This window comes from Klebsiella sp. X1-16S-Nf21, assembly GCF_002837615.1.
In the GTDB taxonomy this organism is placed as follows: Bacteria; Pseudomonadota; Gammaproteobacteria; order Enterobacterales; family Enterobacteriaceae; genus Klebsiella; species Klebsiella variicola.
Map to the genome: position 1 here is coordinate 1 of NZ_PJDK01000021.1, position 81,486 is coordinate 81,486.

At 49.0% G+C, this 81,486-nt stretch carries 79 protein-coding genes, 18 pseudogenes and 1 riboswitch; of the genes and pseudogenes, 50 read left to right on the forward strand and 47 right to left on the reverse strand.

Features of this window, described 5'->3' with window-relative positions; genetic code table 11:
• Positions 1-8 precede the first annotated feature (8 nt).
• A riboswitch (ZMP/ZTP riboswitch) is annotated at positions 9-91 on the reverse strand.
• Between the two features lie 325 nt (positions 92-416).
• Positions 417-566 (forward strand): annotated as a pseudogene (locus CW267_RS11765) (IS110 family transposase); the annotation flags it as partial.
• 6 nt (positions 567-572) lie between these two features.
• Here CW267_RS11765 and CW267_RS11770 read toward each other — a convergent pair.
• A pseudogene (locus CW267_RS11770) lies at positions 573-1,268 on the reverse strand (helix-turn-helix domain-containing protein); the annotation flags it as partial.
• A gap of 647 nt (positions 1,269-1,915) precedes the next feature.
• On the opposite strand from CW267_RS11770, the gene CW267_RS11775 reads away from it, so the two are divergent.
• The 5 genes from CW267_RS11775 to CW267_RS11795 all read left to right on the forward strand — a co-directional run bounded on the left by CW267_RS11775 (position 1,916) and on the right by CW267_RS11795 (position 6,935).
• Positions 1,916-2,752 (forward strand): ABC transporter ATP-binding protein, encoded by an 837-nt coding sequence (locus tag CW267_RS11775; protein ID WP_100781526.1) that lies wholly within the window; start codon positions 1,916-1,918, stop codon positions 2,750-2,752.
• On the forward strand, positions 2,749-3,594 hold the full coding sequence (locus CW267_RS11780; RefSeq protein WP_100781527.1) for an ABC transporter permease: 846 nt from the start codon (positions 2,749-2,751) through the stop codon (positions 3,592-3,594). The genes CW267_RS11775 and CW267_RS11780 overlap by 4 nt, the downstream gene beginning before the upstream one ends.
• A gap of 45 nt (positions 3,595-3,639) precedes the next feature.
• Positions 3,640-4,611: an ABC transporter substrate-binding protein gene (locus tag CW267_RS11785; RefSeq protein WP_100781528.1), complete on the forward strand. Its 972-nt coding sequence runs from the start codon at positions 3,640-3,642 to the stop codon at positions 4,609-4,611.
• 15 nt (positions 4,612-4,626) lie between these two features.
• A complete protein-coding gene (locus tag CW267_RS11790) occupies positions 4,627-5,997 on the forward strand; it encodes an amidase (RefSeq protein ID WP_100781529.1) in 1,371 nt (456 codons plus the stop codon).
• Positions 5,998-6,107: 110 nt separating this feature from the next.
• The gene (locus CW267_RS11795; protein WP_100781530.1) at positions 6,108-6,935 is read left to right on the forward strand and encodes an isochorismatase family protein; all 828 of its coding nucleotides are present in this window, start codon (positions 6,108-6,110) and stop codon (positions 6,933-6,935) included.
• Between the two features lie 392 nt (positions 6,936-7,327).
• On the opposite strand, the gene CW267_RS11800 is transcribed toward CW267_RS11795, so the two are convergent.
• Positions 7,328-7,657 (reverse strand): hypothetical protein, encoded by a 330-nt coding sequence (locus CW267_RS11800; RefSeq protein ID WP_100781531.1) that lies wholly within the window; start codon positions 7,655-7,657, stop codon positions 7,328-7,330.
• A gap of 196 nt (positions 7,658-7,853) precedes the next feature.
• Positions 7,854-8,841: pseudogene (locus CW267_RS31240) on the reverse strand (IS3 family transposase); the annotation flags it as partial.
• A gap of 69 nt (positions 8,842-8,910) precedes the next feature.
• On the opposite strand from CW267_RS31240, the pseudogene CW267_RS11810 reads away from it, so the two are divergent.
• Positions 8,911-9,929 (forward strand): annotated as a pseudogene (locus CW267_RS11810) (IS110 family transposase).
• A gap of 219 nt (positions 9,930-10,148) precedes the next feature.
• Here CW267_RS11810 and CW267_RS11815 read toward each other — a convergent pair.
• The 4 genes and pseudogenes from CW267_RS11815 to CW267_RS11835 form a co-directional block, all read right to left on the reverse strand.
• Positions 10,149-10,268, reverse strand: a pseudogene (locus CW267_RS11815) (transposase); the annotation flags it as partial.
• A 768-nt stretch (positions 10,269-11,036) separates the two neighbouring features.
• Entirely contained in the window at positions 11,037-11,237 is a 201-nt protein-coding gene (locus tag CW267_RS11820; protein ID WP_206053239.1) for a hypothetical protein, read from the reverse strand.
• Between the two features lie 545 nt (positions 11,238-11,782).
• Positions 11,783-12,475, reverse strand: coding sequence for an EAL domain-containing protein (locus CW267_RS11830; protein ID WP_100781534.1), 693 nt, complete (start codon positions 12,473-12,475; stop codon positions 11,783-11,785).
• A 344-nt stretch (positions 12,476-12,819) separates the two neighbouring features.
• Positions 12,820-13,884 (reverse strand): sensor domain-containing diguanylate cyclase, encoded by a 1,065-nt coding sequence (locus tag CW267_RS11835; RefSeq protein ID WP_100781535.1) that lies wholly within the window; start codon positions 13,882-13,884, stop codon positions 12,820-12,822.
• Positions 13,885-14,436: 552 nt separating this feature from the next.
• Between CW267_RS11835 and CW267_RS11840 the strand changes: the two are divergent.
• From CW267_RS11840 to tnpC, 4 genes and pseudogenes are all read left to right on the forward strand, one after another.
• Positions 14,437-14,547, forward strand: a pseudogene (locus CW267_RS11840) (transposase); the annotation flags it as partial.
• A gap of 436 nt (positions 14,548-14,983) precedes the next feature.
• Entirely contained in the window at positions 14,984-15,208 is a 225-nt protein-coding gene (locus tag CW267_RS11845; RefSeq protein WP_100781536.1) for a transposase, read from the forward strand.
• A gap of 156 nt (positions 15,209-15,364) precedes the next feature.
• Positions 15,365-15,712, forward strand: coding sequence for an IS66 family insertion sequence element accessory protein TnpB (gene tnpB, locus CW267_RS11850; RefSeq protein WP_100781575.1), 348 nt, complete (start codon positions 15,365-15,367; stop codon positions 15,710-15,712).
• Between the two features lie 49 nt (positions 15,713-15,761).
• Positions 15,762-17,284: pseudogene (gene tnpC / locus CW267_RS11855) on the forward strand (IS66 family transposase).
• Positions 17,285-17,372: 88 nt separating this feature from the next.
• Here the strand turns inward: tnpC and CW267_RS11860 are convergent.
• From CW267_RS11860 to CW267_RS11880, 5 genes and pseudogenes are all read right to left on the reverse strand, one after another.
• Positions 17,373-17,602 (reverse strand): annotated as a pseudogene (locus CW267_RS11860) (transposase); the annotation flags it as partial.
• Positions 17,603-17,899: 297 nt separating this feature from the next.
• Positions 17,900-18,262 (reverse strand): protease inhibitor I42 family protein, encoded by a 363-nt coding sequence (locus CW267_RS11870; RefSeq protein WP_100781538.1) that lies wholly within the window; start codon positions 18,260-18,262, stop codon positions 17,900-17,902.
• 340 nt (positions 18,263-18,602) lie between these two features.
• Positions 18,603-18,698, reverse strand: a pseudogene (locus CW267_RS31245) (resolvase); the annotation flags it as partial.
• Between the two features lie 106 nt (positions 18,699-18,804).
• A complete protein-coding gene (locus CW267_RS31250) occupies positions 18,805-18,960 on the reverse strand; it encodes an HNH endonuclease (protein ID WP_227521848.1) in 156 nt (51 codons plus the stop codon).
• A gap of 21 nt (positions 18,961-18,981) precedes the next feature.
• On the reverse strand, positions 18,982-19,518 hold the full coding sequence (locus CW267_RS11880) for an HNH endonuclease (protein ID WP_227521839.1): 537 nt from the start codon (positions 19,516-19,518) through the stop codon (positions 18,982-18,984).
• 367 nt (positions 19,519-19,885) lie between these two features.
• On the opposite strand from CW267_RS11880, the gene CW267_RS11885 reads away from it, so the two are divergent.
• Positions 19,886-20,323, forward strand: coding sequence for a VOC family protein (locus CW267_RS11885; RefSeq protein ID WP_100781539.1), 438 nt, complete (start codon positions 19,886-19,888; stop codon positions 20,321-20,323).
• A gap of 134 nt (positions 20,324-20,457) precedes the next feature.
• On the opposite strand, the pseudogene CW267_RS31255 reads toward CW267_RS11885, so the two are convergent.
• The 4 genes and pseudogenes from CW267_RS31255 to ccdA all read right to left on the reverse strand — a co-directional run.
• Positions 20,458-20,647 (reverse strand): annotated as a pseudogene (locus CW267_RS31255) (chromosome partitioning protein ParB); the annotation flags it as partial.
• A gap of 217 nt (positions 20,648-20,864) precedes the next feature.
• Entirely contained in the window at positions 20,865-21,008 is a 144-nt protein-coding gene (locus CW267_RS31260) for a hypothetical protein (protein ID WP_227521840.1), read from the reverse strand.
• 199 nt (positions 21,009-21,207) lie between these two features.
• On the reverse strand, positions 21,208-21,513 hold the full coding sequence (gene ccdB, locus CW267_RS11900) for a type II toxin-antitoxin system toxin CcdB (RefSeq protein WP_100781540.1): 306 nt from the start codon (positions 21,511-21,513) through the stop codon (positions 21,208-21,210).
• A gap of 1 nt (position 21,514) precedes the next feature.
• Entirely contained in the window at positions 21,515-21,733 is a 219-nt protein-coding gene (gene ccdA, locus CW267_RS11905; protein ID WP_009653145.1) for a type II toxin-antitoxin system antitoxin CcdA, read from the reverse strand.
• 431 nt (positions 21,734-22,164) lie between these two features.
• Here ccdA and CW267_RS11915 point away from each other — a divergent pair, with 431 nt between their 5' ends.
• On the forward strand, positions 22,165-22,302 hold the full coding sequence (locus CW267_RS11915) for a hypothetical protein (RefSeq protein WP_227521841.1): 138 nt from the start codon (positions 22,165-22,167) through the stop codon (positions 22,300-22,302).
• An 85-nt stretch (positions 22,303-22,387) separates the two neighbouring features.
• Here the strand turns inward: CW267_RS11915 and CW267_RS11920 are convergent, their stop codons facing one another.
• Together CW267_RS11920 and CW267_RS11925 are read right to left on the reverse strand one after the other, a co-directional pair.
• Positions 22,388-23,623 (reverse strand): MFS transporter, encoded by a 1,236-nt coding sequence (locus tag CW267_RS11920; protein WP_100781542.1) that lies wholly within the window; start codon positions 23,621-23,623, stop codon positions 22,388-22,390.
• Positions 23,624-23,632: 9 nt separating this feature from the next.
• Positions 23,633-25,342, reverse strand: a complete 1,710-nt coding sequence (locus tag CW267_RS11925; RefSeq protein WP_100781543.1) for an L-tyrosine/L-tryptophan isonitrile synthase family protein — start codon at positions 25,340-25,342, stop codon at positions 23,633-23,635.
• An 891-nt stretch (positions 25,343-26,233) separates the two neighbouring features.
• On the opposite strand from CW267_RS11925, the gene CW267_RS11935 reads away from it, so the two are divergent.
• Positions 26,234-26,662 carry a TOBE domain-containing protein gene (locus tag CW267_RS11935; RefSeq protein ID WP_047718108.1) on the forward strand — a complete coding sequence of 143 codons (429 nt, stop codon included), beginning with the start codon at positions 26,234-26,236 and terminating at the stop codon, positions 26,660-26,662.
• Positions 26,663-26,869: 207 nt separating this feature from the next.
• On the opposite strand, the gene CW267_RS11940 is transcribed toward CW267_RS11935, so the two are convergent.
• From CW267_RS11940 to CW267_RS11955, 4 genes are read right to left on the reverse strand one after another with little or no spacing between them, the layout of a single operon-like run.
• Complete coding sequence (locus CW267_RS11940; RefSeq protein ID WP_100781544.1) at positions 26,870-27,640, reverse strand: DeoR/GlpR family DNA-binding transcription regulator; 771 nt, start codon at positions 27,638-27,640, stop codon at positions 26,870-26,872.
• A 13-nt stretch (positions 27,641-27,653) separates the two neighbouring features.
• Complete coding sequence (locus CW267_RS11945) at positions 27,654-29,300, reverse strand: ABC transporter permease subunit (protein WP_100781576.1); 1,647 nt, start codon at positions 29,298-29,300, stop codon at positions 27,654-27,656.
• On the reverse strand, positions 29,297-30,295 hold the full coding sequence (locus CW267_RS11950; RefSeq protein ID WP_040225637.1) for an ABC transporter ATP-binding protein: 999 nt from the start codon (positions 30,293-30,295) through the stop codon (positions 29,297-29,299). Before CW267_RS11950 ends, CW267_RS11945 begins: the two co-directional genes overlap by 4 nt.
• A gap of 16 nt (positions 30,296-30,311) precedes the next feature.
• Complete coding sequence (locus CW267_RS11955) at positions 30,312-31,328, reverse strand: ABC transporter substrate-binding protein (protein WP_100781545.1); 1,017 nt, start codon at positions 31,326-31,328, stop codon at positions 30,312-30,314.
• 369 nt (positions 31,329-31,697) lie between these two features.
• Here CW267_RS11955 and CW267_RS11960 point away from each other — a divergent pair, with 369 nt between their 5' ends.
• Positions 31,698-33,053 (forward strand): aspartate aminotransferase family protein, encoded by a 1,356-nt coding sequence (locus CW267_RS11960; RefSeq protein WP_047718090.1) that lies wholly within the window; start codon positions 31,698-31,700, stop codon positions 33,051-33,053.
• A 229-nt stretch (positions 33,054-33,282) separates the two neighbouring features.
• Here CW267_RS11960 and CW267_RS11970 read toward each other — a convergent pair whose 3' ends face one another.
• From CW267_RS11970 to CW267_RS11980, 3 genes are all read right to left on the reverse strand, one after another.
• Positions 33,283-34,458 (reverse strand): MFS transporter, encoded by a 1,176-nt coding sequence (locus tag CW267_RS11970; protein WP_100781547.1) that lies wholly within the window; start codon positions 34,456-34,458, stop codon positions 33,283-33,285.
• Positions 34,459-34,462: 4 nt separating this feature from the next.
• Complete coding sequence (locus CW267_RS11975; protein WP_100781548.1) at positions 34,463-34,873, reverse strand: GlcG/HbpS family heme-binding protein; 411 nt, start codon at positions 34,871-34,873, stop codon at positions 34,463-34,465.
• An 82-nt stretch (positions 34,874-34,955) separates the two neighbouring features.
• Positions 34,956-35,672, reverse strand: a complete 717-nt coding sequence (locus CW267_RS11980) for an IclR family transcriptional regulator (RefSeq protein WP_263009823.1) — start codon at positions 35,670-35,672, stop codon at positions 34,956-34,958.
• 698 nt (positions 35,673-36,370) lie between these two features.
• Here CW267_RS11980 and CW267_RS30025 point away from each other — a divergent pair.
• From CW267_RS30025 to CW267_RS12000, 4 genes are all read left to right on the forward strand, one after another.
• Positions 36,371-36,907, forward strand: a complete 537-nt coding sequence (locus tag CW267_RS30025) for a hypothetical protein (protein ID WP_133124645.1) — start codon at positions 36,371-36,373, stop codon at positions 36,905-36,907.
• 212 nt (positions 36,908-37,119) lie between these two features.
• Positions 37,120-37,326 carry a hypothetical protein gene (locus CW267_RS11990; RefSeq protein WP_100781550.1) on the forward strand — a complete coding sequence of 69 codons (207 nt, stop codon included), beginning with the start codon at positions 37,120-37,122 and terminating at the stop codon, positions 37,324-37,326.
• Positions 37,327-37,448: 122 nt separating this feature from the next.
• A complete protein-coding gene (locus CW267_RS11995) occupies positions 37,449-37,835 on the forward strand; it encodes a hypothetical protein (protein ID WP_100781551.1) in 387 nt (128 codons plus the stop codon).
• A 56-nt stretch (positions 37,836-37,891) separates the two neighbouring features.
• Positions 37,892-38,563 carry a hypothetical protein gene (locus CW267_RS12000; RefSeq protein WP_100781552.1) on the forward strand — a complete coding sequence of 224 codons (672 nt, stop codon included), beginning with the start codon at positions 37,892-37,894 and terminating at the stop codon, positions 38,561-38,563.
• A 211-nt stretch (positions 38,564-38,774) separates the two neighbouring features.
• Here CW267_RS12000 and CW267_RS12005 read toward each other — a convergent pair whose 3' ends face one another.
• The 5 genes and pseudogenes from CW267_RS12005 to CW267_RS12025 all read right to left on the reverse strand — a co-directional run.
• On the reverse strand, positions 38,775-40,067 hold the full coding sequence (locus CW267_RS12005) for a tyrosine-type recombinase/integrase (RefSeq protein WP_100781553.1): 1,293 nt from the start codon (positions 40,065-40,067) through the stop codon (positions 38,775-38,777).
• Between the two features lie 55 nt (positions 40,068-40,122).
• Complete coding sequence (locus CW267_RS12010; protein WP_032451986.1) at positions 40,123-40,356, reverse strand: excisionase family protein; 234 nt, start codon at positions 40,354-40,356, stop codon at positions 40,123-40,125.
• A gap of 133 nt (positions 40,357-40,489) precedes the next feature.
• Complete coding sequence (locus CW267_RS31265; protein WP_227521842.1) at positions 40,490-40,792, reverse strand: hypothetical protein; 303 nt, start codon at positions 40,790-40,792, stop codon at positions 40,490-40,492.
• Entirely contained in the window at positions 40,789-41,013 is a 225-nt protein-coding gene (locus CW267_RS12020) for a hypothetical protein (protein ID WP_100781554.1), read from the reverse strand. The genes CW267_RS31265 and CW267_RS12020 overlap by 4 nt, the downstream gene beginning before the upstream one ends.
• Positions 41,003-41,206, reverse strand: a pseudogene (locus CW267_RS12025) (hypothetical protein); the annotation flags it as partial. The gene CW267_RS12020 and the pseudogene CW267_RS12025, both read right to left, overlap by 11 nt.
• Here CW267_RS12025 and CW267_RS12030 point away from each other — a divergent pair.
• From CW267_RS12030 to CW267_RS31270, 4 genes and pseudogenes are all read left to right on the forward strand, one after another.
• A pseudogene (locus CW267_RS12030) lies at positions 41,192-41,885 on the forward strand (DnaB-like helicase C-terminal domain-containing protein); the annotation flags it as partial. The pseudogenes CW267_RS12025 and CW267_RS12030 overlap by 15 nt on opposite strands.
• Positions 41,872-42,252, forward strand: a complete 381-nt coding sequence (locus CW267_RS12035; RefSeq protein ID WP_100781555.1) for a RusA family crossover junction endodeoxyribonuclease — start codon at positions 41,872-41,874, stop codon at positions 42,250-42,252. The pseudogene CW267_RS12030 and the gene CW267_RS12035, both read left to right, overlap by 14 nt.
• Positions 42,245-42,661, forward strand: coding sequence for an antiterminator Q family protein (locus CW267_RS12040; RefSeq protein ID WP_100781556.1), 417 nt, complete (start codon positions 42,245-42,247; stop codon positions 42,659-42,661). Before CW267_RS12035 ends, CW267_RS12040 begins: the two co-directional genes overlap by 8 nt.
• 87 nt (positions 42,662-42,748) lie before the next feature.
• Positions 42,749-42,995 (forward strand): annotated as a pseudogene (locus CW267_RS31270) (hypothetical protein).
• Here CW267_RS31270 and CW267_RS12050 read toward each other — a convergent pair.
• Both CW267_RS12050 and CW267_RS30505 read right to left on the reverse strand, forming a co-directional pair.
• Complete coding sequence (locus CW267_RS12050; protein ID WP_100781557.1) at positions 42,901-43,347, reverse strand: hypothetical protein; 447 nt, start codon at positions 43,345-43,347, stop codon at positions 42,901-42,903. The pseudogene CW267_RS31270 and the gene CW267_RS12050 overlap by 95 nt on opposite strands.
• 753 nt (positions 43,348-44,100) lie before the next feature.
• Entirely contained in the window at positions 44,101-44,220 is a 120-nt protein-coding gene (locus CW267_RS30505; protein ID WP_165787436.1) for a small membrane protein, read from the reverse strand.
• A gap of 491 nt (positions 44,221-44,711) precedes the next feature.
• On the opposite strand from CW267_RS30505, the gene CW267_RS12055 reads away from it, so the two are divergent.
• A complete protein-coding gene (locus CW267_RS12055) occupies positions 44,712-45,011 on the forward strand; it encodes a phage holin family protein (RefSeq protein WP_133124649.1) in 300 nt (99 codons plus the stop codon).
• On the opposite strand, the gene CW267_RS31275 is transcribed toward CW267_RS12055, so the two are convergent.
• Positions 44,972-46,525 (reverse strand): hypothetical protein, encoded by a 1,554-nt coding sequence (locus CW267_RS31275; RefSeq protein WP_227521843.1) that lies wholly within the window; start codon positions 46,523-46,525, stop codon positions 44,972-44,974. The two genes, CW267_RS12055 and CW267_RS31275, sit on opposite strands and share 40 nt — an antisense overlap.
• 91 nt (positions 46,526-46,616) lie before the next feature.
• Here CW267_RS31275 and CW267_RS12065 point away from each other — a divergent pair, with 91 nt between their 5' ends.
• Together CW267_RS12065 and CW267_RS31585 are read left to right on the forward strand one after the other, a co-directional pair.
• Positions 46,617-47,168 carry a recombinase family protein gene (locus CW267_RS12065; RefSeq protein ID WP_100781559.1) on the forward strand — a complete coding sequence of 184 codons (552 nt, stop codon included), beginning with the start codon at positions 46,617-46,619 and terminating at the stop codon, positions 47,166-47,168.
• A gap of 804 nt (positions 47,169-47,972) precedes the next feature.
• Positions 47,973-48,389 carry a hypothetical protein gene (locus CW267_RS31585; RefSeq protein WP_319826670.1) on the forward strand — a complete coding sequence of 139 codons (417 nt, stop codon included), beginning with the start codon at positions 47,973-47,975 and terminating at the stop codon, positions 48,387-48,389.
• An 11-nt stretch (positions 48,390-48,400) separates the two neighbouring features.
• Here CW267_RS31585 and CW267_RS31590 read toward each other — a convergent pair whose 3' ends face one another.
• Entirely contained in the window at positions 48,401-48,760 is a 360-nt protein-coding gene (locus tag CW267_RS31590) for a hypothetical protein (RefSeq protein WP_319826671.1), read from the reverse strand.
• 18 nt (positions 48,761-48,778) lie between these two features.
• Between CW267_RS31590 and CW267_RS31280 the strand changes: the two genes are divergently transcribed.
• Entirely contained in the window at positions 48,779-49,090 is a 312-nt protein-coding gene (locus CW267_RS31280) for a hypothetical protein (RefSeq protein ID WP_227521850.1), read from the forward strand.
• 118 nt (positions 49,091-49,208) lie between these two features.
• The gene (locus CW267_RS31285) at positions 49,209-49,673 is read left to right on the forward strand and encodes a hypothetical protein (RefSeq protein WP_227521844.1); all 465 of its coding nucleotides are present in this window, start codon (positions 49,209-49,211) and stop codon (positions 49,671-49,673) included.
• Between the two features lie 139 nt (positions 49,674-49,812).
• Here the strand turns inward: CW267_RS31285 and CW267_RS12085 are convergent, their stop codons facing one another.
• From CW267_RS12085 to CW267_RS12100, 4 genes are read right to left on the reverse strand one after another with little or no spacing between them, the layout of a single operon-like run.
• Positions 49,813-50,379: a DJ-1/PfpI family protein gene (locus CW267_RS12085; RefSeq protein WP_165787437.1), complete on the reverse strand. Its 567-nt coding sequence runs from the start codon at positions 50,377-50,379 to the stop codon at positions 49,813-49,815.
• A 60-nt stretch (positions 50,380-50,439) separates the two neighbouring features.
• On the reverse strand, positions 50,440-51,762 hold the full coding sequence (locus CW267_RS12090; protein WP_100781560.1) for an aspartate aminotransferase family protein: 1,323 nt from the start codon (positions 51,760-51,762) through the stop codon (positions 50,440-50,442).
• On the reverse strand, positions 51,759-53,306 hold the full coding sequence (locus CW267_RS12095; protein ID WP_227521845.1) for an APC family permease: 1,548 nt from the start codon (positions 53,304-53,306) through the stop codon (positions 51,759-51,761). Before CW267_RS12095 ends, CW267_RS12090 begins: the two co-directional genes overlap by 4 nt.
• On the reverse strand, positions 53,294-54,664 hold the full coding sequence (locus CW267_RS12100; protein WP_077273263.1) for a glutamine synthetase family protein: 1,371 nt from the start codon (positions 54,662-54,664) through the stop codon (positions 53,294-53,296). The genes CW267_RS12095 and CW267_RS12100 overlap by 13 nt, the downstream gene beginning before the upstream one ends.
• Before the next feature lie 172 nt (positions 54,665-54,836).
• Between CW267_RS12100 and CW267_RS12105 the strand changes: the two genes are divergently transcribed.
• Genes CW267_RS12105 through CW267_RS12115 form a run of 3 tightly spaced genes read left to right on the forward strand, consistent with a single transcriptional unit; the run spans position 54,837 to position 57,143 of the window.
• Positions 54,837-55,688 carry a MurR/RpiR family transcriptional regulator gene (locus tag CW267_RS12105; protein WP_040217077.1) on the forward strand — a complete coding sequence of 284 codons (852 nt, stop codon included), beginning with the start codon at positions 54,837-54,839 and terminating at the stop codon, positions 55,686-55,688.
• A 12-nt stretch (positions 55,689-55,700) separates the two neighbouring features.
• The gene (locus CW267_RS12110; RefSeq protein ID WP_224232596.1) at positions 55,701-56,492 is read left to right on the forward strand and encodes an N-formylglutamate amidohydrolase; all 792 of its coding nucleotides are present in this window, start codon (positions 55,701-55,703) and stop codon (positions 56,490-56,492) included.
• Between the two features lie 3 nt (positions 56,493-56,495).
• Positions 56,496-57,143, forward strand: a complete 648-nt coding sequence (locus tag CW267_RS12115; protein WP_075912792.1) for an isochorismatase family cysteine hydrolase — start codon at positions 56,496-56,498, stop codon at positions 57,141-57,143.
• Between the two features lie 275 nt (positions 57,144-57,418).
• On the opposite strand, the pseudogene CW267_RS12120 reads toward CW267_RS12115, so the two are convergent.
• Positions 57,419-57,691, reverse strand: a pseudogene (locus CW267_RS12120) (Tn3 family transposase); the annotation flags it as partial.
• A 447-nt stretch (positions 57,692-58,138) separates the two neighbouring features.
• Between CW267_RS12120 and CW267_RS12125 the strand changes: the two are divergent.
• Positions 58,139-58,900: a glycoside hydrolase family protein gene (locus CW267_RS12125; protein ID WP_100781562.1), complete on the forward strand. Its 762-nt coding sequence runs from the start codon at positions 58,139-58,141 to the stop codon at positions 58,898-58,900.
• Positions 58,901-58,935: 35 nt separating this feature from the next.
• Here the strand turns inward: CW267_RS12125 and CW267_RS12130 are convergent, their stop codons facing one another.
• Entirely contained in the window at positions 58,936-59,574 is a 639-nt protein-coding gene (locus tag CW267_RS12130) for a hypothetical protein (RefSeq protein WP_100781563.1), read from the reverse strand.
• Between the two features lie 251 nt (positions 59,575-59,825).
• On the opposite strand from CW267_RS12130, the gene vapB reads away from it, so the two are divergent.
• Positions 59,826-60,056: a type II toxin-antitoxin system VapB family antitoxin gene (vapB, locus tag CW267_RS12135; protein ID WP_001261276.1), complete on the forward strand. Its 231-nt coding sequence runs from the start codon at positions 59,826-59,828 to the stop codon at positions 60,054-60,056.
• Positions 60,053-60,469: a type II toxin-antitoxin system VapC family toxin gene (locus CW267_RS12140; protein ID WP_100781564.1), complete on the forward strand. Its 417-nt coding sequence runs from the start codon at positions 60,053-60,055 to the stop codon at positions 60,467-60,469. The genes vapB and CW267_RS12140 overlap by 4 nt, the downstream gene beginning before the upstream one ends.
• A 40-nt stretch (positions 60,470-60,509) precedes the next feature.
• Here CW267_RS12140 and CW267_RS12145 read toward each other — a convergent pair whose 3' ends face one another.
• A complete protein-coding gene (locus CW267_RS12145; RefSeq protein ID WP_100781565.1) occupies positions 60,510-61,388 on the reverse strand; it encodes a restriction endonuclease in 879 nt (292 codons plus the stop codon).
• Positions 61,389-62,046: 658 nt separating this feature from the next.
• On the opposite strand from CW267_RS12145, the gene CW267_RS12150 reads away from it, so the two are divergent.
• From CW267_RS12150 to CW267_RS12160, 3 genes are read left to right on the forward strand one after another with little or no spacing between them, the layout of a single operon-like run.
• On the forward strand, positions 62,047-63,324 hold the full coding sequence (locus CW267_RS12150; RefSeq protein WP_100781566.1) for an HlyD family secretion protein: 1,278 nt from the start codon (positions 62,047-62,049) through the stop codon (positions 63,322-63,324).
• On the forward strand, positions 63,314-65,422 hold the full coding sequence (locus CW267_RS12155) for a peptidase domain-containing ABC transporter (RefSeq protein WP_100781567.1): 2,109 nt from the start codon (positions 63,314-63,316) through the stop codon (positions 65,420-65,422). The genes CW267_RS12150 and CW267_RS12155 overlap by 11 nt, the downstream gene beginning before the upstream one ends.
• Entirely contained in the window at positions 65,422-66,057 is a 636-nt protein-coding gene (locus CW267_RS12160) for a CPBP family intramembrane glutamic endopeptidase (RefSeq protein ID WP_100781568.1), read from the forward strand. Before CW267_RS12155 ends, CW267_RS12160 begins: the two co-directional genes overlap by 1 nt.
• Positions 66,058-66,164: 107 nt before the next feature.
• Here CW267_RS12160 and CW267_RS12165 read toward each other — a convergent pair whose 3' ends face one another.
• Positions 66,165-66,509 carry a hypothetical protein gene (locus tag CW267_RS12165; RefSeq protein ID WP_012540121.1) on the reverse strand — a complete coding sequence of 115 codons (345 nt, stop codon included), beginning with the start codon at positions 66,507-66,509 and terminating at the stop codon, positions 66,165-66,167.
• Positions 66,510-66,832: 323 nt separating this feature from the next.
• On the opposite strand from CW267_RS12165, the gene CW267_RS31290 reads away from it, so the two are divergent.
• From CW267_RS31290 to CW267_RS12175, 3 genes are all read left to right on the forward strand, one after another.
• The gene (locus CW267_RS31290; RefSeq protein WP_227521846.1) at positions 66,833-67,033 is read left to right on the forward strand and encodes a hypothetical protein; all 201 of its coding nucleotides are present in this window, start codon (positions 66,833-66,835) and stop codon (positions 67,031-67,033) included.
• Between the two features lie 324 nt (positions 67,034-67,357).
• Positions 67,358-67,795 carry a hypothetical protein gene (locus tag CW267_RS31295; protein ID WP_227521847.1) on the forward strand — a complete coding sequence of 146 codons (438 nt, stop codon included), beginning with the start codon at positions 67,358-67,360 and terminating at the stop codon, positions 67,793-67,795.
• A gap of 262 nt (positions 67,796-68,057) precedes the next feature.
• Entirely contained in the window at positions 68,058-68,594 is a 537-nt protein-coding gene (locus tag CW267_RS12175) for a plasmid transfer protein (protein ID WP_100781569.1), read from the forward strand.
• A 137-nt stretch (positions 68,595-68,731) separates the two neighbouring features.
• Here CW267_RS12175 and CW267_RS12180 read toward each other — a convergent pair.
• The 3 pseudogenes from CW267_RS12180 to CW267_RS12195 form a co-directional block, all read right to left on the reverse strand.
• A pseudogene (locus CW267_RS12180) lies at positions 68,732-69,190 on the reverse strand (IS3 family transposase); the annotation flags it as partial.
• An 80-nt stretch (positions 69,191-69,270) separates the two neighbouring features.
• Positions 69,271-70,778, reverse strand: a pseudogene (gene ltrA, locus CW267_RS12185) (group II intron reverse transcriptase/maturase).
• Between the two features lie 672 nt (positions 70,779-71,450).
• Positions 71,451-72,136 (reverse strand): annotated as a pseudogene (locus CW267_RS12195) (IS3 family transposase); the annotation flags it as partial.
• 74 nt (positions 72,137-72,210) lie between these two features.
• Between CW267_RS12195 and CW267_RS12200 the strand changes: the two are divergent.
• The 7 genes from CW267_RS12200 to CW267_RS12235 all read left to right on the forward strand — a co-directional run bounded on the left by CW267_RS12200 (position 72,211) and on the right by CW267_RS12235 (position 76,541).
• Positions 72,211-72,774 carry a hypothetical protein gene (locus CW267_RS12200; protein WP_206053237.1) on the forward strand — a complete coding sequence of 188 codons (564 nt, stop codon included), beginning with the start codon at positions 72,211-72,213 and terminating at the stop codon, positions 72,772-72,774.
• On the forward strand, positions 72,761-73,003 hold the full coding sequence (locus CW267_RS12205; RefSeq protein ID WP_100781570.1) for a hypothetical protein: 243 nt from the start codon (positions 72,761-72,763) through the stop codon (positions 73,001-73,003). Before CW267_RS12200 ends, CW267_RS12205 begins: the two co-directional genes overlap by 14 nt.
• 47 nt (positions 73,004-73,050) lie before the next feature.
• Complete coding sequence (locus CW267_RS12210; RefSeq protein WP_032720854.1) at positions 73,051-73,515, forward strand: hypothetical protein; 465 nt, start codon at positions 73,051-73,053, stop codon at positions 73,513-73,515.
• A gap of 9 nt (positions 73,516-73,524) precedes the next feature.
• The gene (locus tag CW267_RS12215) at positions 73,525-73,932 is read left to right on the forward strand and encodes a hypothetical protein (protein ID WP_032720853.1); all 408 of its coding nucleotides are present in this window, start codon (positions 73,525-73,527) and stop codon (positions 73,930-73,932) included.
• A 42-nt stretch (positions 73,933-73,974) separates the two neighbouring features.
• A complete protein-coding gene (locus CW267_RS12220; protein ID WP_100781571.1) occupies positions 73,975-74,934 on the forward strand; it encodes a DNA replication terminus site-binding protein in 960 nt (319 codons plus the stop codon).
• Positions 74,931-75,689: a hypothetical protein gene (locus CW267_RS12225; protein WP_100781572.1), complete on the forward strand. Its 759-nt coding sequence runs from the start codon at positions 74,931-74,933 to the stop codon at positions 75,687-75,689. The genes CW267_RS12220 and CW267_RS12225 overlap by 4 nt, the downstream gene beginning before the upstream one ends.
• Positions 75,690-76,223: 534 nt before the next feature.
• Positions 76,224-76,541, forward strand: a complete 318-nt coding sequence (locus CW267_RS12235) for a hypothetical protein (RefSeq protein WP_100781573.1) — start codon at positions 76,224-76,226, stop codon at positions 76,539-76,541.
• A 65-nt stretch (positions 76,542-76,606) separates the two neighbouring features.
• On the opposite strand, the gene CW267_RS12240 is transcribed toward CW267_RS12235, so the two are convergent.
• Positions 76,607-77,743 (reverse strand): tyrosine-type recombinase/integrase, encoded by a 1,137-nt coding sequence (locus tag CW267_RS12240; RefSeq protein WP_012540205.1) that lies wholly within the window; start codon positions 77,741-77,743, stop codon positions 76,607-76,609.
• A 177-nt stretch (positions 77,744-77,920) separates the two neighbouring features.
• Here CW267_RS12240 and CW267_RS12245 point away from each other — a divergent pair, with 177 nt between their 5' ends.
• The 3 genes from CW267_RS12245 (at position 77,921) to CW267_RS12255 (ending at position 80,543) form a co-directional block, all read left to right on the forward strand.
• Entirely contained in the window at positions 77,921-78,175 is a 255-nt protein-coding gene (locus CW267_RS12245; RefSeq protein WP_004117854.1) for an Hha/YmoA family nucleoid-associated regulatory protein, read from the forward strand.
• Positions 78,176-78,261: 86 nt separating this feature from the next.
• On the forward strand, positions 78,262-79,323 hold the full coding sequence (locus CW267_RS12250) for a hypothetical protein (RefSeq protein ID WP_100781574.1): 1,062 nt from the start codon (positions 78,262-78,264) through the stop codon (positions 79,321-79,323).
• Positions 79,324-79,643: 320 nt separating this feature from the next.
• Positions 79,644-80,543: a RepB family plasmid replication initiator protein gene (locus CW267_RS12255; protein WP_004026560.1), complete on the forward strand. Its 900-nt coding sequence runs from the start codon at positions 79,644-79,646 to the stop codon at positions 80,541-80,543.
• Positions 80,544-80,945: 402 nt separating this feature from the next.
• Here the strand turns inward: CW267_RS12255 and CW267_RS12260 are convergent.
• Positions 80,946-81,440: pseudogene (locus CW267_RS12260) on the reverse strand (transposase); the annotation flags it as partial.
• Positions 81,441-81,486 lie beyond the last annotated feature (46 nt).

Here is an 81,486-nt window from a genome sequence, read left to right on the forward strand (position 1 = left end):
TCCAGGGAAGGTTATGCCCAGACGCGCGGCTAGCAATGACCCATGCTCCCCGATAGTGATCTATCTTTAAGCGTCAGTAACATGAGCGCATTTATTATTACACAATTTCAACAACACAGGGCTTCGCAAATCATAAAAATTAATTGCTGCGGCAGTGAGCATTTTACTCTATTCTCAGTGCCTTATGTTTATGGCCGCCGAAATGGGCCTAAATGCCTGTATATGTTGAATTAACCGCTTACTTAAGTCCCAGATCCTCAGTACACTTCAAGGTGAGTATGGATTCCAAACTTCCACTGCGCGCTTGCAGCTGACGTCCGGCTCGGTTAACTGACCGCACCGTGCCAAAAGCAGACTTTAAGTTGTCCAAGAACAGCTCTCATATCTTGGCCTATTTATGTCGACCACCACTTATAAACTTTAGCGAAGCTGCTCATGCGATCACAGACTATATCGTCGGGTATTACAGCTCGCTAAGGCCGCATGACTATAACGGTGGGTTACCCCCAAACGAATCGGAAAACCGATACTGGAAAAACTCTAAAGCGGTGGCCAGTTTTAGTTGACCACTACAATATTCTCAGCACAGGCAGACCCTGAGACGCGTAGAACGACAGCACACGTTCATTCAGCAGATCTGCTGCTGTAATCGGCGTTTTGGTGACATACAGCCTGCAGTGAGCAACCTTCGGGTAGGTATCCACGAACGTCTGCTGATAAATACGTCCAACACCTTTCAGGCTCCCCACGTAGAACGTGTCCTGAGACCCCAGATAACCCGGATGAGCGGTTTCAATTTCGCCACAGGCCTCGTCATCACTGGCTTTACGTTCCAGTGCGGCGATCTGGCTGTCAGTCAGTTCGATACCCTCACGAGCCATTTTTTCTTCCAGTGCTTTAAGGCGCTTTTTGAAATTCTCAAGATTGTAGCGCAGCCAGACAGAACGGACGGCACTTCCTGAGATAAAAACGCCCTGTCTACGCAGCTCATTGCTGGTTCGGTGTTGGCCATGAGCAGGGAATGCAACAGCATAATCAGCAACGGCCTGCTCAGTTGCATCGTCAGTACGATTTTTGAGATTGGGAGCGCGTAGGCTGCGATTAATCAGCGCGTCCACGCCGCCTTCATCAGCCAGTTCACGATAACGGTAAAATGTATCACGGGAGACGCCCATGATTTTACAGGCTTTAGATACGTTGCTGAGTTCTTCAACCAGATTAAGCAAACCAGTTTTGTGTTTGATGACGGGATTGGTAGTATGAAGTATGAGAGTCACCTCGTGTTTTGTATAAAGATTCGACACCCATATCAAAACCGGTAACTCTCAACCTTTCAAGGCCATATGTCAGATCAAGTCGCGACTAATACATATTACTGGCAAAGTTTCTCCATCACCTGCAAGTGCTTCAAGTAAAGAGTCAATGGTGATCGACCTTTCTCGTTCCATAAATTGATCTTCTCTAATTCGAAAGCCTGGCGCGGAAGCTTCTTTAACAAGCAACAGGGACAAACCACATCAATCTTTGCCATCAATCATCCAAAAGGCAGAGAGTACAACAACACTAAGTTTGCGTCACGACCAGGATTTTTGAAATTTAAGCTACCGAGCGGGATATCTTCAGATGTCCCCTTTCTCAAAGATGTCCTCGCGCAACGCATCGCTTTGTGTCCTCCCGAGCCATCTGGCATGAAAGTGAAGAAAAGTACATTCAGTGCCCCAGGCTGACCGGGTTGCGTTCCGTATGTCAGTACTAACAGATGGCATAAATATGGTAAGAATGATAATTGTGATAAGTTTGTCGTATTAGACAAGTTTGATAAGTTTTTTGCACGATGAAGTGCGCGCAATCGACATCACTGCTATCCGGCTTCGCGTTTTTGAGGGTCGGAAATACTTTTAGTCCGGAGTGTAAGATGAACCTTTCACCAGCAAGAGAAAAAATGCCTTCTGGCGATCCTGCCGCCCCCGCAGTAGCGATAGCCATGAAAGGCGTAAAAAAACAGTTTTTAGATCATGATGATAACGCAGTAGACGTCATCAAAGATATTTCCCTCAATATTTATCACCAGGAATTTATCAGCATTGTCGGGCCCAGTGGCTGCGGAAAAACCACGATGTTTAACATTATTGCGGGGCTGCTTTCCCCGACGGCGGGCGACATCCAGGTGTTCGATCCGTACTATGCCATGCCGGGTAAAGGGCGTGTGGGCTACATGCTGCAAAAGGATCTGTTGTTTCCGTGGCGTACTATTCTAGATAACGTTTGTCTCGGTCTGGAAATCAACGAGATGCCGAAGAAGGATCGGCACGAACGGGCAATGATGTATCTGGATAAATACGGACTGGGTGATTTTGCCCACGCTTATCCGGCCACGCTTTCGGGGGGGATGCGGCAACGCGCAGCATTGATCCGTACTCTGGTCATCGATCCTGACATCATTCTGCTCGACGAGCCGTTCTCTGCTCTGGACTACCAAACCCGACTGGTACTGGAAGAGGAAATCCTGACGATCCTCAACGAATACAGAAAAACAGTGGTGTTGATCACCCATGATATTGGCGAAGCGATTGCCATGTCCGATCGTATTGTGGTGATGTCTCAGCGGCCAACCTGGAACAAGAAAACCTACGATATTGGTCTTGCTAGGCGGCACGGTTCTGCCATGGGCGCCCGTAAAGATCCTCAATTCCAGGCCTTCTTCGATGCCATCTGGGCTGATATGGATATCCAACTGGGGGAACATGCATGAGTAAATCCGCTGTTGTTGTTGGTAAAACTGTCCCGGATCGCGCCCGCCAGGGACGTCAGCGCATAAAGCGCTGGCTGTCACTATTGCGGGATAATGGTTGCCGGGTATTACTCCTCGTCGTCATTGTCGCCCTCTGGCAACTAGGGGTGAACGCCGGTGTGGTAAACGCTTTTCTGATGGGATCGCCAGCGGGTATTTGGCAGGAATTTTTACGTCTGGTGGCGAATGGTGAGCTGTTAAAAAATACCTGTGTCACGGTATATGCCACTGTAACTGGATTTGTGCTGGGCAGTTTGCTCGGCTCATTTTCCGGGCTTTTATTGTGGCATACGCCAATGCTGGCTCGCATTCTCGATCCTTTTTTCATTGCACTCAACAGCCTGCCGAAGATCGCTTTGGCACCGATCATCATCATTTGGTTTGGTTCCGGGCTGTTTTCCAAAATTGCGCTGGCCTTTATCGCTACCTACGTCGTGGCGTTACTTTCCGCATGGCAAGGCACACACCAAATTGATGACAATCAGGTAAACCTGATGCGTTCCCTGGGGGCTAACCGTAACCAGATTTTTCGTAAGGTGGTGGTGCCTTCGACCCTGCCGTGGATTATTGCGGCTTTTCGACTGAATATCGGTTTTGCCCTGATTGCTGATATCGGCGGTGAGTTCATCTCCTCCGATTACGGTCTGGGGAAAATGATTTTCGTCGCCGGCAACCTTTTCAATCTCAATGTTGTGTGGGTTGGCGTCTTTGCGTTGCTGATTGTTGCCATTGTGCTCTACCTGGTCGTGGTTCAACTACAACGCTGGTTACTGCCCTGGGAACGTCAGCAAACACATCGCTAGTGGTACCGTTTCGTAGTTCCTTAACGCCTTAAGAAGGAAAGTAAAATGAATAAAATCGTTGCATGGGTGTGCGCGGCGCTGTTTACCGTTTTTTCCGTTAATGCATCAGCGGCTGACGCGAAGCCCGATCGCGTATTGGTGACCGAAGCATTCCACTCTTTATTGTATCTGCCGGTTTATGTTGCCAGACAACAGGATTTTTTCGAAAAAAACCAGATAGACGTAACGTCGATTCGCTCGGCGGGTTCAGGACCAACTGCGCTGGCGGCGGTGCTGTCTGGTGAAGCACAATTTTCCGTACATGGCCCGGAGCATGTCGGATTCGCTCAACAAAAAGGGGGAATGGCCAAAGCAGTCAGCGCGGTGGCTAACAGTGCGCCAGTATGGATTGTGGCTAAACCAGATTTTAAATTCTCTTCATCGATGGATTTAAAAGGCAAACGGGTGGTCGTTGGTCTGGCGCCAGGGACGTCGAATACGCTGCTGTTACGTTTGTTAGCTCAGAACGGATTGAATCCGAAGACGGATGTGGAAATTAACGAAGTGCAAAATGGTTCGGAACTGGGTCCGTTGTTAGCGGGCCGCGCGGATGCTGCTGTAGTGTATGAACCTCAGGCAGATCAGGGGATAGGGCAAGGGCTGAAAGTGATTTACGATTTTACGCGTGACTACCCGGAGTATGCATTCTCCACCATTAATACCTCGGAGAAAATGATTACCGATAATCCACAGCTGGTTGCGCGCTTTGTTAAAGCTATCAATGAATCGCTGGCGTTTATCCATCAACATCCCGATGTTGCCAAACAGGTTGCTCGCCAGGAATTTGCCGGATTGAACGGCAGCGTGGTAAATGCGGCGGTACAGCGGATGATTGACAGCAACGTCTATCCCGCCAGCGCGGTTATTTCTCCAGAAGCGTTTACAACCGCGATTAGTATTCAGAAGTTTGTCGGTAATATCACGCAGGATATGCCTTATACGCAAATCGTTGACGGCCAGTTTGCTGCCAGACCATAACAAGGATATGAGTGCATGAAGAAAATGTTGGATACCTCGCCCTTTGCCACGATTGCCGCTACCCGGCGGCAACTGGCGGCTCGCAAGATTTCTCCGAGCGAGTTGTTGAGCCATTTTCTGGCGCGTATCGAGCAGCTTGACGGCGAGGTCAACGCATGGCGTTATCTTGATAAAGAAGGGGCGCGTCAACGCGCCCTTGACCTCGACCAGCAGATGGACGCCATTGCTTGCAAGCCTGCGCTGTTTGGCATTCCTTATGGCGCCAAGGATATTTTTCATACCCGCGGTTTGCCGACAGAAGGGGGGTCAAAAGTACTAAAAGGCCATATCTCCAGAGAAAACGCGAGCGTGATCGACAAGCTTGAGAGTCAGGGAGCATTGTTGCTGGGGAAACTGACTACCACTGAGTTTGCTAATCTGGGCACACCGCCTAAGACGGGAAACGCCTGGAACCCGGCGCATACGCCCGGTGGTTCAAGTAGCGGATCTGCTGCCGCCGTCGGCGCGCGTATGGCGCTGATGGCATTGGGCACACAAACCGCCGGATCGCTGTCTCGTCCGGCAGCATTCAATGGTGTGACGGTACTGAAAGCGACCTATGGGCGTATCAGCAAAGCGGGGGTAATCCCCGCCAGTTGGTCTCTGGATCATGTTGGCGCTTTTACTCATACTGTGGAAGATGCGGTGCTGGTGTTTAATGCGCTTTCCGGCCCGGATCGTCGTGATGACACCACGTATTTCTTGCCCTATACGCCACTACAGCTGCGTGAAGATCACAATTACACCGTGGGGATCGTAGAGCATCCCTATTACGCTGATGTGGATGACGAAATTGGCGCAGCTTGTTTGCAGGCAATGGATGACCTGGTCGGGCAAGGTGTTAAGCTCAAACGTATCGCGCTCCCGGAAAGTTTCGACGCAGCTTGCCGTGCCCACCATGTTGTTATGCAAGCAGAGTGCGCGGCGTATCATCAGGAAATCTTCTTGCAGAAGCCGACGCTGTTCGGCGCGTATTTGCAGGAATTTCTGCAACAGGGTCTCGCGATCTCTGCGCAGAAATACTTGCAGGCGCAGCAGGTGAGAATGCGTTATCGCCGTGAGCTGACGGCCTTGTTCGATGAAGTGGATATCTTGATGACGCCAGCAACGCCGACATTAGCTCCGTATGGTCTCGCGACAACCGGGTCTCCTGCTTACAATATGCCGTTTACCAACGCGGGCGTACCGACGTTGACGCTGCCGGTGGGGATTTCAACAACGGGTATGCCGATGGGCATACAGTGGGTTTCCCGTCACGGTAACGAGCAGGCGCTGGTGGATTTAGGCATGCTTTATCAACAGATCACAGACTGGCATGCCTGTCTGCCGCCACTCTGTCAGGTATAATGGTTGATAACTGCGTGACGCCTCCATAAGGCAGGCGTCACGCGATGAGACCACAGGATGTACCGGTCTGGTATACTGCATGCTTTTCCGGTCAATGGGATACATATGTAATGTACGATAAATTATTGACGGTTTCTGATGCGGCTAAAATGCTGGGGATCTCCGCCAGCACGTTACGTCGACTGGAAGAGAACGGCGAGGTCAAAACCTATGGGCTGAAGGTGGTTTATACCCCTGGTGGTCAGCGTCGTTACCTTGCTGACGAGATTCAACGGGTTTTCACGCAGACGGGTTTTGCTCACAAGATCGGCTTTGGTAACAAAGCGGCGATTTTGGTGCGGGATGTTACCTACGCCTTCATGGATTCCGGTTCGACGCTGGCGATTGATACCCCGTTTGATAAACAAGGCTTGCATCAGTTGTTGACGCTCGCGGCACAGCGTGGACTACCAACGATATTTACCCGCACAGTTTATCGTCCTGAACATGCATTCTCCTGGCTGTGGGGGAAAAAATACCCGTTTATTACCAGGTTGACAGAAGATGCCTACCTTAACCAGATCGATGAGGCATTGGCGAATGCGCCTTTTTCGCGTAACCATGAAACGTACTATATTTCTGATTTTTTTGGTAATACTTTAGATGTATGGTTAAAGCAGCAAGGCATCGACACTATTATTCTGGGCGGCGTTACTGCCAGCGGCAGTATTCGTGCTACCGCCATTGAGGCGTTTCAGATGGGGTTTCATGTTATGGTGCCGCGCGAAGTGATTGGCGATCGCAGCCAGTCATTGCTTGATTTCACCTTGCTGGATCTTAATGCCCGCTATGCTGATGTATTAAGTCTTGAAGAGGTGTCCGGGTGGCTGACGACTTTACCATTCGTGCCGGGTGATTCAACGATGCATCATTGCCAGTCCGATGAGTTGAGTGAATGATGCATGTCCTTGGGCGTTTGATTATGTTGTAATTTACCCATCGTCATCCGGTATCAGACGCGATATTTATTCGAACTGCCATCTATGATGACTCATCAGACCGGTCATGTCGCGTAATTGCGAGTCATCTCGTCTTTCCTCATCGACGTACCGGTTGCGGTGACGGTTACCTTAATGAAGGCAGGCGCTGTGGCTGATACTGATCAGTTAATGGGCGGCAGGACATGCTTCATCTGTCGGGACCCGAGATGACTCGTCCCATCCATGGGGCTTTTCCTTCCAGGGGCGGCGCAAGTACTGTTCAAAATAAACGCCCTCGCTTTCACTTTTCATGTCGGCATAAGCATTGAACGGTTACCAGGCACGTGGAACAGGCACACAAAGGACAAATATCAAGCATCATTATTCAGGCGCTGCATCGATAACTCTCGCCAGGGGATGGCAAGAAACGGCATTGCCAACAACACCAGTAGTTCTTCATCGCTGCCCAGGTTATTAAAAACTATACGTTGTACCCCGCTGAGCGGCCAACCATCTGCGAGGCGGTCGATAAGAATAAACCTATCATCGCTGCAGGTTTCCCCTGGCGTCACGACCCGATAGAACCAGCCGTTGCGCGATTGTTGATGCATGATCTCCGGCGCATTCGGATCCTGTAGTCTTTCGGCCATGGTCTGGCAGGCGACTCTGCCCCAGGAGACCAGGCTGTGTCCCTTAATCACCTGCTCTATAGTAACTTCCTGTTTCCACAACACATTGAACTATGGCTCGGTTAGTCAGCTTGGAAGCATTGCTGTGCTGGCTAGCGTTGTCAATGATTGACCTGCCCCCAGGATTAGATACAACCTTCAGTTAGTAATGTCGGTTGGTTGACCCTGACCCCGAATATGATCCAGTCGTAATCAGGAATAACCGGCTTCATGTTGGCTGCATATTCTGGCAACCGGCAGACTTCTCAGCGAATTCGAATGGCGTCATCCAGCCCAGTGCAGAATGGGGACGCCTCTGATTATAGTGTATGCGCCAGGCTTCGATTTTGCACTGTGCATCCTCCAGAGACATGAACCAGTTCTCGTTCAGACATTCCTGTCGCAGCCTGCCATTGAACGACTCCACTGTGGCATTGTCCGTCGATGTTCCCGGCCGGGAAAAGTCTATACGGATCCCCCGTTCATACACCCACTTGTCCAGCTTTTTCCCTGCAAATTCAGAGCCGTTATCGGTTTTCAGCAACTGGGGTAAGAGACGTCTGAGCGCAATGGTGTTCAGCATCTCAGCGACCTCCGTTGAGCGCAGATTCTGGCCCACGCAGATCCCCTGACATTCGTGTGTGTAGAGATCAATGACTGTCAGCAGACGTAACCGACGCCCGTCAAATAAGGCATCAGAGACAAAGTCCATGCCCCAGACATGATTCGGATACAGCCCCTCAGGCTGGGGCTGTCGGCGCTGTGCCGATTTATTCCGGCGTGGGCGTTCGAGAAGCAGGGACAGCTCCTGCTCGCTGTAGAGTCGGTAAATGCGTTTATGATTATCCCGCCAGCCCCCCACCTGAGCATGACGTGAACCCTGCGGTAGCTATAGTAAACCCGGGTTTCGGTGATCTCCCTGATACGGAGGCGCAACGCACTGTCGTCTGCTGCTACAGAACGGTAGCGGAAAGAGCTGCGCCTGACCCGTAGCGCAAAACATACCTACCTCTCACTGGCTCCGTAGCGTGCCTGCAGGTCCCGGCCCCATTCGCGCAGACATTCCAGCGTCAGTTCTTTTTTGCCGTCACATCCTGCAGCATGGCCTTGTCGAGGCTCAGATCGGCAACCAGCTTCTTCAACCTGAGATTTTCTTCCTCAGGCTGCCGCATGTGTTTCAGCTCCGAAGGAGAAATCCCGCCGTGTTTCTTGCGCCATGTAATGGGATGGACTACCTCCTCCCGCTGCGGTTAACTATACGAAATGTGCCCATCAGGAGAATCACCATGAATATCGTATTTCTGGGTATTGATCTGGCTAAAAATGTTTTTCAGCTCTGCGGGTTAAACCAGGCCGGCAAACCGGTTTATACGAAACGAACTGGCCGAAAAGAATTGCTCCAGACGCTGGCAAATATTCCTGCATGTCTGATTGGGATCGAAGCGTCCACCGGGGCATTTTACTGGCAGCGTGAGTTTGAGAAACTGGGGCACAAAGTAAAGGTCATCAGTCCTCAGTATGTAAAACCCTTTGTCCGCGGGCAAAAAAATGACGGTAATGATGCACAGGCCATCGCAGTGGCTCTGATGCAACCGACAATGCAGTTCGCGTGCCACTAAAAAGCCCGGAACAACAGGATATCCAGGCTTTACACCGGGCAAGGCAGCGTATTGTCAATCACCGCACTGCTACAGTCTGTCAAATAAGAGGACTGTTACTTGACCGGGGGATCCCCATTGGTAGCGCAGTCTCCAGAGCCCACTGGGCTATTCCCCTGATCCTTGAAGATGCAGAAAACGGTCTGAGCTCCCGTATGCGCAGAACAATTGCCGAGCTCTATGATTTCTTTAACGATCTCGGGCGTCGGATCCATTTTTTTGATATTGAAATTGAAACAGTATTCAGGCAGTCAGAAGCCTGTCAGCGTATAGCCAGAGTTAAAGGCATTGGCCCTGAAACGGCCACGGCAGTTGTTGCCGCTATCGGCAAAGGAACTGAATTTAAGAACGGCCGCCACTTTGCTGCATGGCTGGGACTGGTTCCACGCCAGCACTCAAGCGGCGACAGGCTGGTACTGATGAATATGACAAAAAAGGGCGACAAGCATCTGCGGACACTTTTTATTCATGGTGCCCGCGCTGTCGTCAGGGTTGCCACGAATAACAATGATGGTCATATGAATCAGTGGGTTAACCAGTTAAAGGCGCGGCGTGGTTTTAATAAAACGACCGTGGCGGTCGCTAATAAAAACGCGAGAATAATCTGGTCGATGCTGAGAAATGAGACCGAGTATCAGGTAGTGTGAAATTAATCCCCTGCCAGAAAAAGTTGCAGCGTACTGAGAAATGGTGACAGGTTGCACCTGCACAATCGGAACCTGATTTTTATACTGGCCTAAGAGGCCGTCCAGTTGTTGAGGCGATTGTGTGCGGATTACCCATTTGGGCACAGATTTTCCTGATGCCGGATAGATGTAAGCAACAACCCAAAACCAGATTCAGTACTTGCAAAACGGAGGTAGTCCATAGATATAGAACGTGGCATCGGAAATGGCGTGCTTACGGCAGAGCTCACGGGCAGAAACTCCGGCTTCCGCTTCGCGAAGAATACTGATGATCTGTTCGTCGGAAAAACGCTTCTTCATGGGGATGTCCTCATGTGGCTTATGAAGACATTACTAACATCGCGGTGTATTAATCAACGGGCAGCAGGTCAGTACTGCGTGGCCCCAATTCATTAATGAACTTAGCAGAAAGAGTCGAGCCGATTATAGAGGCCACGACGAACCCAGGCTAGTACTCCAGTCCACCATTTTCTTGAATGATAGTTGGTGGATGTCATTGGTGGCGGCTTCTATGTCGTCATTCATACCGGTGCGCTGGTCAACTCCAGCCTTAAGCGCTGCTATCTGGGAACGTTTCGGCGGATACTGGTTGGCCTCCGAAATATTTCGAGGCCCTCAGTTATCCGCAACAACCGGCCGATCTGCAAACCAATACCTTCCAGCACTACCGTTTTCCTAACACTGGCGAGCTGGAGCAATGGCCGCTGCCGACCAAATTGGGAAAGGATATGCCCGATCTACCGCACGCGCTAATCTGCAATAGCGTAGAAATGCGAATTTATCCGGCATTGCAAGGTCAGGGGTGGCAGACTTCATCGTTGCGGAGAACTTGCGCGCGGGACGGCTACAAATCATTCTCGATGACTCATTGATAATAGTATAATAGTGGCCAACTATGGGTTCTCTGGCCCGCCAGCCGAGACTTGTCGCCAAAGATTCGGACTTTCCTTGACTGCATGATTGATCGATTGTATTTGATGGGCAGCCCTCCGAGTAGGTGATTCGCACGCTCTAGTAGACCAGTGGATAACAAGGCAATCCTCAACTATTCGCAACAATAAGGTGATACTACATTCCACTGGATCCACCACGCAGCAGGTATCCACTGAGGGCGTGATAGTGCAAATACTGCATACTCACAATCATCGGCATCGTTCCTATGGCCAGACGTGATTTGATGATTTTGTTAAAGCGGTTGTTCACACCATCGCGTAAAATCAGCGAAGCTATTAACACAAGGTTTCTCATCACTTCAGAACGTTTAGCCATGCGGTCGAGCATTTGCGATCGATAAGTCATCTTGGCTATCGGGATTCTTCTATCATGCCAACAATCCACCAGACAGGTGGCCACCGGAAAGCGGCACCGGGTAGCGAAAGAGAGGAGATATCGAGAGGACTGGTAGCAAAGCGCAGTATATAAGAAAGCCTCGATAACCCGAGGCTTTCTTATATGTTGTGTATGGTATTATATTATTTAATTAACTATTACCATGTAATCATAGGCCTTTTCCATACCACTTTCCCTTTTTTTACTTCTTTTATAAAAAGGATTTTTTTGATGAGAATAAAAAAACAAATGAAAGCAAAAAACATAGGAATACATGCGCCAATACTATGAGATGACAGAAATGTTATAAGTGTTCCAAAAAATGCGGCTAGCAAAGACGTACATGCAGATATCAAATTTATCTTTACACGCGCCTCTCTTGATACATAGCCTTTAATTTGAAATGCGTGACACCTGTTACAGCGATTCACATTAATTAATACTGAACCACAAAATGGACATCTGCCATCTTTTTCAATCATTTTTTAACACTCAATATAGTAGTAATTATTCATCCACAACCGTCCCTGACAAGCGCTATCAACAACAGAAAATACTTTATTCTTTTGCTCTATTGTCTCAACGCCTTCAACTATAATGAAATTACAGTGTGATTTAATCTCTTCTAATATCTGTACGACATTATTTTCATGCTGAATATCCCAAAAGTAATCTTTATCTATTTTTATACATTCAAATTTAAACATTTCAATAACAGAGAAACTTGTTAAACCTCTCCCAAAATCATCCAACCATACTGGGCACAATTTGGAAAGAAATTTCAAGTCAGCCATGCAACATGAATTTTTGAACTCATGAAATTCTTCGTTCATCTCAAAAGCAATATTTTTTTGGTTTTTTAGGTATTCGCAAATGTAATTATCATTTAAAATATAATCGCTGATGATGCTATCAATGTTCATTGAGACGGTTTTAAAGTCCAATAGCTGAGAATCAAGTCCTCCAATTATCAATAACTGTTTGTTAAATACATCAACTATTTCCTTTTCGTTTAATGAATTGAAACAAAATGCATTTTCATTAGCATCATAATCATTAGCATCGTTTTTTTTTACGTTTTTAGTAAGAATTTCCCAAGAATGAATAGATCCATCTTTTTTGTAAGATGGTTCTAAAACAAATTTATAGGATTCTATTTCCACACTGTTCTTTATCATAAAAAAACACCGGAACTAAGAATAATCCTAATCGTGTCATAAGTGAGAATGAAAGAGAAATAGTTTAAAATGATCGATAATCACAAAATGATAGGAAAAAACTATCAAAAGGTGATGATTGATCGATTAATAAAATCAATGAGAACTCAGCGTAAAAAAAAAGAAACGACATTTCAAAATTAAAAATAACAAAATCAATGAGTTAATTTTGTTGTGAAACTTCTTGTCTGGAATTCAACGCTGGATGAGAGCACTATTGCGACTCATTTGGGAGTCATCCTAATTGCCTAATGTAGCAATATACTATATTTAACTTATATATAGTTTTGAATAATAAAGAAAATTCATCTTTCATTACTCTCAATACAATATCTATTTTTACCGTTACGTTTAGCTTTATAAAGCATTTCATCTGTTGCTTTAATCCACTCGATGATCGATTTTTTATTTTCAGCACAGGAAATACCGATACTCACAGTACAGCAAATACCTTTGTGAGAAGACATTGAAATTTTTTCAATTCTTTGCCGAATTATGTTAGCCATGTTTAAAACAAGCTGATTATTACTATTGTTAACAATGATAGCCAACTCATCACCACCAAATCTTGCAGGAATATCCTTCTCACCAGTGCACTCTCGCAATATTTTCGATATACGATATAAAACTGCATCACCAACCTCATGACCATAGCTATCGTTGATGTTTTTAAAATTATCCACATCAATGAGAACAAGATATGAATGGATCCGTTTTTTTCGCGTAGCCTGGAAAGCGCTCTCCATTTTCTGCTCAAAAAAACGACGGTTTGGGAGTTCTAAACCCGGATCCATGAGAGCCTGTTTTTCTAGTAACTCTCTTCTTTTCCTCAGCTTTATAGATAAATGTCTCGAAACAACACTCAAAACGATGGGGTAGCAGGTAGCTAAGGGTAAAGAAAACAAAACCGTTCGGGTACTGAACTCCGTCGTATATTTGAAATCATTTATAAACCAAACTGTCAAAAAACTACTCATCATCCATAACAATGCTGGTTTTAAAATTTTCATCCCTCCAGCTGCATAGCGATCTGCTATTTGAGCGGAGATGATGAATAACGATGGAACCGGACTAACTTGCATTATTCCAATCCAAATCCCAGCCCAGAATGAATCGAGTATCAAATTCTTTTTTTCTGTATTCAGCATGTCCTTCGATATCACACTTGCAAAGTAAGCAACTGATGGCCATATAAGCGCATTCAAAATCAACAACGCAAGCGTAATTTTATTATGTAATTGTTCTAGAAGAACAGAATAAATAGGAATAAAGCAAAGAAGTGAGCCGACCTGACGTAGAAAGTATACCCGTTTAATAAACGATAGATTTCTATCTGATATGTATTTTTCATCTGGAAAATTTTTTAACATAACAAACCCATTATGAATTACCAGTAGTCAGTCATCTAGTTAATCTAAAGATTACTAAATAAATATCGCTCTCTATTACAAAAATATAACACCGATGTGTAAATTACAAGATGGCACACTAAAATAATTATAATCACATTTAATACGCATTGTTTTTTTTCACTAATCTAATTGATAATAGCCTATAAAACCACTAATTTAGTAGTATCCGCTCATAGAGCGGTGTTTTAACAGCATTTAACTCTAAATATTAATTAATCTTGGTATGCAGCTAAAAAAACAACATCTGACCAGTACAATGATTATCGTTTTTTGCAAAATATTTTGTGATATACATAGCAATTAATGTCGTTTCAGTACCACGGCTACTGCCCCCATGTAACTTTTATGCCCCTTAAGTTCGCAGAAAGTCAACTGCTTTGTTCAAATCATGTACCACGGCTATCAGGTCAGCGACGATTACCGTATAGCATACATTCATTGACCAGCTCCCCGTTAATTAATACACCCCGATGTTAGTAATGCCTTCATAAGCCATTTGAGGACATCCCCATGAAGAAGCGTTTTTCCGACGAACAGATCATCAGTATCCTCCGCGAAGCTGAAGTCGGGGTTTCTGTCCGTGAGCTCTGTCGTAAGCACGCCATGTCCACTACACATTTCATAGATAACTAATCAACAAAGTTAAGCAATAATCTACAACCAAGACGAAAATAATGAGGGTTCTCGCGATTTGATACCTGGGGGAGGGGAGGCATGCGATATGCTCTGCTGCGTAAGGGATGTTATGGCACTGGCTAAATTTTTTTCCGACATTTGCTCTCTGCATTGTCAGTACGCCGCACAGCTTCAGGAGTGAGTACACATATCCTCCATAAAACATCCATTCGCGATTTACATCATGACGCTAGACTTAGCGCATGTCTTTTATGGCATGCTCAATTATGCCGTCTCATTTCACTTAACTGAAATAATAATCCAATGGAAGAATATTTTTATACTCCGATGCTTAATACGTAAGCGTCGTCTGAGTACCGTCTGGTCCCGAATCCAGGATCCTTTAACTTAAGCGCCCACTTATTTTGCAGGTGGACACCTCATGCGCACCAAAGAACGACTTCCCCGGAAACGCTATTCTCCAGAATTTAAGGTGGAACTGGTCAGGCTGGCTCTTGAACAAGAAGGCAGTATCGCCGCTCTGGCCCTTCAACATGACGTCAACGATAATCTGCTCTTTAAATTGATAAGGCTTTGGCAGCGTGAAGGGCGGGTCTGTCGACCCCGAAAGAATGCAACGTCGCTTCCTGCCTTGATACCCGTGTAGCTTCAGGCGGAGCCTTCTCTCCCAACATTCGAACCACCATCCTGTTCATCTTCCACTGCCTGCCACATAAAATGTCGGGGCGGAGAAATAACACTGACTCATCCATCTGCTGAGCTCATGAGCACAGCTCTGCGCGAGCTGATGCGGGGGGTCTGTATGATAAATCTTCCCTCAGGCACAATAATCTGGCTGGTTGCCAGTATCACCGATATGCGCAACGGCTTCAATGGCCTGGCCGCAAAGGTGCAGACAACGCTGAAAGATGACCCGATGTCCGGTCATGTCTTCATCTTTCGGGGCCGCAGTGGCAGTCAGGTCAAACTGCTATGGTCTACCGGCGACGGGCAGTGCCTGCTGACCAAACGGCTGGAGCGCGGCCGCTTCGCCTGGCCGCCGGCCCGCGATGGTAAAGTGTTCCTGACGCCAGCTCAACTGGCGATGCTGATGGAAGGTATCGACTGGCGGCAGCCAAAGCGGTTACTGACATCCCTGAACATGTTGTAGCTCTCTTTATCCTGGTTGTTGCAGAATAAGCCTAGTAAAATACGGGCTTATGAACGACACCTTTCCTGACGACATCCTTCTGCTGAAACAGTGCCTGGCCGAACAGGCAGCGCTGATCCACGCCCTGCAGAAGAAGCTGAACAGCCGGGAACGCGAAATAGACCATCTGCAGGCGCAGTTGGATAAACTGCGCCGGATGAACTTCGGCAGCCGTTTCGAAAAGGTATCCTGCCGTATCGCACAGATGGAAGCTGGCCTGAACCAGCTTCAGAAAGAAAGCGATACGCTGACTGGTCGGGCGGATGCCCCGGCAGTGCAGCGCCCGCTGCGTCAGATCCACGCCCGCAACCGTTCCCCGAATCACTCCCCCGCGATGAAAAACGGTTTTACCTGCAGAGCCCTGTTGCCAGGACTGAGGTGGTTCGCTGAGTTACCTGGGTGAGGATGCAGCCGACCAGCTGGAACTGATGCGCAGCGCCTTCCGGGTTATCCGGACTGTACGTGAAAAGCATGCCTGTATTCAGTGCGATGCCATCGTGCAGGCCCCCGCGCCTTCGAGGCCCATCGAGCGAGGCATCGCCGGACCGGGGCTGATGGCACGCGTACTGACCTCAAAATATGCAGAGCACACACCGCTGTATCGCCAGTCGGAAATATAAGGCCGCCAGGGTGTGGAGTTGAGTCGCTCACTGCTGTCGGGCTGGGTGGATGCATGTTGCCGGTTGCTGTCACCGCTGGAAGAAGCGCTTCGGAACTATGTGCTGACTGACGGCAAGCTCCACGCCGATGACACGCCCGTACCGATGCTGTTTCCAGGTAATAAGAAGACGAAGACCGGGCGGTTGTGGACGTATGTTCGTGATGATCGCAACGCCGGGTCAGCGCTGGCCCCGGCGGTGCGGTTCGCGTACAGCCCGGCCAGAAAAGGCATACACCCGCAGACCCATCCTGCAGGCTTCAGTGGAGTACTGCACCGGGTTCAATGAGCTCTACCGCGACGGCCATATAAAGGAAGCCGCGTGCTGGGCCCATGCCCGGCGTAAAATTCATGATGTTCACGTTCGCACTCCCTTAGCACTCACGGATGAAGCACTAAAACGGATAGGCGAGTTGTATGCCATAGAAGCGGATATCAGCGGAATGCCAGCAGAACAGCGGCTTGCCGCCCGCAAGTTGAAAACGAAAGCACTTCTTAACTCACTAGAAAGCTGGCTGCGTGAAAAGGTGAAAACCCTGTCCCGCCACTCTGAGCTGGCAAAGGCGTTCATCTATGCGCTGAATCAGTGGGCGGCGTTGAAGTACTATACAGACGATGGCTGGGCTGAAGCAGATAACAACATCGCTGAAAATACCCTGCGGATGGTCAGCCAGGGTCGTAAAAACTTCCTGTTCTTCGGCTCTGACCATGGAGGTGAGCGCGGAGCGTTGCTGTACAGTCTGATCGGGACATGCAAACTGAACGTAGTGGATCCAGAACGTTACCTTCACCATGTCCTTGATGTCATTGCTGACTGGCCGATAAACCGGGTCGGTAAACAGCTGCCGTGGCGGATCACACTGCCTGCCGAATAACCCATCACCGTCACGTCAATACGGTTCGCGCTGTACGCTTACTCAGAGCCCAGCACTGGCTGGTTTGCGGTATCTGCTCACACAGTCATGCCAGCTTCTCCTGTCGTGATTCTGTAATCCATTTTTTGCCATACTGCCATAGGAAGCGGGTGTCTTTGGCCTGGCGACGACTGTCAGCTGGAAGCCGTGGTGACGGGTTTTATCCACCACTTCAGCTAGCTGTTTCGCCACATGGAAGCGGTCAAAGGCGATTTTACTCACCGCATCGGGCAGATGGATGCGGGCCGCTCTTATATAACCCGCGTTCATGTCCATTGACTGGTACAGAAGACTTCACCAGCCGGAAAACTACTGCGGCAAAAATTGCCAGAGCACGCGGTCAGCGTTTCTTTGTTCACATCTGCAATAGACATGATGCCAGTGAACATTACTCAAGCTACATGGCTTGTGTTGAATGCCAGAAACAATGGTACAGGGATAACGGTAAGCGTAAGCCGGATCCAGAAATCAAACCTTTTAGCTCTCCCTATACAATTGCAGCGGTATTTTTCAAAGGTATTAGGCTGTGAGTGGATGATACATCCCTCCCTGCGAAAACAAAGAGGGAGGGCAAGATTACTTAATCACAACTTTAACTTCTTTTTCCTGCCAGCCTGATTTGTTAAATGACTGACCGTAAATGAGTTTTAGTGTGCTTTCCCCTTTATTTTCACCAATGAAGTGAAGCACTTCTTCACCACCGCACCCTACAGCATCTTTCGGACAGTCTTTTGACTGCTCATATCCTCCGGAAACGAAAATCAATCCATCAGGAAGGTCTTTGATCATCCAGCCATAACCCGTGGTCGGATTGGACTCAAGGGATAGTTTGACATCTTTACCGACTTCACCTGTTACAGTGGTAGTTTCGTTTGCAGCACTGGCAGTTATAGCAGCGGACATCATAGCGCCGAAAACGATAGCTTTAACTTTGTTCATGTTTATTATTCTTCCTTTCACATAACAATCGACCGAAAATCCAGTGGTGCAACAATACATGGTTTTCCACCTACATGAATTAATCTTGACATACTAACAATCTATCTCGAATGGCATTAATCTTTTTTTTCCAGATTGGGTAAGGTCGTTTGATAGCTCAATATTCATACATGATGGAACATATCTGTGAAGGTCTGGGAAGAGGTAACGAGCAGAAGAATACCTGCTTAGAAGGCGAACCTGAGAAAGTAGCGTTTAACAAGCACTTTTTTGACATATCTGCAATGAAATCAATCAGAAAGCCCCGCGCAAAGCAGGGCGTGACTCTTAACCAGTTAAATTAAGCTAATTCTTTCAGGTTGTTACCGACCTTTGCTACCGTTATCCTTGAGCAATTAACTGTTTCCATTACGTCACTGTAGGACATACCAACCTGTTACAGCTTGGCTATCGAGGATGATATGTTCAGCAACGCGCATGCAGAGCCCCGGTTAACAGTAATTCGTGTCCATAATAATGCGGCATTCAGCGGGCGGGTCTCATCATGGCGCGAAGTTCTTCACGGCCAACGGCTTTGCCTCATTGCCCCGATGAGTCATAGTGTGGCAGTTCTGGCACAACGAGGCTAGCTCGTTGACGGGGTCAATCTGATAGTCTGCCCCGAGCGTTCTCAGCGGCCGGATATGATGAACGTGGATAAATCCTTTCCCGTGTTCACCTCAGGTTTTCTCAAAATCGAATCCGCAGCACTGACAGACGGCACCATGATGTGCAATACAGGCCCGCCTGGCGGCCGGGTCAAGTTCGTATGCATTAACGGTGATGGTTTTCGTCGTACCCTCACTGTAGCTGCCGGCAACAGCCAGTTCCTCAGGGTACGGACTGGCCGTGAAGTCGGCGTACCAGACGGCGCCCTCTTTTCTCAGAAAGCGTTTTTCCAGTCGGAGCTCAAAATCCTGAATGACCGCCACGTCCGGCGCATCCGGACTGGTGTCCTGCACCATATTGAAGGTGAAGAGGTCGTATCCCCCGAGGATATAACCGATATGCTCAACCGCCTGGGTGTAACCGGGATTCTTCCTGAGTCTGGCGTTGTACTCCCACGCTTCCCGCAGGATGACTGCGTGCTCCTGGTCACGTTCAACGTCCCAGGCACCGAAGATGACCAGCTGGTCGTCATGATTAATAAAAGACCAGCTCCAGGTCCAGTTACGACAGGTGGTGCCCCGGCTCTGAATAAATTGTGTGCGGTTCATTCTCTGCTCTGTTTCCGTTCAGCTCCGGACGTATTTTACATGCATAAGCCCGACATCCGGACTCTGGCGTCAAATAATTCATGGTTCTGAACAGACAAGGCGAATGAGATAAAAAATGTCATGGATATTTTAACAAAAATCTAACTCATTCCGGCGTGATGCAGAAACGTCAGGGAAAAGCCGGACTGAACGACAGTAGTCAGCTTGACTCAGGTCGGCGGTGTTGACTGACAGCGAAAAGCGGACATTCACAACTTATCGATAAAAGATGCAGGCTTGTAAAGCGGTCGCACATTTATCTTGTAGAAATAAATCAGGCTTTCTATATAGTTGGATGATGAACTTTCAAATCTCAGCAGGTAATTGTATGACCTTAAGTGTTAATCACGTTGGTTTTTCAGTTAAAAACATTGAAGACTCATTATTTTTTTGGACTCAGATTCTTGGAGGTATATTATTACGGGAAGGAAAAATGTCCGGACCTATAATCGATGAGGTAACAGGTGCAAGGGGAGCTGATGTACGAATGGCTTTGCTTGAACTGGCGGATATTCGAATTGAATTACTACAATACAATAACATTGAGCAGCCAGAAGAACCTTCAGCGCCCTATATCCCAGGCTACGCTCACCTTGCTTTTAATGTAGAGGATCTTGATACGCTCTTGGGCAAAGTATCGGACTACGGCTGGAAGACGCCGGGTAAACCTCAGACAGTATTGTCAGGCCCCATGCAGGGAACCAGAGTAATATATTTACAAAGCCCTGATGGTCAGGCGCTTGAATTGATGGAACGCAGTCAATGAGGCCCACATATAATGACCTGTTATCTTCTAATTAAAACAGAGATGTCTGCAAAGTCCGCTTTTGGCTGTGAGTTGAACTGATGGATGGTATCAACCAGCTCATGAAAACACTGGCTGAAGAGGGCTATGCACCACTGTAAGGGGGGCAGGTCAATGAGTTCTTGTGGGTACTGTCGCCGCCTGTATAGCGCCGGTGACCTTCGCCTGAGAAAGACCTTCCTGTTCTGCTATTTCTTTCTGGTTGAGACCTGACTCCTTAAGAGAGAGCAAACGTAGGCCAATCTAACGGATGTTATGCTCCTTCGCTGTCTTTATATCTTTAGTTTCTCGCGAAAGGCCTCTGGCCAAGAGCACAAACTGCTGCGTGATCCAGCTACCCAGACCGTGTCCCTGCTGGCGGCCTTCCAGTCTGAACTCATCTGTAAACAGATGTAGGGCCCCCTCTTGAGGCCAGTAGATTGCAGTGAAAGTCTGAGTCTCTGCATCGGCCAGGTACAGTGTCATTATGCAGGATGCCCGATGTAATCCATTGGGATAATGTTCAGAAGGTGGCCCCCTCGACTCCTCCCTGCTCATAATGACGACCAGATTTTCCTCCTGGGGTACTGTCATTTGTAATGATCTCCGGCAATGTCACGAGCCACATTGTTTTGTCGTCAACAGTCCGGGTCACGTAGTAGGTCATGTTTTTTCCCTGGAGGGTTAAACCCTGCAGCTGTCAGCAGTTATCGGAAAGGCGAGTGTCCCCTAACGCCACGACAGCCTGCAGGGCATCCGCTCTGGAGGGCAGTTCAATACAGTCACCGTGCTGAGGGTTAATATCTGCATCAATGGCTTCATTGTAAGGTGACGAGTGAAAGGGGATTAATAACGGAGCCTGACATTTATATTCCCCAGAACATCAGGTTTATCGCATTTTTGATGTCATTTTCCCGATGGCTGAGATCGGCCACTTCCTCCCCGGTGACCAAGGCCGTGACGCTGGCCATATCCGTGGTCATCAGGCGATAGCTGTCGTCCCCGATGTGCACCACCGGATAGAGCGCGCGGGAGACCTTATCCGACAGCAGCCGGGCGCTGGCCAGCGGGATCACCATTCTCCGCCCGGGAGTATCAATGATGTCGCTCTGCACATCCACGAACAGACGATAGCGGCTCTCTCTTTTATAGGTGTAAACCTTAAACTGCATCTCACCAGTCCCTGTTTTCGTCGGCAAATGAACCGTTCATATCAATAAACCGAGCGACTTCGGCCATCCCTTCCTGATTTTCCGCCTGCCAGCGTTCAGCACGCAGTCGCCGGGCTTCGTTTTGCATGGCCGTATTGACCAGACCTGATATATTGATGTCAGCCGCTTTAAGCAACTGATAGTTGTCGCTGTCAATGGTGACAGTAATACGCTGTTTCATAATGAGCTCCAAATGCGTACTTTAGGTATGCATATAAGTATACACCCTGAATGCAGGTTAGGAAGCATCAATGAACGTCTATTGTTATCAGCACATAAGTTTACTTCTGGTATTTTCACTAAAGAAAAAATGATCACTCTGATAATAAGCAGCCATATAACCATGCCATTAAATTACCGAATGGCTATTCCGGCCTGATCCGATTTATTGCAATTTAACGACTTTCCGGAAATTTACCACGGTCAGGAAGTCAGCGAAGCACGGTTTTGGCTGCTGCGCACCGGGTCACGGGACAGGGGTGTGACACAGCATATAGAAGTAACGCAGCTAATGGAGTGGCACATCTTGTATCACGGGGCCACTGCACGCGAGGGCGATTCCGGCAGATCCGGAATCGGGAGTTACTGAGTTTCACCGGACGGGCACAGTTGATGCACGACCTGAACGTGCGGCGCAGTAAAGAGATCAGAATATTATTGCAGGGGCTCGGCCAGCAAAAGATCATTCGCCTGACCAGCCGTACCCGTATCATCGCCATCATCGGCCCCGATTTTATCCGGACCTTCTGATCCTCCCCCTTCCTTGCGGAAGGGGTTTCTTCATCACACTGAGACCAGGCGGCATTCTTTTGCCTCCCGTGACGGCAGTGCTGTATTACCGAGTTGAAGAACCGTCCGCAGCAGGGCGTGACGTGCCAGTCCTCTCTTTCCGTACAGCCCGACTGTACTGCCAGGTGGAAGCCAGGCATACCAGTAAAACCGGTATCATCATCAGACCCAGCAGCTTCCATCCCAGCTGGGTCAGCATCACGCCCGCTCCGGATGTGGCTATCGCGGAGAAAACAAAACGGCTGGTTTCTGCCAGACCCTGCGCTTTTTTTCGCTCATTATCACGGTAGGACAGACTGAGCAGCGTCGAACCGCCAATAAACATAAAATTCCATCCTACCCCGACCAGAAGCAGACTTAAGCTGTATGCCAGCATCGTTTCCCCGGTCAGGTTTATCATGACAGCGGACATATTGAGCGCAATCCCCGCGTACAACAAAACGGTGAGCCCCACTTTTCGTATCAGGAAACCGGTAAACAGTGAAGGGACATACATCCCCAGCAGATGCAACTGAATGACCATTGCACCATCATTCATCGAGTGACGGTGCGTAACGGAGAGCGGGGCCGCCGTCATAAGAAAAAGCATGATGAAGGAGCCAATAACCAGATGAAACCAGGCCGTACGATAATCCGGACGTTTCATTAACTCCCGGCTGGTTGGCGATACTCCCTGGATCGCCCGGGTATCCGGGGAAGGGGAGTAACTTTTTGAACGCTCAAGGAACAGAGCCAGGTTAAACGCAGACAGAATACCCAGCCCTGCCACAACGAGATAAACACCGGCAAAGCGCGGGAGTCCGGGGATATCCCGCGCAATAATCGTCAGCAATGGCCCGAGGATTGCTGCCACAACACCGCCAATCATAACCAGAGAGATTGACTGCCCTTTCACTTCAGGTGGGGAGTGATCGGCAGCAACCAGACGATAGTACTGGCTGAAAGCCTGATAGACCCCCACCAGAAAGCAGCCGGTGCAAAAGAGTATAAAACTGCCCTTCAGCACAGCGAGGAAAGACAGTAATCCGCCTGCGCTACCGCATAAAGAGCCCAGAATAAACGCGAGTTTTTCGTTTCCCCGACCAATCATGCCGGCCGCAAACAGACTCGAGAACGCACCGGCGACCGTGATAAGTGCAAACGGAACCGTGGCCAGTTCATCAGTCGGTGCCAGCTGATAGCCCACCAGGGTGGCAATGGTCAGGTCAACAGACACGGCACAGGTAAAAAACAAATTACTGACAGCAAGTATCACAGGGATCCTGCCAAGAATATATCGCATGGTGCCCTCCTACAGGGATGAACTCAACGACAGTAAAGCGAAAGAATCATCGGTTAAACGCTGCGTTAACTGTTCCAGACTGATGCCGGGAGGGACAAAAAAAAGGGGACACTGCTCACGTCCGGTCGGACTGACTCCGGTATATCCGGCTGCGCGAACCTCTCTTTCCAGACGGACATCCAGCAGAAACCCGTTTTGTGTGGGTTCCAGAACAGCCACACCATGCCAGGGTACCCGGGAGGAGGAAGGCGATATCTGCACAGAGTAATGCCCGTGTTTCTCATCCTTACGGTGTATCGACATGCGCAGGGTTTCCGGGAACAGGGAACGTACATCATCGAAACCGGTCGTATTTTTACCTGCAGTATTGCTTTCATAGGCTGCAACGTATCTGGCAACCGCATGCAGCACCTGATTCAGGATCACTCGTCTTAATAACTCGACATCTTCTTTCTGAGGGGTATAGATCTTATTGATGAAATGACAGTAAAACTCGTCGTACTCAAGCGACTGCTCCCGGGCATACGTTTCAAGGAGAGGGTAGGGTAGTGCAAAGAGAAGCGGTTCAAACAACTGCTGAAGGCGGGGATCCTGCTCACGCAAAATCGTAAGAAATGCCCCCCTTCCTTCTGCCTGGTACAACCCTTCAGAATCACTGACACACGCCATCAAAGCATTAAGTTTGTTGGTGTATTCAAGATCATTAAAATACCGGGTTTTCCATGATAAATTATTCTGGATATCTTCGTAACGGATAAGTGACAGTAACTGATTGTCCATATTGACGGTATCCATAAAAGCCAGGAGATCGTAGCGATAGTCCCGTATCATCTTTCTGTCAAGCATATCGAAGCACGGGTAGCGATATTCATCCTGAATAGCATAAATATGTACCGGACTAATATCCGCCTGTATCCAGTGCCTGAACTGTAGAGGGGACATTTCAGCATCAGAAAGCAGAAGTAAAAATGAAGATAGATGTTCCGGGTGTTCATAATTCAGACATGTGTCATTCTGCAGTATTGAGCGGATGAATTTTCGCCGACGAATGTATTCTTTCCCGAAAAATTTAAGTCTCAAATCCTCTTCAATAAGAGTCATAGCTTCTCCGCGTTTACCGGATGTACGTTCTCCGGCTTGCCGTAACAATGTCCAGGGATCAGTTCCCTGTGCTTTAAGTGTTTCGGAGACGGAATGAGCCATATTAAACAGACTGCGCTGGACCTGCCGGCAGCTGGCAGCAATGGCATAGAGTACACTCAGGGTGTAGTACTCCCCCAGGTCCGGTAATAAAGAGTCATGTTTGAGTGGCGACGGTGTCCGGAAAGGTAACAACAATATGGAGAACGTCACCCGACCGGCTGGGTCAGTCTGAATATCTGCCACTCGTTGCGCTCGAGCCTCTGCGCTGAGGGTCCCTCTTCTGATTAGCCGGGATGTCATGACTTCTGTAATAATCTCGCGAAAATCACAGGGATTGTCCTGACCTGCCCGCGAAAGATTCCGGAGTGCATTATTTGAGATCCTGTCTGTCAGTTGTTTAATCAGAGCACCATATTTATTACTTATCCACTCTTCAATTATTTCACCAGGGACAATATGGTTTTCTTTTGACAGGATGTGTTCAGGGAGTGTCTGCAGTATGCCAAATGTTGAAGCAGTTTCATCAGTATGGTATTCGTCATGACTGGTCGTAAAAAGATTTAATACAGGTTCCATATTTATTACCTCTCCATTTCGTGAAAATGAATTAAAGCAAAAATGGTGCCATTAAAAAAAAGGATTTGGCCAGCTTTCTCCGTTTTTTTTGCACCGACCGGGAGCAAATGCATCATGCCTGGTGCAATAAATGTGATTTCACACGGTTATTATTAGATCTAAAATAGACAAATTATTTTGTGCTGTGTTTTTGAAATTAAAAAAATAAAGCTTGTCAGATTAATGCGGGGTCAGCTATCGAAAACAACGTGTTTCGTATAGCCGTTGTTATCCCCGGCTCTTAACCGGGAGAAATCCCCTCTGCCTTTTATCTCAGCGCTGCAGCAACCGGGCCATCTGATAGTGGCAAAAAAATAATTGGGCACGGTTAGGCGATTTACGCTTCGGTTAATTTTTTAGAACCTGGAATTTATGCCCCAGCCTTAACAGGAATGATCCTTTCTGCCAGGGATGAATGCTTGCCCAGCTCTGCGATAGGCACACCTGTCAATCCGGCGGCGGCATAATGATAGCGCAGGCGGACAGAGAAGGGCGGGAAAACCCGTGATATTTATGAAGTTTTGCGCGGTATACTCCAGAGCATTATCAGCAACGGGAAGGGCGGAAATGACAGCGACAATACCGGACGAATTTATCGCGGCATTTAACCGCGTTTGGCGACTGCCAGCGGGCATGGACAACGTCACCATACTTAAATCACCCGAATTTCTGCATCTTCGGAACACGGCAGATAAGCTTTGCTATGCCAAAATCAAAGAAAACCTCCTCGATCCATTTCTGCTTCGTGGACTCCAAAACTGCACAACTAAAAACCATGATAAGAAAACGGGTATGGATAAGAAGGGAAGGACTTGCTATAACAAATCCCTGATCAATTCCCATGGAGATAACATGGCTATTTCAGCTCGTAATCAGCTCGTCGGAATAGTGAGTTCAACAGAACACGGTGCAGTTAACGATGAAGTCGAATTAACACTGGCAGGTGGAGCAAAGCTGATTGCTATTGTCACATCTGGCAGCAAAGATGTGCTCGGGCTATTGCCGGGTAAAGAAGCTATCGCGCTGATAAAGGCTCCTTGGGTTACGCTGGCGACCGAAAGCTGTGGACTTAAATTCTCTGCCCGCAATCAGTTTGCAGGTGAGGTGAGCAAGGTAACGGAAGGTGCGGTAAATGCGACCGTTCATGTAAATGCCGATGCCGGATTTGAAATCGTGGCAGTCATCACCAATGAAAGCTGCGAAGTGTTACAGCTGGCAGTGGGCGTACGTGTGATAGCACTGATCAAAGCCTCTTCTGTTCTTATTGCCACACGAATGTAATGTGATTCTCTGAAATGACGAGCCTCGCATAAACGGGGCTTTTTAATACCTTAAGTGCATCACGTTACACCTCATACAGGGGTAATCACTGCAAGCGCTCATGGTGTTTTATCTACGTGCTTTCCAATATACTGCTAGTCTGACCTACTACAACCCTCCCAAAAAGTGGCTGTTTGGTGGCGATACTGGCCGCGTACAACTTTAAAATCAGGCAATGAGCGTCTGCGGGCCGCTTTTCTGCAGATACTGCCACTCCGCAAGTTCGGCAGCTCCAGCGTCGGTAATAATAAGATCTATCTCCGGTATCTGAGCGTAAATAACCCGACTGGTGACGCCGATTTTACTGTGATCCGCAAGAATAATACGTGTTTTAGCGCACCTCACCATCGCACTGGCGATGGCCGCCTCATGATGGGCAAAACTGCTGGCGCCGTCGCGGGCGGTTACCCCGACCGGCGACAACAGGGCTACGTCGGCGCGGTAATGGTGGATTTCGCTGATGGTCCGATCGCCACTGGTGGCCTGTAGCGACGGGCCCATATGGCCCCCGAGCAGGATAACCTCATGCTTAAGGGACATCTCTCCGCCACTGAGTTTGAGAGCCACGTTGAGGCTATTGGTGATAATGATCATGCCAGGCATCGACAGCAGTTCGTCCGCCAGCAGAGTGGTGGTGCTGCCGGCGTCGATAAACAACGTCTGCCCCGGTATCAGCTGCTGCACTGCTGCCCTTGCGATATCGTGCTTCTCTTTCGCGCGTACAGTATTGCGCACTGATAGCGGTGGCTCGGCTTCCTGAGCGATGGAGGCGATCCCGCCATGCACCCGCCGCAGCGCGCCCATCGCTTCGAGCTTCAGCACATCCCGGCGCACCGTCTCGCGGGAGACACCGAGATGCTGGACAACTTGCTCGGTGCTGACCCGGTTGAGGGTGGAGAGCAGCGCACAGATACGGTGAAGGCGGGTCTCTTCTAACATGAATAAAGGTTCTCTATCGGCGCTTGCCGGTTAACAGGTTTAGGAGCAGCGCCATTATAGCGACAATCCCCATGATGCACGTAGAAAAAGCCGCCGCCTGGGAGGTGAAGCCCGCTTCGTCGAGGCGCATCACCGTTACCGCGCCGAGCGGCAGCGAGGGCGTGACGAGGAAAATCACCGCCGAGAGCGTCACCATTGAGCGCATAAACAGGAACATCGCCACCGAGATAATCGTCACCCGCATCGCCGGCAGGTAGACGTCGCGCATTATATGTACCACCCCGCCGCCGAGTACGTTGGTGGCATCCTCCATCGAACCGGGCACGTGGCGCATGCCCATCATCATGGTAGTGAAGCCCTGGGTGTGGTAGTGGTAGTAGTTACACAGCGCCACCAGTAACGCGGTGCCATAGAGCATACCCCAGGGCAGATCGGCACTGTTAAAGGTAAAGGCGTAGGCCAGCCCCAGTACCAGCCCGGGTACGCCCACCGGCAGCGCGCTGAGCAGTGTGGCGAAGTCTGCGGTTCGCCCTGGCTGGCGGCGAATGCCGAAGGTAAGCAGGAACAACAGCAACGTGCCGACAATGGCCGCCAGTGCCGAGATCCCAACAGAGGTCCACAGCGGCGTGTAGCCCCCCGCCAGGTCAATATTGTAGTGTTTGAGGGTCAGGTCCAGCCGGTAGGGCCAAAGCCGGATCAGACTGGCCATCACCACCGTGGCAATGGTGGCGACGATTGCCAGAGAAATCAGCATGTTCAGCAGCCAGAACAGAATATCGCGCCCGCGCTGCGGCGTCGGAACGTAGGGCTGAGCCGAAGCAGTGCCGATCATTTTCTGCCGCCTGGCCGCCGCCCGCTCAATCCAGATTGCCGCCGCCGCCGGCAGCAGCAGCAGAATGCCGACTACCGCTCCCATACCAAATTTCATCTGCCCACTGACCTGGCTGTAAATCTCAGTCGCCAGCACCGGGAAGTCGCCACCGATCACCACAGCGTTGCCGAAATCGGTAATGGTAATCGTGAACACCACGAACCCGGCACTGAGCAAACCAAAGCGCACGCCCGGTAGGGTGATATCGAGAAACTGTCGCCAGCCGCTGGCCCCCAGCACACCGGCCGCCTCATACTGACGAGCGTCGCTGTGGCGCAGAGCAGCCTGAATTATCAGCACAGCCTGCGGCAGGGCATATAACACGTCGGCAATCAGCAGGCCGTGAAAGCCGTAAATATCCAGCCTCACTCCCATAATATTACCGACGATACCGTTGCGTCCGAGCAGAAAAATAAGCCCCAGCCCCAGTACCAGAGAAGGCGCCAGCACTGGCAGCGTGGTAGCGAACGTGATAAAGCGCTTCGCAGGCATCACGGTAAACTGCAGGCCGTAAGCGACGATAAAACCCAGTAGCAGGGTAATAATCGTGGTTGCGATGCCCAGCAGCAGGCTGTTGCCGAGCGCCCGCCAGACGCCGGGAGCGTCAAACAGCGTCACGTAGTTATTAAGGCCGACGGCGCCGCTGCGGTCGTCCACCAGGCTGTGCCAGAGGATGCTGAGCATTGGTCCGCCGAAAAAGGCCAGCAGCGCCAGCAGCGGTAGGCAAAGGCAGAGGCGGGAGAGCCAGCGGTCAGCCGCTGATTGCGGAGGAAGAAGTGATCTGCTCATGCCTGCACCCATGCGCAGTCCTGCGCGTCAAAAGAGAGAGTAACCCGGTCGCCAGCCGCCAGCCCCACGGCGCTGCTGGTTTCGACCAGCAGCGGCTGAGATCGCCACAGCACCTGCACTCGCTGAATGCTACCGAGGAAGCTGGTGCTCACCACCATCCCTTCCGCATCCGGAGCCTGGCGAATGCCAATGCGCTCCGGGCGGATAAATAGCTCGGCATCCTCCGGCTGGCCGCCTGCGAGCAAGTCCGGCATCCAGTGTTGCACCACCGCCTGCGGCAGCAGGTTGCTGTGACCCATAAATTCGGCCACAAATCGTGTGTGCGGCGTGGTGTATAGCTCGCGCGGGCTTCCTTCCTGCATAATGCGACCTCCCTGCATGCAGACGATTTTATCCGCCATGCTCATCGCCTCCTCCTGATCGTGAGTTACCATCAAGGTCGGTATGCCGAGGTGCTGCTGTACCTCGCGCAGCTCCTGCCGGAGTCCAGCCCGCACCCGTGCGTCCAGCGCAGAGAGCGGTTCGTCGAGCAACAGCAGGGAGGGGCTGACCGCCAGCGCACGGGCGATCGCCACCCGCTGCTGCTGTCCCCCCGAAAGTTGGGCCGGGTAGCGATGACCGAAGCCAGCAAGCTTTACCGTTTCCAGCAGATCGCTGACCCGAGCCTCGATTTCAGCAGTCGGTGTGTTGCGTATTTTCAGGCCATAACCGATGTTTTGGGCAATGGTCATATGCGGAAACAGCGAATAGGATTGAAAGACTATGCCAAACCCGCGATCACGGGCCGGAACGTTGACCAGATCCCTGCCGTCGAGGCTGATTTTACCGCCGTCAGCTCCCAGCAGACCGGCGATAATGCGTAGCAGTGTTGTCTTGCCGCAGCCGCTGGGACCGAGCAGACAGACAAACTCCGCTTTATCGACTGACAGGTTGATGCGATCCAGGGCAACGTAGCCGTCAAAAGTTTTGTAGAGATTTTCGATTACCAAAGCCATAGCGTCCTCCTCCAGCTTAACGACCGATTGTCTTCTGCCAGGTGGCGAGAATGGTGTCGCGCTCTTTGGCGCTTTTGGCGAAGTCCACCGGATAGAGCACCTTAGAGAGGTCCGCCGGCAGGCCCGCAGCCTTTGCAGCCTGCGACTGCGGTACACCCGGAATGGTGACAATCTCCTTGTATTTGGTGTACCGGGTGGCAGCGTTAGCGGAGAGCGTCCAGTCGAGGAAGCGTTTAGCATCGGCCTTATTTTTCGATGCCTTCATCAGGCCGGAGGCTTCCAGCTCGTAGCCTGCACCGTCTTTCGGGATGACCATATCAACGGGATAGCCTTCTTCAATGGACTGCATCGCGGCAAAGGCCAACGAGACACCAATTGCGTACTCACCGGTGCGCGCGGCTTTGCAGGGACGGGAGCCAGACTTGGTGTACTGGGCGATATTGCCGTCCAGCGATTTCAGGAACGCCCAGCCCTTCTCATCGCCCTTCGACTGAAGCAAGGCCGCAATCTGCAGATAGCCAGTGCCGGAGGACACCGGGTTCGGCATCACCACCTCGCCTTTATAAACCGGATTAGTCAAATCCTGCCAGGTCTCCGGTACCGGTAAGTTCTTTGCCTTCAGGGCTTCGGTGTTAACGCAGAACGCCGCCATATAGCCAGTGGTGGCAAACCACTTATGGTCCGGTGCGCGGGAGGCGGCACCAAGCTTTTCGCTACCTTTTGCGGTGTAGGGTTCCAGTAAGCCCTCAATACGGGGGTCCATCACGTTGGTCAGCGCCCATCCCCAGATAACGTCATTCTGCGGATTTTTAGCCTCCGCGAGAATGCGCGGGCCCAGATCGCCCGTAGAGAAGCGTAGTACGTTGATGGTCAGATCCGGCATATCCTTTTTTGCACTCTCGACGTAGTCCTTAATCTCATCCTCTTCCAGCGAGGTATACACGGTAATGGTTCCCGCATGCGCCGCTCCGGAGAGCGTTGCGAGAGCACAGGTGGCCATCAGGCTGGTACGGCGAAATGAAAAGCGTTTCATTGAACTCTCCTTAATGCGGTTAAAAGTGGTGGTGCGCTGTGCCTTACGCCATGAATACGCTTTTTGTGTATTCACTTATCGATTGCGTTATTAGCAATGTGTAATTATGTGCACTTTCTGTGCCAGGAGAACATTTGTATGTGCATTTAATAAATAACAATTAAAAACAATAATATAAATAAAATATCACCAAGAGATTTTAACTTTGTTGGGTTTTTTGTGGATTTTATTGCACTTTTTTGGTGTTTTTATTTCACTAATTGAGTGCACAAAAATGTATTTGTGTATTATATTGCATTTTTGTGGGGGTCACGTGTAGGCTAAAACCTGTGAGCTTAACTAGCGAGTCAACCGAAACCGGGAGTTATCATGGCGACACGTTCTACCATCATGGATACCAACAGCTTTCGCGCAGAGCATGCGGATGCGCTGGATGCCCAGACGCGAAGGCTGACCGACAGACGCGGCCAACTGCTGGGCGAGTCCTACCGTCTGTTTTATCGTAATCCGGTGCATCTGGTGCGCGGTGAAGGGCAGTATCTCTGGGATGCGGCAGGAGAGAAGTATCTCGACGTCTATAACAACGTCGCCAGCATCGGCCACTGCCACCCGGCTGTGATTGCTGCCGTGCACGAGCAAATGAGCCAGCTCAACACCCACACCCGCTATCTGCACGAGCGCATCCTGGACTACACTGCCGACCTACTGACCACCGTGCCTGACGCCATCAATAAGGCGATGTATATGTGCACCGGCTCCGAAGCTAACGACCTGGCAATCCGCATTGCTAAAGCCTGGAGCGGCGGCTCAGGGATCATCGTCAGCCAGGAGGCCTATCATGGTACCAGCGAGCTGACCTCTGGCGCCTCCCCGGCGCTCGGCAGCGGTCAGCCGCTGGCACCCACCACCCGGCTGGTGCCGCCGCCGGATCGCTATCGGGTGGACGCCTCCGATCTCGGCATCTGGTGGGCGCAGGAGATCCAGAAGCAAATCGATGACATGGCCGTCCACGGCATCAAGTTTGCCGGACTTATGGTGGACTCGATTTTCTCCTCCGATGGTGTACTGCCTGGTCCGCAGGGCTTCCTGAAGCCGGCACTCGACGTGGTGCACGCCAACGGCGGGATCTTTATTGCTGACGAAGTGCAGCCGGGTTTTGCCCGCACCGGAGAGAGTTTCTGGGGCTTTGGCCGCCACGGCATTGTGCCGGACGTGGTGACACTTGGAAAACCGATGGGAAATGGCATCCCGGTCTCCGGGTTGCTGGCAAAAGCCGACGTACTGGCCGCCTTCAGTGACGATATTCCTTACTTCAACACCTTCGGCGGCAACCCTGTGTCGATGGCCGCCGCCCAGGCCGTGCTGCAGGTTATTCGCGAGGAGAAGTTGCAGGAGCACAGCCTCAGGGTCGGTGAGCTGTTACGTAACGAGCTGGCGCTGCTGGCAGATCGCCACCCGAACGTCGGCGACGTGCGCGGCGCCGGGCTGTTTACCGGCTTCGAGCTGGTAAGCAATCGTGAGAGCAAAACGCCGGACAAAGCGCTGGCGTTGGATGTTATCGAACGCTTACGCGCCGAGCGAGTGTTGACCTCCGTGGCCGGGCCCTATGGCAACGTGCTGAAGCTACGCCCGCCGATGGCGTTCCAGACAGAGGATATCGACTGGCTGGTAGGATCGCTTGATAAAGTACTGATGGCTTGCACGGCGAATAAACGGCAAAGCTGACGTTCTGGAGAAACACTGAGGCCAAAGCCACTCTGGGCGTGGCTGGAACATCTTCCTCCGCAGCTTAAACTGGTCGCTGTCCGGATTTTGCTGAATCAGATTGACTGTGAAACGGCCGGGAAAAAACTGGCAGAATTAATAGAGCAATTCGAGTTTGATATCACCGCAGCCGAACCGTCAGCGTATCTTTTTAAACCGGGCCATGCCTGACGGCTTACCCGGTACTTTATTATTTTGTAGGCTGACAGCCGATATATCTGACAAGACCCCAGAGGGGCAGCAGAGAAAGCATACACATCCCCGCCCCGGCTAAAGGTGTGTATGCGAGCTTATTATGGTGTACGAGTACACTTCCTATATTTTCCCCACAAAAAATACCCAGATTAAAAGCAGATATATTCAGGGCAGAGGCAAATCCGACAGCCCGCGGAGTGTAGCGTTCAGCCACTGACAACATGCCCTGCTGTACCGCAGGAGATAGCCCAAATGCCAGGGTTCCCCACAGGAAGAGTAACCCAATGACAGCCGCTTTCCACTGAAGAAAGAGGGCCAGAGCGATTAATGTCACTGTCAGCAAAACAATCTGTGTGCCCAGCGTTACGGACCAGCCCCGGGTCGATGAAAAATGACCGCCAGCCAGGTTACCTGTCAGTGTGGCTCCCCCGAAAACCATCAACAGTAAGCTTGCGACTTTCGAAGAAAATCCGCTGAGTGTCGTCAGAATGGGGATCACAAACGTAAATGCAGCAAAGCTGGCCCCGAACCCCAGCACAGTAATGCTCATCATGGTCAGGATTGCCGGATGTGAAAGCGCCTGCAACTGTTCCCTTACATTCCCGGATCCGCTATTTCTGATGCCGGGCAGCCAGAACATTGTTGCCAGTAATGCAAGCAGAGCCAGTAAACTCACCATGATTAATGGCACCCGCCAGCCCATTATCTGACCAATAAAGCTGCCGAGCGGTACCCCAATAACCATGGCCAGAGTCAGTCCGGCAAACATAACGGCTATGGCCTTACCTGCTTTCCCCGCAGGGGCTATCCTGGCGGCGACCGTTGCCCCGATGGCGAAAAAACTGCCATGCGCGACGGCGGTTATCAGTCGCCCGGTAAGAAAAAGAGGGTAACTGTCCGCCAGTGCCGAAAGCAGGCTTCCAGCCAGAAACATAATGATCAGGGCTGTCAGCACCCTTTTTGGCGGGAAACCAGCGATAGCCATCACCATTAACGGTGTACCGACAGCCAGAGCCAGCGCATACAAACCCACAAGGTTGCCGGCACGGGGTAGATCAATGGTCAGTGCTGACGCGATTTCAGGCAGAATACCTACCACAATAAATTCGGCCATACCAATAGCAAACGCTGTCACGGACAATGCCAGCAAACCGGGGTGAATACGCTGCATAGCCTTACACCCTGGCTGCAGCAGACGTTGCCGCGGCTCCTGACAGAGCGAGTTGCTGGTCAGCATCTACCGTAGCCCCGGCCACGCCAACAGCGCCAAGGATATTGCCCTGATCGTCCCGCAAAACAATCCCGCCGCCAAAACTGATTAAGCCTCCGTTAGTCGACTCCAGAGAATAAATTTTCCCTCCCGGACGGGCTTCCTGCCCCAGGGAGGCTGAATCAGAACCAAACAAGGCTGCGGTGCGAGCTTTTTTAATCGAAACATCAATTGCGCCGGCTACAGCACCGTCCATTCGCAGGAAGCTTCTCAGCAGGCCTGCATTGTCCACAATACTGATACATACAGCCTGGTGTTGCTCCTGAGCCAGTGAGGTAATTGTACGAATGGCATCACGTGAAATTTTCTCGAACATATAAAAAACACTCCGGTTGATGAAAGAGTGTTTTTATAGCGGACCGGGATTATATTGCCCAAGCAATACCAGCTATCAGCTGTTAAAGTTTGATAATGTCAAACATTTCCCGCATCACTCTGACAGCCAGTCGTCTGAGATAGTCAGGATGCAGGCGATGAGAAGGGCCTGCCATTCCCAGCGCGGCGACGACGTAACCATGCTGTCGCAGAGGGAGCGCGAGGCAGTTAAGTCCTTCCTCCGCCTCCTCTAAATCAAGAGCATACCCATATTTAGCGATACAGAGCAGCTCGCTATTGAGTTTGTCAGTAATAATCCCTTCTTTTCTGAGGGTTCTCGTCAGGTCATCATCAAAAGCGAGAAAGACACGTCCAATTGCTGAAGTGGTCAGTCCCTCCCGTGTCCCCCTGGGACTGGCGACACGCAGCGAACTTCCGCCTTCGATCGCGTCAATATAAAGATACTCACGTGTACCAGATGGCACAGCCAGCCAACAGGTTTCGCTACTGAGCACAGCAAGCCTGCGTAGTGCGGGAGTAAAGAGTTCCCGAAGTTGCTGGTCCATATCCGTGAGCGGCCGGGCAACATCCCGTAACCGCAGCCCCGCAATATAATACTGCCCACGGCGTGAAACGTATCCAAGCGAAGAAAGCGTGACGAGCAACCCATGTAATGTCGTTTTATTCAGAGAAAACTGTTCTGACAGTTCGGTCAGACGGAATCCTTCGTTACGGGTGACCAGTGTTTCAAGGAGCAGCATAGCCCTCTCTACGGACTGTATGTATTTACGCTGATTCAAGGCCTTATATCCTGAGCAGAATAATGATGAAAAGAGAGTAACAGGTCCGGAGCCATTCAGGCATATGCTGGATATAGATGAGACGACCGGTGCTTGTTTCTCAGATGGCATGACAGGGCAATTCAGCAACAGACATTATGGCGGAATCGATCCTCTTCCCTGAACACTTTGGTCTCCCTCAGAAGGGTAACCAAAGGCGCACCACTTAAGCTTAAAATCCTCCCCTCTACAAACTTCCGATTAATGGGGTTTTCGGATCTGAGGAGCTGGATATATCCGATTTACATAAAAGTTATAAATAAGCAAAAAAATACAAAATTTAGAATATATATGGTTATCAGAAATTCTCGTTGCTGTTTGATAATTTCCAGGCTAGTTCATTTAAAACCGTTTGCGAACGGTTTTAAATGAACATATTAATCCATGTGGCCGGATTTAAAAAAATGAACGCAAAATCATCACCTGAACGCGGCAGGGTAAATCGCGAAATCGCCCAGAAAAGCGGGTTCACTGAAATCAAACTGATCGCGCGCTCAGATCAGGATATCCAGCAGATTGAGAATATGCGGTACGAGCAGCTTCAACGATTCATCCAACAACAGCCAGAAAATGCACAGCTTGCCCCCCCGGTACGCAGGGCCGTACAGGAAGCTCTGGCGTTAAAAGGCTCCCCCCAGTATGTCACCACACATGGTGCCATGAGCCACATCATCACCACCATGATGGACCTTGGCATGACGGCGCAGGTGGTACCGGAAGTCCGGATCTACAGCGCCTGCTTCCCGACCAGCCTCAGCTATGTGCTGAAATCCTTCCCGGGCAAGGTGCATAACTACCTGTGCCGGCATGCAAACGCCTCTTCAGTGGTGTCCTGGACCGAGCGTCACCCGGACTGGGGCGATCGCATCATTACCAGCGTCCTTGACGGTACATTCGATTGCGTTCTGTACCAGATGCGCACTGCCGTCGAGGCCATGACGCTGAATCAGCCAGTCCTGACCATGCTGCGCCGTCTGAAAGACGATGCCCGCGGGTTTAATGCCGGTGCGCAGGAACAGGCACAGCAGATCCTCGACAAGGCTCCGGAGACGCTTATCCAGTCACCCCGCCAGTGGGATGCCGACTGCAATGCCCTGCGCGCGTTTATTCTGTATTTTCTGCTCGCTGATCTTGAAAAACGCTATGGCGATATGGCGTGTGGTGAACGCACCTTTGAAATCCCGTTCTACGAGTAGCAACGTGAACTCGCTGAAATGCCGGCGACCGGTGTAGTGTCGTTTAAGGATGATTCCGAACTGGCCAAAGAGTATGACTACGGGCTGCGCATTGGCTGGCGATACGATCAGTGGGAGCAGTTTTTCTACCAGGTTGCACTCGGGGCAGTTTATCTGCTGAACCCCCGCATCGCACCCGTGGGTACGCTGAAACCTCGGCTCTTGAACCGGGTATGGCCATCCGTTACGCAGAGGAAATGCTGGAGAAATACCTGCCGTATACCGGACGTACTCTAGTGGGCAGTCCGGTCGGAACGGGCAATATGTTTGATCGTGCCTACCGTGCTGCACGCAAACTTCCGGATAACCTTCTGCGCCAGATCCGCGAAGAGTTTGGCAGCTTCGGTACCTCACTGATCCGGTGCGGTTTACAGACATGACATCTGACTTCCTCACTCCGGATGAGGCCCGCCTGCTCAGCAGTGATTTCATTCACAGCTAAGACCTTTACCCTTTCTCACGATAAAAGCCCGAAGGTTTTTTTCGACCAGGAGTGATTGACATGCAAATCCTTGAATTAGAAGCATCCCTGTCAGATGGTGCGAAAAAGAAGATACAGGAAGGTAGCTGGCGGTTTATTGGTGCAACGGTGCAGGATACGACCACCGGTAAAATTGTCGCTAACCTGAAGACCGTTGAAAAGAAAGCGGATACCGGTTATACCCCCGCCTTATTTGTGGCGTTACAGAATGAAATATGTATTTCACAGCAGCTGATATCAGCACAGATCAGAGATGAATTCCGGAGTCTCCAGGGCTCAATTGCGGAGGGGATCAGTCAGATTGCGGAGAAAGTCGATTTCCAGACAGAGATCACCCTCGAGCAACTGATCGGGGAAATTAACCATTTCTTCCTTCAGTGTGACCACCTGAAAAGCGGGGGGAGTTAAAGAGGGCAGAAACGATACTTCATACTGGCGGGGTGCTGGCGGCCAGGCTGGCAGGTATGACCGATGTGCTGATCAGGGACTACCTTGGAAACGTCAGAGTGACGGTGTCCAGCGGTACGATCAGCTACAAGCAGTATCAGGCACTGGCCCCTGATAGCTATGAACGACGCAGGGACAAGGTCACAGATCTGACCTATCCGGACCTTATGACTACACAGGTGAAGAGGTTTATTCCTGCGCTGACAGAAATCATAAACCGCCTGAACATTATTTCAGTCTGCTTTTACCACGAACTGTACATGGGCTATCAGGATAGCCTGAGCGCACTTCGTGCACATTTAAAACAACTGCTCGATCAGCTCGTTAATGGCGTTCCGGTAAATAATGGGGCATTCGACGATTATGCTCAGCCTGTCTTTGGTAAGGACAACCAGGGGGGCTGGCTCCATGATAATGAAGCTGACAGACTGGCGGAACATTATGAAACGTTTTCCAGAAATAATCTGGGAGCGCGAAATTTTCACCCGACATTGCACAGGCCATCTGACTTGGATCTGATCCGCAGCGTCAGGGAGATACTTAACATGATCGACAGTATTGATAACCTTCTGCTCCGGGCTGAAGATCTGGAGAATGGTTCCCTCCTTGATACCGAATCTGTCGCGCTGCTACGTGAAAATACATTTCCACTCCGGCAGAACAGACTTTTGCTACCAGACTATAAATAAGATGCCGTTAAGACACCGCCTTCCAGCGCGACACCCGCGCCAGCAACCAGAGAACAGACAAAAGAGCCGCTTGAGCGGCTTTTTGTTTTCCGGATTAGCCAGAAATCGGATCTGCCCGGCGGAAATCCCGAAAAGGATATGATAATTAAACGATACTGATAAAATACACATATGATTGAAATCAAGGTTTAACTGACTGATTTTAATCGGCTTATACTGTTGTTTTCTCTCTTTGGGGCACCGTTGGTGCATTTTCTAGCAGGGACTGATTTAGTATGGCCACCTGTGAAGCGCTGGACTCCGGCATCCATGCACCATAAACCCTGTACACCATCAGTGCGTTTGCGTGCCCCATTTGCGATGCGATAAAAGTTGGATTTGCCCCAGCAGACAAGGACCAGCATGCGTATGTATGGCGCGACTGATATGCCTTCCGTGAACGTAAGCCAGCTCTTTTCATCGCTGAGGTCCAACTTGGCCCGAGAGAACCTACTGCATAATACCCATCAGGTTTGTTATGATGTCTTGTAGGTTGAGGAACAAAGATAAACGTGCAGGAATGATGGGTGCTTCTACCATATTCCCGTAGTTTAACTTCTATCCGGTGCTGCTTTCCTAGCCGCGTCAGTTCTGTCTGGTTTTTCAGTACTTCAATCGCTGGCTGGGTGAGATATATGACCCTGTCAGTACCGGCTTCTGTTTTGGGTAAAGTAAAGTTTCCCATGGTCGTGAGATTGCGCCTCACGATCATGGTTCTCGCCTTCAAATCAACATCTTCCCACGCCAAAGAAACTAACTCGCCGTGTCTAACGCCTGTATACACAGCCAGCGACCAAAGATTTTTAGTCTGCTGCTGGTGGCAAGCGTCTATTAACCGGGAAAACTCATCCCTGCTAAGCGGATCTGGCTTAGCTCTTGCCTTCTTCAGTACTCCAATGCTGGCGCAGGGGTTTTGCTCTGCATAGCCGTTCTCATGAGCAAACTGGAAAAAAGAAGATATGATTCCCATGTAATAGTTTACCGTTGGGGCCGAGCGCCCCTTTTTCACGGTCTTGCGGTTCGGTCGAGGGACACAATATCCCGTCAACAGTTCTTTCCTGATACCCAACAAATCTTCCTTTGTGATCGTCGAGATTAGTCTTTTACCACCAATATGAGGAAGCATTACTCTCACCACTGACTGATAACGGCTTAATGCGTTTGCACTGATTTCCATGCTTTTTAGCTCCAGCCATTTATCAGCGAGAGCTTGCACCGCGATATCCTTCTTCTCGATACCAAAGTTTTTAAGGTTTGGTGAATTCGGGAACTGCGCAGCATAGTCAAAGCTACCCATGCGGATAGCGAAACAGACAGAAGTACGCAGATCCCCGGCAACCTTGCGGTTTTTAGCGGTGTCAGGGACACCGAGGTTTTCCCTGACACGCTTGCCGTTATAAATGAACCATATGCGGCGTGATCCGCCGTGGTTCTCAACGCCCGTTGGGTATGATGCTTTACTCATTGTTCCCTCCCGACGTCCAGGAGCAGTATAAGCTTACCTGTTTCATGCTAGCCGATCACCAAATTGGTTGTTTTTGTGCTGCAATCCACGCATCAACCGCTTTGCGGTTATACATGCATTCGCTGGTGGGCTTTGGATCACCCTCAGGGGAAACGTGTTTATACTCCCTACCCAGCAGCCAGGATTTTTTGCGGGCGCGGGTAATTGTTCCGCGCTTCATCCCAGTCACTGCGATCAGCAGGTCCTCAGATACCCACTCGTTCGGCTCAAGTTGAATAATTGTCTGCATACCCACCTCACACCACTTCCAAGCCACGACAGTGGCACCACAATTCAAATTCTCTATTCATGTTGCTAACTCCGAAACAACCAGGCAATGACAAACGCAACACAGACGATGCAAAACGCTGTAGGCCAGTCCATCAATTCACCTCGACATCGATACGGGCGATAGTACAGTAACGCTCGATTGCCTCTTTTACCCAGCGCCTGTATGTCTCTGGATGGAAAACTTCGTCTTTGCCGCTACCGCTCCAAAATGCCTTTGAGCTAATGTCGGGAAGGGTGATATCCAGCATTTTGGAGGCTGCATCATCGTTGTAGTGTTCTTCTAAAACATTACGGAACGCTACAGCTACAACCTTCCCGCCAAATACTTCCATATGGGCATGTACTGGCGGCTCCTTACCATCTTCAAACTCAATGACTAAAGTTAATTCACTCATCGATTAGCCTCCCGGATCAGGTGGTTGTAGGCCCGCAGTGCGTGTTTTGTCTTGCCACTTAGCACTGTTTTCATTATGAAAAAACCGCTGCTATTGCTGGTCATTTCGTGAGTCAGGAGCAGGGCAACATCAATCGCCCGGTTGTGTCGGCGGAACTCGAACACCGTGCTGGTAACGGTAATGATTGAAACCGCCCCTTGATCGTTAAAATCAATCTTCACAGTGTCTATCCTCCCATCCGATAGCCTGAAAAATCCCCATCTTAGGGTGATACCAGCAGGTACCGCGGGGCTCAGCTTCTGCTATCATTTGGCGGAATGCTATCATTTGGCGGAATGCTCTCATGAACGGTTCAAGCTCCACGATAGCCCGGCGGGAGAGGAGTCCATCAGGTGTCATGAATTCGTGGGTATCCAGATCGCCAAGCGAATGGTATCCGCCGCCGGCGGTATGTCGATGTCCCGCCTGAAAGCCGTGGATAAATTCGAGGACGAGGACTGGGCGCGGTTCTTTAACGGCATGGAACGTATGGCTACCCGCAACATCTGGATCACCGATGCCACGGGATTGACTGTCGATCAGATACAGCAAACCGCGACGCGCTACCAGATAGCGCATCCGGAAATCGCGCTGGTGGTCATCGACTATCTGGCGCTTATCAAAATTCAGAGTGCTGCGCGTTACGATCTGGCCGTGGGTGAGGTATCCAAGGGGCTAAAAAAACCTGGCTAAAGCCAATAAAACCCCCGTGCTCGCGCTGAGCCAGCTTTCTCGTGGCGTGGAATCCCGACCTAACAAGCGGCCCATGAACTCGGATATGAAGAACTCCGGGGAGATTGAGGCAGACGCTGACCTGATCCTGATGTTGTACCGCGATGAGGTGTATGACCCGGAATCCACCGCAAAAGGTATCGCTGAAATCAACGTGACAAAACAACGCAACGGCGAACTGGGCACTATTTACCGCCGGTTTTATAACGGACATTTCCTGCCGATTGACCAGGAAGAAGCCCGCCAGCGTTCAGCGCCAAAACCAAAATCACAACCGCGTCGATATGCCAGAGGGGGCCAGGCAAAAAGTGCAGATTTTTAACATTACCCCAATGGGAAAACCCCGGCAAACCCGCGCAGATAAATGGAAGCAGCGGGAGGTAGTGCTTCGCTACCGGGCGTTGTGCGATGAGGTCTGCCTGAAGAAGGTCACCATGCTGGAGGCGGGAAGTCACATCACATTCATCCTGCCGATGCCGGCGAGCTGGAGTCAGAAGAAACGCGCAGTGATGAACGGTAAGGCTCATCAGCAAAAACCGGATGTCGATAACATGATTAAAGCACTGGTGGACGCTCTGTATGCCAATGATGCACATATCTGGGATTTGCGGGTAACAAAACTCTGGGGTGTAACCGGACAAATTTTAATTTCTGATAGCGACAGCGTGGGAGATAACAACAATGCGTGATATGCAAATGGTTCTCGATATGTGGGGCGCATGGGCGGAAAGCGACACATGCAATATTGATTATTCTTCCATTGCCGCCGGTTTTAAAGGATTACTTCCGCAAACCAGCAAAACTCGAATTATGTGCACCGACGACGACGGGCTGATTATCGAAGGCTGCATGGCGCGTCTGTTGAAAAAATGTCCGTATGATTACCAGCTGTTGGTTGGGCATGACATTCTCCGGTTCTCTAAACAGCAGATGGCGAAGCACAGGAAGAAAAGCGAGAAGCAGATACGCATAGAGATGCTACTTGCCGAAGGGTTTATCGAGGGATGCCTGTCGATGCTGGATGTTCGCCTGGAAATGGATGCCGTGGTGAGTATTCCAAATAGTCAAAAAAGTGCTAGTGCGGTCCGCATTTTTTAGTATAACGTGTTAGGAGTGGTCACTTCGACACACAGCCTAATCATCGAAACCCTGCTCCGGCGGGTTTTTTCTTTTCTGGGGGAAGCTATGCAACAACCATATTTTTTTAACCCAGGCATGACCACTCAACAGCTTGAAGACTGGCTTGGGCAACAGAAAATCCATCTTCCGCCTGGTGGCAGAAAAAGCCGCTCTTGAGGAACGGCTGAGTCAGATCTCTGCGGAGATTGGGCGAGTCACTACTGGTAGCTTTGAAGGAATTCTGAGTTTTCCCTGGGATCCCAGTCCTCTTGTGGAAAATCCTCAACAGGATAGTGGGCAGTCGGCAGATTGAGTGACGCTAGGAAAGCGGCAGCATCTTCTGACATATAACTGGGCTTTAGTTGACTGGCAATGATAAAGAGACTGTCGTTTAGCGAGAGCCTTCTAATCTCTTCAGGTTTCCACTTGGTCATTTCGAAGATAAGGTGATGAAGAGCCTTATCGTTATCAAGATAATAATAATCCGATGAAAAATGTTTCCTGTACTCATCGAGAATACATTCAAGAGTGAATATTTGTCCTATTCGATACCAAACCTGCCTGGTTCTGTAACTGTGTGAGTCTGCCAGTGATGTTTGGGGGAAGTCGTTATTTTGACAAACGCGGGATTTGATTACCTGTAAAAGTTCTGAGTACTTAGACATTATTGCTCCCGTTGATGTTGTGTTCTTTTGCGAATCAATTTTATCAAAGAGGAAAACATGCCGCTACACGCTGATAACATCAGGCTTGGCGGCAATGGTGAGCCGATATCTCCAACAGGCAGAGTGTTGAAACCTGAAGGACTGAATGTTAAATTTCTGGCGTGGTGAATCCCCCTAAGCGGAGGGGCGCTGCGGCGTTCTGGCTTTTTTGGTCCAGGGATAGCAAGCGGGGATCTGAGGCCGCATATGATCCACCGGGAGGCACCCGGCACCACACACAGCAGGTGTAGATTCAAATCTACCGAAGCATTAGTCCGGACGTGTAGGACTTTAAATAATGTCAACGGTGACGGCAGGGAAGTAGACCTGCAACCCGCCTTTACCTACCTGAACCATAAAAAGCTAAAGACTGTCCCGGCAATCAGAAGATCTAACTCAGGATTTATGTTCAGTTAAAAAAAGGACCACTTCGGGAAGCGGACCTCAAAAGCATCAATCAGATTTTAAGGGCACTGGGGTGAGTCTCAGGCTTCCCCAGTCCGTAAATCATAGCGATTTACTACAGCACTATAAATAATCGCGACACTCCAGCCTATGCAAACTAGTTAAGTCTTTTTATTTGCAGCGTGTTCAGACATAGAAATTGTTAGCTAACGCGAAGTTATGAATATGATTTGGTCGAAATCCCTTAGGTTTATAATTTTATTGGTTAGAAGATGTGTCTAACCTGTTTCTATTTCTGATGAGTGGCTATCAACGCCTATTGTTAAAAGTATTTTTATATTTTTTCCTGTCTCTTATATAAGAGACAAGAAAACCAATACCAATAAGAAGAAGAGCTATAGCTAAGGCTAGCATCAGTAAATTTGACATGTAATTTCTACCCCAAAGTACTTTCTTTCATTGATTGGGAAGAATTTATAGTTGTAGTGAGAAAAATCCTAACCCTTAAAACTTGTTAATTTTAACTAATTAATCTGAATTTATGGTTTATTGATTTTATTGATTTTTATGGTGTCTAATTCCGTAAATTACTTATTAATAAGTAAAATATGCTTGTCTGCATTCCTATTTTTTGCTTTGATTTATTTTTTTTTAATAAAATCAATGCTTTGATTTTGTGATCCTCAATTTTGGTGGCTTGATTTTTTTATCTCTTTATTTTCTGAAACTTAAACCCTCAATGCGCGGCCAGAACGTTAGTCACACAGTGCTTTGTCGTAAATCAATCTGGCGGCCTTTCTTCATACAGGGCTCACCTGCGACGGTTCATAACCCAATCGCAGGGCGCTTGCGCAGAGCCCGCCAATTTATTCACACAGCTTCCCGATCTTTCATCGAAGGCGGTAACTATGGCTAAACGTATGCAAGACAAAGAGAGCATTGCCGGGATGTCCTGGCTGGTTCTGCTGATCATTGCTTGCTGGGGTGGACTTGTCCGCTACCTGATAGATGTGAAGCAGAGCAAGGCAACATGGAGCTTGTTCAATGCTCTTGCCCAAATGGTGGTTTCAGGGTTTACCGACGTTATTGCTGGCCTGGTGAGCATTGAAAGCGGACTGAGCATTTACATGATACTGGCGACTTCCGGAATTAGCGGGGCAATGGGTTCTGTTGCTTTGACCTATTTCTGGGAGCGCATTACCGGAGTTAAGGCGCCATGACAGCAGATCAGATTATCGAGGGCATTCTCGGTAAAGAAGGGGGTTTCCATTGCTGTGCGATAACTGGATATAGATGTGCCTGCTGCTGCATTCTGATTTCCGTGGATGAGCACAAGTACCGGGAAATACTCCATGCCCAGTTCATCAGCCATCGCAACGGCCGCCTGAATCATTTTGGTGGCGGCGGTAAACGTGGCGGTTCCAGCCGAAATACCCGCAATATCTGTACCCGAACTTGCAGCGGTGGAGGCCAAAACGGCATGCCCTGTCAGCTCATGAATTTTATAGGCTATGCCGCTGGATGGTGACTCCTGGCCGGGACGGGTGCCCACGTTTTCTCGCGCAGGGGTGGCCGATCCCAGCAGGGATTCGTCCAGAGTATCGTATTTGAAATCGACCTTCGGGCCAGTTGAAAAACTGATCACTCCATAGTCTGCTTCTGAGGCGATAGTGACAGGAGCCTGGCTAATCGTCGATCCCCCTGCTTTAAGAGATTGCCCGGTGCCAATGTAATGAAGCAGGATATTCTTGCTTTCACGCACCCGGTATTTCCCGTTATACGTTGAGCGATTCGTCAGATAGTTGCCGCTAAGGTTGGACAGAAAACGAAGAAATTTAGCGAATGCAACAGGAGCAATATTTGAAACTCCGGAGTCGTTCGTGATCTGAGTTACATCGCTGCCATCTACCGCAATGATATTTCCATCAACTGAAGCAATCATGGGGTATTCAGAAGCATCGTTATCAGGCGTTTCATCGCCGACCCGCTCATCAGTACCATCCCTGCGCACTCTCCGGTAAATTCGGCCCTGTGGATCCATGTGTATTTCAGCATAATCACTGACGCTTTCATCATCAGCAAACCATGTGGTCACGCTGCTATGTGTCAGGTTTCCCATTGCGGAAATATTAAATATTTCTTCTCCAGTGGCGCGCATCTGGCAGACAAATCCTCCGCCCCCCATTTGCCCAAGTTCAATCCCTGAACCAATCATCAGTGCCGGAAACTGGCTCGTGCCATCGGCGTAACGGCGATAAACGGCGTTCCCTACACTATCAAGAATCAGCCCGGCAATGTCCGGATAAGCATCGGTTGTCTGCGCGGCACCGAAGGCCATAATCTTCGCCAGTTCGGTGGTAACTAAATCCCTCAACGCGTCAACATATCCCGCTGAAATCATCCTGCGCCCAGTAGCCTCTAACGTTCCACCCGTGTTCTTGTATTCAACAGCCAGATAAGCATCATCAGAACTGCGCACAAAAGTGGTGCTGCCATCCGGAATATTGAGGATATCGGCCTGGGCCGCCTCAGGCGTCATGTACTGCTTACTCAATGGCACGAGGTTCTGACGAATCTGGTCATTCTTCGCCATCATTCCGCGCCAGGTATCCAGATCAACGCCAGCGCGGTCCGGTTCGGTCGGCGCATCACCATCCACCAGCTTATCCAGGCGCTCGGCGTTATCGAGCAGCACTGCGGGAGACGTGCTCCCCAGCTCCGGGTTAAAGGCCATGTTTTTTGCTCCAAAAAAGGCGTTCGCGCAAACGAGGGTTTGAGCGAAAGACCGGAGCTTTTTACAATCAGCTATTTCAAGGAGTTAGAGAGTGCTGATTGGTTACGCTAGGGTATCGACCGGGGATCAAAACCTCGATTTACAGAAAAGTGCGCTGAACCGCGCAGAATGTGAGCTGGTTTTCGAGGATACGGCGAGCGGAAAGAACGCCAGGAGACCAGGATTAAAGCGTGCGCTGCGGCGACTCCGACCGGAGGACGTGCTGGTGGTCTGGAAACTGGATCGGCTCGGGCGCAGCGTGCGCGATCTGATAACGCTCGTGTCGGAGCTTCAGCAGCGCGGGGTAAATTTCCGGAGTCTGACTGACAGCATCGATACCAGTACGCCAGCAGGCCGCTTTTTCTTCCACGTAATGAGTGCTCTGGCGGAAATGGAAAGAGAGCTGATCGTCGAGCGTACCCGCGCCGGTTTAGCAGCGGCAAGGGAGCAGGGGCGCATCGGTGGCCGCCGCCGGATAATGACCACAGAAGTTGTGGATCGTTGCCGACGCATGCTTGAGAAAGGGGCTACACGCCAGCAGGTGTCCGACGTGATCGGCGTAGGGGTTAAGACGGTTTACAAATATTTTCCGGTAGGCGAGTGAGGTAGGGTGATAGTCCTGTTTGATAAAAAAATCCCCGGAGCAGGCACACTCAGGGGAAAAAACTTCATTACATTATTGCTGTGTGCGTCTTTGCGCAGAGTATATCTTCTGAGAAAATTTCAGATGTTTCCAGATATTTCTGGTCTGAACAGTTAAGTTAAAGTTCCGGTTGCATGGGTATGTTTTTACTTAAGGGGGGCCTGGAGAAGTTGAAGAGCCCTGAGTTGCAACGCACGTGATCAACGATATGAGGCAGGATGATGGTCCTGTTTGATAGCTGTGACATCAAAGGGGCATGGATGGGGCATTTTGAATTAGCAAAGTTCGCCAAAGTTCGTAAACAACGACAATCGATTGTTCTGTCCAACCGCTAAAAACGGCGCTCCTGGAAGATATTTGTCGATTTTTAGTTATTTAAATTCATAATAATACTATGTTTGATATTTAGCATTAAATATAGAATCACATCTAATATGATTTTTTAAGACCGAGTAAGAAATCATTCGAAGTATGATTTTATACTTAACAGGACATTATCAGACGGAGCGTACAGGATGGATAACGAAGTGACGTTTTCACTCAGCTATGAGTTGCTGACGCAAAAGGCAGAGGAAGAAATCAGGAAAAGCGACCTTCGCCTGGACGCCCGTACTAAGTCCAGGAGCTGAACAGGGCCTCAGACATTCTCCGGTTCTGGTTTATCCTCGCGATGAGCGGGTACCCGGGCGTGCCGGACATGGAGCGCATTGACGCTGACAGGCTGCACCTTGAGAGGCTGATCCATGCTCTCAGGGAGATCCGGGCGTGACGGAGAAAAAAAGCCGCCGCCCGTCACCGCTTCAGCGGCGGGTGCTGATTGTGCTGATCGCCCTCGATGCGAAACGTCCGGGACCGGTGGCGACGCGGGATATTGAGCGGGTGCTGGATCAGGGCGGCGACGCCCCGGTGTACGGGCCGAACCTGCGCGCCTCCTACCGGTGCATGGAAGCCGCGGGCTGGCTGCGCAACCTGCCCGCGACGGAGATCCGGGTTCTGCCCCTGGTCCCGCCTATCCAGGCAGATGAGGCTGACGACCAGCCGGTGGAGCTGGATAGTCGATGGCACCTGGCGTTGCGGGGTGACTACGTGATCCGTCTTGACGGAACCACCGGTCTGCAGCTGTGGAATGCGGCCGGGCAGCTGACACGCCTGGAAGGCGATCCCCTGCAGGTCGCCACCTGACAGCAAGCCTGTCACGATGCGGGGATAGCGGTCCGGGTGCAGATCAATGAGAGCGCCACGCCGGAGGAGGGCACGCGGAACGTTACCGCGCCGGCGGACCAGATCGGCACCTGGTACCGCCAGCTGGACACCGCGCTGCAGGCGGAGGGGATAACCGGCCTGAATGAGGAGATCAGGCAGGCCGTTACCACGCCTGCCGGGCCGCTCCGCGGCCTGCCGGCGCCGGCCGCCTGCTGCAGGTTCTGCGCGACAGTCCTGAGGCCTTCCCGCTCACGGCGGCCGGCTGTGAGGATGACACGCAGACCGCGCTGGCTGATCTGCTGGCCCGCGCAGGGTTTACCGCCGGCCAGGTCAAGGAGCTGCAGTGGCACCGCATCCGCTGGCCACAAATGAGTCAGGAAGAAGCTGACCGGCGCGAACTGAACAGCCTGCTGGACGAACTGGAGCAGCGCCAGCTGTACTGCAACCGCAAACAGCTAACGGAGATTGTGTTTTCGCCGGTCCGTAAACCCGGCGAGAGCTGGACTGAACGTCTGCAGTGGCTCCTGATGACGGACGGATTCGGGTTCTGGAGTCCGCTGTCCCGTGACGCGGCCGACCGGGCGCTGGCTATCCTGGCCGGCTACACGGGGCGGGAGGTGGCGGAGCATCTGGCCACGGTGATGGTGTGGGACGATGCCGGCTCGGGAAAGAGGGCGTGAGCCCGTTATCTTCAACAGGCCACGTAGCACGCGACCCAAAACCCCGGCTGACGATCTCCGGCCAGGGGCATGAGAGCAGGGACCGACCCCAACCACCACAAGGAACAAAAGCTGAACCATGAAAGTCACTGAAACCCGTCTGGCCACCCTGATCGATAATCTGAACACCCTGATTTGTGAAGACGATCTGCTCACCCGCCCGGAGCGTGAAACCCTGGTGCAGGCCGTTGCCGCCATCGGTGCCATGAAAGCACGCGTCAGCATGAAAAAAAGCGAAGCGCCGGCAGCCGCTAAACCTGAAAAGACAGAGAGAAAGGAGATTATCCCCGATCCACGCTTTCCTAATGCCCGTCAAGCCTTGGTGGCAGAAGAGGAAACATTATTACTGAAAAGGTTCCCGTATCTTAACATGAATTGCTTTAAAGTAAGATCATTCCAGCAGAGAAATCACTGGAGCCTTAATTATATCCAATACCCGGATCCGGGCATGTACCCTTCGAACATAAAACGGCTGCCACCTATTATTATTGTTTTAGACATCGAAGAGTACATTTTCTGCTCCGTGTGGATGAAAGATCGATAAGAGTAGTAAGATTTTTGTTTCATGACTGGCTCCCGCTCGATTAAAGCAAAGAACGGAAATTCAGGATAGTTGCCATCGTTGGCTCAATACAAAACTATCCTGTATCGCTAATTTAGTTCATTGGCCTGACTGAAGTGTACTAAACTGACGGTTGGTTCTCAGTCTTGTCAAACTCAAGTTGTTTCGCAGTTAATAGTGTCAGTTCCCTGTTATTAAGCCACTCGACTAAATGCAAACTCATATCGATACCAGCTGAAATTCCTGCCGAAGTCACGATTTCGTCCTCATCAACCCACCGCACCCGTTCTTTTACGAAAAGCCAGGGGAACATTGCACGCAAATCTGTTACATCGTCCCAGTGCGTTGTGGCCGATTTGCCCTCCATGATCCCGGCGGCTGTCAGTAAAAAAGCACCTGTACATACCGATGCGGTTATCGTCGTAGTTAATGCTTGCTTAGCAATCCACTCAAGCACGTTTTGCTTCTCAAGTTCAGCGCTTACGACCCCACCCGGAACAATCAGGCAATCTATTTCAGGGTGATTTTCCAAAGAAAAATCAGGATCTATTTTCAGTCCAGCCCTTGCACGTACCGGGCTTAACGTCTCACCTACTGTAAAAACATTAAATAGTGGAACATCATCCCGGTTAACTCTGGTGGCACAGGTGAAAACTTCGATGGTGGTGGGGCTATTGCATAAGGCCACACATCACTAAAAGCAGACCTCGCCAGACTGGCTGGCGAGGTGATTTATAATGAGGAAGACTCACCAGCCTGCATAAGGCTGTATTTCTTCACGTGTGACCTTCGGGGCATTCCGTATTGCGAGCGATAGTTTTTCTACCGCGCAGGTTATCTCATCCCGGGTAATAATTAACGGTGGCGTTATTTCCAGCACATTCCCCCCGACATAGTACACCACCATGCCCTCTTTCCATGCCTGATATACGACTTTTTGCGCGAGCGCCCGATCCGGATTTTTGCTGCCGTCAGGAACGACTAACTCGATGCCAATAGCCAGACCATGCCCACGAACATCGCCGATCTCGGGTAAGTCCTTCGCCAGCTCACGCAGAAGTTGAATGAAGTAAAGCCCAGCCTGAGCTGCACGTTCAGGCAGTTCTTCGTGCTGCAGCACACGCAACACAGAACGGCCTACGGCTGTACATATAGGATTTCCTGCGGTGGTAAGCAATGCATGCGCTGCGGGACCACCAAGGATCTCTTTGGGTCCCACAGTTGCAGAAAGCGGCAAACCTCCACCTAACACTTTGCCAAAAGTGACGATTTCCGGAACGATGTTCTCATGCTGGAAGGCGTGCATCAGCCCGGGGCGCCCCAGACCCATTTTGACTTCATCGCATATCAGCGGCACACCCGCCTTTACGCATAATCGATGTAACCCACCTAAAAAATCTTTTGGTGGTACGACCATCCCTCCATCCGACAGGATGGGTTCAACAATCACACAAGCCACATCACCTTGATCGAGTTGTTCTTTAACTTCGTGCAGGCTTGCGCTGACTGCCGCGGAGCCTTCATCATTGGTTCTGAATGGATTTGGATAAGTGGCCAGGTAGAGGTCTGGATCAGCTGCGTTACCTGCCGATATATGCACCCCAGATACTTTCATCGCCAGCCCGATACCTCCGTGATACCCATGCGCAAAAGCCACGACCTTACGTTTTCCGCTGGCGAGCCGGCAGGCGCGAAGCGCCACATCGTTGGCATCGCTACCAGCATGTCCGAGATAGACGCAGCGATCCCCGTTGCCCGGGGTAATTGCCAACAGCTCCTCTGCAAGTCCGACCGAATCCGGGTGTACCGCTGAAAGGCCACCGGCCCCGGATGGATTCTGTGCAGCCCTGGTGATAGCCGCGGTGATTTCCGGGTGACCATGACCCAGTCCTGCCGCGGTCCAGGTGGCTGACAGGTCGAGCAATTCCCGGCCACCTGCTTCAGTTAACCAGCATCCCTTGCCAGCGGTAACGGCTAACGGGAAGAAGCGTAACTTCTCAATTCCAGCTACGGACCTGATGTCTCGCTGATACAAACTGGCTGCTTCGTCAGGAAAGATCTGCTTGCTCATATCCATTCCTTTTGTACTGTCCTGGTTGCCACTTTATCACCTGGGGTTGCAAACTCTGACGCCAGGGACAATCCGATATTTCGTACCAGTTTGGGTGCCGAAATGATGGTGATCAGCCCGGCGATGCACCAGTAAAACGCCACCAGTGCCGGACTAAAGAGCTCTTCCTGGCCTGCCACATTGAAATACAACGACATCACCATAATGACGATGCCCAGTGCTGGCATGATCAGCTCCCATTTACGGATGTTCTGACCCATACGGGCGATAAAATTAATCACACCAATCTCAATCATCAGATAGGCAACCATAAGGCAAACGGAGCCGATGATCGCAAAATAAAAGTATGCATCTATCGCGCTATTACCCGTTCCCATTGCCGGTTTACCACTCAGCCAGGCCACAACATCAACCAGCAGACTGAGAATAAGTATCAGGGTTAAGGCGTTACGAGGTTGATGATTTTTATCTGACATTTTCGCAAAACACGCTGGACCAAACCCATCGCGAGCGAGCGCAAATAACAGACGGCTGGAGGTGGCGGCGGCAGATAAATTTGCCGCGAAGGCAGACATCATGGCGGTAAACAACATCGCTAAGGTAAATGCAGTGCCAACGTATGTTTGTGATAATGTACCCAGGGAGTTCGCTGAATTTTTGAAGGCATTCAGGCCCGATTCACTAAGGCCAAAACCAAGGGTTTGTACATACATCATCCCCACAAACAGCACACCGGTCAGCAGAATGGAACCCAGCAGTGCCAGCGGAATATTGCGCTTGGGGTTTTCTGTCTCTTCCCCGAGGGTGGCACAGGCCTCAAAGCCAGCCCAGGAGAGGAAAGCGGCGACGACGCCAGCCATTACCGCCTGAAAACTGACGCCATTCAAACTGAACAATGAAGCATGTTCAGCCCCTGTCGCCGGTTGATTTACGACAATCACTGCAGCCAGTACCAGCATCAATACAATGCCGAGCCCCTCAATCACCATCAGTACGCGAGCGACCGTCTTTCCATCACGAGAATTCAGGATCCAGCTAAATATCACCCCAACTGTCGCAGTGATAATCCATGGGATCTGAAAACCGGAGGAGGGGAATAATGCGGCCAGAAAAGCATTGGTAAATGCACCGAGTGCCGCAAGTGTGCCAATCGAAAAGAAAAGATACGTCCCCATAATGGCAAAACCGGAAAAGAACCCGGCGCGAGGACCGACAGTTTTTCCGACCAAACCGTAGGCACTACCAGCGTGATTATAAAATCGGGTCAAACGGATAAAACCATAGGCAATTAATGCTACCCCGATCAGACCTAACACAAACACAATCGGCAATGCTTTGCCAACTGAGTCGATTAACCCCTGCGCATTACCTGACATAGCCAGTGTTGGCCCAACCATTCCCAAAGAGAGCGCCAGAGCCTCCCAGAGTTTTAAACTTCGCTTTTTATTTGATGCATGACTCATCTTCATCACCCTCATAAGCGCAATTAATTTGCGAGATGTGTTATGGGTTGCCCCGATGTTGTTCAGACTTAAACCGACCATGCGAAGCGGAATATCTCCGTGATGGTTTCTAACGGTAGATGTCCCCAGGTATCCTGTTCATGCTGACGTACGGCGATCAGCGCGCCCAGTAGCTCCGGAGGTAACATTGACTGCGCCAGTGAGCTTTGCGCGAGACGGGTTAAGGCCTCGCTGTGGTTTGTGATAAGTCGCTGGATATTCTGCTCATTGCGTTCAGCTTCTGAGAGATCGGCTGGAGCAGATTGTGTAGGCTGCGGTAGGGGAAGTTCGTCTTTCAGACCAGCCAGCGCCATCCCAAGCACTGCGCCACAGGCAATGTAGGGGTTGGCAGCAGGATCTATACACTTAACTTCAAGATGTGCGCCATAAGGGTTGCCCCGATTTGCCGCACAGTAACGTACTGCGGCTTCCCTGTTTTCCAGTCCCCAGCAGGCATACGCGCCTGACCAGTGGCCGGGTTGCAGGCGTTCGGCAGACAATACTGACGGGGCAAGTAATGCCACCATTTCCGGCAGATATCGTACGATCCCCGCTATCAGGCTCCCACCCTCAGCGGTAATACCGTAGATACCGGTACCGCCGGCCAGCAGAGGTTGCCCCTCACGTGTAAAGGAGTAATGCAGATGAGCACCGTTACCTGCCTCATTCGCAAATGGCCTTGGGGAGAAACTGACACGTAAATGGTGTTTGCGCGCAATACGGCCCAGTAAAATACGTGTCAGCACCAGGCGATCCACCATTGTCACGGGATCGGCCGGTGCCAGTGAAAGCTCAAACTGGCAGGAGCCATATTCAGCATGAAATTGTTCCAAGCCGACACTCGCTTCCTCAAGCGTTCTGACGAGATCATTGATCATCGACTCATGTGCCAGTAGCCCCCCTATACCGTAAGCGTGCCATCCGCTATGACCCGGTACGTCCTGTTCTGGTAACAAATAGAATTCAAGCTCACCGGCTGCCAGAGTTTCGATGCCCTGTTTTTGCAGTGCTGTGACCTGCTGGCGTAGAAAATGACGGCTGCACCAGGCGGCGTGCTGCCCTTCCTGTTCAAAAACATCCACCGGAGCCCAGCAAAAACCATCCTGAAATGTCACCAGTGAGCTGATATCGGCACGAAGGCGATGATCGCCAACAGCCGTGAATGCCGGGATCCAGGCAATCGCGTTATCGGCGCAGAACAGAGCCCAGGAAGGTGATGCTCCCACCCCTGACTGACAAAGGGTTTTGAGCCGATTTACCGGGACAGATTTGCCTCGGATTACGCCCGCAGAATCGACCAGCGAGGTAAAAAGGGTCGTGACCCCCAGAGCTCTGAGGTTCTCACTTATGTCTTGTAAATCAATGAATTCATCATCGACACGTATAGATTGCTTGCCCATTAAATCGAAAACTCCCGTTATAGTTGGAATAAAAAACACCGCTTGATTATTTTTTATGTATGTTACATATATGGAAAAAAATCAATATGTGTAATATATATTAAATTCGTATGATTCAGACGTAACGCTTGTGGTAATGTTATTTGCCTGAAGTGGAATGAAGGAGAGCCAGGTGCTGGCACAACAGATAAAAGACAACATGGCGGAGCTAAGTCCTGCAGAGCGTAAAATTGCCAGGGCCATGCTGGCTGACTATCCCGGTGCTGGTTTAGGTTCAGTGCAAATGCTGGCCGATCGGGCTGGCGTCAGTCTGCCTTCCGTGGTGCGTTTTGCCCGTCGAATGGGATATGGTGGTTTCGTTGATTTTCAGCAGGCGCTGAGGGATGAAATATCGGAACAGGCTAAAGGCCCTTTACAGCGCCTGGATAACTGGGTAACGACAGAAAGCGCATCGTCGTTGATAGAAGCCGCCATAACATCCTCGACGCTGGCGATACAGTGTTCCTTACGTGACATAGCGGAATATGAGATAGCTGAAGCCACCCGTCTCATCGGTGCTAAAGAACATCATATTATCCTCGGTGGCGGTCGTATCAGCCAGTCTCTGGCAATGTATTTTGGCCGCAACCTGCAACAGGTGAGACGCGGTGTGGAAGTACTCGCCGAAAACCATCACGATCGTATTCAGCAGATCATAGACGTTAATAAAAATGACGTATTCGTGTTGTTCGATTTTCGTCGTTACCAGCAGGATATGTATCAGCTGGCACAGGAGATTGTGGCACGCGGTGCCACACTCATAGCCGTGACGGATACCCAACTTTCCCCCATAGCTTCTCTCGCTAAAGTCGTTCTGGCCATCCATGTCGAAACACCATGGCTTTTTGATGGGTACGCCGCCGGTATTGTCCTTATTGATGCCATTATCGCCAGCATTATGGAAAGCCAGGGTGATAAAACCGTACAGCGCCTGCAGCAGTGGGAAGCTCTTGGCCCCCTATCTTTAAATGCAAAATCCAAATGAGGTAATCGAGACGTGAGCTCCCCTCTTCTTTTTTCAGATGAACCTGCTCCGGTAATGATGGAAAACCAATCGGGCATTTCTCCTTTTTTGATCCTTTGTGACCATGGTGGAAAACGTATCCCCCGCCAGCTTGGCGATTTAGGTTTACCGCAGCATGAAATAGATCGACATATCGGCTGGGATTTGGGCGTACTGGCCGTTTCCCGACATCTTAGCCGTTTACTGAACGCTCCACTGGTGCATCAGATATATTCCCGACTTGTGATCGACTGTAACCGGCAACCAGGTATCCCCAGCTCCATCCCGGAGGTGTCTGAAGCCACTTCCATTCCGGGTAATATCGGCCTGACCCAGCAGGAGCGTGACCAGAGGCGTGACGAAATTTTCACACCTTATCATGATGCTATACGCGCGATACTAACTGAAAGGAAGAAACACGGTATTCCGACCTGTATCCTCGCGATGCACAGCTTTACACCGGTATATCATGGTGAATCGCGGCCATGGGAGATCGGTGTTCTGTACCAGCATCAGGCTGAATATGCTCTTACGGTGCTGGAGCAATTAAAACAAACCCGGCGATGGTGTGTTGGAGATAATCTGCCTTACTCCGTTTCAGATGTGACTGACTATGCTGTTCCTCAGCACGCCAATAAAAATGAACTCCCCTATGTTGAAATAGAAATTCGTCAGGATTTGATTACAGAATCAGAAGGTCAACGGACCTGGGCAGAAGATCTGGCTCAAATATTCGCAGATAGCTGGAACATTCTCACCAGTCAACAATATAAAAAAGAGGCATAACGAATGTTTAAACCGTCCAGCCGTGAGATCCCAATTGAGAAGCAAGCTGCAACGCTGTTATTTATTGATGTACAAAATTACAATGCTCGCCGTGATGGTGGGGAATATGTTGGGATGTCGACAACCGAACTGAGTGAGAGGTTCGGCTACTTCTTTGATATAATTGAACGCGAAACAATTTCTAATATGCAAAAAATCCAGACTGCATGTCGTGCAGGTCAGGTTGAAGTGATGTATACCGTTATAGAAAGTCTGACCAAAGATGGCCGTGACCGCAGCCTGGACTACAAAATTACCGGCTTTAACGTGCCGCGTGATTCCTGGGACGCGCAGGTTCTGGAAGCTATTGCTCCTGCAGATGATGAAATTGTTCTGTCAAAAACCTCTTCCAGCGTATTTATCTCGACCAACATTGATTATGTACTACGTAACCTTGGTACCCGTTATCTTGTGGTTGCGGGTTTTCTTACCGACCAGTGTATTGAAAGCGCAGTACGTGACGCCTGTGATCTGGGATACCTGGTAACCTTAGTGACTGATGCTTGCGCGACACTGTCGGCTGAACGCCATCAAAACTCTCTCAACGCTATAAAAGGTTATTGCAGGCAAATCACTACTCAGGAGTTTCTCAATGAACTCTCCGCTGGATAAGCGGCAGCCTCACGATTATCCGGTACTGTGAAAATTTCTTTGGCCGGAGCCGTGTTTACCGTTATTTTTTGTAAAAGACAGCTGAACGGTTCCGCGCCAGAGAGAATAGTTAAAATGAGCTCAACCAAGATTTAATAAAAATGAATAATCGTAATTCATCCTGAGAATCCAATATAACATTGGTATTAAGACAATTATAATTTTGCTTGTCTGGGATGCAGTAGCGTATTTGACTATTATAAGGGGATTGAGGCCCAATGGAACGAAAACGTACGTTAAGAAGATAATTCGCTATTTATGTTAAAATTTAATACTCTCAGTTCTCCTTTTACAATCTCCTCCGGAAGCGTGAACGTATAATGCCCCAGCATATTGATATGCCCGTGCATCAGTGGGGATAACCGGGCGATATCTTCAACCCCGGTTTCTTCTCCATTACTGCGCATCCAGCTCAGTGCTTCTTGCATATAAAGCGTGTTCCACAGTACCACTGCGTTAGTGACCAGGCCCATTGCACCCAGTTGATCTTCCAGCCCTTCACGATAGCGGAAGACGGCGGCAAGACTGAATATAAAAAGCGGGCCTGGCGCCACAGTCACCTCAGCGGCGTCACTCCGGAGCCCTTCGAACAGGCCTCGTCGTGAGGGCTGAATTTGTCTACAGGCATGGGTTCAGTCCATATCATGACGGGAAGAGACTTTAACACGGTACGTATCGGCGATGAAGTGAAGCACATCACTGAGGCATCATTCTCTTCGCGGGATTGCGTGCTTTGCTGATGGACACTGCCCAGTCTTCTTACACAGCGGATGCCACGCCACAAAAACATACCAGCAGCGGATATGAAGGAGTACGTCTCCACTGACTGCTCTGCATACGGTTAAAAATCTAAAACCATGCTGTTGACACGTGAACATTCTGAGGCGTGAGCTATATATACTGTATATAAATACAGTTTTTATATTTTATGTTATTAACGTCAAAGAGGAATTTATATGGGTATCGAAGATTCAAATCAGGGGCCAGGGTGGCATGATCATGATACACCGTACGGCCCGATTCACAGTTATGACGGCAATACGGGGTCTTCCAGCTATGGAGGAGGCTCGGGCGGAAATGGTGGCAACCGGCATGAAGGGATTACGGACAAAGCCACAATCAATATTGCCTCAACGAAAGATTATAACGGTACATATATGACGATGTGCGTTAATAATCTGAAGGAGCATGAAGGCTTTAAAAACAGCATGTATAAAGATACTGCAGGTAATATTACTGTAGGTATCGGCCATATGCTTTCTACAGCAGAGATGGCGGCGGGATTACCATTTACCCGGACAAAAGTCACTCATGGTCATGGTGACGATATGGAGCATGAAGAAGCCGTTTCTAAGGCAGATATCACCTCGGCATTTAATGCCTTTAAAAAGGACTCAAAAGCTGTACCGGGAAGCCTGCATCTCTCAAATGATGCGGTTATCGGGCAGTGTATAAAAGACGTTCAAACCACGGAGAAAGGTTTGAAGGGTCTTTACTCCGGTTATGATAATTTTCCGAATGAAGGAAAAACCGCGCTGGTTGATATGGGTTTTAATCTTGGTATCAATAAACTGAAAAGCGGCTTCCCTAATTTTAACTCGGCCATTAATCGCGGTGACTGGAACGCTGCGGCGGATGAGTCTCACCGGACGGGTATCGGAGACAAGCGTAATAACGATACCAAAGCACAATTACAGCAGGCAGGCAAAAAGAAATAGTTAACACAAAAGGCGCTCACTGAGCACCTTCATCATCATAACGGGCTGTTTTCATCAAGTCGGGTTATCTTCCAGACACGATTGTTCATATTATCAATGCGATAATATACTTTGTTACTGGCCGTGCCACCAACGGAGTAACCGGTCAGAGCAACAATGTAGAGATGCTCCCCTTCTTTATCAGTGAAAGAATAGTAATCATCCAGAACATAACCGGTTGAGCTGGCAGAGGATTCCATTCTGTCGCCACTGGCCTTCAGGTCCGGGGTATATTCGGTAATCGTTTTACCCGCATAGTGCTGCTCTATGTCTTCATGTTCCTCATGGCTTACGGTATAGGCCGAACTGGCAGGAAAATGCTTCAGCAGTTCACTCAGCGTTGGTTTTGTTTCATTAAACTGGATCATGTTGTGCTCAACCGTATAGGCTTTCAGCCAGCATGAAAATAAAGCATCTTCAGCAATGCGGTAATCAGGATCTGAAAGACCGGGTAAATCTTTCACGGTTTCACCCGCTTTGCGCAGAGAAATAAAATTATTACAGGAAGACACCCGTGCCTGATTATGGTCATTCAAAACCAATGTCAGCGGAGAATCATTAATTTCAAGCTCACCCGCAGCAAATACCGTTGTACTGACAAGTAACGTTGCAGCCATACACAGAAAACGTTTCATAAAACAGCCTCCATAAGCCTCGAAGTATCCTGACCCCTGGATGAAACGAAAGCAAGTGTCCGGTGAGAGATTAATTCCGTTTCCCGACAGTGCCTTTTAGGATCTCCGGTGTAAATGAGAGAAGAAAGGATATGTTTAGCATATATACATGTCTGGCATCTGCATATGCAACACCTATACAATCAGTTTATGCAGGCATATACTAGACATATGTAATCACACATCATGCAGATCAAACCGGAGGAACATCCATGCGCACAGTTTCGATATTTAAAAACGGCAATAACCGCGCCATCCGTCTGCCCCGGGACCTGGATTTTGACGGCGTCAGCGAGCTGGAGATCGTCCGGGAAGGGGACAGCATCATTCTGCGTCCCGTCCGGCCGACCTGGGGCTCGTTCGCGCAGCTGGACAGGGCCGATCCGGACTTTATGGCGGAGCGTGAGGATGTGGTCAGCGATGAAGGACGCTTTGAGCCATGAAGAAAACCTGGATGCTCGACACTAACATCTGCTCGTTCATCATGCGCGAGCAGCCGGCAGCGGTGCTGAAGCGCCTGGAGCAGGCGGTGCTGCGCGGTGATCGCATCGTGGTCTCGGCCGTGACGTATGCCGAGATGCGCTTCGGCGCCACCGGCCCGAAGGCCTCGCCGCGCCATATTCAGCTGGTCGACGCGTTCTGCGCGCGCCTCGATGCCATCCTCCCCTGGGACCGGGCCGCGGTGGACGCCGCGACGGACATTCGGGTGGCGCTGCGCCTCGCCGGGACGCCGATCGGCCCGAACGACACGGCCATTGCCGGCCACGCCATCGCGGCCGGCGCCGTCTTGGTGACGAACAATATGAGAGAGTTTGAGCGGGTGCCGGGTCTGGTGCTGGAAGACTGGGTGAAGTAAGCAGCTCTCTGCAGGGTAATTTCTTGAATTACCCTGCAGGTTATTTCGGCGTGCCGCTTATTATGCCCTTAAGAGTGTAAAGCCTGTCGAACTGGGCATAAGGCTCCCCTGTTTCCGCTGCGTGTCGGAGTTTTGCGTCCAGAAGGTCGGGCAGAGCGATACCATGACTGAGTGAATGGTAGAGATCATAACCACTGACACAGATCACCCGTTTTCCTTTCCCGAAGGCCGTCAGACCTTCATCAGTAAACCCCATCCAGCTGATGAACACGCCCCGGGCCCACTTTGCCTTGGTGCTGAGTTTTCCTTCGAATACGTGCAAATCTGCCGCTGGCGTTCTGTTCTGATGCCACTTAGCTTCCAACAGGTAAAAGTCATCATTCAGCCGGAAGCTGCCGTCAATCTGCTCGCCCGTGTTACGGAATGACGAGCGGGGGGAAAGCTTAAAGATACTGAAAAGTTCTGCAAGCCATGCTTCAAAACGGAAACCCCGCGGATGTGGCGGCAGGGATTTCATCTCGTTCATCTCGGCCATCAGTGAAGGCCAGTCAACACCGTGCCATACCTGTACAGGCCTGTCGCCTTTGGCTGTATCAGCGCACGTATTTTTCAGCCGTGAAATCAGTGCAAGCCAGTCATTGCCGCTTTGTTCGGCCTGCTCAGGCATGGTCTCCATTTTATACCGCCACAGAGCATCAAGAACCCGCAGGGCTGTCTCACGATCCACCTGTTTCAGTAAACATCTTACCCGTTTAGCTTTTGAGGTTCCTTCTTCCTTATAACGTTCATCATCAATATCAATGTTCAGCTCTTCATCAAAAAAAGCCGACAGCGTACGGTTGGAGAAATCGAGTATCCAGCCCGGCTCACTTTCAAAGACGAGATTAAACAGTCTCAGGTCCTGTATTTTCAGTTTCACGCCAGCCTCCAGTTTCTACAAAGTATAACGAGATGCCAATTCAGGAGGTACTGAGTCAATGCCATGCATCAATTTGGGTGGTTCCGATTTTTGGGGTTTCAGGATGTAACGAGCCCGGGAGAAGTTTAATGCGTAATTAGAGATAAATACTAAATATATTTGCATTTTATGCATTAATGCACTTTGCGTAATGTTGTCAGTATATTATTGCTGAAATAGAAACAGTCAAGCGCTGGCAAAAAAACCAGCGAAGCGCTGAAATAGCTCAATGACGGTATACTTCCCACATAAAAATGACGCATGAGTTATTCTCAGAATATTTCATGCGGGATGGCTGGTCCCGCGAAACACTTCCTGTTACATCATAACAGGTTGGTCACCGTCTGATCTATCAGAGATCATCAGAGCAGAAAGAGTACCTCAGTTCGTTAGCGATGGGACTGAAATAGTAACCAGATAAAAAACAGAACGGCAAAACACCATACTCCCTTTAATATCCAGCGATGATATCGGAAAGCTTGTTTCTCTCTGGCATCTGCTTCATGAATTGCGGTTTCTTGATTTTTTTTCATACGTCATCTCCGATGATTTATTATAGTATATATCAACAATTATAAATGTTCATCACCAGTAATGGAACTCCGGAGGATAGTAAGGAATGTTCAGGCAGGAAGCGTTACAACACCGTAATTCTGTATGGAAAGCAAAAGCAATATTGCTGCCAGGAATCCCCTTATGGTGTATCGTTTTAAGCTGCTTCGTCTTTATAACTTTTTTTATCGTTTTCATCATTTCTGGCAGTTATACCAGGCGTATTAATGTGTACGCGGAAGTCACCACCTGGCCCCGTCCAATTTTAATATCAACCAGTCAACAAGGATATGTAGTCAGATCATATGTAAAGGAAGGGCAGAAAATTAGAAAATGGGACCGTCTTTACGAGCTGGATACAAGTAAAACAACCCGATCCGGCGTTGTCAGTGATAACGAATTTAACGAAATAACTTCTCAGTTACATGGAATTGATGAGATCATCCGAAACCTGGAAAAGGGGAGAGACGAAACAATGCAGTCAATTAAAGATCAGAGAAATAAATATAAGGAAGCATACGATATCTCGTCTTCGATTGAACGAACTGCAGAGCAGGGATTACAAAAAATGGAAAACAACATGAGAAATTATGAACAGTACCGGAAAAATGGATTAATCAACAACGATCAGCTAACAAACCAAATGTCGCTCTACTATCAGCAAGAAAATTCAGTCTTGTCCATTAAAAACCAAAATATACAAAATGCATTGCAAATAAAAAATCTTGAGAGAGAAGTTCAGATACAGACTTCAGAATATGACAGCAGAATATATCAGATGAAATTACAGCGCAATGAACTTAAAAAAGAGTTAATAAAATCAGGACTAAATAGTAGCATTATAATAAGATCACCATCAGATGGCATAATCGATACATTGAATGTATCTCAGGGTCAGATTGTTAATGCAGGTGATACTCTGTCCCAGATAATACCGGAGGAAGATAGAAAACTATACTTAATTTTATGGATACCTGACATGGCCATTCCGTATATAAAAAAAGGTGACCACGTCAGAATCCGCTATGACGCTTTTGCATATGAAAAGTTTGGACAATTTAATGGCATCATTCAGTCAATATCTAAGTCTCCTTCTTCGCAACAAGAAATGTTAAGCTATCACTTATTAGATAATATAAAGTTATTCTCTGGCCATGCTTATTACCGAGTCATGGTCACACCTGAAAATGATAGGATATTTTATAACAAGGAAGAAATACATCTGGAGAATGGGATGAGAGCAGAAATAACACTATTCCTAGAAAATCGAAAGATATACCAATGGATGATATCACCACTCTATGATGTGGTAAAAAGTGCTCAGGGTAATATTCATGAAAAGTGAAGTTATCAGTGTATTAAAAAACAAACTTGATTTAGGTTTGAAATCACGTTTTCCTATGATCCACCAAACAGAGTCTTCGGAATGTGGATTGGCATGCCTGGCAATGATATGTGGTTATTATGGTAAGAATATTGATATCTTTACGCTAAGACAAAAATTCAATCTTTCGAGCAGAGGAACTGATTTAGCAAGCTTAAATGATATCGCTGTTAAGATGCATATGTCTACGAGAGCTGTGTCCGTAGAGCTGGATGAGTTACATTCAGTGAAGCTTCCTTGCATATTACACTGGGATTTTAATCATTTTGTTGTATTAACAAAAATTAAGAATGGAAAATTCACAGTTCATGATCCATCAGTCGGGATTGTGAAGGTTGCTAAGAGTGAACTCTCAAAAAAATTCACAGGTATTATTCTGGAAATATGGCCTGACAACAGTTTTTTAAAAGAAAACGTAAAAAATAAAATCAGCCTTAGAGCCATGCTTGAAAATACCCATGGTTTATACAGTGCACTGACGAAAATATTTTTTCTGTCTATCATTATTGAAAGTATAAACTTAGTGATGCCTGTTGCAACCCAACTGGTCATGGATCATGCCATACCGGCAAATGACTCCGGTCTATTAACATTAATTTGTTTCGGCCTTGTTTTCTTTGTGGCACTCAGAACCATTACTGGTCTTATTCGCTCATGGACAGTACTGATTATGTCATCATTTATTAATGCCCAATGGCAAAAGGGATTACTGCAGCATTTACTAAAATTGCCTCTAGAGTATTTTGAACGCCGAAAATTTGGTGATATACAGAGCCGATTTGGTTCCCTGAACACCCTTCAGGAGACGTTTACAACCAGTATTGTCGGTGCAATAATTGACTCCATTATGATCATCGGATTATTGATTATGTTGGTACTCTATGGCGGGTGGCTTACCTGGTTTGTTATCCTTTTTACCTGTCTATATGTATTTATCCGGGTACTAACCTACAACAGATATCGTCAGTTATCTGAAGAATCCTTAATAAAGGATGCAAGAGCTAATTCCTTCTTTATGGAGACACTTTATGGTATTGCCACTGTAAAGGTACAGGGGCTGAATAAACGGAGAGAGGAGAACTGGTTTAATCTTGAAGTTGACTCGATTAATACCGGAATAAAAGTATCCAGATTAAACCTGTTCTTTGGAGGTATTAATACACTGATTGCGACGATGGAGCAGATACTCATCCTCTGGCTTGGAGCCAGTTTAGTGATATCGGGAAATATGACAATTGGCATGTTTGTTGCTTTTAGTTCCTATCGAGGTCAGTTTTCTGATCGAATTGCATCATTTATAGATTTTTTACTCAGACTTCAGATCATGAGCCTTCATAACGAAAGGGTTTCGGATATAGCACTTACTGAAGTTACCCCATTTAAAGATGATATTCCGGTAAAAAATGACATGTGCCCTGTCTCACTGTCGGCAAAGAATATCAGTTATAAATATGATAGTTATGCATCATATACTCTAAGACATCTAAATATAGAGATACAACCTGGTGAGCATGTAGCAATTACAGGTGCTTCCGGGACAGGGAAAACGACGCTATTGAAGGTACTGTGCGGATTATTCCCGACAAGTGAAGGGAATATACTTGTAGATGGTATTGACATAAAAGAATTGGGTATTAACAACTATCAAAAATTAATCGCCTGCGTTTTACAGGATGACAGGCTTTTCTCCGGGACATTAAGGGATAATATCTGTTCCTTTTCTACTCAAATTGATGATAACTGGCTGATTGAGTGTGCCAGATTTGCACAGATACACGATGATATAGAAAGAATGCCGATGGGTTATGATACATTAATCGGAGAGCTGGGTGAAGGTTTATCAGGCGGACAAAAACAGCGTATTTTTATCGCAAGGGCAATTTATAAAAAACCCTCCATTCTCTTCATGGATGAAGCAACCAGTTCTCTGGATCATACAAATGAACAATACATCAACGATGCGATAAAATCGCTGAATATCACACGCATTGTGATCGCGCACAGAAAATCCACTATTAACTCAGCTGATCGCATCATCGCTTTACAGGAGAATTTATAATGCCACGACTTTTCAACTTAAAATATAAAGAACTGTTTGTGTGTTTAGGATTTATTTTTATTGCCTTTGCTTATCCGTGGATATTTCAGACATACCTGATTAACACAGGTATTGTTGGTATTGATATGGTTATCCCCTTAATGTCTTCAGCGATATTGATTACAATCACCCCAGTTTATTTTCAATTTTATAAACACACAAAGGGTTACGGTCTTGGTGAACGGCGTATTGATTTATTTATTGTGTTTATGTCTTTGATTTTATCAGTTCAATTTATGATGTTTCGTTATCAGTCGTCATATGTACAGTCCCCTCCCTTGGATATCAATGTCATTCTAGTTATAAATATCATTGCTGTAATAATATTAGCACCTCTGTATGAGGAAATAATATTCAGAGGTGTTGTTTATGGATTTTTTAAAAATACATTGATGTGTAGCACAATGACTTCCGTAGTTTTAACCTCACTGATATTTTTATCCCTTCACTGGTATTATGATATATTAAGCTTGTTTATCCTGTTTTTTATCTCGGTGATCCTGACATATGCGAGAGTGCTGAGTTACGGAATATTACTTCCTTTTATACTCCACTCATTAATGAATGGCTTTGTTTTATTCTTGCGATTTCAATGACCATTCAGGGGTGCTATAGTTTTCCATCGTTATAACAGCGACCGGAAAAATTATAACTGGCACAGAGATCTATACTTACCACCCTGTGCCTTTTATTTCAGCTACGATTATTTACAGGTACCGCCCACTCCTGAACCACAATTACTTCCGGAGGATTTACCGCTACCACCTCCATTTCCATTCCCGTGAGAAAAACAGCCTCCTGCAAGCGCCCCACCAACCAGGCCCGCCCCCAGACCCAAAACACCGCCAGGAGCACCGGCAATCATGCCGCCAATAATACCATTATTGCAGTTTGTAACATCTTGCCCCAGATTATTGTAATAACCGGTGTTACCTTTGTTACTACTTCCGGTATTTTTATTACTTTTTCCCATATTGGCATCCCGCACATCACCGAAGTGACCAGCGCCTGAAACCCTCTTCATTTCATCAAACGATAAAGTTTTCATAAAAACTCCTTTTACAGTGTGTGGACATTCTCATTTTGGTATAGATCTTTTGTAAAAAAACGTCAAGTATTTTAAACCTGTTAATATTCAGGGGGAGGGAAGATTAATCCTGTATGGCAGGTAATAATAATCTTTCTGTGAATGGATATATTATCCGAAAATCAGTTAGTTACTCCGGTAAGCAATGTTAAGGATCAATCCCGCATGTGAAACCGAGCAGCGACAGGCATCTGAAACCGCAGACAGAGTCGGTCCGGTTCACAGGGAAGTGACATGGACCAGGGCTCGAAAAACTCCTGTATAGCACCCGCGTAGAACCCTAGTTGAAGCTGAAACTTGGTGAAGAACTGGGCGGGTATAACTGGAACAAAGCCGTTTCCGCCGCCATGCAGCCGCTGATGCACTGCCTTGAGGTGACGCTGTGTAACGCCATCGATTACAGTATTCGCCATGCCCGGCTGCCCGGCTGCCCGGCTGCCCGGCGCTGCCGGACACTGGCGAACCGATACCAACTGGATCTTTGATTTACCCCGCTATATCGGTGACAAGACCTGGATACGCCAGAACAAGCGCTACAAAACCGATGCCCGTGGCCAGAAGCTCATGCATCACGGGAAACCGGTTTATGACCGGACAGCCTGGGAGGAAGACTGTATCCGTAAGGTGTCAAAACGTATCCGTGCTGCGGGCAAGGCGCCGACGGCAGAGCGGGTGATCTCCGGGCTGGACTTTGGTTTCTGGACCAATTTTCTGACGAAAAACTACGACGAACCGCGGAACAGCTCGCTCCTGTGGCCCCAGCTGCTCCCGTCAGTGTTCCCAGGAGCCCCGGCCGGCCCCCCCGTCACGTGCTGGAAAAGAAATTTACCCGTATCCGTGATTTGCGTAATCGCCTGGTGCACCATGAAGCAGTCAGGAAATTCCAGGAGGAAGATCCGGTTACCGGTGCGCCGGATTACAACCGCCCGGTATTCGGTCTTCAGGCATCCCTGCAGCTGTTGCGTCGGGCATGGAAAGATATGCTGGAAGCTCTCAGCTGGCTCAGTCCTGCAAGGCATGCTGCGTTTCTGGCAGAAGGGCATCATCTGCGTTTCGAGGTTCTGGCCACGCACGACGGTTTGCTGAGTTTCACCGGACGGGCACACCTGATGCACGATCTGAACGTGCGGCGCAGTAAAGAGATCAGAAAACTATTGCGGGGACTCGGCCAGCAAAAAATCATCCGTCTGACCAGCCGTACCCGGATCATTGCCATTATTGGACCCGATTTTATCCGGACCCTCTGACCTGTCCCCTCCCTTGTGGAAGGGGTTTTTTCACAAAACCGTGAAGGCTGAACGTCTCCCGATCCCGTTTTCAGGGAGGAGATCAAGTTAAAAAGGAGCACACTAAAAGCCTTAGCTCTACAGAGGTTCCTCCTGGTGCTCCCTCGGGAGACTATCTAATGCTGGAGACTAGTGCTTATATTTTTGCGATGAAGCAACCTGGAGGGTATACCTACATTGGTCTGGTGAAGAATTTAATCAACGAAGGTGAAGGACATATTTGGTGGAAAATATAAATAACGATGTACCACAGCATCAACCTTACCGAAATGAAAAGGTATTTAATTCCGGTAAGACAGCACTTGAGCTCAATTTTTCTGAGACAAATGGCAGTGTGAATCTTATCCTTGCGGGGCCTTTAGTATCGAAGCCGGGAAGTTTTGACTGGACTGGTCAAAAGGCCTTTTCAACAAAGCTGAATGATGATGAAGTGATCACCTTGTGTATGGCGTTTCTTCGCCTTACTCATGAGGCTGTTCTGAAAGATAAAAAAACAAAGCACCATAATAAGCAAGTCTACAAAAACGTAAAAGTTACTTTTGATGGTAAATCCACAGCAATGATGGAGGGGGGAGTTGTAGCTATCAACAAAGACGAGAGAGACATTAATTTTATACATAAAATTAGTATTGATCCTGCCGCTTGCCTTCGCTTAGGTCTTTTCCTCTTGTCCGTCATACTGGCCCGAAATCCAGGGGTTCCATCTGACGCGGTTCTAACGTGCATGCGTCTTAATGCAAATGCTCAACTACAAAAGTAACTTTTCTATCTTATCATTCCCGTTTTACGGGAATTTCAAAAAAAGATACTTCCCTTAATGGGGAAAATACGCTCGGTTCATAGGATACATTAGATGTAACTATGGACTGACCCCATGCCTGTAGACAAATTCTGTCCTCACGACGAGGACTGTCCGAAGGCCTCCGGACTGACGCCGCCGAGGTGACTGTGGCGCCGGGCTCGGTTGTACAACACTTCAATGTAATCGAAGATATCCGCCCGGGCCAGATCCCGGGTTTTGTATATTCTCTTCCTGATGCGTTCTTTTTTCAGTGAACTGAAGAACGATTCGGCCACCGCATTATCCTGGCAGTTGCCACGCCGGCTCATGCTCGGTGCCAGGTTATTGGCCCGGCAGAAGCGCTGCCAGTCGTCACTGCCGTACTGACTACCTTGATCGCTATGTACGATGACCTCGCCGTCCGGTTTTCGGCGCCAGACCGCCATCATCAGCGCGTCGAGCGCCAGTTCGCGCGAGAGAGTGGGTTTCATCGACCAGCCGACCACATTACGGGCAAAGAGATCGATAACCACCGCCAGATACAGCCAGCCCTGCCAGGTGCGGAGTAGAGTAAGAGGCAGGGCGTAGTCGGACTATTTCCCTGCCTCTCCTCTCCGAACCGGACGTGCACCTTTCAGCGCATCCGGCTCTCCATTTAAACGCTGGCGAACGCCATTGCCACTTTAGTGTAGCGCGATGTATACGTGTTTCTGGTTTCCGTCCTCAGGTAATGGTTACCTTCGGGCAGTCGCCAGCGAAACAGCTTCTTGCCTTGCCCCACCAACCGGTACAGCACTTCACCGCTGAGCTTACCGTGATTGGTTTTACCAAATAAAACCCACGTTTTGCTCTGACCCGGTTTCGGTGATTTACACCACCACCTCATCAGGGATGCGATACCGGTACGGTATTTACGGGCCAGCCAGTGCGCCAGCTTCCAGAACACGACACGATCAATATAACTGAACACACTGGCCTTAAAATCAACGAACTGATAGAACATGGCCCAGCCCTTCAGTTTCCGGTTGAGGGTCTCAACCATATCGACTTTGCTTTCACTGTAATTGCCCGATAACGCTGCCGTCAGCGATGCGGCGAAGTTTCTGGCTTTCTCCTTCGGGATCGTCGACACCACCCGCATATCACCGTAACGACTGCGTTTGCGGATGATCCTGTGACCCAGAAAGATAAAACCGTCGTTTACATGGGTGATCCTGCTCTTGTCCATGTTCAGCCTGAGTTTCAAGCTGTCTTCGAGCACACCCCGGCATTCTTCCCTGATGGCCTCCGCCTGTGCTTTGGTGCCCTTGACGATAAGTACGAAGTCATCGGCATAGCGACAGTAAGCAACGGCAGGTTTCCATTGCCAGTTTTCTCTGACCGCAGTACTCCGGCCCCGCTGGATACTGCTATTCCAGTACCAGCGATCCTTTCTGGCTTTCCCGCTCAGGTAGCGTTTATGCAGGTACTGATCGAACTCATTGAGCATGATATTCGACAATAACGGCGATATTACGCCGCCCTGCGGCACACCTTCACTGGCAGCCCGAAAGAGACCAACATCAATATGTCCTGCCTTGATGGTTTTCCACAGCAGAGTCATGAAGCGTGCATCACTGATCCTGCGGCGTACGGCTTTCATCAGCAGTCGATGGTGTACAGTGTCAAAGTAGCTGGACAGGTCACCTTCAATCACCCAGCGTCCCCGGGTTTCCCCACAGTCGGTGAGCTGTAATTTCACCGTGCGGATCGCGTGGTGGACACTGCGTTCAGGCCGGAAGCCATACGAGAGCGTATGAAAATCACTCTCCCATATCGGCTCCATCGCCATCAGCTTGCCCGCTGAACAATACGATCCCGCAACGCGGGGATACCCAGTGGTCGCAGTTTGCCGTTGCTTTTAGGGATGTACACCCGTCGGGCAGGCAGGGGCTGGTAGTGACCTGAGAGAAGTTCATCCCTGAGGATTTGCAGCTCAACAACCAGTCTGGCCTCCAGCTTTGTTTTGTTCACACCATCAACGCCGGGGGTATGAGCCCCTTTTGATGAGAGCGTGATCCGTGCAGCTTCCGCCAGCCATTCAGGTTGTGTTATCAGACGGAGCAGTCGTTCAATCCGTCGGGACGGATCGGCTGCTGTCCATGTGGCAAGCTTGCGTTGCATTTCGCTGATTATCAAAGGTCTTCACCCCGTTAGGTCAGTTAATTAACGTCGCAAACACATGTAAACTGCTTCCCTTCGCCATGTAATGGGCTTTCCCCATCGCGGACTACTACGGAAGCTCCGCCAGCCAGCGCGTCATTGGGGCCATGCCCCCTTAACATCCGTCGCTGACCTTCCCCGGTTTACCTGCCTGGACTCAGACATACTGAGGAGGCTGCCCGTCGCACTCTTTATCCTTGCTTGCCGCAAGTTGGCAGAAGTCAGCAACGCGAGTGTGCCAGACGCTGCTGTCCCGGTGTTTCGCATACCTGTCGAAACACCTTCGACCGGCAGTGCTTACATATCACTGCCGGTTCCTTCTGCACGACCTGTAAGATCACGTAGGTCGTGGTGACATTTTCAACCCACAGAGGCGGATTAACGGGTTCATGTTCTTCAGCCTTTCAGTACTCAACCTTGAGGATCATCTCGGCATAGTGATCTCGCCTCAATCCCCGTTGTCAGCGGGTTACATCACCCTGCAGGCATGCCGCAGGTCACTGCCGCTCAGGTTCTCCACCGTCACACCCAGTGGGATTGTTAGGCTTCTCGTCATGAGTTACCGGTTCAATATTCCAGGCAGACTCGTAGTTCATTTGAGCGTCCATGCTCGCCCTGAACTCCGGGCACACTATAAGTAATATCGTTGACCCAGACCTGGTTGGCCCGGACAACAGTGAACTGCCGCTGCACGCGATTAGGAGCAACGACTGAAGGCCTGCCAGCGATACGACGTGGCGCTATATAGCCGCGCACGGCTTTAATCCGGTTCAGTTGCATGATCCGACCCACCCGGATTTTTCCGCAGGTTTCCCCGATTTCGTTCAGATCGCCATGAACCCGCCGGTAACCGTATACGCCTCCGCTCAGAGAGTATGAGTCGTGGATAAGCATCAGCAGGCGCTGATTATCTTTATCAAGCGCTGAGACAGGGTTATGCAGCCACGCATAGTACCCTGCCCGGGCGACATTCAGTACCCGATACATCGTCATGACACCACATACAGTGCAGTGCTCATTGATAAAGCGGTACTTCAGTCGGGCTCCCTTGTAAAGTACCGCGCGGCCTTTTTTAGGATATCCCATTCTTCTTCGGTTCGTTTTAGCTGCGCCCGGAGTTTCAGGATCTCGCTTTTAGCTTCCAGTAAACCCCGGGCATACTGCTCGCTGTTATCAGGTTTGATAGCCCGTAGCCACTTGTAGAGGCTGTGTGCAGAAACACCCAGACGGTCAGATACTTCGGCGACGGAATAACCGCATTCCGTTATTTGACGGACGGCTTCTTCCTTAAATTCAGGTGTAAATCGTGGTGTGCCCATAGGCTCCTCCTGTGCTCACACTATAGGGCAGGATCGTCTACCGGGGCGGGGTCAGTCCAGCATTAGTCGGCGTAATGGCTATTATAGCCGTTGCATCTACCTGGTATCCAAAAGACCGTAAAATTAATTTTTATATTTTCCTGTTGAGTATAGTTACTTTTTTGGGACTGGTTGTTTTGGGATTTCTCAACTGGTTTATTGAAGGCTCAGTTTATGGGGCTCTTGTCAGCTGCGTATGTATTATTTTCCTCTGCATGACACGACTCCGGTTGATTGTGTATCGCTATAACGTCAAGTCGAGTGTTAAAAGAATTGTAGCTTCTGTTAAGGAGGGTAAAAGAGTTGCTTTCATTGCTCACCAAAATTTAGAGTTGAGGGATGTCGTGGTATCAATGTTCAGCTCAATGCTTCCAGAACAGTCGCGCGTGATACATGGTCCATTTGGTTTTGGCATGGATACTGAGATTGAATTCATTAAGAATCGAAACAGTGCTGACGAAGGTTATCTCGTTATTTTTCTTAATCAGCAAGACTCTTACTCATGGTTAAAATTTATCGCGGGTGATTCACCTGAAAAAGCAATTGCGTACAATTTTGACTTCATTCCTGATCTGGAGAGTGAAAATGAAACTAAATGAGACGTCTGGCGCATGTGATGATGTGCATCTAAATACATTTGTCATCGACCCTGCAACAGCCCGACGTTTTGAGTGCGTTAAAGAGATGGTTCGTAAGCAGGGGTCCAATAATATCGCGGAGCCAGAAATCATTGATGCCATATTGTCTGAAATAACAACAGCAGATGCTGCCGGAATTTTTATTGAGTACAAGTTAAAAACCACAAAACCTCTGCTTTCTACAGATTAGGGCTTTACAGAGCATTTTTTTATGTTTTCATATTCATAAATGAGAAAATGAGAACCAGTAAATTGAATATGATTTTAAAAGAAGAAATCGTTTTGGGCATCTACAGCTGGCTTCAAATGACTCCAGTCAGCATGCTGGTAAGGAACATAACCAGCGATCAGGGAGGGGATTACGCAATCGTCCGCTTTACCGTCGATAGCCGGGGGGTTCAGATGGGGCCTAAGGCTCAGGGCCAGCTTCTCTGTTCATTCGGATTCAATGTTAATGAATCCTGTGAGGCCGACACAAAAGACGGCCCAGCCCTCATAAAGGCAGAAATGATGAATGGCGTTATGCAGCTGGTTCCGGAATGCATTGAGCTCACTGACAGCCAAACCCAGGCAATCAGGAAAGAAGTATCCGTGTTTAACAGGGTTTGTGCAATGCAACTCCAGGGGGGACATGGGAATTCAAGGTCACTGTGGGAGAAAGAAATTCTTCCCCGGATGAAAGGCTGCAGACAACTACATTGAGGCAAGGCGATGAGCAAAGTGCATTGTATTAGTGGTATTACCTGGAAGAACTCCGATAGCGCGGCTTTCAAAGTATATGCCAGCATTGGTGCGGTATTAAGCATTGGCCTGATCACTGCTACCGTAAGGAACTATGAAATTCTACAACTGACTGTTCCGTATACCTGGTATGTCTTCTTCACTGTATTTTGGCTCTTGTTCCCGTCCTTTACGGTTTCTTTCCGTGAGCAGGAAGGGCGTTTATTCACCTCGATGGGCTTTTACGGGTTGAAACTGATCACGCTCGACCGTCCTGTCTCCGATGGGTACTGGCTGGTCACGATGGAGAAACAACGTTATCGCCTTGTCAGAGTATGCAGGGATGGGCGACGCCTGCCTGTATGGCTGACGTTTAAGTCTTTACCAGAGTTTGTTTAACGATTACCGTCGCACGTTCAGGAACACGATACGGGAGACGATATGAATACTGACTTTGCACATTACAACGAAGAGCAACTACGCAAACTCGGTGAGCTGCACAGTTTACTCCGTCATAGCGATATCGGATCATCTTACCTTGCCACGCTCCCGGAGCCCCGTAGTGTGGAGGAGTTGAATCCTCCACAGGAAATCAATGTGACTCATTCGGTGCCCGACGTAGACACCCTGGTGGATATTTACCGGCAGCAGCGGGTTGATAAAGTCCATGTCAGGGATGAACATTATTCAACCAAAATCACCCGAAAATATCCCGGGTTTGTTGTGGTTAAAAATAATCATGACGAAGTAATGTCGCTGGTGGGTGAAATCAACCGGCTTCGCGACAAATTTGCTGATGCTGTAAAAGGTATCACTCATTACCAGGACTCACGGTCAGAAATTCTGCACCAGATTTACCCGTGGCTGGTGACTTTACAGGTGTCCCGCAATATCCGGATCGTTACAGACAAAATTAGGTCCCTGGGGTTCACCTGGCAAATCCCTGTCATTCATAAATTCACCCGTCTGGAAACGGTAATAGACCGCCTACGCAGGGAGATAACTGAGCTCCAGCCGGATATCAATCTGACAAAACAGGATGTAGAGCGGTTGAAACATGAGCGGACCGGAGAAATCATGATGCTGTCGTTGCTGAATGATGAAGTGTGTAATGACGATGAATCATCGAGAAAATTTCGGCTTATCCGGGAAAGTAACTTTCCTGCTGTTAACGTCAATATCCGGTACACCAGTCCTGATGATCCGAATGACGTTCATGGGCCGTACAAACTCAACTTCCGCGCGCCTTTACCTTTAATTTTGTTCAGCGAACCGGACCGATTTAATCCGTTAAAAAATTACGTAAAGGGTGAAAGGCAGAAGCGCGGCAGTTTTCATGAAAAATATCGTTCTGTCCTGCCCCGTATAGGGCTGGTGGAAGTCATAAAGGAGTCGAGATGAGCCGGATTCTAACCGGTGTTTGTGAAGCTGATCCGGCCAGGAGGTTATACAAAGTGGCCGTCAGCCGGGGAAACACTTTTCTGTCTGCAAAAGAACGTTTCCGCGTACAGGTCTGTTTCAAAAATGCCATAACACATCCAGATGAAGATCGGCTGCTGGCCGAGCTGTTGACTGTTCATCACTTCCTGGCTGAAACCTCTATTTTATGGTACATGGAGCAAAAAACTTATGCTTGCTCCACGACCTGGGCCACCACGTCCACATGGCTACCTGATATCTATCAGCGTCAGGCCAGCACACCCAATGTGGTAAAGATTATCAAATTTATGCACGCCCGGTTTCCTGGCCTCAAAACGGTTGTAGAAACAAATGAGCAGGGCTATGAACAGGCGCTTACCAGTGTTGATTTTGAGATTCCTTACTGGCCAGAGCTGCCGAAATTTGACGCTGATATAGGAACGATACAAGTAACGATTAGCGGGATGATCCGTTACACAGAAACGATGAGCAATAAAAATTGTAAAAGCCCTCTCGACTTAATGATAAAAAGTTTTAAGTCAGGGTTGATCCCGATAGAGAAAATGCCGTTGAGCAAGACCGAAAGGCTTATGCCTCTGGATATGAAAGCCGTAGGTTTGATATTCACGCACGCAACATGGCCGAGGTTTCGTTACATTTTTGTACCGGACGAGGCGGGAATAATGAAACTGGTTAACGTGGTCAAATTAAGATTAAAACCTCTGGAGGAAAAATGACTTACGCGATTTTCTTGTTAGTAACTGCAGTTTGTGCATTCGGTTTAAATTATCTGACAAACAAAATATGTCCCGCCAGGTTGTGATTAATAAGAGTAGAGGCTCTAATGTACATGCCTTACGGTGTATCACATCGTTCCTCCTCCTTCTGGTCACACTCTGGCTTCCTGTCAAACCAGCCGTGATCAATCTGGCAGTAGAGTTTGCTGCACTGGTGAATTTTATTGCATCAGTCACTCTCTATACCGTTGCAAATTTAAGGGAGAAGCGGAGATTAAAAAAACAAAGAAAAGAAGAAAAAGCAGCTAAAAAAGGATAATCCATAATATCACCTATCATTTTCCTTCCTGAGACGCACCAGGACCAATTCGGGCACAGGCTAATGCACTTTCCCTGAGTCCTTCCTTATGAAGGCGTAGAGAAGGATTTAGCTATCTTGATGACGATTTTCGCGATTACCTGTTTGGTTTCGAATTTTTTCAGAAGTCGGGCGCAATAATAGCCTTTGTTTTTAATGTTTCATCCGGAGGTTTAATGAATAATAAAAGAACGATTACCACACGAGAGCAGATTAAAATTAATGGGGAAATTCGTGAGAGAACAGCAACCCATATTGTTACAGGTGCTCATGGGTACGAAACCCTTTGCATAAGTGGTTATATTGTTGACACAAACGAGATGGGTGAGGTTATCCATAACAGCGAAAAATTAGCGGAAGATTTGTTACCTGTTACTTGTCCTACATGCAGGGTCATTTGGAATCACACGCATGAATTTACACACGATGATTTTGACAGTCTTTCAGGTAAAGGGGATTTTGTTGTGACAGATTTGAAAGAACTGAATATCTGAAAAGTTCATAAGTGACCAGCGCTCAGTAACATGTTGCTGAGTGCTGGTGTTCCTCTTAGTAAAATCTATATATCGTCCAGATGATTACGCATAAAGCTTACCATGGCTTTTTCACTGGCAAGATATCCACGGATATAACGGAAGACCATCTTTGGATCAGACCAGTTCCCCATCTCGGTAATCTTTTCCAGGGAGTACCCGGCTTTAAACAGCTCTATGGCTCCCCCCACACGCACACTGTGTCCTGTCCATGTCCGGTACCGCCCGGACTGTCGGTTACTGTCGCCGACCTTCCCGGCAATCCCCCAGAGACGTGCAAATGCCTGGTTCAGTGAATTAGAGGACAGCATACCAACATCTTCCCGTGATACCTTTGATTCATTTTGTAGCTGCGTCAGTAACCCCTGACTGAATCCTGCTTTGACCAGCATCCTGTCTATGGATTTACCCCGTGATAGCTTACTGCTGGTGGGTGGGAAATATCGGTTTGTATGGATGTTCACAGGCTGAAAAAGAAAACGGTGCCCGAAGGTTTCAGTATCGGTGTATTCCACAGTCTCAATCAACTGTCTGATATGCTGACTGCATTGTGGTGAGAGCTGAAATGTCAGGTTACTTGAAAGGTTTGTCTTGGTCCGCATGACGTCCAGAAGGTAACAGGACGTGTCATTTTGCCATTTCAGGTCGCCGGTTTTAATCCTTCGAATTTCCACGTTACGCAGCAGGGTTTCAAACCCAACCCATATCATTGCAAGGTCCCGTATGTCTCTCAGGTCGTCGCTTTTATGCAGTGACCGGCGAAGAATATTGAGATCGGATATTAGAAATGGAAGGGCCTGACCGGTGACGATTTTTTTCTCATTCTCCCGCGCCCGCCATACCTGAACCAGTGCTTTTATCAGAACGTTGCGGAAGTCTGGAAAACCCAGGCTGCTGTTTACGCTTGAAAGGCATGCAATAAAATGAGAGATGGTCGCCATTTTAACGGATCCATTCAGCCCATTAATATAGCGCTCGACATCAACTGCTGTGACGGGGAAGGGGGTCAGGCCGTGCCTGGCGCACCATGCAGACCAGACACTCGTGACCCTTAACTGACTTCTTGCCGTATTGTAACGGCGAAACCGTAACAGCTTGAGTGCTTCCAGAGCGCTCATGTCATCGGTTCGTGCAATCGCAACCAGCTTAGTTTTATCTGTCATGGGAAGATCTCATGTCTTATCAATGGCACTGTTTTTATAACCAGTATAGTAACATTGTTTTTTTTCAAATCCAGGGAGAATGGGAAATTAATCAAGATGCTTCTCTTGCCTGTCTGTGGTACTTCGTTTAATGTTTTCGATAATAGCCATTGTTTTTGGACATGCCCCGGAGCGTTGTTGTTGAAAAGCCTAAATGTCCACAGTAGCCTGAGAGAAACCTATCTCCTGAAGTTCAGGAAGTGCAGCACGACAGAAACTCTCGATAAAGTTTTTGAACGTATCCTGGATAAATTAAATGATGAAGGAGGAGATATAAATAAGATAACCAGCTTGAATGGAGCGTATGATCACCGCAGAGCTGAGATCTACATGAAAAAAATCTATGACAAAATACCTGCCTCTGTGTGGCATCTCATCCCCGATGAGATCTGAATAATGTAAATAAGGCACTGTTATTCCATGTTTGATAGAAGCGAATAATGTAGAATTCTTTTATTCGTTTTTAACGAGGAATATTCATGCGACGTAATTCACAAAAATGGATACCATTTGGATTCGATACGGTTTCAAATAAAATTGTTGATATCGCCAGCGTTGAGAATGGCCTTTCTTACAACTGTGTCTGTCTCATTTGTGGAACATCCCTGATTGCAAAACAAGGTAAAAACCAAAAATGGCATTTTAGCCACAGCACAGAAGTAAAAGGGGTTTGTAGTGAGCTCACACTACAACATATAAAAAAATACATAAAGGTTAAAATACAGGAAAAAAAATACCTTGCTCTTCCTCATCTACTGCAAGGTAAGGAGAAAGGGATCGTTAACCTCAAAAATCTCGCTGGTGGTGGGATTATTTGTGGCCTTAATGCTGACCTCATAGGGTTATGTAACGATACGACAATCGGGATATTCGTTAATGATACGTCGGAGGATATCCAGCCAAATCCAGACCTTTTAGCTCAAACAGGCCAGCTGGCGCTAGTGGAGATCGATGCCGTTCGGATTGAAAGTATCATCACTCCATATCGTGAGAACGGGGAAGGCATAAAGATGATGGATACGATAGAAAAGCTACTTTTCACCTCAGATGAAGCCAAGCGGTGGATCTACCATCCCTTAATGCAGACAGCACAACCACATACCTTACATCAGTACAAACGCCACCTGAATGCCAGCGGCAACCAGCTGCTTTCTATGATTCCGGTAGATCTACCCATGAATATGAATTCGTTGCCTCTGGCACCTGCACAGCAATGGCAACATTTACGATGGACAATAGAAATACTCGCTAAACTTACCCGGGCGGATATACCTTCAGGGAGTACCGTTTTTGATGAACTGGTATCTTATGCACCGAGGATGCTGGATTCCTGGGAATCTATAAACGTACCCGCGTATGAACGTTGGTACGATTATTACATCAGTAAAAGGGGAGAGGGAGTACTGAATGAGGCGGAGCAGGAATACATTAGCTTCATAGTTAAAATCGCGAACTGGAACGTGTCTATACATAACTTACCAGAGTTTGATCGCGAGAGAGCTTTCTATGATTGGTTTCTCACTCATGATCCCAATAAGTGATCTTCTCAATCTACGTCAGGTATCTTTTCCTAAGCCGAGGATGTAGATAGTAAAGCAGTTTCTCCGCAGTAGGTTTTCCACAGGATAGATCCAATAACTGATCCATAAAGGATCCAGAGAGTACCAAAAAGATCCCGGATCGCTGGAGGCCCTGTCCCGCTTGGCTTGGAAGGTGATCGGTGTCTATTGTATGCTACGAAATGTCTACTGTAATCTACAAACAGTCTACTGAATGCTATATATTGTCTATTGTGCGCTATAAAAGTGTCTACTGTATGCTATATTTTTGATGGTTATTCAAAACTTAGGGCTTAAGGGAAATGTCTAACAAAATCAATGAGTCATACCTAAATGTAGAAGAAATAAATCAGACTACTGGTGAAGTTATCACACTTTCTTCCACATCGGAGACCAGTGTACAGACAGTTCCTCTGATGCGTTTGGGGGTCTTTGTACCAACATTAAAATCGACGAACAAAGCGATCGCTAAGAAAAGCAATGTCGGATCAAACATCAACGCGTCAGACGATCTTAGGCATCTGGAGCTAGCCAAATCCGAAGGGTTTGAAAGGATTACCATTTCAGGTCCAAGGCTAGACATGGATACGGATTTCAAGGTTTGGACAGGAATCATATCGGTACTGACCGATAATGAACTCGAGTCTAACGAGGATGGGACTATCTCGATCCGATTTACTGAGTTTGCTATGCGATGTGGTTTTTCTCGTGGACGTCTGAAGGCTGAATTTCGGGAAAAAATCAAAGATTCGCTCAGGAAACTGATGTCTAATGTTGTTGAATTCTCCAAGGACAGAGGCACAAACATTGAAGTCACTAAGTTTGTTCAGCTCATTGGTGAGTCAACCGTGGACATTGGTAATGACAAAGTTATCCTCACTCCGTCGAAAACGCTTAAGGATCTGTATGTTGGTGAATACAAGATCCTGCTTAAGCTGAGAGCCCTTAAAGCCCTTGCAAGGAAAGAGTCAGCCCAGGCCCTTTATACGTTCATTGAGGCTCTGCCACCTAATCCGATCCCTGTCAGCATTGAGAGGTTCAGGAAGCGTTTGTCCCTCACTTCCAGACCTGCTCTTCAGAATTCAACGGTAAGAAAAGCACTTAAGCAACTGGAGGACATTGGATACCTTGAATACCAGGAGCTTAAGGAAGGCAACAAGATAGCGTTTCAAATCATCAAGAGAAATCCCTCCCTGAAGTAGAAAGTCCTACGACAATCGCTCTGAGGGGGCTTACGGGCCCTCTTCAGTCGAACCCGGGGATTGTTCTCTACAAAGTGCTATCGGATTGTACGTTAAACACACCAAAAGTAACGCTGACATGTCGTAACACCTTCCAACTTCAGTGAAAGTTTTTGAAAACGTAGTGGCTCAGCTGAAACTGCCGGTGAATTTCACATCAGGTTCCTAAGAAGGAAAGTAACTTTTCTTTTTTGCCATGATGCATGAGCTTGATGGTTAGGAGACTGGAAAAGCGTTTCAAAAATATCCTGACCATGAACGTTGCCGTCAGGAGCGCAGTAATATCGCTGTGTCGGGGGGGTTATGGTCATAAAATGCTGTTCCCTGCGTATTTTTAACCTGCAACCTGTTTTTCAGGCGCACTTACCCCGCAGCCTGTGCCAGAAGCCATCGTTTCCGGTCGATGTTATGCAGCCTTTCTGCCACCAACTCCGTGGCGTGTCTGCCGGCCTGTGCGCTGGTAAAGCGCAGCCGGTTACCGCACAGGATGCATTTGTACGGGTCCGTGCGCAGGAACGCCTTCATCAGCGCGGCGAAGCCGGGCTGTTCCGGTTTTTTCCGCGCCTCCATCTCCAGAGCTTCGTACACCTTCGGCAGCAGCTCTCCCCGTTTCCGGTTGGATAAAAAACCGTAGTAGCGCACCATTTTAAAATGCTTTGCCGGCACGTGGCTGATATAGCGTCCGATCATCTCTTCCTGGGTCAGCGTCTGCTGCCGGTACTGGTGCGTACGGTGGTCGTAATAGTGGTGCACCACCGCGCCGCCGCTGTAGTGCCGGAGCTTCGCCGCCGACACCGGTGGGCGCTTCAGGTACCGGCCGAGGTATTTGACGCTTTTCCAGGCGCCCCGGGTCTTCTTCGCAAAATGGACCTTTCAGCGTCGCCTGTACTGCGCTTCCAGATAG

What these genes read in the sequence shown, in the direction of transcription:
- CW267_RS11950 (WP_040225637.1), bottom strand. Translation starts at nt 30,295, where the DNA reads ATGGCTTTGGTAATCGAAAATCTCTACAAAACTTTTGACGGCTACGTT.
- CW267_RS12215 (WP_032720853.1), top strand. Translation starts at nt 73,525, where the DNA reads ATGAGCAAAGTGCATTGTATTAGTGGTATTACCTGGAAGAACTCCGAT.
- CW267_RS11830 (WP_100781534.1), bottom strand. Translation starts at nt 12,475, where the DNA reads ATGATAAAGAACAGTGTGGAAATAGAATCCTATAAATTTGTTTTAGAA.
- CW267_RS12250 (WP_100781574.1), top strand. Translation starts at nt 78,262, where the DNA reads ATGCGACGTAATTCACAAAAATGGATACCATTTGGATTCGATACGGTT.
- CW267_RS11960 (WP_047718090.1), top strand. Translation starts at nt 31,698, where the DNA reads ATGGCGACACGTTCTACCATCATGGATACCAACAGCTTTCGCGCAGAG.
- CW267_RS12255 (WP_004026560.1), top strand. Translation starts at nt 79,644, where the DNA reads ATGTCTAACAAAATCAATGAGTCATACCTAAATGTAGAAGAAATAAAT.
- CW267_RS12050 (WP_100781557.1), bottom strand. Translation starts at nt 43,347, where the DNA reads ATGTCTAAGTACTCAGAACTTTTACAGGTAATCAAATCCCGCGTTTGT.
- CW267_RS12000 (WP_100781552.1), top strand. Translation starts at nt 37,892, where the DNA reads ATGACCGATGTGCTGATCAGGGACTACCTTGGAAACGTCAGAGTGACG.
- CW267_RS31265 (WP_227521842.1), bottom strand. Translation starts at nt 40,792, where the DNA reads ATGAGTGAATTAACTTTAGTCATTGAGTTTGAAGATGGTAAGGAGCCG.
- CW267_RS12040 (WP_100781556.1), top strand. Translation starts at nt 42,245, where the DNA reads ATGCGTGATATGCAAATGGTTCTCGATATGTGGGGCGCATGGGCGGAA.
- CW267_RS11780 (WP_100781527.1), top strand. Translation starts at nt 2,749, where the DNA reads ATGAGTAAATCCGCTGTTGTTGTTGGTAAAACTGTCCCGGATCGCGCC.
- CW267_RS11945 (WP_100781576.1), bottom strand. Translation starts at nt 29,300, where the DNA reads ATGAGCAGATCACTTCTTCCTCCGCAATCAGCGGCTGACCGCTGGCTC.
- CW267_RS12115 (WP_075912792.1), top strand. Translation starts at nt 56,496, where the DNA reads ATGTTTAAACCGTCCAGCCGTGAGATCCCAATTGAGAAGCAAGCTGCA.
- CW267_RS12100 (WP_077273263.1), bottom strand. Translation starts at nt 54,664, where the DNA reads ATGGGCAAGCAATCTATACGTGTCGATGATGAATTCATTGATTTACAA.
- CW267_RS12090 (WP_100781560.1), bottom strand. Translation starts at nt 51,762, where the DNA reads ATGAGCAAGCAGATCTTTCCTGACGAAGCAGCCAGTTTGTATCAGCGA.
- CW267_RS11795 (WP_100781530.1), top strand. Translation starts at nt 6,108, where the DNA reads ATGTACGATAAATTATTGACGGTTTCTGATGCGGCTAAAATGCTGGGG.
- CW267_RS12005 (WP_100781553.1), bottom strand. Translation starts at nt 40,067, where the DNA reads ATGAGTAAAGCATCATACCCAACGGGCGTTGAGAACCACGGCGGATCA.
- CW267_RS11975 (WP_100781548.1), bottom strand. Translation starts at nt 34,873, where the DNA reads ATGTTCGAGAAAATTTCACGTGATGCCATTCGTACAATTACCTCACTG.
- CW267_RS12205 (WP_100781570.1), top strand. Translation starts at nt 72,761, where the DNA reads ATGAAACTAAATGAGACGTCTGGCGCATGTGATGATGTGCATCTAAAT.
- CW267_RS12055 (WP_133124649.1), top strand. Translation starts at nt 44,712, where the DNA reads ATGCAAGACAAAGAGAGCATTGCCGGGATGTCCTGGCTGGTTCTGCTG.
- CW267_RS12140 (WP_100781564.1), top strand. Translation starts at nt 60,053, where the DNA reads ATGAAGAAAACCTGGATGCTCGACACTAACATCTGCTCGTTCATCATG.
- CW267_RS11835 (WP_100781535.1), bottom strand. Translation starts at nt 13,884, where the DNA reads ATGTTAAAAAATTTTCCAGATGAAAAATACATATCAGATAGAAATCTA.
- CW267_RS11995 (WP_100781551.1), top strand. Translation starts at nt 37,449, where the DNA reads ATGCAAATCCTTGAATTAGAAGCATCCCTGTCAGATGGTGCGAAAAAG.
- CW267_RS11990 (WP_100781550.1), top strand. Translation starts at nt 37,120, where the DNA reads ATGGCCATCCGTTACGCAGAGGAAATGCTGGAGAAATACCTGCCGTAT.
- CW267_RS31285 (WP_227521844.1), top strand. Translation starts at nt 49,209, where the DNA reads ATGAAAGTCACTGAAACCCGTCTGGCCACCCTGATCGATAATCTGAAC.
- CW267_RS11785 (WP_100781528.1), top strand. Translation starts at nt 3,640, where the DNA reads ATGAATAAAATCGTTGCATGGGTGTGCGCGGCGCTGTTTACCGTTTTT.
- ccdA (WP_009653145.1), bottom strand. Translation starts at nt 21,733, where the DNA reads ATGAAACAGCGTATTACTGTCACCATTGACAGCGACAACTATCAGTTG.
- CW267_RS31275 (WP_227521843.1), bottom strand. Translation starts at nt 46,525, where the DNA reads ATGGCCTTTAACCCGGAGCTGGGGAGCACGTCTCCCGCAGTGCTGCTC.
- CW267_RS12210 (WP_032720854.1), top strand. Translation starts at nt 73,051, where the DNA reads ATGAGAACCAGTAAATTGAATATGATTTTAAAAGAAGAAATCGTTTTG.
- CW267_RS12165 (WP_012540121.1), bottom strand. Translation starts at nt 66,509, where the DNA reads ATGAAAACTTTATCGTTTGATGAAATGAAGAGGGTTTCAGGCGCTGGT.
- CW267_RS11970 (WP_100781547.1), bottom strand. Translation starts at nt 34,458, where the DNA reads ATGCAGCGTATTCACCCCGGTTTGCTGGCATTGTCCGTGACAGCGTTT.
- CW267_RS11820 (WP_206053239.1), bottom strand. Translation starts at nt 11,237, where the DNA reads ATGGCTAAACGTTCTGAAGTGATGAGAAACCTTGTGTTAATAGCTTCG.
- CW267_RS12220 (WP_100781571.1), top strand. Translation starts at nt 73,975, where the DNA reads ATGAATACTGACTTTGCACATTACAACGAAGAGCAACTACGCAAACTC.
- CW267_RS11955 (WP_100781545.1), bottom strand. Translation starts at nt 31,328, where the DNA reads ATGAAACGCTTTTCATTTCGCCGTACCAGCCTGATGGCCACCTGTGCT.
- CW267_RS12130 (WP_100781563.1), bottom strand. Translation starts at nt 59,574, where the DNA reads ATGAAACGTTTTCTGTGTATGGCTGCAACGTTACTTGTCAGTACAACG.
- CW267_RS11935 (WP_047718108.1), top strand. Translation starts at nt 26,234, where the DNA reads ATGGCTATTTCAGCTCGTAATCAGCTCGTCGGAATAGTGAGTTCAACA.
- vapB (WP_001261276.1), top strand. Translation starts at nt 59,826, where the DNA reads ATGCGCACAGTTTCGATATTTAAAAACGGCAATAACCGCGCCATCCGT.
- CW267_RS12125 (WP_100781562.1), top strand. Translation starts at nt 58,139, where the DNA reads ATGGGTATCGAAGATTCAAATCAGGGGCCAGGGTGGCATGATCATGAT.
- CW267_RS31260 (WP_227521840.1), bottom strand. Translation starts at nt 21,008, where the DNA reads ATGACCTACTACGTGACCCGGACTGTTGACGACAAAACAATGTGGCTC.
- CW267_RS11920 (WP_100781542.1), bottom strand. Translation starts at nt 23,623, where the DNA reads ATGCGATATATTCTTGGCAGGATCCCTGTGATACTTGCTGTCAGTAAT.
- CW267_RS11845 (WP_100781536.1), top strand. Translation starts at nt 14,984, where the DNA reads ATGCGCACCAAAGAACGACTTCCCCGGAAACGCTATTCTCCAGAATTT.
- CW267_RS12150 (WP_100781566.1), top strand. Translation starts at nt 62,047, where the DNA reads ATGTTCAGGCAGGAAGCGTTACAACACCGTAATTCTGTATGGAAAGCA.
- CW267_RS11885 (WP_100781539.1), top strand. Translation starts at nt 19,886, where the DNA reads ATGACCTTAAGTGTTAATCACGTTGGTTTTTCAGTTAAAAACATTGAA.
- tnpB (WP_100781575.1), top strand. Translation starts at nt 15,365, where the DNA reads ATGATAAATCTTCCCTCAGGCACAATAATCTGGCTGGTTGCCAGTATC.
- CW267_RS12200 (WP_206053237.1), top strand. Translation starts at nt 72,211, where the DNA reads ATGGCTATTATAGCCGTTGCATCTACCTGGTATCCAAAAGACCGTAAA.
- CW267_RS11880 (WP_227521839.1), bottom strand. Translation starts at nt 19,518, where the DNA reads ATGAACCGCACACAATTTATTCAGAGCCGGGGCACCACCTGTCGTAAC.
- CW267_RS30025 (WP_133124645.1), top strand. Translation starts at nt 36,371, where the DNA reads ATGAGCCACATCATCACCACCATGATGGACCTTGGCATGACGGCGCAG.
- ccdB (WP_100781540.1), bottom strand. Translation starts at nt 21,513, where the DNA reads ATGCAGTTTAAGGTTTACACCTATAAAAGAGAGAGCCGCTATCGTCTG.
- CW267_RS11870 (WP_100781538.1), bottom strand. Translation starts at nt 18,262, where the DNA reads ATGAACAAAGTTAAAGCTATCGTTTTCGGCGCTATGATGTCCGCTGCT.
- CW267_RS12225 (WP_100781572.1), top strand. Translation starts at nt 74,931, where the DNA reads ATGAGCCGGATTCTAACCGGTGTTTGTGAAGCTGATCCGGCCAGGAGG.
- CW267_RS12010 (WP_032451986.1), bottom strand. Translation starts at nt 40,356, where the DNA reads ATGCAGACAATTATTCAACTTGAGCCGAACGAGTGGGTATCTGAGGAC.
- CW267_RS11915 (WP_227521841.1), top strand. Translation starts at nt 22,165, where the DNA reads ATGCACGACCTGAACGTGCGGCGCAGTAAAGAGATCAGAATATTATTG.
- CW267_RS11790 (WP_100781529.1), top strand. Translation starts at nt 4,627, where the DNA reads ATGAAGAAAATGTTGGATACCTCGCCCTTTGCCACGATTGCCGCTACC.
- CW267_RS11775 (WP_100781526.1), top strand. Translation starts at nt 1,916, where the DNA reads ATGAACCTTTCACCAGCAAGAGAAAAAATGCCTTCTGGCGATCCTGCC.
- CW267_RS12160 (WP_100781568.1), top strand. Translation starts at nt 65,422, where the DNA reads ATGCCACGACTTTTCAACTTAAAATATAAAGAACTGTTTGTGTGTTTA.
- CW267_RS12095 (WP_227521845.1), bottom strand. Translation starts at nt 53,306, where the DNA reads ATGGTCGGTTTAAGTCTGAACAACATCGGGGCAACCCATAACACATCT.
- CW267_RS31280 (WP_227521850.1), top strand. Translation starts at nt 48,779, where the DNA reads ATGAGTCAGGAAGAAGCTGACCGGCGCGAACTGAACAGCCTGCTGGAC.
- CW267_RS12155 (WP_100781567.1), top strand. Translation starts at nt 63,314, where the DNA reads ATGAAAAGTGAAGTTATCAGTGTATTAAAAAACAAACTTGATTTAGGT.
- CW267_RS12235 (WP_100781573.1), top strand. Translation starts at nt 76,224, where the DNA reads ATGAATAATAAAAGAACGATTACCACACGAGAGCAGATTAAAATTAAT.
- CW267_RS30505 (WP_165787436.1), bottom strand. Translation starts at nt 44,220, where the DNA reads ATGTCAAATTTACTGATGCTAGCCTTAGCTATAGCTCTTCTTCTTATT.
- CW267_RS11925 (WP_100781543.1), bottom strand. Translation starts at nt 25,342, where the DNA reads ATGGAACCTGTATTAAATCTTTTTACGACCAGTCATGACGAATACCAT.
- CW267_RS11940 (WP_100781544.1), bottom strand. Translation starts at nt 27,640, where the DNA reads ATGTTAGAAGAGACCCGCCTTCACCGTATCTGTGCGCTGCTCTCCACC.
- CW267_RS12240 (WP_012540205.1), bottom strand. Translation starts at nt 77,743, where the DNA reads ATGACAGATAAAACTAAGCTGGTTGCGATTGCACGAACCGATGACATG.